The sequence below is a fragment of the Rhodococcus sp. NPDC054953 genome (genome assembly GCF_053609225.1).
This window is the reverse complement of record NZ_JBSGXD010000007.1, coordinates 57,473-170,294: the sequence shown is the minus strand read 5'-3', so window position 1 is coordinate 170,294 and position 112,822 is coordinate 57,473. Positions and strand designations below refer to the sequence as shown.

Here is a 112,822-nt window from a genome sequence, read left to right as displayed (position 1 = left end):
ACGCGGTCACGACCGCGTCCAGTTCCGACAGCCGTGGCGCGGGGGTCTCGGACGAGTCCACCTGCACCTCGCCGCCGAAGGTCGACAGCCACGAATCATCAAGCCCGGCAGGAACTCCGACGTGGTGCGCGCCGATCTCGCCGAGTACCCGGGTGATCGTGTCGGCGACCTCGGCTGCGGCGCACCGATGGACGTGCGCCTTGTAGTCGACGAGACGGTCAACGAGCAGGTCGATGCGGTCGCCGTCGGGCATGGTTCGCCCGGTTCGGTACGCCCGCGGAATATCTTGCGGTGCAGGAGGAGCCAGCTTCTGTGCGTCCCGGATCCGGGCGAGGACCGTCTCGCGCGCGCTCATTCCCGTCCCTCCGCTCGCGCCGCGTCCATCGCCGACCGACCCTCCGCGGACTCCCACCACTGCCGGAACGTCTGCTTCGGGGGCGCGGGGAGGTCGCGGGCCGCGGTCCAGCCGTTCAGCGGTGGGGGCAGCGTGGAGATTTTCCCTTTCTTCCCGGCGACCAACCGCCCGAGGCCCGCGGCCTTTTGCGCCACTGTGAATCGCCGCGCCGAACTCATCGCGATCGACGCCGCCCGCATCGCTGCCTTCTCCGCACCGAACCCGGCCTGCTCGACCTTCTGGTGACGCAGTTCGACGAGCAGTGACGGGATGTCGATTTTCACCGGGCAGGCGTCGAAGCAGGCGCCGCAGAGGCTGGACGCGAACGGCAGGCTGGCGTTCGGGTCGTCGTCCGCGTCCATCCCGGCGAGCTGCGGGGTCAGTACCGCGCCGATCGGCCCGGGATAGGTGGAGCCGTAGGCGTGTCCTCCGGTGCGCTCGTACACCGGGCACACGTTCAGGCACGCCGAGCAGCGGATGCAGTGCAGGGCCTGCCTGCCGATCGAGTCGGCGAGCGCGGCGGTGCGTCCGTTGTCGAGCAGGACCAGGTGGAAGGCCTGCGGGCCGTCGCCTGGCGTCACGCCGGTCCACATCGAGGTGTACGGGTTCATCCGCTCACCGGTCGAGGACCGCGGCAGCAGTTGCAGGAATACCTCCAGGTCCGCGTACCGGGGGAGCACCTTCTCGATGCCCATCACCGTGATGAGGGTCTGCGGCATGGTCAGGCACATCCGGCCGTTGCCCTCGGACTCGACGACGCCGAGGGTGCCGGTCTCGGCGATCCCGAAGTTCGCTCCCGACACCGCGACGGGCACGGTCATAAACTTGTGCCGCAGGAACTTTCGTGCCGCAGCCGCCAGGTGGGCTGGTTCCGCGTCGAGGTCCGGGTCCACGCCGGCCATCTCGCGCAGGAAGATCTCCCGGATCTCCGAACGGTTCCGGTGGATTGCCGGCACCAGGATGTGCGACGGCTTGTCATGTCCGAGTTGGACGATCAGCTCGGCGAGGTCGGTCTCGTATGCGGTGATGCCGTTGGCCTCGAGATGTTCGTTGAGCTCGATCTCCTGGGTGGCCATCGACTTCACCTTGATCACCTCGGTGGCGCCGGTTGCCCGGATCAGGTCGGTGACGATCGCATTGGCCTCGTTCGCGTCGGCGGCCCAGTGCACGACTCCGCCGCGCGCGACCACCGCGGCCTCGAGCTGCTCGAGCAGCTCCGGTAGTCGGTTCATCACGTCGGACTTGATCGCGGAACCGCTGTCGCGCAACTCCTCCCAGTCCGGCAGTTCGCCGGTGACCGCCAGCCTTTTGGCACGGATGGTGTGGGTGGCCTTGCCGATGTTGCGGCGCAGCTGCGCGTCCGCCAGCTCGTGGTGCGCGGCCTTAGGGAAGGTCTCGGTGCCGCGGAGGAACCCGACTCCCTGCGGCGCACGGGGCGGGACGGGGGGGAGTCCGAGGCCGACGGTGGTCATGCGGGCTCCTTCGGCGGGGTGGACGCGAGAATCTCGGCGAGGTGGATGGTGCGGGTGCCCATCTGCAACCGGGACATCCCACCGCCGATGTGCATCAGGCAGGACGAGTCACTGGCGCAAAGGGATTCGGCTCCGGTGGCCGCGACGTTGCGGATCTTGTCGGCGAGCATCGCGGTGGACGTCTCCGCGTTCTTGAGCGCGAAGGTGCCGCCGAAGCCGCAACAGGAGTCGGCCTCCGGGAGTTCGACGAGGTCGATGTCGCGGACCGCCCGCAGCAGCCGCAGCGGCTTGTCGCCGACCCGCAGCATGCGCAGCGAGTGACAGGTGGGGTGGTAGGTGACGCGGTGCGGGAACCAGGCGCCGACGTCGGTCACCCCGAGCACGTCGACGAGCAGTTCGGACAGCTCGTAGGTCTTGGCCTTGACCGTCTCGACCCGCTCGCGCAGCGCAACCCCGCCGTACCGGGCGGCGACGATCTCGTGTTGGTGTCGCACCGACCCGACGCAGGACCCGGACGGGGCGACGACCGCGTCGATCGCGGCGTCACCGAACTCGTCGGCATAGTTCGCCACCAGGGGCAGCGCGTCGGGTTGATACCCGGTATTGACGTGCATCTGGCCGCAGCACGTCTGGCCGGGTGGGAACACCACCTCGTGGCCGAGCCGGGTCAGCAGCAGTGCGGTGGCTCGGGCGGCGTCGGGGAACATCGTGTCCCCGATGCAGGTGGCGAACAGCGCGATTCGCATGGAGATCTCCGCAGTCGTCGTTGTGGTCAGACCACAGTAACCCACGGTCAACGCGTTTTCGCAAGATCGGCAACGATTCCGACTCGGAGCTCGATTGTGACCCCGGTCATGGTGTACCTTGCTGTGGTCTGACCACACAGTCACGACGAAACCCGCCGCCACCAGCGGCGCCGTCCCAGGAGTTTCATGTGGCAATCGACCACCTGGCGGTGACCTTCACCCCGGCCACCGACGCCGTCGCGCACAGCCTGACCGCCTCGGCGCTGGTCGGCCTGACGCCGTTGCTGACGTTCTTCGTGCTGCTCGCCGGTTTCAAGCTCAAGGCCTGGTACGCCGGCCTCGGGGCCCTCGCGGTCGCGGTGGTGGTCGCGATCGTCGGCTTCTCGATGCCGGTCTCGCTGACCGGGCTGTCGGCGCTGCAGGGCATCGCGTTCGGGCTCTTCCCGGTGATGTGGATCGTGGTCACCGCGATCTGGTTCTACGAACTGACCGTCGTCAGTGGGCGGTTCGAGGACTTGCGGCGGGTGTTCAACTCGATCGGCCGCGGCGACATGCGGGTCCAGGCGATGCTGATCGCCTTCTGCTTCGGCGGGATGCTCGAGGCGCTCGCCGGATTCGGTGCCCCGGTGGCCATCACCGGCGCGATGCTGATCGCCCTCGGCATGCCACCGATCCGGGCCGCCGTCACCGTCCTTGTCGCGAACACCGCCCCGGTCGCGTTCGGCGCCATGGCAATTCCGATCACCACCGCCGGAAACCTGACCGGCATCCCGGCGACCGAGATCGCCGCGGTCGTCGGCAGGCAGACGCCGGTGCTGGCGCTGTTCGTGCCGCTGCTGCTGCTCTTCCTGGTCGACGGGCGTCGCGGCATGCGGCAGGTGTGGCCGATCGCCCTTGTCACCGGCGTGGTCTTCGCGTTCGCCCAGTTCTGGTGTTCGAGCCACTTCTCCTACGAACTCACCGACGTCGTCGCCTCCCTCGCCGGTCTGGCGGCCGCCGTGCTGATGCTGCGCTTCTGGGCGCCGACCACCCCCGACGACCAGCGCTCCCACGTGGAACCGGAACCGCTCGGTGCGTCCCGGGTGTTCCTTGCCCTGTTCCCCTACCTGCTGGTGGTGGTGGTCTTCGGTGTCGCCAAGCTGTGGACCCTCGGCGTCGACCTGCCCGCCTGGCTGTCCGGCACCGACCGCCGGGTCGAGTGGCCCGGCCTGTACGGGAACCTGCTCACCGGCAGCGGCGAGCCCGCATCCAGCGCCGTCTACACCTTCTCGTGGCTGTCGAACCCCGGCACCCTGCTGCTGATCTGCGGTGTCATCGTCGCCGTCGTCTACCGCTTCTGGACGAGCAACGGGCAGTTCCCGATGTCGGTCCGCGCCGCGGCGACCACGTTCGGCGTCACCCTCGTCAAGATGCGCCTTGCCATCGCTACCGTCGCCACCGTGCTCGGCCTGAGCTACGTGATGAACCAGTCCGGGCAGACCGTCGCGATCGGTACCTGGCTGGCAGGCACCGGTGCGGTCTTCGCGTTCTTCTCGCCGATCCTCGGCTGGCTGGGCACGGCGGTGACGGGTTCCGACACCTCCGCCAACGCGTTGTTCGCGAAGCTGCAGCAGACCGCGGGACAGCATGCGGGGATCGACCCGACCCTGCTGGTCGCCGCCAACACCTCCGGCGGCGTCGTCGGCAAGCTCGTCAGCCCGCAGAACCTGACCATCGCGGCGACCGCGGTCGGTCAGGCGGGAAGCGAACCGGTGTTGCTGCGCAAGGTGATCGGCTACAGCCTCGGCATGCTGCTGATCCTGTGCACGCTGGTGTACCTGCAGTCGACGCCGGTGCTGGGATGGATGCTGCCATGAGCGGGCGCCTAGGCTGACCACCCATGTCGTCGCTGTCGTCCCCGCCGTCCGCCCCCCGCGCCTGGGAGCAGGTGCTGGCCAGTCTCGAGCGGATGCTCGTCTCCGGTGAGGCCCGTCCCGGCCAGCGGCTGCCCAGCGAACGGGCGCTGGCCGCGGACCTCGGGGTCGGCCGCTCCTCGGTGCGTGAGGCGCTCCGGGTGATGGAGGCGATGGGGCTGCTGCGCGCCCAGACTGGGTCCGGGCCGAACGCTGGCGCGATGATCGTCGCCCGACCCACCGGGGGAATGTCGATGCTGATGCGGATGCAGGTTGCAGCGCAAGGGTTTCCGGTCGACGACGTGGTCCGGACCCGGCTGATTCTTGAGTCGGAGGTAATGCGGACGCTGGCCGCGCAGCGACCGGTGCCCGACCTCGGCCCGGCCGTCGAATTGCTCGACGCGATGGACGGCGCTTCGCTCACCGCGACGGAGTTCCTGATCCTCGACTCCCAGTTCCACGTCGCCCTCGCGGACGCGGCCGGGAATCAGGTGGTGGCGGCGATGATGGCGGGTCTGCGTGCGTCCATCGAGTCGTACGTCGTCGGCGGCGTCGACCCGGCGGGCTGGCCGACCATCTGCAGCCGGCTGCGGCACGAGCACCGGGGCCTCGTCGAGGCCGTCGAGGCCGGGGATCCGCAGTTGGCCCAGCACCGGATCCGGGACCACATCCGCGGCTACTACGAGGGCGTCCGATCCTGACTAGATCGCGCCGCCCGCGATCGGGGGTGCGCCGACCGAGCCGTCGGGGCCATTCATCTCGCGCGCGACGAACGCCTCGAGGTCGAACAGGTTGGTTCCGGCCCGGTCCGCGACGGTGAGCAGGGTGTTCATCGTCGCGACCTCCTCGACCTGCTCCTTGAGGAACCACTGCATGAACTGCTCGCCGAGGTAGTCGCCCTCGTCGCGGGCCGTGCGGGCGAGGGCGACAATCTGCTCGGTGACCGCCTTCTCCTGTGCCAGTGCGAGCGCGATCGGCTCCCGCGGGGCGCCGAAGTGCGATTGCGCCGGGTCGACACCGGTGAGCGCGACCTCGATGTCCCGGTCGAGGAAGTACTGCACGATCATCATCGCGTGATTCCGCTCCTCGACGGACTGGGCGTAGAAGTGCTGCGCCAGTTGCGGAAGATCCGCATTGTCGAAGTACACGGCGATCGCGATGTACTGATGCGACGCATTGAACTCGTTGCGGATCTGCTCGTGGAGGAGGGCGTGAAACTTGGTCTGGTTCGCGTCATCCGGTGTGGGCATGGCAGCGACAATAACGCTGGTCAGGGCGCCCCGCATCCAAGCGCAACCTTATTGAGGGCAGTGTTTCCTAACTGAGTTCACCCTATTTTCGGGGTGCCCGCCGGGGCCGCGCGCGTGGCCCAGCCGGTCAGATCGGTCCGCCGGCGGGCCGCGGTGCCGACGGATCCGGAGCGGCGGTCGAGTTCAACTCGCGGGCCACGAATTCCTCGATGTTGAACAGGTTTCCGCCCGCCCGATCGACGATCGTCAGCAGCGTACTCATCGACGCCACCTCCTCGACCTGCTCCTTGAGGAACCACTGCATGAATTGCTCGCCGAGGTAGTCGCCGGTGTCACGGGCGGTGCGGGCGAGGGCGGTCACCTGCTCGGTCACCGTATGCTCCTGCCGCAGAGCCAGTTCCACGGGTTCGCGAACCGAGGTGAACGTGGTCACCACCTCGCCGACGCCGGGCACGTGGACGTCGAGGCCGTTGTCGACGAGGTACTGGATCATCATCATCGCGTGGTTGCGTTCCTCGTTCGCCTGCGCGTAGAAGCGCTGCGCGAGTTGCGGCAGGTCGTGACTGTCGAAGTACACCGCGACCGCGATGTACTGCTGGGACGCGGTGAACTCGTTGCGGATCTGCGCGTCGAGAAGGGCGTGGAACTCGCTGCGCTCACTGGTCTCGGACATGCGGCCGAGCCTACCGTCGCCCCGGATCAGTTGGTGGTGACCAGGTCCGCGGGCACCGGCTCGTCGTTGGCCAGCGCATCGAAGAACCGGGAGGCCGCGTCCCGGTCCCAGCGCAGCACGTTGCCGGATCCGGCGACGTCCTCGAACCCGCCGATCGGGACCGTGGTCGTCACCAGGTCGCCGCGCATCGCCAGGGCGAGCGCGCCCAGGTGCCACAGGTGATCGTCCTCGTCCACCTGCAGCGACCCCGCCGCCTCGGTGATCATCGGCCACAACCGCAGCGGATTGATCATCGTGCCCAGACTCGTCGCCTTGTCCAGCATCGCCGACATGAACAGGCGCTGGTTGTTCATCCGATCCAGGTCGGCGAGCGGGGTTGCGCGGCTGCGGACGAAGCCGAGCGCCTCGGGCCCGGTCAGATCCTGGCACCCGGCCTGCAGGTTGATCCCCGCGAGCGGGTCGTCGATCGGGTACGGCACGCACAGGTGGACGCCGCCGATCGCGTCGACGATGCCGGCAAAGCCGCCGAATCCGATCTCCGCGTAGTGGTCCATCCGCAGGCCCGTCGCCTCCTCGACGGTCTGCACCAGCAGTTGCGGTCCGCCGCCGTCGATCGAGAAGGCCGCGTTGATCTTGTCGCTGCCCCACCCGGGAATGTTGACGTACGAGTCGCGGGGGATGGACACCATCGTCGCGCCGCCGCTCTTCGGGATGTGCACCACGATGATGGTGTCGGTGCGCTTGCCCTGGATGTCGCCGCCCGCGGCCAGTTCCCGGTCCTGCTCGGCGGTCAGGCCCGCGCGGCTGTCGGAGCCGACCAGCAGCCAGTTGGTGCCAGGGGTATCGGCGATCCGTCCTGGATAGTCGGCGAGCGCGTCGATCCGATTCAGTGAGCGGTCGAGGTAGACCACCGAGCCGACCATGACCAGCAGCAGCACCAGCACCGTCAGCCCGAGGCGGCGGCCCCAGCGGGCGCGACGCCTCGGTGCCGGCTCCGCTGGCGGCGGGCCGGCGGGGCGTCGTGGGCGCGGCGGCGGTGGCGGCGGCGGGACCGGGGTCCCGGCGCGGCGCTCGGGGTACGGACGGGGGGTCTGCGTCGGGGCGTGACCGGAGGCCGCCCTGGGGCGGGGTTGCGGCGCGGGGAGGGGCGGTCGCGGGTCCGGTTCCTGGGACCACGCCCGCGCCGGGGCGGGGCGGCCGTCGCGGCGGATGACCTGTGTGCCCTCCGGCGGTGGCGCGGGCCGATTCCGCGGCGGGGGCCCGCCGCGGACCTGGCCCGGACGGGGGTCCGGGTGCCGAACGGGGTACTGCTGCGGCGGCACGCTGCCCCGGTGCGGCTGCGGTCGCCCCGCGCCCTGCGGTGCGGGCCCCGAACCGTGCCCGCGCCGCGGATCGGCCCCGCGCCCCACCGCGGGGTCACGGGGGTCGCGATATCGGGGGTGGTCGCCGCTCACCCAAGAAACTGTACTGGCGACCACCGGATTCCTGGTCGACGTCGGTCAGGGCAGCCACGGCAGGTGGTCGTGCAGCACGGTGTAGCCGACGAACGCGACGGTGTCGATCAGCCAGTGCGCGACGACCAGCGGCCACAGCTTCCCGGTCCGCTGCCAGTACCGGCCGAACACCAGGCCCATCACGACGTTCCCGAGGCCGCCGCCGATGCCCTGGTAGAGGTGGTAGCTGCCGCGGAGCAGGGCCGACGCCCCGAGCGCGGCGTTCTCGCTCCAGCCGAGTCGCCGCAGCCGGGAGAGCAGGTAGGCGACCACCAGCACCTCCTCGGCGGCCGAGTTGGCGAGCGCCCACAGCACCAGCGCGGGCAGCCGCCACCAGTGGTCGTCGACGGTGCTGGGGACCACGGTGAGGTTGGCCCCGACCGCGGTCGCGGCCAGGTAGAGGACCAGCCCGGGCAGCCCGATCAGCGCGGCGAGTCCGACACCCGGCAGCAGGTCGCGTCGCCAGCGCGGGCGCGGGCCGAGACCGATCCGTTCCGGCCCGAGCCCGCTGCGCCACAGCAGGTACAGGCCGAGTGCCGCCCACGCGCAGAGTCGGGCGATGCCGAGCAACTGCCTACCGAGGTCGATCCAGCCGATGGTGGAGCGGGAGGCGTTCAGGGCGACGGACTGGTCGGACAGTTGGCCCGGTGCCATCGCGGTCTCGATCAGCGACAGGGCACCGGACAGCCCGCTGAGACCGAAGGTGACCAGCAGGACGACCGTGACCTCGACCCACAGCGCACGGCGCTGCGCTGGGTCCAGTGGTGGGTCCGTCGGTGTTGGCGGGGTCGGCCGGAGCCAGTCGTCGAGCCGGGTCACGTGACGACGATAGGCGCGAGCGCGGCGCGCCTCAGTGTCGGGCGCGCAGGCCGTTGAGGAACGGGCAGCCGACGAGGATGCGCAGCGCCCGGTTCAGTCCGGCGGCGTCGTCGACGGGTTCGGCGAACGGCAGGCGGACGTCGTTGTCGCCGGTCGGTCCCTCGACCCGCAGTCGGATGCCGTAGCGGTCCAGCCCGAGTGGGCGGACCCGTCCGTGGCGCAGATGCGACGGAAGGCGCTGCGCCAGTTGATGAACGAGGTCGCCGTGGCCCGCCTCCAGATGCTCGAGCCAGCAGTCCTCCACCGACCAGAACGGGTCGAGCGGCGCGGTGAGGAGGTCCCCGAGCGGCACCGGTTCGGCGCCGTGGCTGTCGGCGACGACGACGGAGTCGAGCACCAGTCGCAGCAGGGTGGTGGTGTGGCCGACGTCGAGCAGGGCCGGGTCCGGGTGGTCGGCGGCGACGGCGGAGGCGAGGGCGCGGACCGCCTCGGCGGGGACGGCGTGCAGGCTGCCGCGCAGCCACACCAGGGAGCGGACCGGTTCGCGCAGGACGAGCGGTGCGTGGTCGGTGAGTTCGAGGACGGCGGGCAGGCCGCCGCGGCCGGCCTGCCAGGTCAGCGCGGTGACCGCGGTGCCGTCCGGGACGGCGAGGACGACGTCGCCGCCGGAGCGCAGGTGGTGGACCGCGACGGTGACCGGATCGCTGCCGTCGGCGGCGAGGACCGCCTGCCCGGCGCGAGCGCAGGCGGTGCGGACGCGTTCGGCGGTGGACGGGCCGAGGACTGCGGCGGCGGTCATGATGCTCCTTTTCGGTCCGCGCGGGGTGGATTCCCGAGATGCGGCGGCGGTCACAATAGGTTAGCCATGCCTAAGTTAGATGAGAGGGGCGGGCCGCGCAAGGGTTCGCGCCGGGGATACCGTTGACCGGTGGCCACCCTGCTCAACCTGCAACCACCCGCCCCCAGCGAACCCCAGCCCCCGTTCGCGGGGCTGATCTCCCGGGCCAGCCCCGACGCCGACAGCGCCCGTGATCGCGCACGGGACGCGCTGGTCGGTCCGCCGGTGCGTGCCGCGTCCGCGCTCGGCGACACGAACGGCCTCGACGGCCCGCTGTGGCTGCGTCTGGACCTCGCCCCCGAATCGCTTGTCGTTCCGGTGGAGCCTGCGCGGATCGAGGTCGACTGCCCCCTCGAGCACCTCGACGACGCGCTCGCCCTTGCCGCGGGCGACCCGGTCCGGCTGCCCGGCCTGCTCGCGATCCGCGTCCACCCCGGTGCGGCAGGACGCGGGTGGGCGGCCGAGTCCGCCGAGCGCATCGTCGCCGCAGGCGCGCAGCCGGTGCTGTCCGCCGGGCTCGACGCCGACGACGTCGCCGACTTCCTTGCCGTGCTCGCGCACTCCGACACCGGGTTCGTCGCGCACGCGGCCGACGGGGCTGAGGTGGTCGCGATCCTCGCCGCCACCATCGCGGCGCTGCGCGGTGACGACATCCCGGCCGCGTATCGGACGGCCGACCCGGGCCCGGTCGCCGCGCTCAGCGCGGCCGCCGCAGCCGCGGTGCGGGAGGTGCTCGCCGGGATCGCCGTTCCCGACGCCGACGCGGTCGCCGAGCAGCTGCGGGCACGCGGCATCCACGCCGGCATCGGCCTCGCCTGATCCCAGCCCGCCCGCCCCCGCTGGCTGAACGGACGCGTCACTCGATCAGCGGGGTGCCGTGGCGGCATGTCGGATTCGGTGTGTCGGGCGCGGGGAGGGGGTTGGCGGGGGTGCGTAACCTGGACGGGTGCCGCGCATCGCTTACTTTGGACCCTCCGGAACCTTCACCGAGATGGCGCTCGACCAACTCGAGTCGTCGGGTGCCTTCGACGGTCCGGTTGAGCGGGTCGTCGCCACCAGCCCGCCTGCCGCGCTGGCGGCCGTTCGGGACGGATCGGTCGAGGGGGCGGTGGTGCCGATCGAAAGTTCCGTCGAGGGTCCGGTTCGGCCGACGATGGACGCGCTCGCCGCTGGCGACCGGTTGCAGATCGTCGCGGAAACCGAACTGGACGTGGCCTTCACGATCGTGGGCCGGCCGGGCACCGACCTCGCCGACGTCCGCACCATCCGGGCGTACCCGGTCGCCGAGGCGCAGGTGCGGAACTGGATCGAGGCGAACCTGCCGGATGCCGTCGTCGAATCGGCGTCGTCGAACGCGGGTGCCGCCGAGGACGTCGCCGCAGGCCGCGCGGACGCCGGGGTGTCCACCGCGCTCGCCGGCGACCGCCTCGGGCTCGCTGCGCTCGCCGAGGGAGTCGCCGACTTCTCTGGTGCCCGAACACGTTTCGTCCTCGTCACGCGACCCCGCCCGGTGCCCCGGGCGACCGGGTCCGATCGCACGTCGGTGGTGCTGCAGCTTCATCACGAGCCCGGATCCCTGGTCGGGGCAATGGCCGAATTCTCCACCCGCGGAATCGATCTCACCCGAATCGAGTCCAGGCCGACCCGGGTCGAGTTCGGAACCTACCGCTTCTACCTGGACTGCAGCGGGCACGTCGAGGATTCGGCGGTGGCGGAGGCCCTGAAAGCCCTGCACCGCAAGCACACGGTCCGGTTTCTTGGGTCCTGGGCGACGGCTACACCCGGCCAGGGCCGACCGCCGTCCGACCAGGAGGCGAGCGGCTGGCTCGAGCGGATCCGGGGCGGCGAACCGGAAGGAACGAACTGACGTGGCGGGCAAACTGATCCTGGTCCGGCACGGACAGACCGAGGCGAACGTCGCCCGCCGGTTGGACACCCGGCTGCCGGGCGCGCGCCTCACCGCGATGGGGGAGGGGCAGGCGCAGGCGTTCGGGACGGCGTTGGCCGGTCCGCCCCCGAAGGCGGTGGTCGCGTCGGAGGCGTTGCGCGCCAGGCAGACCGCCGGATTCATCGAGCGGGCCTCCGGGATCGTGGTGCAGGTGCACGAGGGTATCCACGAGGCACAGGCCGGCGACCTGGAGGATCGTGCCGACCGGGCCTCGCACCAGATGTACGCGTCCGTCTTCCACGCCTGGCATCAGGGCGAGCTCGGCGCAAGGATGCCGGGTGGCGAGTCCGGTGCGGACGTTCTCGAGCGGTACCTGCCCGTCGTGGAGTCGCTGCGCGGCCGCTACCTCGACGGCACCGACGAGGACGGCGACGTGCTCGTCGTCAGTCACGGCGCCGCGATCCGACTCGTCGCCCGGCACCTCGCCGACGTCGACGGCACCTTCTCCGCGGACACTCACCTGGACAACACCCAGACCATCGAGCTGGTCCCGACGGCCGCCGGGTGGGAGTGCGTGCGCTGGGGCGCGCTGCTGGCCCCCTTCCGCCCGCCCGCCGTCGACATCGTCGACGACCCGATGGGGTGACCGCCGCGGGACCGGCCCGCACCCGGGCGAACCGTGCTGGTCACCGCAGCCGTGCCTGGTAAGTTCGGAACGCACACGGCGCGTCCGTCGTGCGTGAGCCGAGGCAGGGGCAGTGACCGAATCCGATGACCCCGGCAACCCGGGTGCGGTTGCCAACGTCACCACGACGATCGTGCGCCGGATCATGTCCGGTCGCGACGACGCCTTCGCCGATTGGATTCAGAGCGGTCTCGGGCTCGCCCGGATGTTCCCCGGCTTCCTCGGCGGCGGCTGGCTGAAGGAGAGCAGCACGTCGGACGTGTGCGTGATCGTGCTCCGGTTCGAAACCCGTGATGCACTGGACAAGTGGATGACCTCGACGCTGCGGGGCGGCTGGCTGCGGATGGGCGAACACATTGCCGTTGACATCCCGGTCGAGCATGCGTCGAAGGTGGTCGACCTCTTCGACCGCCCGCGCAGCTGACCGGGCCGCTACCTAAACCCGGCAGCGATGTCGCGGCCGATGATCTCCTTCATGATCTCGGTGGTGCCGCCGTAGATGGTCTGGATCCGGGCGTCGACGTAGGCGCGGCCGATCGGGTACTCCATCATGTAGCCGTAGCCGCCATGCAATTGCACACCGCGGTCCACGACCCGCTTCTGCAGTTCCGAGGCCCACCACTTAGCCTTCGACGCGTCGACCGCGGTCAACTCGCCCGCGTTCATCGCGATCACGCAGCGGTCGACATGCGACTCGGTGACCTCGATCTCGGTGAGCATCTCGGCGAGGGCGAAGCGGGTGTTCTGCAGATCTCCGATCGGATTGCCGAATGCCTTGCGCTCGAACGCGTACGCCGCCGTCCACTCGTACGCGGCGCGCGCGGCGGTGATCGCGCTGACCGCGATCCCGATCCGCTCCAGCGGCAGGTTCTCCATCAGGTGGACGAACCCGCGACCCTCGGTGCCGAGCAGGTTCTGCGCAGGCACCCGGACGTCCTCGAAGACGAGTTCGGCGGTGTCCTGCGCGGCGAGACCGACCTTGTGCAGCTTCCGCCCCCGGCTGAACCCGGGTGCGTCACGCTCGACGACGATCAGCGAGAAGCCCTTGCTGCCTGCGTTCGGGTCGGTGCGGCACACCACGATCACGAGATCGGAGTGAATGCCGTTGGTGATGAACGTTTTCTGCCCGTTGATCACCCATTCGTCGCCGACCCGCACGGCGGTGGTCCGGATGCCCTGCAGGTCGGACCCTGCGCCGGGCTCGGTCATCGCGATCGCGCCGATCAGCTCTCCCGACGCCAACCGGGGCAGCCAGCGTTCCTTCTGTGCGTCGGTGCCCAGGTGCAGCAGGTACGGGATCACGATGTCGTCCTGCAGGCTGAGGCTCGCACCGAACGAGGTGCTTCCGGTGCGGGCGATCTCCTCCGCGACCACGTGCCGGAACCGGTAGTCGGTGACACCGGACCCGCCGAACTGCTCGGGGACGCCGAGGCCGAGGATGCCGGACTTGCCCGCGGCGAGGTACGCCGACCGGTCGATCAGCCGGTCCTCCTCCCACTGCAGGTAGTGCGGCTCGACCTCGCGGGCCAGGAACTCGCGGACGGTGTTGCGGTAGTCCTCGTGGTCGGCTTCGAAGTGGGTGCGCTTCATGGTCGCTCTCCTCTGGTGGATCAGGTGTGGACGGGATTCAGCAGTCCGGCAAGACGTTCGGATATCAAGGCCTCGGCGTCGGCGACGATCCGTTCGACGAGGTCTCCGGCGGTGGGGATGTCGTGGATGATGCCCTGAACGGTGCCCACCGACCAGATGCCTGCCTCGGGGTCCCCGTTCTCGTAGACCAGACGTCCGCGAGCGCCGGCAACCAGCTCGCGCACATCCTCGAACAGTCCGCCCCGGCTGAGGATGTCGACGACCTCGCGGCTGACGGTGTTGCTCGCGACGCGCGCGGTGTTGCGCAGGGGCCTCAGGATCAGTTCGGTGTCGGTCTCGTTCGCCGCGACGATCGCCTCCTTGATCGTGCGGTGGATCGGTGACTCCTCGGTGCACATGAAGCGGGTGCCCATGTTGATGCCGTCGGCACCGAGTGCGAGCGCCGCGACCAGACCGCGGCCGTCACCGAAGCCGCCGGACGCGATCATCGGGATCGTGATCTGTTCCGCGGCAGCGGCGATCAGTACCAGTCCGGGGACGTCGTCCTCACCGGGGTGCCCCGCGCATTCGAAGCCGTCGATGCTGATGCCGTCGACGCCGAGGTCCTGCGCCGCAACCGCGTGCCGGACGCTGGTGCACTTGTGCAGCACCTTGATCCCGGCGGCGTGGAAATCGGGTAGGTGCGGTGCGGGGCTGGAGCCCGCGGTCTCGACGACCGTGACCCCGGAGTCGATGATGACCTGCCGGTACTCCTGATAGGGCGGCGGGGTGATCGCCGGGAGGATGGTCAGGTTCACGCCGAACGGTTGGTCGGTCAGCTCGCGGGTGCGGGCGATCTCCCTGGCCAGCTCCTCCGGAGTGGGCTGCGTCAGGGCGGTGAGCATGCCGAGCGCACCCGCATTGGCCACGGCAGCAACGAGTTCGGCGCGTCCGACCCACTGCATGCCGCCCTGCACGATCGGGTGACGGACGCCGAAGGTTGTGGTGAATGCGGTGGACAGCACGATGGTCTCCTCGCGGTAGGGGCTCAGGGCGATGCCGGATGGCCGACGATGCGCAGGGCGATGTCGGTGTAGCGGGCGGCGACGGCATCCGGGGTCAGCGGCCCGTCGATCTGGTACCAGCGGGCGATCGACTGACCCATGCCGAGTAGGGCACGAACCGTCTCGGGGATGTCGTCGACGGCGAACACTCCCTGCCGGGTGCCGTCGGTGACCAGGCCGAGTGCGATCAGTTCGAGTTCCTTGCGGGTGGTCGCGTAGGTGCGTCGGTTTGCCGGCGACAGGTGCCGCACCTCGGAGTCGAGCGCGGACTGCCTGGCGCGGTGCGTCATGTTCAACACGACCGCGTCGTAGAAGTAGGTGAACCGCAGCACCGGGTCCTCGCCGCCGTCGGCGACCGCGGACCGGCAGCGGCCGATCAGGTCACGGACGCTCGCGTCGACGATCGCGACGAGGACCGCTTCCTTGTTCTCGTGGTGGTAGTACAGCGCGGGCACCGTGACCCCGACCCGGCGGGCAAGCTCGCGCACGGTTGTTCCGTGAAAACCGTTCTCGTGGAACGCGTCAAGCGCATGGTCGAGGATGGGGCCGAGCCGCAGTGGCTCGAAGTCCCGCCAGGCGGTGGTGGTCGTCGGCAATGACGGCATCGGCCCCTCCTCGCGACCGGCGGGTCAGCGCGGGGCCATGCGGATGGCGCCGTCGAGGCGGATCGTCTCCCCGTTGAGCATCGGGTTCGACACGATGTGCGCGGCGAGGGCGCCGTACTCCGCTGGATCGCCGAGGCGCGACGGGTGCGGCACCTGGCCGCCGAGCGAACGCTGCGCCTCCTCGGGTAGCGAGCCGAGCAGTGGGGTCTTGAACAGGCCGGGCGCGATGGTGACGACGCGGATCAGCAGGGAGGCCAGGTCGCGGGCGATCGGCAGCGTCATGCCGACCACGCCGCCCTTGGACGCGGAGTATGCGGCCTGGCCGATCTGGCCGTCGAAGGCGGCGACGGAGGCGGTGTTGATGATGACGCCGCGCTCGCCGTCGACCGGTTCGGTCCCGGCGATCCGCTCGGCGGCGAGGCGGAGCACGTTGAAGGTGCCGAACAGGTTGACGTCGACGACCTTCTTGAACGCGTCGAGCGGGAAGACGCCCTGCTTGCCGACGGTCTTGACGGCGTTGCCGATGCCCGCGCAGTTCACCGCGACCCGCAGCGGGCCGAGCGATTCCGCGACGTCGAGTGCCTCGGCGACGGCCGCCTCGTCGGTGACGTCGGCGGCGGCGAACCGCACCCGGTCACCCAATTCCTTGGCAACCACCTCGCCGTTGGAGGCAGGCAGGTCGATGATGACGACCTGGGCACCGTCGGCGAGCAGGGCCTTGACGGTGGCGAGCCCGAGGCCGGACGCGCCGCCGGTGACGACGGCGACGCTGTCGTTGACGATCATGAAGGTCCTTTCGAAAGAGGGTGTGAGTCAAAGTCGTTCGATGATGGTGGCGTTGGCCATGCCCGCGCCCTCGCACATGGTCTGCAGGCCGTAGCGGCCGCCGGTTGCCTGGAGGTGGTGCACGAGGGTGGTCAACAGTCGGGTGCCCGAGGAGCCGAGCGCGTGGCCGAGGGCGATCGCACCGCCGAGCGGGTTCAGTCGGGCCGGGTCGGCGTTGAATTCGTGGGCCCACGCCAGCGGCACCGGGGCGAAGGCCTCGTTGACCTCGTATGCGTCGATGTCGTCGATGCGCAGTCCGGCCCGCGCGAGCACCTTGTGGGTCGCCGGGATCGGTGCGGTCAGCATGAACAGCGGGTCGTCGCCTGCGACGGCGAACGAGTGGAATCGGGCGCGCGGGGTCAGCCCCAGCCTGTTCGCCATCTCCTCGCTCATGATCAGTACCGCCGACGCGCCGTCGGTGAGCGGCGACGAGTTGCCGGGCGTGATCTGCCAGGGTGCCTCGGGGAAGCGAGCGGCGACGGCGTCGGTGCGGAACGACGGTCGCAGTCCCGCAAGGCCCTCGGCGGTGGTAGCGGCGCGGACGGTCTCGTCGACGGTGTGCGCGACGACGTCACCGGAGGCGGTGGTGACGTCGATCGGGACGATCTCCCTGTCGAAGGTGCCCGCGGTGCTCGCGGCGGCGGCGCGCTGGTGTGACCGGGCCGCGTAGGTGTCGAGGGTGTCCCGGTCGAGCTTCCACCTCGCGGAGATCAACTCCGCCGAGATGCCCTGGTGAACCAGGCCTTCCGGATACCGCGCGGCGATTCCGGGGCCGCTCGCATCCTGCCCGATCGGGGAGGTGCCCATCGGAATGCGGCTCATCGATTCGACGCCGCAGGCAATGGCGATGTCGTAGGCGCCCGCGATGACCCCCTGTGCGGCGAAGTGCGCCGCCTGCTGGCTCGATCCGCATTGCCGGTCGATTGTGGTGGCGGGCACCGAATCCGGGAATCCGGCGGAGAGCAGCGCGGTGCGGGAGATGTTCAGCGCCTGCTCGCCGACCTGTTGCACGCATCCGCCGATGACGTCGTCGACCTGCGCCGGGTCGATGCCATTGCGGTCGACGATGGCGCGCAGGACGTGGGCGAGAAGCTCGACCGGGTGGGTGCCGGATAGGGCGCCGCCGGTCTTGCCCTTCCCGGAGGCGAGCCGGACCGCGTCGACGATGACTGCGTTGGTCATGGGAGTTCCCTTCGGGACGTGGGGATCACGGTTTCGGTCATGCTTCAGCGCCCCTGCCAGATCGGTGCGCGCTTCTCGGCGAAGGCGGCCGGGCCCTCCTGGGCGTCGGCGCTGGAGAACACGACGCCGATCGCCTTCGCGTTGGCGTCCCACACCTCCTGCTCCCAGTCCGGCCCGAGTGCGGTCGCGTGGATCATTGCCTTCGACTCGCGCACCGCGAGCGGCGCGTTGGCGGCGATCGTCTCGGCGAGCTCGAGTGCGACCTCGAGGGCGGTGCCCGCGGGGGCGACGCGGTTGACGAGACCGAGGCGCCTGCCCTCGGCGGCGCTGATCGGCTCACCGGTGAGGGCCATCTCCATCGCGATCTTCTTCGGGATCTGCTGCTGAAGTCGGATGACGCCGCCTGCCGCGGCGAACAGGCCGCGCTTGACCTCGGGCAGGCCGAGCGTGGCGTTCTCGTCGATGACCGCGAGGTCGCTGGCGAGGACGAGTTCGGTGCCGCCGCCGAGCGCGAAGCCGTTGACGGCGGCGATGGTCGGCTTGCCGACCCAGTGCTGGACGTAGCCGGCGAAGCCCCAGCCCGGGTGGCCGTCCGCGTCGAGGGACTGGCCGGATCCGAGCGCCTTGAGGTCGGCGCCAGCGCAGAACGCTCGTCCCGCGCCGGTCAGCACGATGACCCGGACGTCGTCGTCGGCATCGGCCCGCTCGAGCAGGGTGCCGAGGGCGGTGGACAGCGCCGCATTGACCGCGTTCATCGCGCGCGGTCGGTTCAGGGTGATGAGGGCGACGTTGCCGCGGCGCTCGTACAGCGCCGCCTGCTCGGGCGGGGTGGACGGATCGTCGGCCATGGTGCTCCTCCGGTGACGGGAACTCGCAATTACTGAACGCTCGCTAAGACACCTATCACGCCGGTGGCGAGCGGTCAACGGTCGGCTTTCGCCCAGCGACCGCTCCGGTGCGTCTGGTACTGATGGGGAGGGTCGCGCCTGCGGCCGACAGTCGAACAAGGAGAGACGGCATGCGGGCAGTGCAGGTTGTCGAGGCGATCGGGCCGGACGGAGTGCGGGTCGTCGACGTTCCGGAGCCCGACCCGGCAGGCCTGGTGGTCGTCGACCTCGACGCGGCGGGCGTCTCGTTCCCCGACCTGCTCCAGACGTCCGGCAGTTACCAGGTGGTGCGCCCGGTGCCGTTTACGCCGGGCGTCGAGGGTGCCGGGACGGTCCGGGATGCGCCATCCGACAGCGGATTTCGCTCCGGCGACCGGGTTGCGGTGCTGGCGTTCGGCGGCGCATGGCAACGGACCGTCGCGGTCCCCGCGGCGGCGGTGTTCCGGCTCCCCGACGCGGTGTCGCTGACCGCGGGGGCCGGGTTCCTGATGAACTACTTCACCGCCCACTTCGCGCTCACCGAACGGGCCGGGTGCCGTCCGGGGGACACGGTCCTCGTGCACGGCGCCGCAGGCGGGCTCGGGACGGCGTCCCTGCAGGTCGCGGCCGCACTCGGGCTCGACACCATCGCCGTCGTGAGCACCGAGGAGAAGGGTCGGGTCGCCGCGGCCCATCGGGCAACGCACACGGTCCTCGCCGACGGGTTCAAGGGCGCCGTCACCGAGATCACCGGTGGCCGTGGCGTCGACATCGTCCTCGACCCGGTCGGGGGCGACCGATTCCTGGACAGCCTGCGCAGCCTCGCCGTCGGCGGCAGGCATGTGGTGCTCGGCTTCACCGGGGGTGAAATCCCCACCGTCAAAGTGAATCGTCTACTGCTGAAGAATATTTCGGTGCTCGGTGCCGGTTGGGGTGAGTATCTGCGGGAGGATCTCGGCTACCCGGCCCGCCAGTGGGCCGAGCTCGAGCCGCTCCTCGCGTCGGGCGTCCTGCGGGTTGCCGAACCGGTCCTCCACCCGATCGGCCGCGCGGCCGACGCGCTGCGCAGCCTCGAATCGCGGGGCGCCACCGGCAAAGTGGCGCTCGACCTCCGGCCGTGAGAGTGGGCTTACTCGATCCGGGTCCTACTTCACCCCAACGGTTTTCATTGCGATGGCGGCATACTTCCCCGCGACCTTCTCGGGGGACAGGGTGCCCTCCGCGTGGTACCAACGGGGGATGGACTGGCACATGCCGAGCAGCGCCCGGGTCGTCTCCGCGGGGTCATCGACATCGAAAACCCCACTGGCCGAGCCATCTTCGACGATTCGCAGCACGACCTGCTCGATCCCCTTGCGCACCGCCCGGTACCGCTGCCGGTTCTCCGCGCTCAGGTACCGCACCTCTCCCTCAAGCGATGCCAACCGCGCGCGTTGCGTCATCCGCAGAACGATCGCCTCGATCACGTTCGCGAGTCGCCGCACCGGATCGCCGCCGCCGTCGGCATCGGCGTCGTGCGCCCGCGCAAGCACGTCGGCCGTCGACAACTCGAGCAGGGCAATCAGCAGCCCTTCCTTGTTGTCATGGTGGTAATACAGCGCAGGCACCGTGACGCCGACCCGCCTGGCCACCTCGCGGACCGTGGTCCCGTGATAGCCCAGCTCGTAGAAGGCGTCGAGTGATGCCGACAGGATCGGGGTCAGTTCGACGTCGTCGAGTTGCCGCCAGCCGCCGGACGTCTCGACGAGAGCCGGCTCGTCGACGGGTTCACCCATTGCCCTACCAAACGTCTCGATCGCCACACGGTCACTGCACAGGATACCGGCCGCCGCGCCGCATCCCGTCAGGACGAGACGGCCCCGGCCCCTGCCAGTACCTCGCGGACGGCCTGCCGAACCCGAGCATCACCGCCCGGGCCGAGGGTGGACCAGGAGGACAGGTCGGCCGAGACGGTCGTGGTGCCGACGATGCGGCCGCAGGCGGTGTCGAACACCGTGACCGGGCCACCGACCCGGGTGGTGCCGTTGCGGCGCGTGACGGTGACGATCTCGGCGTGTGCCCGGCAGGAGGCCAATGCGTGCGCAAGCCGGTCGGCGTCCCGGTCCGCGGCGCCGAGGCCAGTCAACCTGCCCGCGACGGTCGATGGGTCGGTCACGTCCCGCAGCGCCGCGGACAGCAGCTCCGTCGGGGCACTGACGGAGCCGACCGCGAGCCCGCTGCCGCGCCCAATCAGCTCGAACACCAGGTCGGGGTCGGCGGCCGGAACCCCCGCGAGCACGTACTCGTCCGCGGCGCGCAGCGCGAGCACCGCACCGGCGGGCCCCTGCGCGAGGCAGCCCCGGAATACCTCGCCGCCGGTGTACCAGCGCACCGCGAGCTCGACGGCAGGCCGCGCCAACACCGCCACCCGGTCGACGAGGCACGGGTGCGGATTGTTGCCGCGCAGCAGGCCACGGGCGCGAAGCGAGTCCCTGGCTGCGCCGTCCGCTGCGGCGCGGGCGGTCGTCGTGTCGAACCGGGATCCGGCGGACAGCACGACAGGCAACTCGTCGACATCGAGCAGCCGCAGCACCAGGTCCAGTTCGTCGCCGCCGAGCACCGTCGACCCCACCCGCCCGGTCACCGGTCGCCGCCGATCACCGACGGGATCACCAGCCGGCCGTCGTCGAAGTGCTCGAAGCTCTTCAGGTAGTCCGGTGTCCGGTGCTCCTCGTCGTCCGTGGCGCGTCCGGTGCCCGCGCCTACCGGCGCGCCGACGGGTCCGGTCCGGGCCGCCGCATCGCCGGCGGCTGGCGCGGCCACCGGTTCGACGCCCGGCGCTGCGAGCGCCGCCGTGCCACGGCCCGCGACGGCCTGCGCCTCGCTGCCGCGGGCACCCCACCCGTCGGGGAGCGTGATCCGCGCTGCGCCGCCACCCGTGACGCCCGCTGCCGCGACCGATCCGACGGGACGGGGCCCGCCCCCGGTCCGCGGCGACATGGCACCGGCGGCCCCGCCCGCCCCCATCCCGCCGAACGCTGCCCCGCCGAACGCTGCCCCGCCGAAGACGGGGGCGGCGGCGGATGCCATTGAGGCCGTGGGCCCGGCGACGGCGCCGACCGCGGTCCCGGCGATCGTGCCGAGGTGCGACGCGGTCGCCGCCACTGCCGGGTTCTGGGCCTGCGTCAGTACCGCACCGAGCACCGCCTGCGCGGGAGTGACCGTGACGTCCGTGAGCGCAGGACCCTGGGGGACGGCGGCACGGGCTGGCTCCGCGGGCGCCGCGACCGTCCCGCCCGCGAGCGGGGGCGGCGGAGCGAAACCCTGCGGAACCGCCACGCTGTTGGACGCCGACTCGTACGCCTCCATCACCAGTGCGGCCCGCAGGTCCAGCGCCCGGTCCGCGGCCTCGGTGGCGGCGCCCGCGCCCGCCAGCGACCCACCGACCGTGTGCGCGGCCACCTGCGCCGCCTTGACCGCTGCGATCTCCGCGAGACTCGGCATCGTGGCCCGGGCCACGGTGTGCGCGGTGGCCTGGGCGCCCGCCTTCGCCGCGGTCTCCGCGGCCAGCACGGCGGCCTGCTGCGTCCACGCCTGGAACGGCGCCAACTTCGACAGCGCGGCGTCGGAGGCGACGCCCTCCCAGCCGACCCGCAACTCGGCCATCACCTTCGTGACGGTCGCGGTGGCGTCGGTGAGGCCGGTCGCGATCGCGGACCAGGCCGCACCCGCCGCCGCCAGCGGGGCAGGCCCAGGGCCCGCGTTCAGTGCGGTCGAGTTCCAGGTGGCCCCCCGCGGGAACCACACGACGCCGGTGAAGCCCATGGTCATGTCAACGCTCCTGTCGGTCGAGAGGTCGGGTCACATGCCCGCGGCGAGCGCGGCGCCGAACGACTGGTCCAGGCTCGCGTACTCGGCGGCCTGCGCGCGCAGCGTCGCTGCGGCAGACCACAGCTGGCCGATGCTCGCGGCCGCGGACGGCAGGAAACTGTCGGCGACCGAGGTGAAATATGACGCCGCCAGCACCGACACCTCTTCGGTGCCTGCGGGAGGCAGGTGCAGCGCGGGCGCGTTCGCGTCGACGGTGGCCTGCAGCCGCTGGGCGAGGGCCTCGAGCTGGGTGGCCGCGGAGAGCAGGGCGTCGGGTGAGACGAACACGTGTCCGGGCATGAGGGCCTCCTGGCAGGTTCGATCGAAATGATCCGTCAGGGGTTTTGGACGCGACCGGATCCCGGATGGTTCCCCGCGGCCGACATCCGTTCGCGTCGCCCGCGGATCCCGGGTCAGCCCCAGCCGAGTTCGTGCAGCCGGTCCTCTTCGATCCCGAAGTAGTGCGCGATCTCGTGGATCACGGTGATCGCGACCTCCTCAACGACCTGCTCCTCACTCCCGCACATTTCGAGGATCGCGTCGCGGTAGATCGTGATGGTGTCCGGCAGGGAGCCGCCGTAATGACTGTCCCGTTCGGTGAGGGCGATGCCGTGGTAGAGACCGAGCAGGCCCGGATCGTCCGCGTCGCGGCCGTCGACCAGGACGACGACGTTGTCGATTGCGGACGCCAACTCCGCCGGGATCAGGTCGAGCGCCTCGGAGACCAGTTCGTCGAACCTGGCCTCGCTCATGTGCACCGCCATCAGTTCTCCAGCGGCGCGGCACCGGGCAGCGGCGTCGGCAGCGAACGACCCTCGGGCAGCGGCGGCGGCGCGACCGGGGGCACGCCGTTGATCAGGATGTCGCCGGTCGCGGCCCCCACGATCGGTGCGAAGCCGCCCCCCTCGAGTTCCTTGCCGACGGAGCAGTTCACCTTGCGGCTGCCCGCCAGCCAGCTGCTCAGGTCCAGGTTGTCCCAGAACAGGGTGAGGGTCTTGTTCCGCAGGGCATCCGGTGACCCGAGGTACTCGGTCGCGGCCTGCGTGCAGGTCTCCTCCAAGTACTTGTCCTGGTCGGCGACGGCGGGGAAGCCGCCCGGGAACTTCGCGCCGAGATCGACCACCGAGATCACTTCGAAGGCGTGGGCCTGCGAGCAGTCCACCGGATCGGACGGCGCGCTCTGGTTGATGCCGATGCAGGTACCGGCATCCCATACCTTCGACTGATCCTGCCCCTGGACGGGGCCGGTGACCGCGAGGACGGTGCCGGTGGTGCTCGAGCGTTGCAGCCCGCACCGGATGGTCCGCTCGCCCGCCGCCCAGCCTGCCTCCCCCGGGTTGATCAATCCGACGCTGAACTTGCCGTGCGGGTCGAAGTGCGCGCCGAGGTACTCGGTGACGGCGGGGGTGCAGTGCTCGTCGCGCAACTGGGAGAAGCGCAGGACGCTCGGGAAGCGGGAACCCGGGCCGAACTCGGCACCGGGGAACACGCTCAGGTCCACCTCGGACGCCACCTCGAACAGGTGCTCGTCGTTGCAGTCGACCTTGGTGAGGTCGCTGGCGTCCGCCTCGCTCCACGACAAGCAGTCGCCTGCTGCCGCGGTGCCGAATGCCTTGCCCGCGACCGCGCCCGTCGCGAGCGGGCCACCGGCGTTGGCGTCGGGTCGCAGTTCGTCGCCGCCCTTGAATCCACCGGAGATGACGACCGTCGCGATCGCCGCGATCACCGCACCCAGCGCGACCGCGATCAGGGCGCGGCGGGTGGCCGTCGCGGACAGTTGCCTGCCGCCCGTCCACCGCTCGGCGGCGGCCCACCCGTCGCCGGACGCGGCATCGCCCCGGTCACCCTGCGGGGCGGCCGGGTCGGGTGTGGGGTCGCCGTCTGCTGCGCTGCGTTCGTCGGACATCGCCCTCCATCATGCCTGGCGGGGGCCGCGCGGTCGCCGACACACCGGAACCGAAATGAGGTGGACCCGACACTGGACCGCTCCGCGGCCGCCGGGCCGCACGCCGACCAAGTAGGGTTTCCGTCGTGATTGACCTCAAGTTCCTGCGGGAGAACCCCGACGTCGTCCGCCAGTCACAGCGCACCAGGGGCGAGGACCCCGCGCTGGTCGACGCGCTGCTCGCGGCCGACGAGTCCCGCCGCGCGGCGGTGCTCGCGGGCGACAACCTGCGGGCCGAGCAGAAGGCGCTCGGCAAGAAGGTCGGCAAGGCCTCCCCCGAGGAGCGGCCCGCGCTGCTGGACGGGGCGAAGGAGCTCGCGCAGCAGGTCAAGGACGCGGAGGCGGCACAGCACGAGGCCGACGCCGCGCTCGAAGCCGCGCAGCGGGCGATCTCGAACATCGTCCAGGACGGCGCGCCCGCGGGCGGCGAGGACGACTTCATCACCCTCGACACGGTCGGCGAACCGCCCGCCTTCGACTTCGACCCGAAGGATCACCTCGAGCTCGGCGAGTCGCTGGGCCTGCTCGACATGGAGCGCGGCGCGAAGGTGTCCGGCGCCCGCTTCTACTTCCTGACCGGCTACGGCGCTCTGCTGCAGCTCGGGCTGCTGCAGCTGGCGGCGCAGAAGGCGACCGCGAACGGGTTCACGATGATGATCCCGCCGGTGTTGGTCCGGCCCGAGATCATGCAGGGAACCGGGTTCCTCGGACAGCACTCGGAGGAGGTGTACCACCTCGAGCAGGACGACCTGTACCTCGTCGGCACCTCCGAGGTTCCGCTCGCCGGCTACCACTCAGGTGAGATCCTCGACCTGAGCGGCGGCGCGAAGCGGTACGCGGGCTGGTCGTCGTGCTTCCGGCGGGAGGCGGGCAGCTACGGCAAGGACACCCGCGGCATCATCCGCGTCCACCAGTTCGACAAGGTGGAAATGTTCACCTACTGCAGGCCGGAGGACGCGGACGCCGAACACCAGCGACTGCTCGGCTGGGAGCGGGAGATGCTCGCCGCGATCGAGGTGCCGTACCGCGTCATCGACGTCGCGGGCGGGGACCTCGGGTCGTCCGCGGCACGCAAGTTCGACTGCGAGGCGTGGGTGCCGACGCAGCAGCGGTACCGCGAGCTGTCGTCGACGTCGAACTGCACCACCTTCCAGGCTCGCCGCCTCGGGGTCCGCTACCGCGACGACAACGGCAAGCCGCAGACCGCCGCGACCCTCAACGGCACCCTCGCGACCACCCGCTGGATCGTGGCGATCCTGGAGAACCACCAGCAGGCCGACGGCTCCGTCCGCGTGCCCGCGGCGCTGCAGCCGTTCGTCGGGACGGACGTCCTGCGCGCCCCGTAGCCCCCGAGCTGTGACCGAATGTGGCACTCGGTCAGTCAGACTGACCGAGTGCCACATTCGCTCAGGCGGGGCGGGGCGGGGCGGGGCGGTAGCGTCGGGTGGTATGACCGACCACCCGATCGACCCGCGGCTGCAGGAGATCGCGGAGCGGGTGTTCGACGCCGCCCGCGCAGGCGACGCCGACGCCCTGACCGCCTACCTGGACGCCGGGGTCCCGGCAAACCTGACGAACGGCACCGGCGACACCCTCGTGATGCTCGCCGCCTATCACGGGCACGCGGCCGCGGTCCGGCTGCTCGCGGACCGGGGCGCGGACGTGAACCGGCTCAACGACCGCGGCCAGTCCCCGGTCGCGGGTGCCATCTTCAAGGGTGAAGAGGCGGTGGTGCGGGTACTCGCGGCCGCCGGTGCCGACCCGCGCGCCGGGCACCCGACCGCCGTCGACGCGGCGACCATGTTCGGGCGCGAGGACTACCTGGCATTGTGGGCGTAGCCGCCGAACGCGTCGCCCCGGTGGTTCCCTAATGTCACAGCGGATAACGCCAAGTGACCCGATGTGACATTAGGGAACCTTCGTTGGGGTACTACAGCTTGGCCGTACGGAGCTCGTGACCCTTGCTGGTCTTGCAGCGGCCGGACTCGAGGTCCCACTGCCAGCCGTGCAGGTTGCAGGTCAGGGTGTTGCCGTCGACGACACCGAACTTCGACAGGTCCGCCTTGAGGTGCGGGCAGCGGCGCTGGATCTCGTAGCCGCCGACCTCGATGGACGCGGTGTCGTCGTGCGCCTCGGCGAACCAGCCGTCCGCGTACGCGATCCGCTCGTCGGTCAGGCACTTGAAGAAGGTGTAGAGGAATTCGTTGTAGCCGCCGACCCGCCACGCCTCGAACCGGGTGGACAGGAAGATGGTGTTCACCCAGTCCGGCTCGTCGTCCCGCAGCACGGTCCGCACCAGCTCGGGTGCGATGCGGAAACCGTAGCGGTACTTGCCGTCTCCCTCGGCAGGCGCACGGACGGCGCGGTTCGGGAAGTCCAGCACGACGGTCTCGTCGCCCATCACCAGGCCGACCGGGTAGCCGATGCCGTCGCAGATCAGGTCGGACTGCGCCATGATCGGCTCGAACTTCGCCCTGAGCGGGCCGATCAGCGGTTCGCCGGACGCGGGCGCCCAGGATGCCTTCTCCGCCGCGATGACCGGCGCCATCCGCTGCGCCATGTCCTCGATGTAGGCGGCCTTGTCGGAGAAGATCGCGTCGACGTCGGCGTCCGGGATCGGGTGGCTCAGGGTGGCCTGCGCGCCGTGAATGTCGACCGTCGAGCCGGGGATCATCAGCAGGCCACCGTCGTTGCCGTGGATCCGCATCTGCTCAAGGAAGACGATCTGGTCGGGGAAGATGTTGCCCTCGTCGCCGTGGTCGTCGTTGAGGTCGCGCAGCGCGGCGTCGAGGAAGACCGGCGGGCCCGCGGACGGCACCACCCAGGTGGCGTTGACCTGCTCGATGTAGCTGCGGCAGCGGTCCATGCCGCGCTGCCGCTTCTGCTTGCCGAAGTTGCGCTTGGTGCCCGCCGGGATGTCGTAGACCATCGGGTACCAGATCGCGCCCGAGTACTGCAGCAGGTGGATGTCGATCGTGCCGAACGCCTCGTGCAACACGTCCATGTCGACGGGCCGGGCGTCGTTCATGTTGAAGCAGGTGGTCTCGCCGTCGGAAACGACCAGCCCGGAGTCGCCGATCGGGCCGTCCGCCGGGGCCCGCAGCGCGATGAGCATGACGTCCAGGTCGCCGTTCGGTCCCGGCACGGTGTGCTTGACGGAGTCCTGGGTCTCGAAGAACTTCGTGAAGCCGAGCTTCTCCAGCTCGCGGCGCAGGTCCGGCACCGGGTAGTCCGGCAGCAGCACCGTCGCGTCCTTGTTGACGTGCTTGGACAGTGTCTGCGGGTCGAAGTGGTCCTTGTGGAGGTGCGACACGTAGAGGTAATCGACGTCGCCGAGGGCGTCCCAGTCGAGCCCGGTGTTGTCGGGGAACGGGAACCACGACGCGAAGTAGGCCGGATTGACCCACGGGTCGCAGAGGATGGACCCCGCCTCGGTCTGGATGTGGAACCCGGCGTGTCCGACGCTCGTGACCTGCACTTCGAATGCCTCCTACGGTGATGCGACGCCTACCAGGGTAGGCGGCGGCGCAAACCGGGCCGGGTGCGCGCGGCCCGGTCGCCCGGATTGGGGTGTACATCACCCGCGAGCGCCGACGGACGCTGTGTGCGCCCACACACTAGGCTGGCCGCGTGGAACCCTTCTACAGAACGATCATCGGTGTCGCCCGCACGCTGTTCTTCGCGGAGGGGCTGCGGTTCACGATCAGCGGCGCCGAGCACATCCCGGCGTCGGGTGGTGCGGTGATCGCGATCAATCACACCGGCTACATGGACTTCACCTACGCGGGCATCCCGGCACGAGAAGTGAAGCGGTACGTCCGCTTCATGGCCAAGAAGGAGGTCTTCGACAACCCCATCGCCGGGCCGATGATGCGGATGATGAAGCACATCCCGGTAGACCGGTCCGCTGGCGCGGACTCCTATCGGGCCGCGGTCCAGGCGTTGCGTGACGGTGAGCTGGTCGGGGTGTTCCCGGAGGCGACGATCAGCCGCAGCTTCGAGATCAAGGACTTCAAGTCCGGCGCGGCCCGGATGGCGATCGAGGCGGGCGTGCCGATCATCCCGGTGGTGATCTGGGGTTCGCAGCGGGTGTGGACGAAGGGGCATCCGAAGCGGCTGGGCCGGACCAATACCCCGATCTCGATGGCGGTCGGCGAACCGATCGCCGCGGTCGGTCCGGCCGACGCGCTGACGGCGACGGTGCACGCGTCGATGGAGTCGACGCTGCACGCGCTGCAGGAGAACTACCAGCACCCGGCGGGGGAGTACTGGGTTCCCGCCCGCCTCGGCGGCGGTGCGCCCACCCTCGCGGAGGCCGATCGGATGGACGCGGAGGAGGCGGCGGCGAAGGCCGCGCGCCGGTCCGCGTCGGGCGGTGACGGGGCCTGACGGCGTGCCGGTGGATCGACGCAGGCGTCGCAGGCGGCTCGCACTCGGCGGCGGGGCCGTCCTCGCTGCCGGGGTGACCGCCGCGGTCGGGTCGATGGCGGTGATCGCGGCCGCCGCCGCCGGGCGGGTTCACGAGCCGGCCGACGCGCCGGAGGCGCCGGTGGTGATCGTGCTCGGCGCGAAGGTGCAGGACGGCAAGCCGATGTCGTTCCTCGCCGGCCGGCTCGACGTCGCGGCGGCCTTGGTGCGCGACGGCAAGGCCCGTGCGGTGCTGGTCTCGGGCGACGCCAACGGGACCTCCGGGAACGAGATCGCCGCAATGACCGGATATCTGGTCGATTCGGGGATCGACCGGGACCTGATCGTTGGGGACGATCACGGCCTGGACACCTACGACACCTGCGCGCGGGCCGTGCAGACGTTCGGGGTGACCCGCGCGCTGATCGTCAGCCAGGAGCCGCATGTCACCCGTGCGGTTGCGTTGTGCAGGCATGCCGGCATGGATGTGGACGGGGTCCGCGGCGACTGTGACTGCCGGACCATCACCGTCGCGCGGAACACCGCGCGGGAGTGGTTGGCGCGCCCGAAGGCGGTGCTGGACATGGTGTCCGGGCGACCGCCGCAGGTGGCGACACCGCCGACCGATGCGCTCGACCGCGCGCTGGCGTCGAGCGCCGGAGGATAGCCGAAAGGGCCGGTCCCGCAGGGGGACCGGCCCAGCCCGCCGGGCGTCAAGGATCGGGGAGGGGCTCCGGTTAGGAGCCGAGCAGCCCGGTCACCGAACCCATGTCGACGGAACCGAAGTCGAAGTCGAGGTCGGAGGAACCGCCGCCGATCGATCCGTCACCCTCTCCGGTGCCCGGGCCCGGGTTCGGGCCGGGATCGACCGGCCCGCCCTCGCCGACGGTGATCGTGGCGAGGGCCTGGCCGCCCGCGTTGACCGGAACGTCGTTGCCGGGGCGCTTGCCGTCCTTCGGGGTGCAGAACGACGGCGCGTTCTGGACGGAGCCGAGCGCGTTGGCGCGGGCAAGGAACGTGTCGTAGTTGGTGTCGCTGTTGTAGTTTGCGGCATCACCCGCGACCCGCACGGTGGGGGTGACGACCCCCTCGGCGAGCGCCTTGACGGTGACCGTGACGGCCGGGAGCTGGAACTGCGTTGAGCCGTCCGCGGTGGGGTTGCCCGCCATGTCGGTCTTGGTCTTCTCGACCGCGATGCCGCCGGGGGTGGTGGCGCTGGACTTCGGGCCGTTGGCGACCGTCTCGTTGTCGCCGGAGAGCCGGATGACCGTGCCCGCTGCGTCGGGGACGCCTGCCTCGTTGACGAGGATCGCGGTCGGCGCGACCCCGGTCAGTCCCTTCGACGTGCCGGGGACGACTGCGGCGGAGACAAATTCGGTGTTCGCGGGTAGATCCCAGTCGATCTTGAGGCGCTGGATGTCGACCGTGGTTGCGATGGATTCCTTGTCGGGCAGCGAGCTGACCGTCGGCTGGACGGTGTAGCTGAACTCGTCGCCCGCATTGACGGCGTCCGGCGCGGTGATGCTCATGCCGAGCGTCTGGGAAATGTGCTGGGTGAGAATCGCGCGCGCCTGGCAGGCTCCTGCGAACTCGATGGTGTTGGTTGCCGCGGCGGCGGGGGACGCCGACAGCAGGGCACCCGCCGCGACAGCGGCGGCCGCGGCGACGGGGACGGCACCACGACGGACGTGGGTCAGGGCCATGACTCTCCTCTTAGATAGTTGCTTCCGGAACAGAAGGAAAAAGTGTGATTCGGACCATAAACGAGAACTTGTTCATTAGTGTCCGAATCGACCGAAATCGTCGAAATCGCGTCTAGCGCCGAATGATGCGGCCAGCCAGAACCCCCGAATCGACACGTGTTGCACACCTGCCCCGTGTGCATGCTGCGCGTTGTCGGCCGCCACCCCACCCTCGAGGAGAGACCCCGTGATCAGACCATCCCGAATTCGCTGGGCCGTTGCCCCGGCCGCATCGGTCGTCGTGGCCGCAGGCCTGCTGCTCGCCGCGACGCCGGCATCCGCACAACCGGCCGTCTCGCCGCTCGGGGTGACCGCGGCCGACGAGGCGGGGACTCCGGTCACCGCCACCATCACCCAGCCCTCCTCGACGCCCGTCGCGGGCAAGACGACCACGATCAAGCTGGCCTTCGGCTCGAAAGTCAGCGGCAGCCTGGAGTGGCAGGTCGACGGCAAGCACGTGATGTGGAACGCCTACACCGGGGTCGACGTCGGGACCGTGACCGATTCCGCGTCAAGCAGCCTCTGGAATCATGTGTTCCTCACGCCGGGCGAGTACACCCTCACCGCACGCTTCACCGGCGCAGCAGGATTCGGCAACGCCACCGCCTCGACCACCATCACGGTCACCGCGGCGACCACCGCGGCGACGACCAGGACCACCGTGACCGCACCCGAGACCGCTGTCGCCGGAACGCCGTTCGCGCTTGCGGTCACGATCTCGCCGTCCGCGACGTCCGGCACCGTCCAATTCCGTGACGGCGATACCGACCTCGGCGCACCGGTCCCGGTTGCCTACGGCAAGGCGACCCTGACGGACGCGGTGCTGGCCACGCCGGGTGCTCACGCGATCACCGCGGTCTACAGCGGCGGCCCGTCGTTCGCTGGCTCCACCTCGGCCGCGGTCACCGTCACCGTCCCCGACATTGCCACCAGCACCGTCGTCACCGCCCCGGCGACCGCGACCGTGGGTACCGCGGTCGCGCTTCAGGCAACGGTGACCCCGGCGACGGCCGGCGGAACCGTGCAGTTCATGAACGGTGCCGTCCCGATCGGTGCGCCCGTCGCGGTCGTCGACGGTGTCGTGACGTTGTCGCACACGTTCGACACCGCGGGTGCGCACAGCATCACCGCCGTCCACACTCCGGGCGAAGGCCACGCCGGTTCCACCTCCGCCGCCGCAACCGTCACCGTGACGGCCGCCGAATCCGGCGGCTCCGCCGACTTCGGGTCGCTCGACCTGGGTTCGATCGGCTCACTCTTCGGTTCCTGAGGTCCGTTCGGGTGACCGGGTCGGCGAACCGCCGCCCGGTCACCCGCGGCCGGATCCGTGCTGCGTGCCGCCGGACCGGATGCTCCGAGGCGCCCGGCGCCGGTGCCGCCGCTGCGGCAAGATGGGTGCAGTGCACGATCACCGCGATTCCAAACCCGAACTGATCGCCAGCGACGTCGACGGGACCCTCATCGACGACGACGAGCAGGTCAGCGCCCGTACCCGTGCCGCCGTGCACGCCGCCCTCGCCGACGGTGTGCCGTTCGTCCTGGCCACCGGGCGTCCGCCGCGGTGGATCGGCCCCGTCGTCGACGGCCTCGATTACGCCCCACTTGCGGTGTGCGCCAACGGCGCCGTCCTCTATGACAGCAACACCGACCGAGTGCTGCGTGCCGAAACCCTGTCTGCCGGCACCCTGTCCTGGCTCGCCGACCTGACTGAGGATGCGCTCCCCGGGTCCGGTCTCGCCGCGGAACGGGTCGGGGCCAGCGCCCACGATGCCGCAACACCGCAGTTCGTCAGTTCCCCCGGCTACGAGCATGCCTGGCTCAATCCGGACAACACGGAGATGTCCGCGGAGGACGTGCTCGCCCACCCGGCGGTGAAGTTGCTGATCCGGCTCCCCGGCATTGCCAGTTCGCACATGATCGCCCGCCTCGCCCCGCTGGTCGGGGACCGGGTCGACCTGACCTATTCGACGAACAACGGGCTGATCGAGGTCTCCGCCCCCGGCGTGACGAAGGCGTCCGGGCTGGCCGCGCTCGCGGAACACCTCGGGGTCACCGACTCCGCGATCATCGCGTTCGGGGACATGCCGAACGACGTTCCGATGCTGACGATGGCGCGGCATGGTGTCGCGGTGGCCAACGCCCACGACGACGCGATCGCGGCGGCCAACGAGGTCACTGCGTCAAACGCCAACCACGGCGTGGCCCGGGTGCTCGAACGGTGGTGGAACTGAACCCGGCCCGAACACCCAGCTCAGAGCCGCCGGACCGCCGGATCGTCCGGGACCTCGGCGCCGCCGGGCGCGGCATCGGTCGGGTGGTAGTGTGCCGCGAGCGACGAACAGGGGGCTTGATGACCACGCCGGACTGGTTGCTGAGTATCGACTTCGGCACCTCCAACACCGCGGCAGCACATTCCGGCGCGACGAGCGGGCGGGTGGAGACCCTCGCCCTATCCCATGCGAGCAATCTGATGCCGTCGGCCGTCCACGTCGAGACGCCGGACCGGATCGCCGTCGGTGAGGTCGCGGCCAATGAGGCCACCCGCAATCCCGCCGGTTATCTCCCCGCGCCGAAGCGCCTGATCGGCGCGCCGACGATCGCGGTGGGCGGATTCACGGTGCCCACCTTCCTTCCGGTCGCGGCCGTGCTCCGCAGCGTGCTCGACCGGGCGGTCGCCGCGCACGCGGGGGTGCCGCCGTCCGGGGTGGTGCTGACCCATCCCGAGGCGTGGTCACCGGAACAGATCCAGGTGCTGGCCGACGCGGCCCGGCACGCCGGAATCGACCCGGCGCGGATCACCTTCATCTCCGAACCCCGCGCCGCGGCACAGCATTACAGCCGATCGCACACCCTGCAGCCGGGTGCGAAGATCGCCGTGTTCGACTTCGGTGGCGGCACCCTCGACGTGGCGGTCCTCACCGTCGACGAGCGGGGCGGCTTCCGGGTCATCGCCGCCCGCGGCGACAACGGACTCGGCGGCAAGAACGTCGACGCCCTCGTCGCCCGCTGGGTGGACCGGCAACTCGACGACCGCGACCCCGACCTGCGGGAATACCTGCGGCGCGGGGCACCGATCGACGTGCGGCACGCGCTGGACGAGTCGGTGCGACGCGCGAAGGAACTGCTGTCGGAGGCACCGTCGGCGACGATCACGGTGACCGGCAACGGGACGCGGGAGACGCTGCAGATCACCCGCGGCGAGTTCGACGAGCTGATCGCGCCGACGGTCGACCGGGCGGTGCACCTGACCCGCGAAACCCTGCTCGACGCCGGGGTGACCGCACCCGATCAGCTTGCCGCGCTGTACCTGACCGGCGGGACAGCGCGAATCCCGTTGGTACACGACCGGCTGCGGGCCCTCGGTCCCGTCGCCACGCTCGACGACCCGAAGACGGTGGTGGCGCAGGGAGCGCTAACCGGTCTGTCCGCCGCCCCGCCGCGTCCGGTCCCCACCGCCGCCGACCTCGCACCGACCCCGCGGGAGGAGACCCCCGCCCCGACCCGGTCCCGGCGGCCCAGCCGCACCCTGCTGGTGGGTGCTGCCGCGGTAGTCGTCATCGGCGGAGCGGCCGCTATCGGCGGAATGCTGATGCGCGACACCGGGGAGTCGGCCGACGCTGCCCCAACGTCGGCGCAGACCACCGGGGGATCGGCACCGTCCGGCGCGGACGCGACCTCGTCGGCGCCGGTCACCAATGCGAACGGTGATGCCGTCGCGAAGGAGGTCGACCAGGTCCTCGCCGCGGTCCCCACCACCCTCCGGTCGGATCTGGCCGACTGCGAGAACGGTCACCTGGTCACCGATAACGGTGGCGTGCAGGTCATGTGCAGCCTGGACGAGTCGGGCGATCTCGCCGGACTCACCACCCCGCCGTGGAACAGCGTCACGATCTCCCTCGACCAGGCCGAGGCGCGGAAGGACATCATCGGTGCGCGGCGGGGGTCGCTTGAGGGACCGAACAGCACCCTCGTCGAGAGCATCGACCGGATGTCGGCCGCGGATATTTCCGCTCCGGACCCGGCGGACGGGCTCGTCGATGTCACGACCGTGAACACCAACACGGGTGTGCGGGTGACCGTGCGGGATGTGAACGGCGTCGAGGATGCGAAGAAGTTCCTGTCCCGCTCCGGTCTGGTGAACTGAGCTTCCCCAGCTGGACGGGGCGGAGGGTGGGGTTCCCGCCCGCCGGAGATTTGTTTCGGATCGTCGGGAACATTGTCGGCCCGGCCCGCATCTCATTGTCGACAGCGCACGACAGAGCTTGCCGACAGAAGGGCCGAACCGATGTCCGACACCACCGCAACCACCCCCTCCACCACCGCGGCGACCGAGTACCCGACCCCGGCGACCGGAGCCGCGGCGCAGGACGCGGCAGCCCCGAGCACGCCGACCGCCGAGGCGACCTCGCCGCAGCCGGCTCCGACGTCGGTCGCCCGCGACGTGGACGGTGACGGCACCGTCGACGTCGTCCACTCGACCGACGCCGCGGGACACACCGTCACCGCCCACCTCGACGACAACGGGGAGATCACCCTGGTCGAGGCGGACACCGACGGCAACGGCACGTTCGACACCGTCGCCACCGCCGCGCCGGACGGCACGATCGTGGTCGGGCAGGACGCCGACGACGACGGCCAGGTGGACGTGATCGCGCACTACGACGCCGACGGCAGCCTGCGCCGGGTGGACACCCTCGAGGACGGTCGGCTGGTCGAGTCGACCTTCGACACCGACGGGGACGGGGCCCCGGACACCGTCAAGTCGGACACCGACGGGGATGGCCGCGCGGACAGCGTCGGGGTCGACTCGGACGGCGACGGACTCATCGACACCGTCATGATCGACACGAACGGCGACGGCTACACGGACATCCTCGCCGTCGACAGCGACGGCGACGGGGTGGAGGACTTCCGCCTCAACGCCGAAGACATCCCCTCCGACCCGGGGTACAGCACCGACCTCGGCGCCCCGGATCAGGACGCGGCCGGCTACGACACCTCGGCCGACGCCGCCTTCTGACGCGGCTCCCGCGTCGTGGTCTCGCTACCATCGATGACAGCGTTCCGCCCACCCACACCCCGGGAGTGACAGCATGCAGGATGATGACGACGCGGTCGGCGCCCTCCTCGCTGCCCTGCAGGCCGATTCGGCCGACGGTCCCGCTCCCGGGGTGTGGGAGGAGGCGTTGGCCGCCGCGTTCGCGGCGGAGCCCGGTGCCGCCCCCGCCGATCTGGTTCCGGTGATGGACGACGACGCGGTGCTGGTCGACGAGGACGAGCTGGTCCTCACCGACGACGACCCGGCCACCGAGGTGACGGCCGGGAACGACGCGGCGGGCGCTGCCGACGACCCGGACGATCCCGACCTCGATGGTGGGCCCGCCGCGGAGGAGCCGTTCACGACGGCCGACGACGCAGCGGCGGACGCCGACATCGATCTCGGTGAACCGGACAATCTCGACGGAGATTCCGGCTGGTGAACGTCCGGGTCGACGTGCCTCGCTACGATCATCCGGATACGCGAGACGCGGGGGGACGCTGAATGGACGACGTGACGCTGCTCGTGCAGGCGCGTGGTGGCGATCAGGCGGCGTTCGCGCAGCTCGTCGAGCGCCACCGCACCCACGTCTGGGCGGTGTGCCTGTCGACAACCGGCAACCGCCACGACGCCGAGGACGCACTGCAGAACACCCTGATCGCGGCGTGGCAGCATCTCGACCGGTTCCGCGGCGAGGCACGGTTCGGGACCTGGCTGCACCGGATCGCGGTCAATAACGCGCTGATGGTGGTGCGGAGCCGGAAACCGGACACCGACCTCACGGACTTCACCGATGCGGACGTGTCCGTCACGTTGACCGACGACGGCCCCGGCCTCGACGAGTCGATCGCCACCCGTGACGAGCTCCGGAGTGCGCTGGCCCGGCTGCCGGAGGACTTTCGAACGGCGCTGATCCTCCGCGAGTTCGGCGATCTCACCTACGCCGACATTGCCGAGCATCAGGGCGTCGGCGTGCAGACCGTGAAGTCCCGATTGAACCGGGCGAGAAGGCAACTCGCGCAGATCCTCGGCGAGTCCACGCGCGGCAGCTGAGCGTCGGGCCGCGCGCGGACCGCGCCGTCACCGCTCGCTGACGACCGCTCCCGGGGTGTGCCACACCGAGTCGGGGAGCTCGCCGGGCAGGTCGGGATTGTCCCGGTCGGTGAACACCGGGTCGAGCCCGGCGCTCACCTGCCGGTCGTAGTCCCGGAACGCGCCGAACGCCCACTTGCCGAGCAGCACGATCGCGACCAGGTTGACGATCGCCATCAGTGCCATCGCCACGTCGGCGAGCGCCCACACCGCGGCGAGCGCCATCACCGACCCCAGACCGACACCGGCGAGGACGAGCACCCGGAACACCTGCAGGGTGCGCGGGCCCGCCCCGAGGTAGGTCATGTTCACCTCGGCGTACGAGTAGTTGCCGATCACCGAGGAGAACGCGAACACGAAGATCAGCACGGTCATCAGCCAGGTCGACCAGGAGCCCAGCTCGTGCTGCACCGCCTGCTGCGTCAGCGATGCGCCCATCCCGGATCCGGTGACGCCGGGTTGGTACACCTCGGGACCGGCCATCATGATGATCATCGCGGTCGCGGTGCACACGATCATCGTGTCGACAAACACGCCGAGGGCCTGGACGAAACCCTGCTTGACCGGGTGCGAGACGGTCGCGGTCGCGGCGGCGTTCGGGGCGCTGCCCATGCCCGCCTCGTTGGAGAACAGCCCGCGCTTGACGCCGTTGAGCATGGCCGCGGCGATGCCGCCGGTGATGCCTGCCGCCGCCTCGCCGATCCCGAAGGCCCCGCCGATGATCCAGCCGAACACCTCGGGGACCCGGCCGATGTTGATGACGATGATGACCAGCGCGAGCAGGGCATAGGCCCCGGCCATGACCGGCAGCACCAGTTCGGCGACCTTCGCGACCCTGCGGATCCCGCCGAACAGCACCGGTGCGGCGAGCAGCATCAGCACCAGCGCCGTCCACTTCTGGTCGACGGTGTGCGCCTGCGCGAGCACGTCCGCGATCGTGTTGGCCTGGACCATGTTGAACGCGAACCCGAAGGTGAGCACCAGCAGGACCGCGAACAGCAGCCCGCCTGCGCGTGAGCCGAGCCCGCGCTGAATGTAGTAGGCGGGTCCGCCGCGGAAGGCGCCGTCCGGGCCGCGGACCTTGAACAGCTGCGCCAGGGTCGCCTCGACGGCGGCGGTGGCCATGCCGAACAGGGCGACGCACCACATCCAGAAGATGGCGCCGGGGCCGCCGAGGGTCAGCGCGATCGCGACACCCGCGATGTTGCCGGTGCCGACCCGCGAGGCAACCCCGACACAGAACGCCTGGAACGAGGAGATCCCGCCGCCCGCCCCGGACCGGGACGCGCCGAGCTGGCGGACCATGGCCCCGAACTTGCGGAACTGGACACCGCGGGTGCGGACGGTGAAGTACAGCCCGGCCCCGATCAGCAGGTAGATCAGCACATAGGTGTAGAGAACGTCGCTGACCGGGTCGATGAAGCGCTGCTGGATGAAGTCCACTCGACGACAGTAGGGCAGGAGCCCCCGCCGACCGGGTATCCGGTGACCGGCCGGTCGCCGCCCTAGCAAATGTGCGATGGGTCACAATGGTCGCTCACGACCCGAGCAAGGAGTGACCCATGTTGAGCACGATGCAAGACGCCCCCCTGTCGATCGCGCAGCTGCTGCGCCACGGTGCCACGGTGCACGGCGGTGCGGAGGTCGTGACGTGGACCGACGCCGGGGCTCGGCGCCGCAGCTACGCCGAGGTGGGTCGGCGCTGTGCTGCCCTGGCGCACGCCCTGCGCGATCTCGGCGTCACCGGGGACCATCGGGTCGCGACGTTCATGTGGAACAACGCCGAGCATCTCGAGGCGTACCTGGCCGTGCCGTCGATGGGCGCGGTGCTGCACACCCTCAACATCCGGCTCTTCCCGGAGCAGCTGGTGCATGTCGCGAACCATGCCGAGGATCACGTGATCATCGTCGATCCGACGCTGATTCCGCTGCTTGCCCCGCAGTTGCCGCAGCTGCGCACGGTCCGGCACGTGATCGTCACCGGCGACTCCACCGCCGGACTGGAGGTGCCCGACGGGGTGCAGCTGCACGCATACGAGACGCTGATCGACGGCAGGCCGACGGACTTCGATTGGCCGGAGCTCGACGAACGGGCTGCGGCCGCAATGTGCTATACCTCCGGCACCACCGGTGACCCGAAAGGTGTTGTCTATTCCCACCGTTCGATCTACCTGCATTCGATGCAGGTGTGCATGACGGACGGCCCGGGGCTGCAGCAGGGGGACCGCGCGCTGGCGGTGGTGCCGCAGTTCCACGCGATGTCGTGGGGCCTGCCGTACGCGGCCTTCATGATCGGGGCGTCGCTGATCATGCCGGACCGATTCCTGCAGCCTGCCCCGCTCGCCGAACTGATCGCGGCGGAACGTCCCACTTTCGCGGCGGCGGTCCCGACCATCTGGTTGGGCCTGCACCAGCATCTGGAGGCGCACCCGCAGGACATCTCGTGCATGCGCGAGGTGCTGATCGGCGGCTCCGCGGTGCCGCCGTCGCTGATGCACGCGTTCGCGGACGACCACGACGTCCAGGTGCTGCACGCCTGGGGCATGACCGAGACCTCCCCGCTCGGATCGGTGGCCCGTCCGCCCGCCGATGCCGCGGGCGACGAGCGGTGGCGCTACCGCTACTCCCAGGGCCGCTTCCCGGCGTCGGTGCGGGCCCGCCTGGTCGACGATGCGGGCGCGCCGGTGCCGCACGACGGCGCGTCCATCGGTGAGGTGGAGGTCCGCGGCCCGTGGATCACCGGGTCCTATTACGGTGTCGACGCCGCGGACAAGTTCGACGACGGCTGGCTCCGCACCGGCGATGTCGGCACGATCACCCCGGACGGCTACCTCACCCTCACCGACCGCACCAAGGACATCATCAAGTCCGGTGGCGAGTGGATCTCCTCGGTGGACCTGGAGAACGCCGTGATGGGTCACCCGGATGTCCTCGAGGCCGCCGTCATCGGCATCCCCGACGAGAAGTGGGACGAGCGTCCCCTCGTCGCGGTGGTGCTCCGTGAGGGCAGCGCCACCACCATCGACGGTCTGCGCCAGTACCTTTCGGAGAAGGTTGCCAAGTGGCAGCTGCCGGAGAACTGGACCGTCCTCGGCGAGGTGCCCAAGACCAGCGTCGGCAAGTTCGACAAGAAGCGGCTGCGCTCGCAGTTCCGCGACGGTGGCCTGGAGGTCACCCGGGTCTGATCGACCGGAGCGGGCCGCGCCTGACCCGGCGTGGCCCGCTCCGCCGGTAGCATCCCGCGGATGAGTGGCAATCGCCTGCAGGTCCTCGTCTACAGCGACGACGCGAACACGCGGGCACAGGTCGTCAGCGCGCTCGGCACCCGACCGCATCCGGACCTGCCGGAGGTCGAGTGCATCGAGGTCGCGACCGCACCGGTCGTGGTGCGCCGACTCGACGCCGGGGACATCGCGATCGCGATCCTCGACGGTGAGGCAACCCCGGCCGGTGGGATGGGCCTCGCCAAGCAGCTCAGGGACGAGATAGCGCACTGCCCCCCGATCGTCGTCCTGACCGGCCGCGCCGACGATGCGTGGCTCGCACGATGGTCGCGTGCCGAGGCGAGCGTCCCGCACCCAATCGACCCGATTCGCCTGACCGACGAGGTCGTCGCGCTGCTCCGCGGCCGCTGAGGGACCGTCGACCAGCATCGGAGTGTCGTGGCTCACACCGGTGCGCGGGCGGGGGTATGTTCGGCTCCAGGGAGAGGACATGGCCGGGTCACGCACCCGACGGTCCGCTCCGAGTGGCTGTGGAACGTGCGGTGTGCCGTGCGGTCGCGGCCGCGGGACAGCTCGCGGGAAGTGCATGCATCGGACCAGGGAGCAGGTCATGAGGCGGGTCGAGCAGGACGGGCAACGGGATCGGCACACTGCCGGTCGGCGTCCGGGTGCCGCCCGCGCCGGCATGATCCGGCGGACACTCCAGCGGGGAGAGGAGCCAGGAGGCCGTGAACGTCTACATTCCGATCCTGGTGCTCGGCGCGATCGCGATCGTGTTCGCACTGTTCTCGGTTCTGGTGGCGTCGATCGTCGGGCCGCGGCGCCTGAACCGGGCGAAACTGCAAGCGTACGAATGCGGTATCGAGCCGACGGCGCAACCGGACCGGCACGGCAGCGGGATCGGCGGTGCGACCGGGCAGCGGATCCCGGTGAAGTACTACCTGACCGCGATGCTGTTCATCATCTTCGACATCGAGATCGTCTTCCTCTACCCGTGGGCGGTGCACTTCGATGCGCTCGGCGTGTTCGGGTTCAGCGCGATGGCCCTGTTCGTCGTCAACGTCTCCGTCGCCTACGCCTACGAGTGGCGGCGCGGCGGACTGACCTGGGACTGACCGGACATCTCCGACCACCCGGGACGGATGCCGGTGCGACACACCAGGTCCGGATCGAGTAGGAAGTCGAGGCGACACGGATGGGGCTCGAGGAAAAACTGCCCGGTGGGTTCCTGTTGACGACGGTCGAGTCGATCGCTGGCTACGCACGCAAGGGATCCCTATGGCCAGCGACCTTCGGTCTCGCGTGCTGTGCGATCGAGATGATGGCCACCAGTTCCGGTCGCTATGACCTCGCCCGATTCGGCATGGAGGCCTTCCGCGCCTCCCCCCGGCAGGCCGACCTGATGATCGTCGCCGGCCGGGTCAGCCAGAAGATGGGGCCAGTGCTGCGGCAGGTGTACGACCAGATGGTCGAGCCGAAATGGGTACTGGCGATGGGGGTCTGCGCCTCGTCCGGCGGAATGTTCAACAACTACGCGATCGTGCAGGGCGTCGATCATCTGGTCCCGGTCGACATCTACCTGCCCGGCTGCCCGCCCCGCCCCGAGATGCTGCTCAACGCGATCATCGCGCTGCACGAGAAGATCGCGCAGATGCCGCTCGGGGTGAATCGGGAAGCGGCGGTGCAGGCCGCCGAGGCGGCCGCCCTCGCGGCCACCCCGACCATCGAGATGAGGGGGCTGCTGCGGTGACGGCGGACTCGCCGGAAGATCGGGCCGAGGGCCGGGTCGACGCGGAGGCGACGGCAGGGCCGGAGGGGAGCCCGCCCGCCGACGAATCCACCAGGCCCGATGTGATCGACGTCCGGCAGGGGATGTTCGGTGTCCGCGGCACCGGCGACACCTCCGGATACGGGCGCCTGCAGCGACCGGTGACCCTTCCTCCCGGCACCACCCGCCCGTTCGGTGGCTGGTTCGACACCGTCGCCGACGGACTCGACATGGCGCTGACCGAGGCCGGGGTGCCGCCGGGGGAGGCGATCGAGAAGGTCGTCGTGTTCCGCGACGAACTCACCTTCCACGTCCGGGCCAGACACCTGCCAGCGGTGGCACGCGCGTTACGGGACACTCCCGCACTGCGTTTCGAGATGTGCCTCGGTGTGAACGGTGTGCACTACCCGCAGGACTCCGGCCGGGAACTGCACGCCGTGTATCCGCTGCAGTCGATCACCTGGGGGCGCAGGCTTCGGCTGGAGGTGGCGGTGCCGGACGCGGACCCCCACGTGCCGTCGCTGTACGCCGTCTACCCGACCAACGACTGGCACGAGCGGGAGGCGTACGACTTCTTCGGCATCGTGTTCGACGGGCATCCGGCGCTGACCCGGATCCAGATGCCGGACGACTGGCAGGGCCATCCGCAGCGGAAGGATTACCCGCTCGGCGGTGTCCCGGTCGAGTACAAGGGGGCGCGGATCCCGCCACCCGATCAGCGGAGGGGGTACAGCTGATGAGCGGCGTTAGCGGCGACCCGATCGGCACCGTCTACAGTGCAGGCGGGCAGGATTGGGATGAGATCGTCGGTGCGGCAGCGCAATCCGGTGACGAACGGATCGTCGTCAACATGGGCCCGCAACATCCGTCGACGCATGGGGTGCTGCGGCTGATCCTCGAGATCGAGGGGGAGACGGTCACCGAGGCGAGGTGCGGGATCGGCTATCTGCACACCGGCATCGAGAAGAACCTGGAGTACCGCAGCTGGATTCAGGGGGTCACCTTCGTGACCCGGATGGATTACCTGTCCCCGTTCTTCAACGAGACCGCGTACTGCCTGGCCGTCGAGAAGCTGCTCGGCGTCACGGACCTGATTCCCGAGCGCGCCACCGTGATCCGGGTGCTGCTGATGGAGCTGAACCGGATCGCCTCGCACCTGGTCGCCCTGGCGACCGGCGGCATGGAGCTCGGTGCGGTCACCGCGATGCTGTTCGGATTCCGGGAACGGGAGCTGATCCTGGACGTGTTCGAGAAGTTCACCGGGTTGCGGATGAACCACGCCTACATCCGCCCCGGCGGCCTTGCGCAGGACGCGTCCGACGGCGCCATCGCCGCGGCGCGGGAGCTGCTCACCATTCTCCCGAACCGGTTGCGGGACATGGAGTTGATGCTCAATGAGAACCCGATCTGGAAGGCTCGGACCAAGGGCGTCGGCTACCTCGATCTGACCGGGTGCATGGCGCTCGGCATCACCGGACCGATCCTGCGCGCCACCGGCCTGCCGCACGACCTGCGGCGCGCCGAACCGTACTGTGGCTACGAGACCTACGACTTCGACGTCGTCACCGACAGCGGCAGCGACTGCTACGGCCGATATCTGATTCGGATCCGGGAGATGCGGGAATCGGTGAAGATCGCCCGGCAGTGCCTGGACCGGCTGCGGCCCGGCCCGGTCATGCTCGACGACAGGAAGATCGCCTGGCCGGCGGACCTCGCGCTCGGGCCGGACGGGCTTGGCAATTCGGCCGAACACATCGAACACATCATGGGCACCTCGATGGAGGCGCTGATCCACCACTTCAAGCTGGTCACCGAGGGCTTCCGGGTGCCTGCCGGGCAGGTGTACGTGGCCGTCGAGTCGCCCCGCGGCGAGCTGGGGGTGCACATGGTCAGTGACGGCGGCAGCAGACCGTACCGGGTGCACTACCGCGACCCGTCGTTCACCAACTTGCAGGCGGTGTCGGTGATGTGCGAGGGCGGCATGGTGGCGGACGTGATCGCCTCGGTGGCCAGCATCGATCCCGTCATGGGCGGGGTGGACCGGTGACCGCGGCGCACGGGTACCCGGCGGAGGTCCGGGTTCGGCTCGAGGTGGACGCCAAGGAGATCGTCGGCCGATACCCGCAGGCGCGGTCGGCGCTGCTGCCGCTGCTGCACCTGGTCCAGTCGGAGGACGGCCACGTCACCGCAGCCGGGATCGAATTCTGCGCCGCCCAAGTGGATCTCACGGCCGCGGAGGTGTCGGCGGTGGCCACCTTTTACTCGATGTACCGACGCAGCCCCACCGGGGACTACCTGGTCGGGGTGTGCACGAACACACTGTGCGCGGTGATGGGTGGCGACGCGATTCTCGACCGGCTCCGCACTCATCTCGGGCTCGACCCGGGACACACCGCCGCCGACGGCACCGTCACCCTCGAACACCTCGAGTGCAACGCGGCGTGTGACTACGCGCCGGTGGTGATGGTGAACTGGGAGTTCTTCGACAACCAGACGCCCGAGACGGCCGTCGAGTTGGTGGACACCCTGCGCGCGGGGGGCACGGCGATCCCGGTCCGCGGCGCACCACCGTGCACGTTCCGGGAGACCGAGCGGATCCTCGCTGGGTTCCCCGACCCCCGTCCGGACGCGGTGGATGCCGGCGCGGCCGGGGACGCCACCCTTGCCGGGCTGCGGGTTGCGAACGAACGGGGCATGCGGGCACCGGATCCCGCACCCGGGCCGGGCGCGGAGGGGGCGGAGCCGTCATGACCCTGACCCCGGTCCTGAGCCGCTACTGGGACGAGCCCCGATCGTGGACGCTCGAGACGTACCTGCGCCACGACGGCTACCGGGCACTGCGGACCGCGCTGGGGATGGACCCCGATGCGGTGATCGACGCGGTCAAGGCGGCGGGCCTACGCGGACGCGGCGGGGCGGGCTTCCCGACCGGGGTGAAATGGTCGTTCATCCCGCAGGATCGGGACGGAGCCGATGCCGCCCCGCACTACCTGGTGATCAACGCCGATGAGTCCGAGCCGGGCACCTGCAAGGACATGCCGCTGATGCTCGCCACCCCGCACGCCCTGATCGAAGGGGCGATCATCGCGGCGTATGCGATCCGCGCCGGGCAGGCATTCATCTACGTCCGCGGCGAGGTGCTGCCGGTGCTGCGCCGCCTGCAGACCGCGGTCACGCAGGCGTACACGGCCGGGTATCTCGGACGCGACATCCTCGGCAGCGGGGTCGACATCGACATCGTCGTGCACGCCGGGGCAGGCGCCTACATCTGCGGCGAGGAGACCGCGCTGCTCGACTCCCTCGAGGGCCGGCGCGGCCAGCCCCGGCTGCGGCCACCGTTCCCCGCGGTCGCGGGCCTGTACGCCAGCCCCACCGTCGTCAACAACGTCGAATCCATTGCGAGCGTGCCGCCGATCCTGCTGCACGGACCGGACTGGTTCCGGTCGATGGGCGGCGAGAAGTCGCCGGGATTTACGCTGTACTCGCTGTCCGGGCACGTGACCCGGCCGGGACAGTACGAGGCGCCCCTCGGGGTGACGCTGCGCGAACTGCTCGACTGTGCAGGCGGGGTGCGGGCCGGGCACCGGCTCAAGTTCTGGACCCCGGGAGGGTCGTCCACACCGCTCTTCACCGACGCGCACCTCGACGTGCCCCTGGACTACGAGGGTGTCGTCGGCGCCGGGTCGATGCTCGGCACCAAGGCGCTGCAGATCTTCGACGAGACGACCTGCGTGGTGCGGGCGGTGCTGCGCTGGACCCGGTTCTACGCACACGAATCCTGCGGCAAGTGCACCCCCTGCCGTGAGGGCACCTACTGGTTGGTGCAGGTGATGGAACGGATGGAGGCGGGCAACGGCACCGCGGCGGACCTGGAGACCCTTCTCGACATTGCCGATGGTGTCGCTGGAAAGTCGTTCTGCGCGTTGGGGGATGCCGCCGCGAGTCCGATCACGTCCTCGTTGACGTACTTCCGCGAGGAGTACCTGGCGCACTTCGAGCACGGTGGGTGTCCGTTCGATCCGGCGCTGTCCGAACTGACCACGGGGGGGACGCGATGACCGCCGACGAGCACCCCGCCGACCCGGTGACGCTGACGATCGACGGGGTCGAGGTCCGGGTCCCGAACGGCACCCTGGTGATCCGGGCGGCGGAACTGGTCGGCATCCAGATCCCGCGGTTCTGCGACCATCCGCTGCTCGAGCCGGTCGGGGCGTGCAGGCAATGCCTCGTCGAGGTGGAACTGCCGGGGCGCGAGCCCGGGGCGCCACCGGTGCGGCAACCGAAGCCGATGGCGTCCTGCACGATCGCCGCCACCGACGGAATGATCGTGCGCACCCAGCTCACCTCGCCCGCGGCGGACCGGGCGCAGCGCGGTGTGATGGAGATGCTGCTGATCAACCATCCACTGGACTGCCCGGTGTGCGACAAGGGCGGCGAGTGCCCGCTGCAGAACCAGGCGATGTCCAACGGCCGCAGTGAAACCCGCTTCGACGGCACCAAACGCACCTTCCCGAAGCCGATCCCGCTGTCCACCGAGGTCCTGCTGGACCGCGAGCGGTGTGTGCTGTGCGCCCGATGCACCCGCTTCTCCCAGCAGATCGCGGGCGACCCGTTCATCGACCTCCTCGAACGGGGTGCCCAGCAGCAGGTCGGGATCGGTGCGGGAGAGCCGTTCGAGTCCTACTTCTCCGGCAATACCGTGCAGATCTGTCCCGTCGGTGCCCTGACCGGAGCCGCGTACCGGTTCCGTGCCCGCCCGTTCGACCTGGTGTCCACGCCCAGCGTCTGCGAGCACTGCGCGTCCGGGTGCGCGCAGCGCACCGACCACCGGCGCGGCACGGTCCTGCGTCGCCTCGCGGGCGACGATCCCGAGGTCAACGAGGAATGGAACTGCGACAAGGGTCGGTGGGCGTTCGGCTATGCGACCTCCGACGACCGGCTGACCACCCCGCTGGTCCGCGGTGCGGACGGTCGCCTCGCACCCGCCTCCTGGTCGCAGGCGCTCGCGGTCGCGGCCCGCGGCCTGCGGGAGGCGGCGGGGGTTGGGGTGCTGCCCGGTGGTCGTCTCACCATCGAGGACGGCTATGCCTACGCGAAGTTCGCGCGAATCGCCATCGGCACCAATGACATCGACTTCCGGGCTCGGCCCCACTCCGCAGAGGAGGCGGCCTTCCTCGGCGCCAGGGTCGCGGGGCGAGGGCTGGGCGTCACCTACGCGGATCTCGACCACGCCCCGGTCGTGCTGCTCGTCGCGTTCGAACCCGAGGAGGAATCCCCGATCGTGTTCCTCCGCCTGCGGAAGGCGGTGCGCCGGTCGGGGACCGCGGTGCACGCGGTCGCCCCGTACCGGAGTCGCGGGCTGACGAAGCTGTCCGGTCGCCTGGTGCAGTCCGGGCCGGGCGGCGAGGCGGAGGTGCTGCGCACGCTCGGGGACGGCGACCTGCTCACCGCGCCGGGGACGGTGCTCCTGGTCGGCGAACGCGCCGCCGACTCACAGGGAACGCTCACCGCGGCAGTGGAACTGGCCGACCGCAGCGGGGCGCGGCTGGCCTGGATCCCCCGCCGCGCGGGGGAGCGGGGTGCGCTCGAGGCCGGTGCCTTCCCGACGCTGCTGCCCGGCGCGCACCCGGTCGCCGACCAGACGGCCCGGCGCCGGGTCGCGGCCCGCTGGAGCGTCGACGATCTGCCGGAGACGCTGGGCCGGGACACCGCGGCGATCCTGGACGCCGCCCGATCCGGCGCGCTTGGCGCGCTGGTGGTCGGTGGACTCGAGGTCGACGACCTCCCCGACCCGGCTGCCGCACGGGACGCGATCGCGGCCGCGGCGTTCGTGGTCTCGCTCGAACTCCGACGCAGCGACGTCACCGACCTCGCCGACGTCGTGTTCCCGGTGGCCCCCGTCGCCGAGAAGGACGGCAGCTTCGTCGACTGGGAGGGCAGGGACCGCCCCTTCCCCGCGGCCCTCATCGGGGGGACCGCCATCCCGGATCATCGGGTACTGCACGCGCTCTCGGCGAGCCTGGGGCGGCCGATCGGGCTGCCCGACGTCGCAACCGCACGCGCCGAACTCCGCGCGATCGGCCGATGGGATGGGGCGCCGGTGGCGGCCCCGGCGGCGGCCGGGGTGCCGCCGCGCCTGCCGGGACCGGGGCAGGCGGTCCTGTGCGGCTGGCGGCAACTCCTCGACTCCGGTCGGCTGCAGGACGGCGAACCGCACCTCGCTGGCACCGCACACGCCCCGGTGGCGCGGATCTCCGCGGACACCGCAACCGAGATCGGCTGCCGCGACGGTGACCCGCTCACCGTCAGCACCGACCGTGGCACCGTCACCCTGCCCGTCGCGGTCACCGATATGCCCGAGCGGGTGGTGTGGCTGCCGATGTATTCGCCGGGCAGCGCCGTCCACCGCGACCTCGGTGTGTCCGTGGGCGCCGTGGTCCGGATCCGACCGGCCCGAGTGCACGGTGGGGAGGCGCGATGACGCCGCTCCTCGCCGCGGGCAGCGACCTGTCCGCATTCGGCCGCGACCCGTGGTGGCTGGTGGTCGGGAAGGCGTTGGCGATCTTCGTCTTTCTGATCCTGACGCCGCTGGTCGCTCTCCTCGCCGAGCGCAAGGTGATGGCGTGGATGCAGATGCGGGTCGGACCGAACCGGGTCGGCCCCCGCGGCACCCTGCAGTCCCTCGCGGACGGCATCAAGCTCGCCCTCAAGGAGGGCATCGTCCCCGCCGGGGTGGACAAGCCGGTCTACCTGCTGGCCCCGATCATCGCGATCGTCCCCGCGATCATGGCGTTCGCGGTGATCCCGTTCGGCCCGGAGGTGTCGGTGTTCGGGCACCGCACCCCGCTGCAACTGACCGACCTGCAGGTCGCGGTCCTCTACGTGCTGGCGGTCACGTCGGTCGGGGTCTACGGAATCGTCCTCGCCGGCTGGGCGTCCGGGTCGACGTATCCGCTGCTCGGCGGCCTACGGTCGACCGCCCAGGTGATCTCCTACGAGGTGGCGATGGGCCTGTCGTTCGCGGCGGTCTTCCTCGACGCGGGCACCATGAGCACCTCCGGCATCGTCGCGTCCCAGGTCGGAACCTGGTATGTCTTCCTGCTGCTGCCCTCGTTCCTGATCTACGTGACGTCGATGGTCGGGGAAACCAACCGCGCACCGTTCGACCTGCCGGAGGCGGAGGGGGAACTGGTCGGCGGCTTTCACACCGAGTATTCGTCGCTGCGGTTCGCGATGTTCATGCTCGCCGAGTACATCAACATGGTCACCGTGTCGGCGCTCGCGACGACGCTGTTCCTCGGCGGCTGGCACGCGCCGTGGCCGATCAGCATCTGGGACGGCGCGAATTCCGGCTGGTGGCCGGTGCTGTGGTTCACCGCGAAGGTCTGGGGCTTCCTGTTCGTCTTCATCTGGCTGCGCGCCACCCTGCCGCGGCTGCGCTACGACCAGTTCATGAACCTCGGCTGGAAGGTACTGATCCCGGCGTCGCTGCTGTGGGTGATGCTGGTGGCTGCGGCGCGGGCCCTGCGGCTCGCGGGCCACGACGTCGCCACCACCTCGATCGTGCTCGCAGGCGGGATCGTCGGCGTTGCGTTGATCGCGGTGATCGCGCGGGCGCTGCGGCACCGCCGAGGGGGTGCCGCGGCGCCACAACAACAACCGGAGCCGCCGTTCGACCCGATGGCGGGTGGCTTCCCGGTGCCGCCGCTGCCCGGCCAGACCCTGCCCGGCCACGATCATGCCGTTGGAGGTCCACGATGACCGGATTCCTCGACGCCCTCGCCGGTTTCGGCGTCACCTTCGGGACGATGTTCAAGAAACCCAACACCGAGTTCTACCCCGAACAGAAGCCGCCGACCGCCCCCGGCTACCACGGACGGCACCAGCTGAACCGGCACCCGGACGGGTTGGAGAAGTGCATCGGCTGCGAACTGTGCGCCTGGGCCTGCCCGGCCGACGCGATCTACGTGGAGGGCGCCGACAACACCGAGGACGAACGATTCGCCCCCGGCGAGCGGTACGGCAGGGTGTACCAGATCAACTACCTCCGGTGCATCGGATGTGGGCTCTGCGTCGAGGCCTGCCCGACCCGGGCCCTGACGATGACCGACGCGTACGAAGAACTCGTCGACGACAACCGCGCCGACCTGATCTTCGGCAAGGACCGGCTGCTCGCGCCGCTGCAACCCGGAATGACCGCCCCTCCCCATCCGATGGCGCCGGGCAGCACCGACGAGGACTACTACCGCGGCACCATCACCCCCCGTGAGTCCTTTCGGCCCACACCGGGACCGGAAGGACTCACGGGCGAGGGGGCGGACTCGTGACGGCGGGCGGTGCGCTGGCGGCCGCCGTGCTCGCAGAACCGCTGACGCGGACCTCGGACGGGGAGGCCGTGCAGTTCTGGATCCTCGGTGCGCTCTGCGTGATTGGTGCGCTCGGCGTGGTGTGTGCTCCGAAGGCGGTGTACTCGGCGATCTTCCTTGCGATGACGATGATCATCCTCGCGTTCTTCTACATTGCGCAGGAGGCGCTGTTCCTCGGGGTCGTCCAGATCGTCGTCTACACCGGCGCGGTGATGATGCTGTTCCTGTTCGTCCTGATGCTGATCGGTGTCGACTCGTCCGACTCGCTGGTGGAAACCCTTCGCGGACAGCGGGTTGCCGCCGCCGTCGCGGGCATCGGCTTCGGCGTTCTGCTGATCGGCGGAATCGGCAGCGTGACGGTGTCCACCTTCGCCGGGCTGCCCGACGCGAACGTCGCTCCCGGTCCGGACGGCACGCTCGGCAACGTGCCCGCGCTGGCGGAGCTGATCTTCCTGCGGTATGTGTGGGCCTTCGAGCTGACCGGTGGCCTGCTGATCGTGGCGACGATCGGCGCGATGGTGCTCGCCCACCGGGAACGGATCGACCCCAAGCCGGACCAGAGGGCGCTGGCGGAGCAGCGGTTCCGGGACGGCGGCCAGGTCACCCCGCTCCCGAGCCCCGGCGTCTACGCCAGGCACAACGCGGTCGACATGGCGGCCCTGCTCCCGGACGGTTCCCCGGCACCCGGGTCCGTCAGCGGCATCCTCACACCCCGGCGGAGCAAGAAGGAGGGGGAGCGGTGAACCCGGAGAACTACCTGTACCTGTCGGCGCTGCTGTTCACCATCGGCGGCGCCGGAGTGTTGCTGCGCCGCAACGCGATCGTGGTGTTCATGTGCATCGAACTGATGCTTAACGCGACGAATCTCGCATTCGTGACGTTCGCCCGCATGCACGGCAACCTCGACGGGCACGTGTTCGCGTTCTTCACGATGGTCGTCGCCGCCGCCGAGGTGGTCGTCGGGCTGGCGATCATCATGGCCATCTTCCGCACCCGCCGGTCGGCCTCGGTCGACGTCGCGAATCTCCTCAAGTTCTGATGACGGCCGGAATCTGGCTCCTCGTTGCCCTGCCCGCGGCAGGTGCCGCCGCGCTGCTGCTCGTGGGCAGGCGCGGCGACCGGTGGGGGCACCTGCTCGGGTGTGCCACCGCGATCGCGTCGTTCGTGGTGGCGCTCGCACTGTTCGCCGGGATGCTCGGCCGCGACAGCGCGGACCGCGCTCTGCACGAAACCCTGCTGCGCTGGGTTCCGGTCGCGGGGCTGCGGGTCGATTTCGGGCTCCAACTCGACGAGCTGTCGGTGTGCTTCGCGCTGCTGATCACCGGTGTCGGGTCGCTGATCCACGTCTACTCGGTCGGGTACATGGCTGCCGACCCGGGGCGGCGGCGGTTCTTCGGATACCTGAATCTGTTCCTCGCCGCGATGCTGCTGCTGGTGCTCGCCGACAACTATCTCGGCCTGTACCTGGGCTGGGAGGGCGTCGGTCTCGCGTCGTACCTGCTGATCGGCTTCTGGCAGCACCGGCCGAGCGCCGCAGCGGCGGCGAAGAAGGCGTTCGTGGTGAACCGGGTCGGCGACATCGGGCTGGCGGTCGCGTTGATGATCATGTTCGCGACGTTCGGCACCCTCTCCTACTCCGGCGTGTTCGGCGGTGTCGACGACGCGGGCCAGGGCACCGTCACGGCGCTCGGACTGATGCTGCTGCTCGCCGCGTGCGGCAAGTCCGCGCAGGTGCCGCTGCAGTCGTGGCTCGGGGACGCGATGGAGGGCCCGACCCCGGTGTCCGCGTTGATCCACGCCGCGACGATGGTGACCGCCGGCGTCTATCTGATCACCCGGTCCGGCGCGATCTTCGATGCGGCACCCGCCGCCCGCGCGGGCGTGGTGATCGTCGGTGCGGTCACCCTACTGTTCGGCGCGATCATCGGCTGCGCGAAGGACGACATCAAGAAGGCGCTCGCCGCGTCGACGATGAGCCAGATCGGGTACATGGTCCTCGCCGCCGGGCTCGGCCCCGCCGGATACGCGTTCGCGATCATGCACCTGCTCACCCACGGCTTCTTCAAGGCCGGCCTCTTCCTCGGTGCCGGGTCGGTGATGCACGCGATGAACGACGAGGTCGACATGCGCCGCTACGGCGGGCTGCGCATCGTCATGCCGATCACGTTCGCCACCTTCGGGTTCGGCTACCTCGCGATCATCGGGATTCCGCCGTTCGCCGGGTTCTTCTCAAAGGACAAGATCATCGAGGTCGCGTTCGGTGCGGGCGGTGTGCCGGGGCTGCTGCTCGGCGGTGCCGCGCTGCTCGGCGCCGGGATCACCGCGTTCTACATGACGCGGGTGATGCTGATGACCTTCTTCGGGACACGCCGATGGCGCAGCGACGCGCACCCGCACGAGTCGCCTGCGGTGATGACCGGGCCGATGCTGCTGATCGCGATCGGGTCGGTGTGCTCCGGCTTCCTCCTTGCCACCGGGGGAGCGTTGCAGGGGTGGCTCGCGCCCGTCGTCGGGGAACACCATGCCGACCTCCCGGTCCCGGCCTGGACGATCACCCTCACCACCCTCGCGGTGGTGCTGGTCGGGATCGCGATCGGGGTCCGCCAGTATGCGGGGGCCCGGATCCCGGTCGAGGCTCCGGCGGAGGTGTCGGCCGTGACGGTCGCCGCGCGCCGCGACCTGTACGGCGACGCCGTCAACGAGGCGGTGTTCATGCGGCCCGGTGCTGCCCTCACCCGGGCGTTGTCGGTCGTGGACGACCGGGGGGTCGACGGGGTCGTTGCCGGGGTCGCGGGCGGCGTCGCGGGAGCATCGACGCGAGTCCGCAAGCTGCAGAACGGATTCGTGCGGACCTATGCGGCCTACATGTTCCTCGGCGCGGCCGCGGCGGTCGCGATGCTGGCGTTGGTGAGGTGATCGTGGACGGCTTCGCGTGGTTGAGCGCACTGTGGCTGACGCCGCTCGTCGGCGCCGCGCTCGTCGGGTGCCTGCCGTCCCGCAGGCGGGACGCGGCGAGGTGGGTCGCGCTCGGTGCGGCACTCGTGGTGTTGGCGGTGGCGGTGGTCGTCGCGGTCCGGTTCGATCCCGGCGGTGACCGGTTCCAGTTCGTCGAATCCCACGCGTGGATACCGTCGTTCGGCACCCGCTACGAACTTGGTGTCGATGGGATCGCGTTGGTCCTGGTGTTGTTGACGGCCGTGCTGGTGCCGGTGCTCCTGCTCGCGGGGTGGCGGGACGGCACCGGGGGCAGCGGCAACGCGGAGGCGGTCGCCCGCAGCAGGCGCCCCGTGCACACCCACGTCGGGCTGGTCCTGATCGTCGAGTCGATGGTGCTGATGTCGTTCCTGTCCCTCGACATCCTGCTGTTCTACATCTTCTTCGAGGCGATGCTGATCCCGATGTACTTCCTGATCGGCGGCTTCGGTGACGCGCGGGGACCGCGGGCTGCGGTGAAGTTCCTGCTGTACAACCTGCTCGGTGGCCTGATCATGCTGGCCGCGGTGATCGGTCTGTACGCGGTCACCGCCGGCGGGTCGAGTCCGTTCGCCTCCGGCACCTTCGACTTCCGCGCGATCGCGGACGCGGTGTCGGCGGGCACCCTGACGATCGACGCGCCCGTCGCCAACGCGCTGTTCCTCGGGTTCCTCTTCGCCTTCGCGGTGAAGGCCCCGCTGTGGCCGCTGCACACCTGGCTGCCCGACGCCGCCGTGCATTCCACCCCGTCCACCGCCGTGCTGATGATGGCGGTGGTCGACAAGGTCGGGACGTTCGGCATGCTGCGGTACTGCGTGCAACTGTTCCCCGAGAGCACCCGCACCTTCGCGCCGCTGATCGTGACGCTCGCGGTGATCGGCATCGTGTACGGCGCGCTGGTCGCGATCGGGCAGACCGACATCATGCGCCTGATCGCCTACACCTCGATCTCACACTTCGGGTTCATCGTGCTGGGGGTATTCGCGCTGACCAGCCAGTCCCAGGGCGGGGCGGCCCTGTACATGGTCAACCACGGGCTCTCCACCGCGGCGCTGATGCTGATCGCCGGCTTCCTGATCGCGCGCCGCGGGTCCCGGACCATCGGCGACTACGGCGGCGTGCAGTCCAGTGCCCCGATCCTGGCCGGGACCTTCCTCGTCGCGGGTCTCGCCACCCTGTCGCTCCCCGGTCTGGCGCCGTTCATCAGTGAATTTCTGGTGCTGGTCGGCACATTCACCCGCTATCCGGCGGTCGCGGTCGTCGCGACCAGTGCGCTGGTGCTCTCCGCGGTCTACATCCTGTGGCTGTACCAGCGGGTGATGACCGGGCAGGCAGGTGCCGACCACGACCGGGTGCGGGACCTGGTTCCGCGCGAAATCGCCGTGGTGGCACCGCTCGTCGTGCTGCTGCTGGTGCTCGGCTTCTATCCGCGTCCCGCACTGGACGCAATCACACCCGCGGTCGCCGACACCCTGACCGCCGTGCACCAGGAGGATCCCGCACCGACCGTCCCGGTGACGGAGGCCGAACAGGGAGGGGGACCGCGGTGAACCCGAGTGCCGCACCGCTCGTGCTCGCGCAGGCGCCGCTTCCGGTGCCCGACATCGAGTACGGCAAGCTCGCGCCGATGCTGATCGTGTTCGCGGTCGCGGTGATCGGGGTGCTGGTCGAGGCGTTCGCCCCGGCCCGGGCGCGGTACGGCAGCCACCTGGTCCTCGCGGTCGGCGGTCTTGGTGCCGCGTTCGTCGCGGTGCTGCTGCTGCGCGACACCAGGGGAACCGCGGTGGCGGGGGCGGTGATCATCGACGGCCCGACCCTGTTCCTGCAGGGGTCGATCCTGCTGGTCGCCCTCCTGTCGGTCCTGCTGATCGCCGAGCGTGGCCTCGAGCGCGCGGGGATCCCGGCGAACGCGGATGCGGAGGCCGTCGCGGACGCGTTCACACCGCAGGCGTCGGTGGTGCCCGGCAGCGTCGCGGAGCGGGCGGCCATCCAGGCGGGCGTCACCCGCACCGAGGTGTTTCCGCTGACCCTGTTCGCCGTCGGCGGCATGCTGCTGTTCCCCGCGTCGGGGGACCTGCTCACGATGTTCGTTGCGCTCGAGGTGCTGTCATTGCCGCTGTACCTGCTGTGCGGGCTGGCCCGCAGGCAGCGGGTCCTGTCGCAGGAAGCGGCACTGAAGTACTTTCTGCTCGGCGCCTTTTCGTCGGCATTCTTCCTGTACGGCGTGGCCTTCCTGTACGGGGAGACGGGCACCGTGCGGCTGTCGGGCATCGCGGAGCGCACCGCGTCGGGCGGCACCGCCCTCGCGCTGATCGGCACCGCGTTGCTGTCGGTCGGGCTGCTGTTCAAGGTGGGTGCGGTCCCCTTCCACACCTGGATCCCCGACGTCTACCAGGGCGCGCCAACCCCGATCACGGCGTTCATGTCGGCGGCAACGAAGATCGCGGCGTTCGGGGCGATGCTGCGGATCTTGATGGTGGCCCTGCCGGGGCTGCGGGACGACTGGCGTCCGCTGCTGTGGGCGGCGGCGATCCTGACGATGGTGGTCGGATCGGTGTTGGCGGTCACCCAGACCGATGTGAAGCGGATGCTCGCGTACTCGTCGATCGCGCATGCCGGCTTCCTCCTGACCGGGGTGGCGGCCGCCGATCGGGCCGGCCTGGCCGCGACGCTGTTCTACCTGGTCGCGTACGGGTTCGGGTCGGTTGCGGCGTTCGCGATCGTCGGCCTGGTCCGCGGTCCGACGGCCGAGGCGACGCACCTGTCGCACTGGGCGGGGCTGGGTCGGCGGTCACCGCTGATCGCGGGCACCTTCGCGGTGCTGCTGCTCTCGTTCGCGGGCATTCCGCTGACGGCCGGGTTCACCAGCAAGTTCGCGGTGTTCTCGGCTGCGGCGGGCGCGGGCGCGGTTCCGCTGGTGGTGGTCGGCGTGGTGTGCAGCGCGATCGCGGCGTTCTTCTATGTGCGGGTGATCGTGCTGATGTTCTTCTCCGACCTGCCGGAGTCGCCGCCGCAGGTCGTGGTGCCGAGCCCGCTGACGACGGCGTCGGTCGCGGTGGGTGCGGCGGTGACGGTGTTGCTCGGCGTCGTGCCGCAACCGGTGCTGGATCTGGCGGAGCGGGCGGCGCAGTTCCTGCAGTGACGCCTGCCCTCGGCCGCCCGTGACCGATCCGAGACAGCGATTCTGCGTCTTGGGCGTGCGTTCGTATGCCGGACAGGCCCGCACAGGCCCGCATCCGCTGTGATCTGGCTCACAATAACGTAACGATAACAAACTATCTCGCGAATGGTCTCGACCCGGAGCGACCAGCGCGAATCGAGTGTACGAAAGTGGTGGTCTGGACATCCGACCGGGACTGTGACGGCGAAAACCCCTGGTTTGCAAGGGCGCTCGTCGTCCGTATCGTCGGTGACGGCTCAGAGATCGACGAGCAGCACGCTCACCGAGTCACCTGCCGGACCGCCGCCTCGTCTGCCCCCGCGGATCCGGACCCGAGAACCACCCCCCAGGGGCAGCGACGAGACCATCGCGGAATCCATCGCGGTGCTCATTCCACTCCGACATCGGACTCCGGCCTCGTACGCGGCTGCGAAAGGAACCCTCTCGAATGACCATCACCCGTATTCAGACCACCACCTCCAAGGCGAAGAAGGCCCTCGGCTGGGTGGCCGTGACGGGCGCGCTCGTCGCCGTCCCGATGGGACTGGCCACCGGCACCGCGAGTGCCAACAACTGGGATGCCGTCGCGCAGTGCGAGAGCGGCGGCAACTGGGGCACCAACACGGGCAACGGCTACTCCGGCGGCCTGCAGTTCACCCCGAGCACCTGGGCCGCCTACGGCGGCACCGGATCACCCGAGAACGCCTCCAAGGCAGAGCAGATTCGGGTCGCCGAGAACGTGCTGGCCGGCCAGGGCGCCGGCGCGTGGCCGGTGTGCGGCCAGTACCTCTGAACTGCAACAGAACTGACGTCCTGATGCGCCGCTGACAGCGGTGCTCGACAGCGGTGGCCACCCCCACTCCTCGCGAGTGCGGGTGGCCACTTCGCTGTTGTTCGGGTGCGGTCGAGGTGATTCGATGGAGTCGAGTCCGTACGGGTCGTTCGATGGTGAAGGAGTGTCGATGCGAATTCTGGTGGCGGGTGCAACGGGCGTCATCGGGAAGGCCCTCGTTCCGGAGTTGGTCGCCGCCGGGCATGAGGTCTGGGGAATCACCCGCAGGGCCGCTGCTGCGTCATGGCTCGAATCTGCTGGGGTACACCCGGTTACGTTGGACATCTACGATGCCTCCGCCGTTGATTCGGTGGTGGCGGGCGTGGCGCCGGACGTGATCATGCATCAGCTGACCGCGTTGTCGGAGTATGACCTCGCGGCCAACGCCCGCATTCGTACCGTCGCCACCCGCACGCTCGTCGATGCGGCGCGGGCGCACGGCATCGAGAGGATGGTCGCGCAGTCCATCTCGTTCGTGTATCCGCCCGGCCTCGGGTCGGCCACCGAGGCCGACCCGATCGACGCGGCGGCGACCGCCACCCTCGACGGCGTTCGCGCCCTCGAATCGGCGGTGGCCGAACTGGCGGGGGGAGTGGTGCTGCGGTACGGCACCCTGTACGGCCCGGGCACCTGGTACGCCCCGGACGGGACCATGGCGGAGAAGGCGCGGGCGGGAGACCTGCCCGCCGGCGACCAGGTCAGTTGCTTCCTCCATGTGAAGGACGCGGCCGCCGCCGCGGTGGCCGCGGTGAGCTGGCCAGCCGGGGTGGTCAACGTCGTCGATGACGAGCCCGCTGCGGCCGACGCCTGGGTGCCGATCTATGCCGAGTCGGTCGGCGCTCCCGCGCCGACCGTCCGAGCCGACCTCGGCCCGGGCCGTCCGGTCTCGAATGCCCGCGCCCGGGCACTCGGCTGGACGCCCCGGCACCCCAGCTGGCGGGACGGTTTCGTGACCGCCAACGGCTGATCACGCCCCGGGCGGGCTATCGGAGCATCGACCCCGTCGCGGTGAACCGCTCGTGGAACGAGAACGCCTCACCGAGCAGGTGCGGGGTGTGCCCAACGCCGGGCTGCGCCTGCGCCCGGGCCAGGTAGTCGTGCAGCATCGGCCGGAAGCTGGGATGTGCGCAGTTGTCGATCACCAGTCGGGCACGCTTGCGGGGGGAGAGCCCGCGCAGGTCCGCCAGCCCCTGTTCGGTGACGAGCACCTGCACGTCGTGCTCGGTGTGGTCGACGTGCGGCACCATCGGCACGATCGACGAGATCTGACCGTCCTTCGCGGTGGACGGGCTCAGGAACAGTGACACGTACCCGTTGCGGGCGAAGTCGCCTGACCCGCCGATGCCGTTCATGATCCGTGTGCCCATCACGTGCGTCGAGTTGACGTTGCCGTAGATGTCGGCCTCGAGCATGCCGTTCATCGCGATGATCCCGAGCCTGCGCACCACCTCGGGATGGTTGCTGATCTCCTGGGGTCGCAGCGTGATGCGGCTGCGGTAGAAGTCGATGTTGTCGGTGAGCTCTGCGAGACCCTTCGCGGACAGCGCCAGCGAGGTCGCCGAGGCATGCGCGACGGTGCCGTCCTTAATCAGCCGCAGCATCGAGTCCTGGATGACCTCGGAATAGCAGGTCAGATTCCGGTAGCCACCGCGGTCGAGGCCGCCGAGGACCGCGTTCGCCACATTGCCGATCCCGGCCTGCAGCGGCAGCAGGGTGTCGGCGGGCAGGCGCCCCGCCGTGACCTCGTGCGCGAAGAAGTCGACGACGTGCCCGGCGATCGCGAGGCTCACCTCGTCGGGTTCGGTCAGGGCGCTGGCGCTGTCCGGGGTGTTCGTTTCGACGACGGCCACCACCTTCGCCGGGTCCACCCGGAACGCCGGCTGCCCGATCCGATCCTCCACCCGGGTCAGTTCGAGCGGGGTGCGGTGCGGCGGGAGCGCGGTGCCGTAGTAGATGTCGTGCATCCCCTCCATGGCCGTCGGCACCCACGAGTTGACCTCGAGGATGATCCGGTCGGCGACGTCGAGCCAGGTCTTGTTGTTGCCGACGGATGCGGACGGGATCAGGTCGCCGGACTCGGTGATGCCGGAGATCTCGACGATCGCGACATCCACCCGGCCGTAGTAGCCCTCCCACACCTGCTGCGCGACGTGCGAGAGGTGGATGTCGACATAGTCCATCCGGCCGTCGTTGATCTTGCGGCGGGCAGTCGGCTCCGACTGGTAGGGCATCCGCAGCGCGATGCCGTCGATCTCGGCAAGGGCCCGTTCGGTGTGCGCGGACACCGAGGCGCCGGTGAGCAGATTGATGGTGAAGTTTGAGCCCTCCCCGCGCACGCCGTGGATCCGCTCGGCCAGCGCGGGGATCACGGCCTTCGGGGTGCCTGCCGAGGCGAAACCGCTGATCGCAACGGTGTCGCCCGGGTGAATCTGCGCCGCTGCGGCAGCCGCCGTTGTCACCTTGGCTGCGAAGGTGGAGTTGTGGATCCTGCTCACGATCTGCTCGTTCCCTGCGTGGATGTGATGTTTAGCAGGGCTAAATGCTATCGGCCGCCGATCACCGCCCCGATGGTGGCCCACCTCACGCACACGCCACCGGTCGGGCACAATGCCGACAGCAGCGGGCGTCGAAACCCGTGATGCAACCGAGCCGGAGGTGGCACATGGGCGGGACGATCGATCCACTCGGCGAGCTGGGCGTCTTCGCGGGGACCTGGGTCGGCGGCGGCGACGGCCACTACCCGACGATCGACGACTTCTCCTACGAGGAGGAGATCGACTTCACCGCGACCCCGGGCAAGCCGTTTCTCGCGTACCGTTCCCGCACCTGGTCTCCCGGCCGGGAGCGGCCGATGCACACCGAGAACGGCTACCTGCGCAGGGCAGGCGATGCCATCGAACTGCTGGTCACCCAGCCGACCGGTTTCGTGGAGATCCAACGCGGCGACCTGATCGACGGGGTGCTGGACCTGACGCCCGTCGCGCTCGCCGCCTCACCCGACGCCAAACCCGTCCACGAGATCCGCCGCCGGATCACCGTCGACGGTGACGCGCTGTCCTACGACCTGTGGATGGCGCACGCCGACACCCCGCTCACCCACCACCTGACGGCGCGGCTCCGGCGGGCCTGACGGCCGTACCCGGCCCGACCTCTCGGCGATGAGTTTTCGTGACCGGGGCGGTCTGTACATCCGAGACCCCAACAACCGAGGATGGAACCAGGCCTCGCTCAACGGAAACGGAGCACCCGATGTCCCGTATGTTGTTCGCCAATCTGCCGGTCAGTGACGTCACCGCCACCCGAAAGTTCTTCGACGGACTCGGCTTCGAGTTCAACGACCAGTTCTGCGACGAGCAGACCGCCTGCCTGGTGATCAACGACCAGGCGATGGTGATGCTGCTCGAGGAGCCGAAGTTCCGGGTCTTCATCGCCGACGACATCTGCGACACCAGCTCGGCCCGTGAGGTGCTGTTATGTGTGTCCGCGGACAGCCGCGAGGAGGTCGACACGCTCGTCGACGGGGCGATCGCGGCGGGCGGCAGCGCCTGGATGGAGCCGCACGACAACGGCTTCATGTACAGCAGGGCGTTCCGTGACCTCGACGGGCACGTGTGGGAGGTCATGTGGATGGACATGCAGGCCGGCCAGGACTGAACACGCCCGACGACCCCGTCGGCGCCCACTTCGCCGCCGCCGTCCGCTCGACGACGGCGGCGCCGGGTGCGGCCCCGGCGGGGTTCGTGCGTCCCGGGTCGGGGCTGACGGTGCAGCGGTGCCTCGACCTGTTCGATGCCCAGCTCGTCAGCAGGCACCTCGACCTGGCGGCGCGCAGGCTGCGCGCCGCCGGGCGCGGCTACTACACGATCGGATCGGCGGGGCACGAGGGCAACGCCGCGGTCGCCGCGGCCCTGCGGCCAACGGACCCCGCTCTGCTGCACTATCGTTCGGGTGCCTTCTTTCTTGAACGTGCACGCCAGGTCGGTGGCCGCGACCCGGTGCGGGACGTGTTGCTCGGTGTCGTCGCCGCCGCCGCCGACCCGATCTCGGGTGGCAGGCACAAGGTCATCGGCCGCCGCGACCTCGCGATCATCCCGCAGACGTCCACCGTCGCCTCCCATCTGCCGCGCGCGGTCGGGTTGGCCTTCGCGGTCGAGCGGGCCGACCGGCTCGGGGTGCAGTCCGAATACCCGGCCGACGCGGTCACGGTGTGCAGCTTCGGTGACGCCTCCGCGAACCACTCGACCGCGGTCGGCGCGATCAACGCCGCCGCCAACCTCGCGCACCGCGGCCTGCCGCTCCCGCTGCTGCTGGTGTGCGAGGACAATGGGATCGGTATCAGCGTGCCCACCGCGCCGGGATGGATCGCCGCCGCGTACTCCGGCCGGGCGGGACTCGAGTACGCCACCGCCGACGGATGCGACCTCGCCGACACCTACGACGTCGCCGTCCGCATCGCTGATTGGGTTCGCGCACACCGGCGTCCGGCGTTCCTCCACCTGCGGATGGTGCGGCTGATGGGGCACGCGGGCTCCGACGTCGAGTCCGCCTACCGGACGCCAGCCGCGCTCGCCGCCGACCTGGAACGGGACCCGCTGATCGGGACCGCGCGGCTGCTGATCGGGGCGGGCGCACTCCGCCCCGACCAGGTCCTGCGCCGATCCCGGGAGGCGGGGGAGCGGGTTGCGGCGGCAGCCGATGCGGTGTTGCGGGCCGCGCCGCTGCGCACCCGCACCGAGGTGACCGCCCCGCTGCGCGCCCCGGCTCCCGCGGTCGTCGCAGGCCACGTGCGGCAGCTGCGCGCATCGGCAGACCTCGCGCCGCCACCGGATGCGGCGCTCACAGTGGCGCGGACCGTGAACCGGGCGCTCGCGGACATCCTCGCCGCCGACCCCGGCGCGCTGGTGTTCGGTGAGGATGTCGGCCGCAAGGGTGGCGTGTACGGGGTGACCCGCGGACTCGCCGACCGGTTCGGCGCGGCCCGCGTCTTCGACACGCTGCTCGACGAGCAGGCGATCCTCGGCCTCGCCGCCGGCGCGGGGCTGGCGGGCCTACTGCCGATCCCCGAGATCCAGTACCTCGCATACCTGCACAACGCGGAGGATCAGATCCGCGGCGAGGCAGCAACATTGGGTTTCTTCTCCGGGGGGCGGTACCGCAACCCGATGGTCGTTCGGGTCGCCGGATACGGCTACCAGGAGGGGTTCGGCGGGCACTTTCACAACGACGACGCCGTCGCCGTGCTCCGCGACATCCCCGGCATCGTGGTCGGGTCCCCGGCCAGGCCCGACGACGCGGCCGCAATGCTGCACACCTGCGCCGCTGCGGCCCGGACGTCCGGCGCGGTGTGCGTGCTGATCGAACCGATCGCCCGCTACCACACACGCGACCTGCACCAGCCCGGCGACGGCGGCTGGCTGGCACCGTATCCCGGCCCGGACGTGCACGTGCCCATCGGTGCGGGGCGCACCACCGGCGCCGGTACCGACCTGACCATCGTCACGTTCGGCAACGGCCTGTACCTGAGCCTGCGCGCCGCGAAAGCTCTCGAACGCAAGGGGATCGGGGTGCGGGTGCTGGACCTGCGCTGGCTGGTACCGCTGCCGGTGGCGGACCTGCTGCGGGAGGCGGAGGCCACCGGCCGGGTCCTGGTCGCGGACGAGACCCGCCGCTCCGGCGGGGTGTCGGAGGGTGTGCTCGCCGCCCTCGTCGACGGCGGGTTCACCGGGACCATGGCCCGGGTCACCAGTGCCGACAGTTTCGTCCCGCTCGGCGACGCGGCCCGCCTCGTCTTGCTCTCCGAACACGACATCGAGGCGGCGGCGATCGGGTTGGTACGGGGCCGGGATCAGTCCTCCGGCAGCGTGACGCCCAGCTCGTCCGCCCGCCGGGCCACCTCCTCGGGAAAGACGTTGCGGAACAGGTAGAGGTCGCTGCCCATCACCCAGCCGGGTGCCATCCGCGTCGCGTACCGCTCGAAATAGCCGAGCTGCTTGCCGAACAGCACCAACTCCTCCGGGCTCGCCACCCCCCACTGCCTGCCGATCGTCACCAGCGCCATGATGAGCGAGCTGAGCTTCAGTTCACCGAGATCGTTCGCGAACACCGGCGCCAGCACCGCGCCGACCTGGGCGCCGATCTCCGCGTCGGACGCGTCGAGGTCCGCGGTGTAGCCGAGTGCCCGGATGCCGCGGGCCACCGGGGCGTAGTCGCCGTCAAGCAACGTCGCGTGGAACATGTCCCGCAGGATCGCCCGCCATGCCTGCGGCAACTCGCCGACGATGCCGAAGTCGAGCAGCGCGATCCGGCCGTCGTCGAGGAGCCACAGGTTGCCCGCGTGCACGTCGCCGTGGAAGGGCCCGTGCAGGGTGATCGCCTCGATCCATGCCTTGACGCCGCGCCGGATCAGCAGCCGGGTATCCGGGCCGGTCGGCGGCTCCGCCGCCTCCGCGTCCTCCGCGGCGTCCGGCCCGGTCTCGATGCGGTCGAACGGGATGCCGCGCATCCGTTCCATGCAGATGACGCGCGGGCCGCAACGGTCCCAATACACCTCGGGGGCGGTCACCCACTTGTTGTCCCCGAACGTCCACAACGCGTCCCGGAACCGGGTCTGCCGGTCCGCCTCGACGGCGCTGTTCAGTTCCGTCATCGTCGCGTTGTGCAGGTCCCGAATGATCGCGGTGGCGTTCGCGATCCGGAAGAACTCGTGCACCCGTTCCAGCTGCCTTGCACCCCAATACGCCGTCCGCAGGTCGAGCAGCATTCGGTGCCGGATGCCCGGACGCTGCACCTTGATCACCGCCTCCCTGCCGTCCGGCAGCACGCAGGCATGCACCTGCGCGACCGACGCCGCAGCCAACGGCACGTCGTCGAACTCGGCAAACAACTCGTCCATCGGAGCGCCGAGGTCGGCCTCGATCACCCCCCGCGCGGCGGCGGCGGACACCGGCGGGACGTCGTCGAGGCAGCGCAGGCACGCATTCGCGAGCGGCGCGGGGAACATCCCGGACGACGACGCCATCAGCTGACCGAGCTTGACGAAGGTGGGGCCGAGCACCTCGAAGCCGTTGACGAGGCCCTCGGATGCGGCGTCCGCCCAGCCCATGTTCCGCCGGGTGAACGGCTTGGTGACCGTCGCGAACAGGGCGCAGCCGAGCAGGACCACGCCGACCACCAGCGCGCGCAGCAGCTGCGCGGGGCCGAACCGGTCCAACGCCGGAATGTGGACGGCCAGGGCGTCCGCGGGTGGCCCCGATACATAGGGGCAGCCCTGGCGCGGTAGGGATTCGGGCACAGTCAACCTCGCTTCGGTTCCAGCCCGTCACACTAGGCGGGCGGGTGCGGTAAGTCGATGGTCGGTGACCGCCCGTCCAGCCTGTCCGGGGACCGACCCGCGAGGCGCGCCGGAAACGTCCGCTGTGCGCGGGTCCGCATCATCGGGCACGCTGACAGCAAGGAGGTACCGATGCCGAAACGGATCCCGGTCGTTGCTGCGGTGTGTGCGCTGGTCGCGGCCGGTGCGGTGACCGGCGGCGGATACGTCGCCGGTGCCGCACCGGTGGTCGGGACCGGTCCGTGCGCGACGGATCCGCCGGCCGAGCACGAGTCAATCATCCCGAAGAAGCTCGACATCCCGATCCCGTACCCGTGGGTGGAGCCGGTGCCGTATCCCGCACCGGAACCGCCCGCCGCCCGGATCAACCCCGATCCGCTGCCCGCCGATCCCTGCGTCAACCCGTGCCCCGACCTGACCGACGTCCCGAACCCGCCCGGCGGGCTGTCGTCGGCGCTCGGGGTGCCGGAGATCGGCGTCGACTTCAACCCGTTTGTCTTCGGGATCCCGGTGCCCGGACCCGACCGGGGGCCCGCGCCGGAGCCGCCGCCGATCGTGCACCCGCCGACCCAGACGGCACCCGTCGCGCCGCAGCCGCCCACCCCGCAGGTCCGCGACGTGCGGATGGTCGCGAAGGTGACCGGCGCGAGCTCCACCAACCGCACCGACAAGCGGTGGCAGATCAACGGCACCGACCTCGGCATCATGTGGGAGTCCGAGCCGGGAACGGTGGCCGTCGCCTTCGGGGACACGGTCGGGCGCGGATTCCACCCGCCCGGCGGCCAGGGCGAGGACTGGCGCAGCAACGTCCTCGGATTCAGCACCGACCGTGACCTCGCGGACGGGATGACCATCGACACCTTCGTTCAGGACAGCCGGTGTCACGCCGCGGAGGTGCTCAGCAGCAGGAAGATCGACAACGTGGAGATCACCACGATCCCCACTTCCGGGTTCGCGGTCGGATCCCGGCAGTACCTGAGCTACATGTCGATCCGCACCTGGAACAGCATCCCGGCCACCTGGTTCACCAACCACGGGGGCCTTGCCTACTCCGACGACGGCGGGCAGACCTGGACCAAGGATCCGCACGCGAAGTGGGACAACATCTTCGGCGTCTCGAACTTTCAGGTCGCGGCGATGGTGCCGCAGGGCGGGTACGTATACATGTTCGGCACCCCCAACACCCGGCTCGGGGAGGTCGCGCTGGCCCGCGTCCCCGAGGACCAGGTGCTGAACACGTCCGCCTACCAGTACTGGACGGACGGCAACTGGACCGCGGTCGGGGGTCCGCACGCGGCGACCCCGATCGTGCGTGGCACAGCGGCCGAGCTGTCGGTGCGCTACGACGAGGGGTCGGGCCGCTGGCAGATGTCGTACCTGGACACCGCCCGGACCGGGATCACGCTGCGCGCGTCCGACTCGCCGCAGGGGTTGTGGTCGGAGCCTGCCCGGCTCGTCGGCGTCGAAACCTATCCGGAGTTGTACGGTGGCTTCATCCATCCGTGGTCGACGGCCGACGACCTGTATTTCATGCTGTCGACCTGGTCCGACTACAACGTGTACCTGATGCGTGCCGAACTGGACTGAGCAACAGTACCTTCGGCGCCCGAGACGAGGAGTCGACCGTGCAGCAGTGGCCGAGCGAATGGCCGCGTCCGGCGAAGGGCATCGCCTCCGCGATCGATGCCGCGGTGACCGCAGCGGGCGCCGCCGACGCCCCCGCGTTCGGGGCGGCGACGACCGAGCTGCTCCGCTGGGAGCCCGACCAGGTGCGCGCGGTGCTCTCGGCGATGGTCCGGGCGCTGCTCGAGGACGTCCATCCCGACGGTCTCACCGGGGAGGCGGTGCAGGCCGTTCTCGAACGAAGCGCCAGGGCCGCCGCCGGGTGGCTGCCGACTCTCGACGTCGGCGCCCTCGCGGTGGTGCTCACCGGCTCCCTCGGCCTCACCGACTACGACGAGGACACCGAGCGGATCGGGTGGCCGGTGATCGCGCCGCACGCGCTGCTGGTGACCGCCGACCTGCTCGCGGCAGCACAGACACCCGCCGACCGCCACCTGCGCCGCGCGATCGGGGAGATCGCCCGCGCGGAGACCGTCGAAATGCCGTAGGTGCGCTCCGCTGCGCTCCGCGCCGGTGCGTGATGTGTACCCCGGTAGGGGTGCACATCACGCACAGTCCGCGGGGGTCAGCCGTGCAGCAGGTTGGCGCCGGCGATCATCGCCTCGACCGACGACGCGGTGGCGTCGTGCCCGAAGCCGACCGCCCAGTGCCGCCGACCGTCGTGCTCGCACAGCAGGAAGGTCGCGGTCCGGTCGTCGGCGATGCGCAGCTGGTGGAACGACAGGATCTCCAGTTGAAAACCGGCGTCGTACAGCATTGCCGTCAGCGCAGACACCGGACCGGACGCCTCCGCGGTCGCCTGGTGGATGGCGTCGCCGATGCCGAGGGTGGCCTTGAACTCGCACCGTCCGGCGCCGAGCGGGGCCACCGACCAGCGACCGAACCGGATCGGGCCGTTCGAGGGGGAGTAGGTGGCGAGGAAGGTGCGCCATCCCATGCCCGCGCAGTCGGCGCGCATCTCCCGCGGCAACGGCATGCCGAATCGGGCCGAGAACGGGTCGGTGATCGGGTGAGTGGTGTTCGCGATGGCATTCATGGGGGTGGTCTTCCTGGATGGAAAGGGAGGACCAACGCGTAGCTCAACGACCCGCAGCGAGGGGTCGGTCCGAATCAGACCCCGCTACGGCGGCGAACTACGAGAATGCGCGTCATGGCGCCCCACCTTAGGCGTCGATGCGGGCCGACGCAACCGGAGCAGGCGCGGAGACGTGATGGCGGTCACTGGCATTCATTATGAACAATTGACACAGAACTGGACATCTGACCGATACAGTTGGCGAATCCGACTTCCCAGGTAGCGGCCCATGTGTCGATAGGCGGCAACGGGGCAGCGAACCCGGGGGCGTCGGTGTGAGACCTTGACCTGGAGGAAATGCATGTCCCGCTCTTCGCTCCGTCGCGCCGTGTCCGTCGTCGCCGCGACCGCCCTGCTCGCCGGTGGCCTTGCCGTCGGCGCCGGCACCGCCACCGCGGCACCCGAGTCCGACAAGACCAGCGCCGCGGCCGCCGCGCAGAAGCCGCACACGGCCACCAAGACCACCGACAACATCACCGTCACCCGGTCCGTGGTCGGGGACGGCACCGTGGCTCCCGGCCAGAAGGTCACTCTCCGCACCACCCTCTCCGTGAACAACGCCCTCGATCGCTACATCACGAAGATCAACGACTTCCATCCCGAGGGCTTCCAGTACGTCAAGGGCAGCGCCAAGGTCACCGCATGGCACCTGATCGGTGGTAGCAAGGCCGAGTCGGTCACCCCGCAGGTCGACGTCAACGACAAGCGCGTCACCGTCACCGACGCCGGATGGCTCATCTCGAAGACCGGCTCGAAGACCCTCACCCTCGACGTCACCTACCTGGTGCCGAAGTCCGCCGAGGCAGGAAACGTCTTCGACACGGGTGTCAGCTTCGACGTGTCGGGCTTCGGCACCACCCAGAAGTTCAACCCTTTCGGCGCGTTCGTCACGGTCCGCAACCTCAACCCCGGTGAGGCCGTGTCCACCGGCTCCGCCGACCTCGGGTTCGGCTCGTCGGACGGCGAGGGCGGCACCACCGGTTCGGCGGGCTCCGCCATCATCGAGAACCCGTCCGGCTTCATCGCCGACGTGATCAGCGGCGTCATCAGCAACGGCAGCTGACAACCGCACGTGAGGGGCCGGACCGGGCGATGCCCGGTCCGGCCCCTTCGTCGTTCAGGCGGGCGGCTCAGTGCGGCGCGACGACCCCCGCGATCGGGATCCTGCCCGCGACGGCGGTCCGGAAGTCGATCATGGCCCGCTCCAGGTGGTCGGGCGAGGTCACCACGACGGCGCCAGCGGCACCGCGATCGGCGAGGATGGAGTTGGTGTTCCGCGCGTTCTCGACGGTCGAGCGCGAGGTGCCCTCCTCGGTGATCCGGAACCAGGGGACGCCGTTCGCGACGAGCCATTCCCGCATCGCGCGGGCCTCGGTGACCCCGTTCCGCGGCACCCCGCCGCTCACGATGATCGGTGACAGCGGATACCGGTTCGCGACCTGAAGGGCGGCCTGCAGCCGCGACACCAGTACCGGACGCATCGTGCCGTCCGGGAACAGCCCGGCGCCGAGCACCACGATGTTGGTGCCGAGCTGGTTGAGGTCGAGATTGACCGGGAACTGCGTGGTCAGGGTCTCGGTCTGGGTGCACCCGACGATCGCGGCCCGGACCGGGGACTGACATCCGCCGATCGTCGACAGGACGCCGTTGACCAGGGTGGTCGGGGTGATGTCGGCGTGTGCGGTGGCAGGCAGGGTGGCCGCGGCTGCTGCGGTGATCAGCGCGGACAGGGTGAGACGACGCAGTCGGTGCGAACGGAAACGTGGCGGCATGACACTCCTTTTCGTGTGGAGAACTCCCCCGACGGAAGGTGGTGACCGTGACCGAGTGTGCCGCAGTGGCGGCGATTCTGCACGGGGTATGAAAAGACCGGCGCGTCGCGGGTCAGTGCCCGGATCGGGACAAGGCGGACGGCCACCAGATCCGCCTGCCGATGTCGTGCGCGAGCGCGGGCACCAGCACGCTGCGGACGATGATGGTGTCCAGGAGGACGCCGAACGCGACCGCGAACCCGACCTCCGCGAGAAACACCAGCGGGAGCACGCCGAGGACCGCGAAGGTCGCGGCGAGCACGATGCCCGCGGAGGTGATGACGCCGCCGGTGACCGCAAGGCCGCGCAGCACCCCGGACCGGGTGCCGTGCCGGTGCGTCTCCTCGCGGACGCGGGTCATCAGGAAGATGTTGTAGTCGATGCCGAGCGCGACGAGGAAGACGAACGCGAACAGCGGGAACGCGGGGTCGGCCCCCGCGAAATGGAAGACATGGGCGAAGAAGAAGCCGCACACGCCAAGCGTTGCGGCGAACGAAAGCACCACCGTCGCAATGAGAATCACCGGAGCAAGCAGCGCCCGGAGGAGCAGTGCCAGCACCACAAAGATGACGACAAGCACGATCGGGATGATCACGTTGCGGTCCCGCACCGACGCGGCCTTGACGTCAACGGTGGCCGCGGTATTGCCGCCGACCAGCGCGTCGGCGCCGGGAACGGCGTGCACCGCGTCCCGCAGTCGGTGGACGGTGTCCATGGCCTCCGGTGAGTCGTAGGCGTCGGCGAGTGTCACGTTGACGATCGTCCGCCCGTCGATCGGTGCGACCGTGAGAATGTCCGGGGGGCAGCCTGTTCGGGCGTCGCCGCCGTCGCCGGCGCCAAGTTTCGCCAGCTGTGCCAGTTTGGTGTAGTCGATCTGCAGGCACACCGATCCCGGTCCGGGGGCGACTCCCGGAGTGGCTGCCGCGGCAGCCATCACGGCATCGACGGCGTCGGCGTTCGTCACGATTACCGCGGGCGCGCCGGTGCCGGGATCGAAGTGTTCGTCGTAGATCCGCTGGCCCGCAACGGCGTCGGGGGTATTGGTGAAGTTCTCGGAGGAGGTCAGGCCGCCAGTGTTGAGGCTGCCGATCCCGACCGCACACAGGATGACGAGCAGGGCGGTGGCCCCGATCCACGCGGGCCGGTCGCGGCGGCCGACGGCGGCGGCGATCCGCCCCCACATGCCGTGGGTGGCCAGATCCGCGGCCCGGTCGACACGGGGAATTCGCGGCCAGAACACCCAGCGGCCTGCCAGCGCGAGGAACACCGGCAGGAACGTCATCATCACCAGGTAGGTGCAGCCGATTCCGATCGCCGCGACCGGCCCGAGGCCCTTGTTGGAGTTGAGTTCCGAGAAGCCAAGGCACAGCAGGCCGAGGACCACCGTCACGGCGGAGGCCGTGATCGCGGGCGCGGATTCGCGCCACGCCCGGATCATGGCGTCGAATCGGCTCGGATAGCGGTGCAACTCCTCGCGGTAGCGGGCGATGAGCAGCAGGGCGTAGTCGGTGCCTGCGCCGAGGACGAGCACCATCAGGATGCCCTGGCTCTGCCCGGTCAGGGTCAGGACGTCCGCCTTCGCGAGGAAGTAGACGAGCATCGACGACAACCCCAGTGCCAGACCGGCCGAGAGCAGCGGGAAGAACCACAGCACCGGGGAGCGGTACACGACGAGCAGGATCGCGATCACCACCAGCACCGCGGCAAGCAGCAGGGTGCTGTCGAGCCCCTCGAATGCGTCGATGAACGCCACCAGCAGTCCGCCGGGGCCCGCAGGCAGCACCTCGAGGTCCGCGGTCGCTGCCGCCTTCGCTGCGTCCATCACCTGCTGCTCGGTGTCGGCGAGCCGGTCGCCGCTGACGTCGGTGCCGTTCGACTTCGCGACGAGGGGGACGTACAGCGCGGCGGTGGTGCCGTCGGCCGAGTACTGGGTGGGGGTCATCCCGGTGGCGTCGACCCCGTCCACCCCGGCGACGACCGCGGCGGCCCGCGCGATCGACGCGCGGTCCTGATCGGTGAGCGGGCCGTCCCGATGGAAGACGACGAACCCGGGGATGGTCTGGACGGTGACGAATTCCGCTGCCTCGTTCGCGGCAACGGTGGACTCCGCGGACCCGGGCAGGAAGGAGGCGTTGTCGTTCTTCTGGACCTCGGCGAGTTTGCCCTGGTAGGCGCCGCCCGCGCCGCCGACGAGGAAAACCAGGATGGCGATCGCGACGATCGCGACGACCGGCCACCCGCGGTGCGGCGCCGGGGGCGGAGCCGGGTCGGCGCCCGCGTCCAGGTCCGTCATGGCGCCTCCTCGAATGGGGTTCGGGCAACACCGATGCGCTCCAGTACAACACGCGGGTGCGGCGGTCGCCCGGTCTCCCGCATCCGCCATTTCGACGCCACTGGCATCGAAATGATCTATGTTGTTCCTCATGACTGGACCGGAGCTCACCCGGCGGGGCTTCCTCGCCGCGGCCGCGGGAGCGGCCGCGCTGACGACCACGGGCTGGGCGCCCGCCGCCGCGCTCTCCTCCGACGCCCCCGGCGTCACGCTGCCGCCCCCGCCCGACTTCCCCGACGGCATCCCGCTGTTCCAGCAGGGCTACGAGAACTGGGTTCGCGAGATCGTCTTCGACGACGTGTGGACGTGCACGCCGGCGGACGCGCGGGACGTCGTGCGGCTGGCCAACTGGGCGCACGCCCACGGATACCGGCTGCGGCCGCGCGGCACCATGCACGGCTGGAGCCCACTGACCCTGGTTCCGGGCCAGAACGTCGAGAGGGTCGTCCTCGTGGACACCCTGACCCGGCTGAACCACGTCACGGTCGCGCCGTCCGCCGAACCCGGCCGGGCCACGGTGACGGCTGGGGCGGGAGCACTGCTGATGTCGGTGCTGACCGCACTGCAGGACAACGGGCTGGGCTGGGCCAACTCGCCCGCGATCGGGGAACTGTCGATCGCGGGCGTCCTCGCGATCGACGCGCACGGCGCCACCCTGCCCGCGGACGGCGAAGCGGTCCTTCCCGGTGCGTCGTTCGGCTCGATCAGCAACCTCGTCACGGCACTGACGGCGGTCGTGTGGGACGACACCCGCCGCGAATACGTGCTGCGCGAGTTCCCGCGTGCCGACCCGCAGATCCGGCCGCTGCTTACCCACCTTGGCCGGGTCTTCATCACCGAGGTCACGCTGCAGGCCGGACCGAACTACCGGCTGCGCTGCGAATCGCGCACCGACATCCCGTGGCGCGAACTGTTCGCTCCGCCCGGATCTCCCGGTCGCACCTTTGAGCGCTTCGTTGCCCGATCGGGCCGGGTGGAGGCGATCTGGTTCCCATTCACCGACACCCCGTACCTCAAGGTGTGGACACCGACCCCGACCAAGCCGCCGCAGTCGCGGGAGGTGACCGGGCCGTACAACTACCCGTACTCCGATTCGATCCCGAAGCCGCTCACCGACCTGCTCGGCCAGATCGTGTCGGGTGTCGGATCGGCGACCCCGCTGTTCGGTCAGACCCAGCTGGCGACCTTCCAGGCCGGGCTCGCTGCCACCGGCGGCCACGACCTGTGGGGCTGGTCCAAGGACGTCCAGTTCTACCTCCGGGCCACCACCCTGCGGATGACCGCCGGTGGCGGGGTGGTGATCACCAAGCGGGCCAACATCGCCCGCGTCATCCACGAGTTCGTCAGCTGGCACCACACCCGTCAGCAGGAGCTCCGAGCCGAGGGTCGGTACCCGATCAACGGGCCGTTCGAGCTCCGGCTGTGCGGACTCGACGACCCGACCGAGGTGACGGTGGAATCGTCCGGCCCGCCGACGATCTCGGCGCTGCGGCCGCGCCCCGACCATCCGGAGTGGGACACCGCGATCTGGATGAACGTCGTCGGCGTCCCGGGGACACCGGGGATGCCCGCGTATTTCCGGGAGATGGAGCGGTTCATGCGGAGCAACTACCGCGGTGACTACGCCACGTTCCGGCCGGAGTGGGCCAAGGGGTGGGCGTTCACCGACGAGGCGGGGTTCCTGGACCCCGAGACCATCGAGGCGGTGATCCCGCAGACCTACCGGGACGGCGTTCCGGTCGGCGACGACTGGGACTCCGCGCGGGCCGAGTACAACGACCTCGATCCGCATCGGATCTTTTCGAACCCGTTGTTGGACAGACTGCTTCCCTAGCATACTGGTGGAAGGCGCCGCCCGAGATCACCACCGAACCCGAGGTACCACCATGAGGATCGGAATCCCCCGTGAACTCAAAAACCACGAGTACCGTGTCGCTGCCACCCCCGCGGGCGTCAACGCGCTCGTCGACCATGGGCACCGGGTGCTCGTCGAGACCGGCGCGGGAACCGGGTCCTCGCTGGCCGATCGGGACTACCGCCTCGCCGGCGCGCACATCGCCCCCGATGCGGACTCCACCTGGGCCGATTCCGACCTGATCCTCAAGGTGAAAGAACCGGTCCCCGAGGAGTATTTACGGTTGCGTGGCGATCAGGTGCTGTTCACCTATCTGCACCTTGCCGCGTCCCGCGAATGCACCGATGCGTTGCTGGCCGCAGGCACGACGGCGATCGCCTACGAGACCGTCCGCACCGCGGACGGAACTCTGCCGCTCCTTGCCCCGATGAGCGAGGTCGCTGGCCGGCTCGCGCCGCAGGTCGGTGCTCATCACCTGATGGCATCCTCCGGTGGACGCGGCGTGTTGATGGGCGGTGTTCCCGGTGTCCGCCCGGCGGATGTCGTGGTGCTGGGCGGCGGTGTCGCCGGGCAGAACGCGACGGCGATCGCGGTCGGGATGCACGCCGCCGTCACCGTCCTCGACGTCAACCCGGCGCGGCTGCGGGAACTCGACGCCAGCTACGACGGCCGGGTCCGTACCCTCGCGTCCACCCGCTACGACCTCGAGCGGGCCGTTCTCGACGCGGATCTGGTGATCGGCGCGGTCCTGATCCCCGGTGCCCGTGCCCCCAAACTGGTGTCGAACGAGCTGGTCTCCCGGATGCGGCCGGGGTCGGTGCTGGTGGACATCGCCGTCGACCAGGGCGGGTGCTTCGAAGACACCCATCCGACCACGCACGATGCCCCGACGTTCCCGGTGCACGAGTCGCTGTTCTACTGCGTGGCCAACATGCCCGGCGCGGTGCCGCGGTCGTCGACGTTCGCGCTGACCAACGCGACCCTGCCGTATGTGCTCGCGCTCGCCGACCGGGGCTGGCGCCGCGCCACCACGGAGGATCCGGCGCTCGCTGCCGGCCTGGTCGTTCAGGGCGGCGGCGTGCGGTCCGCTGCCGTCGCGGCGGCGCACGGCTACCTGGTGCAGGTCGCGTAGCGGCGGCGGCGTGCTCGCCCTACGGTGAGACCCATGAGCGGCGCGATCGACATCCGGCGGGACGGCGGCATCGTCACCTGGACGATGAACCGGCCCGAGACCCGCAACGTCATCTCCGAGCCGGACATGGTGCAGGCGTTCGAGGACGCCATCGCCGCGGTCAACGCGGACGGCACCGTCCGCGTCGTGGTGCTCGCCGCGAACGGGCCCGCCTTCTCGTCCGGCGGCAACGTCAAGCACATGCGGGACCGCGCGGGAATGTTCGGGGGCGCCCCCGCCGAGGTGCGGGACGGCTACCGGCGGGGCATCCAGCGCATCCCGCTGGCGCTGTACCACTGCGAGGTGCCGGTGATCGCGGCGGTGGGCGGCCCGGCCATCGGAGCGGGCTGCGACCTGGCACTGATGTGCGACATGCGGGTCGCGTCGTCCGCGGCGCGGTTCGCGGAGAGCTTCGTCAAGCTCGGCCTCATCCCCGGCGACGGCGGCGCCTGGCTGCTGCCCCGCGCGGTCGGGTTGGCGCGGGCCGCGGAGATGGCGTTCACCGGCGATGCGATCGACGCCCAGACCGCACTCGACTGGGGCCTGGTCTCGCGGGTCGTCGACCCCGACGACCTGGCGGCCACCGCGCAGGCCCTCGCCGAGCGGGTGGCGGCGAACCCGCCGCAGGCGCTGCGGATGACGAAGAAGCTGCTCCGCGAGGGCCAACACCAGAGCCTCGAATCGCTGCTGGAACTGTCCGCGGCGATGCAGGCGCTTGCCCACCACACCCGGGACCATCACGAAGCCGTCGCGGCAATGCTCGAGAAGCGCCCGCCCGAGTTCGTCGGCGAGTAGGCGGCGCCGCGCGCGCCAGGAAAGTGGGATCGGCCACCCCCGCCCCGTTTGTCGGTCCGTCACCGTAAGGTGTACAACCGTGATCATCGTCAGTACGGACGGCTCCTGCCTGCGGAATCCCGGTGGCGCGATCGGCTGGGCCTGGGTGAATCATTTCGGCCCAAGCAGGTCGGGTGGCGAGCGGTCGGGGACCAACCAGATTGCCGAGTTGCGCGCGCTGCTTGAGGCGATCCTGGCGCATCCCGGTGACGAGCCGTTGCTGATCGAATCCGACTCGCAGTACGCGATCAAGTGCGCATCCGAGTGGGTGGCAGGCTGGAAGCGGAAGGGGTGGCGCACCTCGTCCGGAGATCCGGTCAAGAACGTCGACCTGATCCGCGATATCGACCAGGCGCTGGCCGACCGGACCGGGCCGGTGCGGTTCCGGTGGGTCCGCGGCCATGTCGGCAACCACTACAACGAGGAGGCGGACCGGCTCGCCGGTGAGGCCGCCCGCGCCATTGCGGCAACGGCCGTGCACACGCCGACCCGGACCGCGCCGCACGTCCCGTCCGCGGCGCCGGTGGCCCCCGCCTCGCCCGCGAAGAAGACGCGCCAGCGCCGGACGCCGGCAAGGGCAGCCGAATCCGAGCCCGGCCTGTTCGACCTGCCCGCCGATGCGAAGGAACTGACCCTGTTCTGAGCGGGATTCGGTGTCAGAGACCGAATATCCGGGCCGCATTGTCGTGGCACACCCCGCGCACCCATGCGTCGCCGATGCCGAGACGCGCGACCGCCTCGAGCGCGTGCACGTACGGGTACGGAATGTTCGGGAAGTCGCTGCCGAACAGGATCCGGTCACCGAGGTCGCGCAGGCGTCCCGCGTCGGCGGGATCGGACGGCGCCATGTCGCCGATGAAGTCGGTGAACGCCATCGTCGTGTCCAGCATGACCGACTCGTACCGGTCGGCGAGGTCGAGGAACGCCGTGTACTCCGGCATCCCCATGTGCGCGATGACCAGCGGCAGCCGGGGGAACCGGGCCAGCAGCGTCTCGATCCGGTCCGGACCGGTGAATCGCCCCGGCGCCGGGCCGGAACCGCAGTGGATGACGATCGGGGTGCCCGCATCCTGCAGTTGACCCCAGACCTCGTCCAGCAGCGGATCGTTGGGATCGTAGTCGCCAACCTGAATGTGCGACTTGAACACTCGCGCGCCGGAGGCGAGGGCGTCGGCGACATAGCCGGGGGCGCTCGGTTCCGGGTAGAAGGTGCTGGTGTGCAGGCAGTCGGGATTACGTGCCGCGAACTCCACCGCCCACTGGTTCAGCCAGGCGGCCATGTCCGGCTTGTGCGGATAGATCATCGACGTGAACGCGTGCACGCCGTACGACCGCAGCCGGTCCAGCCGGACGTCCTCGTCGTGCCGGTACTGGATCGGCCACACCACCCCGGTCAGCGGCCCGGCGGAGTCGAAGTACGCCCACACCTTGTCCATCACCTGCTTCGGCATGAAGTGGGTGTGCACATCGACGATGCGGTCCAGTCCGTGGTCGTTGCGGAAACGGACCACCGCATCGACGTCGGCCTGCCGGTCGTCCGGGGTCGTGGTGTCGGGTGTCTCGCACATGCCCTCCACCCTGCCAGGCGGCAACCGGCCTCGGCCGGACGGTCGACAGCGGCGGCTGTCGGCAATACCGTGACGGGCGGTCCGATTCATCCTGGCGGGCCGACCCGACGAAAGGACACCCATGCTCACCACCGTGATCAACGCGATTCTCGGAGCCACCGGCAACGTCGCCGCGGGCAGCAGCGGATACCAGATCCAGCCGGGCACCCTGCCGTTCGGCAGCTGACGGGTTTCCTCCGATCCGTCGAACGGGCGGCTACCGGGCGGGCCACTCGGCCGATGCTCCGGTAACCGCCCGTTCGGGGATGGGCGGGTCAGAACGCGACGCCGAGGTCGCGCATCCGCTCCCGGTACACCTCGACGTTCCCGAGCTTGACGGATTCGTAGCCGCGGACCAGGTCCGGCAGCCCCGCGATCTCGACGGCGCGGTCGTAGCCCTCGGCGGTCAGCGTGCCCGCCAGCCCCCGCACCGTCGCGGTGTAGTGCGCGAGCAGTTCGCGCTCGACCTTCCGGACGTGGGCGTAGCCGAACGGATCCAGTCGGGTGCCCCGCAGCACCTTCCCCTTCGCCAGGACCTTCAGCGCCACCTGAGACTTCGGTCCGAGGCCGATCTTCCTGCTGCGACCGAGCGCCCGCAGGGCAGGCGGGTGCAGCCGGTAGGTGAGCTTCGCCCCGCCAGGAACCTGATCCTGCACGGCCGCGACGAAGTCGGGATCGACGAGCAGACGCGCGACCTCGTACTCGTCCTTGTATGCGGTGAACTTGTACAGGCCACGCGCGACGGCCTCGCTGAACTCGGTGCGGTCGGTGACCGCGCGTTCCGCCGCCCACACCGCCTGCACCGCATCGACGTACCGGCGGGCGACCGCCTCCGACTGGAAGTCGATGAGTTGTCCGGCGCGCAGCCCGACCAGACGCCGCACCTCCCCGTCGACCGACGTTCCGGACAGCAGGTGTGCGGGAACGGGTTTCGGTGCGCGTTCGGCGCGCTGGGTCGCGGCACGGAAGTCGTCCGGCGCGGCGACCGCGGCCCGACCCCACCGGAAGGCGGCGATGTTGGTGTCGACGGCGACCCCGTTGATCCCGATCGCCTCCTCGATCGCCCCGGCGGGCAGGCGCAGCCCGCCGCTCTGGACGGCGGCGCCGATCAGCAGGAAGTTCGCGGCCGCGGTGGTGCCGAACAGGACGTCGGCGGCGGCCAGCGCGTCGAACGAGGCCATCGATGCCGACACGGATCCCAGCCGGGCCACGAGCAGCTGCTCGTCCGGATGCCGAACATCCTTGTCGTACACCATGTCCCCGGTCGGCGTCCGGCTGGTGGATGCGACGACGGCGGTGCTCGCCGGGTCGCCGTAGCCGAGGTTCTTCGGGTCGGCGGCGGTCAGCAGGTCGAACGCGATGATCGCGTCGGCGCTGCCCGGGGTGAGCCGGTTCGACGGCTCCAGCGCCCCGGTGGAGAAGCGCAGGTGCGAGACCACCGGTCCGGCCTTCTGGCTCAGGCCGATCTGGTCGAGGGACTCGACCTCGTAGCCGGCGCGCAGCGCGGCCGTGGCGAGCACCTGGTTGACGGTGACGATGCCGGTGCCGCCGATGCCGACGAGGTAGACGTTCCGGGTGCCGACCGGCGCGGGCAGGTCCGGTGCGGCGACCGCGGGCGGGACGGGCCGGGACTTCCCGGCCGGCGTGCTCGTCCCCGGTACCTGCTCGGCGGTGACGAACGATGGGCAGTCGCCGTCCAGGCAGCTGTAGTCGGTGTTGCAGGAGGTCTGGTCGATCCGCGTCTTGCGGCCGAACTCGGTCTCGACCGGCTGCACGGACAGGCAGTTCGACTTGGTGCCGCAGTCGCCGCAGCCCTCGCACACCGCCTCGTTGATCACCACGCGGGTGGTGCGCGCGGGCAGGGTGCCGCGCTTGCGCTGCCTGCGCGCGTCGGCCGCGCAGTGCTGGTCGTAGATCAGCACGGTGACGCCCTCGACGTCGCGGAGCATCCGCTGCGCCTCATCGAGCCGGTCCCGGTGCCACAGCAGGGTGCCCTTCGCGAGCTGCTTCCTGTTATGCCGCTTGGGTTCGTCGGCGCAGATGACGATTCGCTTGACGCCCTCGGTGGACAGCTTGTGCGTCAGCTGCGCGACGGTGAGCATGCCCTCGGCGTCCTGGGCTCCGGTCATCGCGACGACCTCGTTATAGAGCAGCTTGTAGGTGATGTTCACCCCGGCGGCCACACACGCCTGCACGGCGAGCTGGCCGGAATGGAAGAAGGTGCCGTCGCCGACGTTCTGGAACAGGTGCGGAATGTCGGTGAACGGGGCCTGCCCGATCCACTGGCTGCCCTCGCCGCCCATCTGCGTGAGCCCGGTGACCGCGCTGTCCTCCCGGTTGGAGATGGTGACCATGGTGTGGCAGCCGATGCCGCCGCCGCCGATCGACCCCTCCGGAAGCGCGGTGGACCGGTTGTGTGGGCAGCCGCTGCAGAAGTACGGGGTCCGCGTGGTCGGCAGCACCTCAAGCGAGAGTTGCGGCGGCAGCGGCCTGGTCAGTTCCACGACATCGCGCAGGACGCGGCGCAGCGGGCCGAGCAGCCGTCCTGCGGTCAGCTCGCCGTCGACCGGCATCAACGGGCTCCCCGCGGAGTCCTTCTTGCCGAGGATCTGCGGGGCGTGGTCGGTGCCGTAGAGGATCTCGCGGACCTGGGTCTCGACGAACGCGGTCTTGTCCTCGACGACGATGACGCGGTCGAGGCCCGCCGCGAACTCGCGGACCCGGTCGGCGCCGAGGGGGGTGGGCATCCCGATGCGCAGCAACCGGATTCCGGCGCGGTGCATCGCCTGTTCGTCGACACCGAGATCGAGCAGCGCCTGGCGCAGGGCATCGAACGTGGTTCCGGTCGCGGCGAATCCGATTCGCGCGGCGGACGGGTCGACCTCGACGACGTCCAGGTGGTTGGCGGCACCGTAGGCGCGGACGATCTCGGCCCGCGGGCCGTACAGGTCGGCCTCCGCGATCACGCTGTCCGTCGGGACGGCCATCGGCCGCTGCAGGTACGTGAACGGCCGCCCCTCCCAGTCGATCTCGGGGACGGTGATGTCGAGGTTCGAGACCGATCCGTCGACCGTCCACGCGCCGTCGGCGACATCGGCAACGATCTTGAGCGCGACGATGCACCCCGACGCCCGGGACAGGGCGATGCCGTGCATGCCCAGCGTCACCAGTTCGGCGGCGTTCCGGGGGAACAGGACCGGAATGCCGAGGGCGGCGAGGGAGCGCTCACTGACCGCGGGCACCGTCGACGACTTCGAGGCGGGGTCGTCGCCGACGAGCAGCAGCATGCCGCCGCGGGCGCTGACCCCGTACATGTTGGCGTGCCGCAGCGCGTCGGTCGCGCGGTCGACGCCGGGGCCCTTGCCGTACCAGACGCCGACGACGCCGTCGTGGGTGGCGGTGCCGCCGAACGGGGTCAGGTCGGCCTGGCTGCCCCAGACCGCGGTGGCGGCGAGTTCCTCGTTCAGGCCGGGAACGAAGGTGATGTCGTGCTCGGCGAGCACCGTCGGCATGCCGTGCAACATCTTGTCGACGCCACCGAGGGGGCTGCCCTGGTAGCCCGAGACGAAGGTGGCGACGCGGTGTCCCGCGCGGAGATCACGCAGGTGCTGCTCGACGAGCAGGCGGGCGATGGCCTGGACACCGGTCAACAGCATCGGCCCGGATCCGGGCCGGTAGCGGTCGTCGAGGTCGTAGGGCGTCGCGACGGCGGCGCCGGGGGTGACGGCGGTGCCCGGGCGATCGTCGAGTTCGGTCATCTGCGGTCACCTGTTCCTTGCGCTGTATCGTCACCGGCGACATTTCGTTCGCTCGGTGCAGCAATAATTGGTCCGGGTGCAGGGGGCGTCAACAGTTGCCGAAACAGCGTGACAGGATGACTAGTTGTGATGCGCATCACTCTCGGGAGGTCAGCATGGTGATCAGTATCGACAAGCTCGACGCGGCTCTGCTCCAGGAGCTAACCGACGACCCGCGTGCCCAGATCATGGACCTCGCAGGTCGGCTGGGCGTCGCCCGCAACACCATCGCGTCCCGGATGCGGCGACTCGAGGAGTCGGGAGTGGTCACCGGGTACCGCCCCGAGGTGGACCTGTCGACGCTCGGGTTGCCGGTGCAGGCGTTCGTCGGTGCCGAGACCGTGCAGGGTCGGTTGCAGGCGGTGATTGAGGACCTGCGCGCCATCCCCGAGGTGCTCGAGGTGCACACCACCACCGGCCGCGAGGATCTGCTGATCCGCATCGCGGCACCGTCACACGAGGAACTCCTCCATGTCCTCGAGGGGATTCTGAGCGTCGACGGGGTCGCCCACACGTCCACCACCCTCGCGTTGACGACGCCGGTGAAGTACCGGACGCAGCCGCTGGTGGATCACATCACCAGGGAGGCCGGGCACGGGCGGTCCGCCGCCTCCTACCGGGCCGACCCGTGACATCGCGAATCTGCCTACTTCCCTGAGACTTTCGGCATATGGATGAGGCGGGCGGGCGCGGTGCGGTATCCCTCGCGGCCGACCGCGATCGGCTCGGCGCCGGGCCTGCGGGAGAGCGCGATCCGGGTCAGTACCGCCAGCCGGTCGGGTCCGGCGACGTGCCCCAGGTCGACCCCGGCCCGGATGCCGTGCCGGTCGTCGCACGCGCGGGCGTCGTCCGCGCACTGTCCGCGGACCGGGCAGTCCACGCACAGTGCGGCGACCCGCGCCGTCGTCTCCTTCGACGCCCGCACCGGCGGGAACCACCACTCCTGCGGGGTCTGCGCGCAGTGCCGGTCGGGGTCGAGGTACCAGCTGTCGTAGGTCGATCCGTCCATCACGGTGCTCATCTCGTCCTCCCGCTCCCCGCGTCGATCGCGGGTCCGGTGGTCAGCCTTCGGCACCGGACCCCGGCCGCGACAGGGCCGAACGTCCCGGGCCGGACAGGGCGTTGCATGACGTCCGCCACTGTGTGGCCGGTCACGGCCGAGGACGTGCCTATCGTGGAGTCATGTCCGTTGCCGCCTCCGGGTGGGGCGCGTCGGTGGAGACCGTCCACCGAAGTGACCGCCCGCTGCTCCTCGCCGCGTCGCTGTCGACGCTGGGGCGGGGGCGCGCCGACCCCTGCCATCGGGTCACCGCGGACGGTGCGCTGTGGCGGACGTCGCTGATGCCGACGGGGCCGGTCAGCTACCGGCTCGTGCAGCAGGATGCGACCTCGGTGCACTGCCGGGCGTGGGGCGAGGGCGCCGTCGAGTTTGTCGACAGCCTGCCCGACCTGCTCGGTGAGTGCGGCGCGGCAACCGATTTCGCGCCGGAGCATCCCAAGTTGATCGAGGCGCATCGCCGCCTTCCTGGGCTGCGGATCCCCCGCACCGGACGGGTATTCGAGGCGCTGGTGCCCGCGATCCTCGAGCAGAAGGTGCACGGCATCGCTGCCCACGCGTCGTGGCGCAGGCTCGTCGCCGCGCACGGTGGCGTCGCACCCGGTCCCGTCCCTGCGGGGATGCGGGTGCCGCCGCCCGCGCCGGTGTGGCGCCGCATCCCGTCGTGGGAGTACCACCGCGCCGGTGTCGACCCGAAGCGGTCCCGCGCCATCGTGACCGCCGCCGCGGTCGCAGACCGGCTCGAGCAGGCGGTGGGGATGAACCCGGGTGATGCCGAGGCCCGACTGCGGGTGGTGCCGGGGATCGGGCCGTGGACGGCCGCCGAGGTCGCGCAGCGGGCGCTCGGTGACGCCGATGCGCTGTCGGTCGGCGACTTCCACCTCGCCGCCGTCGTCGGCTGGTCGCTGCTCGGGCGGCCCCTCGACGACCCCGGCATGGTCGCCTACCTTGAGCCGCTGCGGCCGCACCGGTATCGGGTGATCCGGCTGCTGGAGGTGAGCGGCCAGGCCGTCAAGCCGAAGTTCGGGCCCCGCACCCCGGTGACTGATCATCGTGATCGCTGATTCGGGCGCATCGGCGGCCTGATGAGCACCAGATTCGGGAGGAGCTGCGCTGTCGGATCATCACATGGAGAATCGCTCCATCGGCCGTGGCGCACGGTGGAGGGTTTCTCCGTGGTGGGCGCACCAGCGGCTTCGTAGGGTTTCCCACGGTCACGGGTGATGTCCGATTCCCCGTCGCGTTCACCAGGAGCTCCACCCATGCCGACCGCAGCCGCGCCGACGGGCGCCGACCGTGACGACGCCGCCCTCGAACGGCGCGTCGTCGGCAAGGTCGCGCGCCGCCTGATCCCGTTCCTCGCGATCCTGTACTTCGTCAACTACCTGGACCGCACCAACATCGGGTTCGCGAAACTCACGATGAGCGACGAACTCGGGATGACCGCGACGATGTTCGGTCTGGCGTCGGGACTGTTCTTCGTCGGCTACCTGATCTTCGAGGTGCCGTCGAACCTGGCGCTGCACAAATTCGGCGCCCGGATGTGGATCGCCAGGATCATGTTCACCTGGGGCATCCTCGCCGCCGCGATGGCCTTCGTGCCGAACGTCACCTCGCTGTACATCGTGCGGATCCTGCTCGGCGTCGCCGAGGCGGGCTTCTTCCCCGGCGTCCTGCTGTACCTGACGTTCTGGTTCCCCGCGAAGTACCGGGTGCGGCTGATGGGCATCTTCCTGCTCACCCTGCCCGCGTCGTCGGCGATCGGTGCCCCGCTCTCGACCGCGATCATGCAATGGGGCGACGGGTTGTTCGGGCTGTCCGGCTGGCGGTTGATGTACCTCGTCGAGGGCCTGCCCGCGGTCCTGCTTGCGGTCGTGACCTGGTTCTACCTCACCGACAAGCCGCATCAGGCGACGTGGCTCGACGCCGACGAACGGAACTGGTTGGTGCGCACCATGGACGCCGAGAAGGCGTCCGCCGCGGACGAGCACACCACCCCGGTGTGGCAGACGCTGCGCAACCCGCGGGTCATCGCGCTCGGCGTCGTCTACTTCGGCGTCACCTACGGCCTCTACGCGTTGAGCTTCTTCCTGCCGACGATCGTCGCCGGATTCAAGGAGACGTTCAACACCGACTTCACGGTGTTCGAGACCGGGCTGATCGTCGCCGTGCCGTTCGTGATCGGTGGCATCGCGATGGTGTTCTGGAGCAGGCACTCCGACCGCACCGGGGAACGCATCTGGCACGTCGCCGCGCCATCGCTGCTTGCCGCGGTGTCCATTCCCGTTGCGCTGTACCTGAACTCGCCGTTCGCGGTGATGGCGGTCGTGTCGCTGACCGCGATCGGTGTGCTGTGCGCGATCCCCGTCTTCTGGTACCTGCCGACGACCTTCCTGTCCGGGGTCGCCGCCGCGGCGGGCATCGCGATGATCAACTCGATCGGCAACCTGTCCGGGTTCGGCGCCCCCTACGTCACCGGGTGGCTGACCGACCTGACCGGCAGCGCCAAGGCAGGCCTGTGGGTGGTCGGCGCGGTGCTGCTGCTCGCCGCGGTCCTGGTCGTCGCGCTCAGCCGTCGTGACACCGGACGGCTCAGCCGTCATGACACCGGACGGCTCAGCCGTCGTCCAGCCGGAGCGCACCGGAGCGCAGCCGGAGCAGCAACTGCAGATCCAGCGCTCGATCCGGATCCCGCCACTTCTTCCCGATGAGCCGGTCGATGGACTCCAGCCGCTGGTAGAGGGTGTTGGCGTGGATCGCGAGGTCCGCCGCGGTCGCCGCGTGCCTGCGGTTGTGGTCCAGGTAGGAGGCGAGGGTGTCCAGTAGCGGCACCCCACGCTGCCGCTCCTCCCGCAGCAGCGGCCCCAGCATCTGCTCGGTGATCGCGGCCAGCTCCTCGCGGCCGGTGCGGCTGAGCAGGATCCGGTAGACCCCCAGCCGGGACGACGCTGCGATCCGGGATTGCCGCCCCAACGTCTCCAGCACGTCCACCGTCTGCTGCGCCTGCGTGTACGCCCGGGCGAGGGCCTGCCCGCCGCGCGCCGGATCGGAGACGCCGACCGTCGGCGCGGTGTCGGGCTGCGCCCACCGCGCGATCAGCGCATCCGGGTCCAGACCGGGAACCACCGCGATCACCCGGGACCCGTGCTCGGCGACGACGGTGCCCGACGGCAACCGCATCTGCTCGATCGCGGCCCTGGTCCGGGGGACGTCCGAGTCCGGGCGGGCCACCGCAACCGTGTACGGGCGGTCCGGGCTGATCCCGGCGAGGCGGAGCTGCTGCTCGGCCTCGGCGGGGGCGGGCGCGGGCCGGGTGATCAGGTCGACGAGCAGGGCGTCCCGTGCCCGGCGGCTCGCCTCGAGCGCAGCCCGCTCGCCGACCAACGCCAGCGCGATCACCGGCGCCGCCCGCTCCAGGATCAGCAGCAGCGGCTCGTCGGGGGCGCCCGTGGTCAGCAGCAGCAGCACCCCGAGCCGGTCGCCTGCGGCGCGCACCCCGCGACCGACCAGCGTTCGCCCGTCGCCGACCGGGGTGCTCGCATGCTCCCCGGCGCCGGAGTCGAGGGCGTCGAACACCGCCCGGACCGCGCCCGCGTCCAGGGTCGCGGGCGGCTCGTCCGGCGCCGGCGCGAAGTACGCAGGCCAGCCCGCCGACGCCGACACCTCCGCGACCAGGTCCCGGACCCCACCGCCCCGGAGCACCACCTGGGTGAGCGCCCGATCCCAGCGCAGCGTCCGTTCCAGCTGGTCCGTCCGGCGCGCCAATTCGGCGTTCGCGGCCTCGAGCTGCGTCACCGTCGCTCGCGAACGGAGCAGGGTGCGGGCGTTGTCGATGGCAACGGCGGCGTGCGCCGCGAGCGCGGCCAACAACGCCACCTCGTCGTCGCCGAACGACCGTTCCTGACGCTTGGCAGCGCACACGGCGCCGAGGATCCGGCCGCCGTGCCGCAACGGAACGGCGAGCAGGCCGCGCATGTTCTCGGCGCGGGCCGCGACGTCGGCGGGCCCGGTGTGCGGGAAGCTCGGATCTTCGCGGTAGTCGGGGGTCCAGGCCGGGGCGTCCCGCATCATCACCCGACCCATCAGGCCCTCGGTCGGCGACAGCGTCAGCCCGAGCAGGTGCGAGGTGTATGCGCCGCTCGCCACCTCGATCACCAGGTTGTCGCCGCGGACCAGACCGATGTAGACGAGGTCGACCCCGAGCAGGCGGCGCGCCTGCGCCGCGATCTCGGGGAGCAGTGCCGACGGATCGTGGAGGGTGGTGAGCTGCGCGGCGATGTCGTTGAGGGCGGCGAGTTCGGTCGCGCGCTGCCTGCGCTGCTCGAGCAGCAGGTGCAGGCGGACCGCGGCCTGGGTGTCCCGCTCGATCGCGGTGGTGTCGGCGTCGCCCGCCGCGAGCAGCCGGTCCCGGTGCGCGATCAGGTCGTCCGCGGTGGCGTCGCCGAGGAGCAGGTGCAGCCAGCCGTCCCGCATCGGTTCCTCCTCGGCGTTGGTGGGAGCCATCGGTATGGAGACATCATCCACCATCTCCGGTCGGCCACGGAGAATCGGTCCATCGATCGGGCGGGCCCGGACGACTAGCGTCGAGACCATGACTGTCGACGCCACCTCGACCCGCCGCATCGAACTCGCGGACGAGTTGACGCGCGCGATCCCCGCCGACCGGGTGGTCACCGACCCCGACGTGATCGAGCCCTACCTGCACGACGAGGCGGAGTGGGCCCCCTACGGCACCCCGCTGCTCGTGGTCCGGCCGCGCACCGCCGAGGAGGTGCAGATCGTGGTCCGGACGTGCCTCGCCCGCGGCGTCCCCGTCGTCTCACGCGGCGCGGGCACCGGACTGTCCGGCGGCGCCAACGCGATCGACGGCGGCGTGATCGTCTCGTTCGACAAGATGAACGCGGTCAAGGAGATCAACCCGCTCGAACGGCTCGCCGTGGTCGAGCCGGGCGTCGTCAACGACGACCTGCGGGCCGCGTGCGCGAAGGAAGGGCTCTGGTACCCGCCGGACCCGTCAAGCGCCGCCTGGTCGACGATCGGCGGCAACGTGGCCACCAACGCGGGCGGGCTGTGCTGCGTCAAGTACGGGGTCACCCGCGACTACGTGCTCGGCATGCAGGTCGTCACCGGCACCGGTGAGCTGGTCCGGCTGGGCAGGCGCACCGCCAAGGGGGTTGCGGGCTACGACCTGGCCGGGCTGATGGTCGGGTCCGAGGGCACCCTCGGTGTCATCACCGAGATCACCGTCAAGCTGCGTCCCCTGCAGGAACCGCAGCGGACGATCGTCGGCTACTTCGACTCGACGGTCGACGCGGGACGGGCCGTGCGGGCGGTCGCCGAGGACGGCCTGACCCCGTCGGCGCTGGAGCTGATCGACCGGCAGTGCCTGGTCGCCGTCGACGCCTGGAAGAACATGGGCCTGTCCGCCGATGCGAACGTGCTGCTGCTCGGGCGGATCGACACGCCCGGCTCGGTCGGCGACGCGGAGGCCGAGCGGATGCTGGCCTGCTTCGACCGCTCGGGGGCGACCTGGAGCGCCCAGTCCACGAACCAGCAGGAGGCCGACGCGCTGTTCCTGGCCCGCAGGCTCGCCTACCCGGCGATGGAACGGCTCGGTCCGGTGCTCACCGAGGACATCTGCGTCCCGAAAGCCGTTGTCCCGGAGATGCTCGAGCGCATCGAGCAGATCGGGCAGCGGCACGCGACGACGATCGCATCCATCGCGCACGCCGGTGACGGCAACCTGCATCCGCTGCTCATCGCCCCCCGCGACGATGACGACGCCCGGATTCGCGCCCAGGCGGCGTTCACCGAGATCATTGACGCAGCAATTGAATTCGGAGGAACCGTCACCGGTGAGCACGGGATCGGCCTGCTGAAGATGGATGGCCTCGCGCAGGAACTCGACCCGGCCGTGATGGACATGCATCGGGTCGTCAAACGAGCCCTGGATCCGCACGGAATCATGAACCCGGGCAAGGTGTTTTAGGACACCTACGGTGCCTGCAGCAGGGCCAGGCCGGTGCTGAGCAGTTCGCGTTCGAGGTCGTCGAGGGGCTGCGGGTGCTCGCCCCCGCGTTCCCAGGCGGCGAGGGCGGCGATGACGAACCGCGCCATCAATGCCACCCTCCGGGACCGGGCCGGGGGGTCGAGGTGGGTCAGCGTGCCCGCGATGTCGGTGAACAGATCGTGGACCACGGTGACCGACTCGGTGCGCGGCTGCTGCGCGGTCGCCGCGGCATCGAGGTCGAAGATGTCGAGCGGCAGCGTCGCGAGCCACTGCTCATTGAACCGTGCCCAGTGGCTTGGTCGATTGCGCCGCACCTCGGTGACCAGGGGCAGAACGTAGGCGCGAACCATCGCGGCGCGGGTGTAGTCGTGCTCGGCTCGGGCCGTCGCGATCAGCGCCGCCCGCGCGGCATTGACCGGAACGGTGTGCAGGTCCCAGACGGCGACGAGCAGGTTCTCCCACGACCCGAAGTGGTAGGTGATCGCCGAGTTGTTCTTGTGGCCGGCGGCCTTGACGACCTCGCTCGCGCGGACGCCGTGCAGCCCGCGTTCGGCGACCAGTCGTTCGGCCGCGTGGACGAGAGTGAGACGGGGTATTGACAGTGTGGCGCGCGTCACGGTAATAAGAAACCCTTCTTAACTCTTTCCGAGGCTCGTCCTCGTACCCCGTTCGGAGGCACCCATGCGTCAGGCACGTTCCGCAGTTCCCGTTCGAATGATAGGGGGACTCGCGGTCGCCGCCGTCGCCCTGACCGGCTGTTCCTCGAACGGCGACGATTCCGCCGCGTCCGCCCCGCAGCCCGGCGACGTGCTGTCCAGCGCCGCGCTGACCAATGCTGCGGTGCTGCCGAGCGCCGCACGCAACGAGCTGATCACCTACTCGTCGGTGAACGGCAACGGCCAGCCGATCGTGGTGTCCGGCACCGTGGCGATCCCGAAGGGGACCGCGCCCGAGGGCGGCTGGCCGGTGATCAGCTGGGCGCACGGCACCACCGGCATCGCCGACACCTGCGCCCCGTCGGGGGACACCGCCGACGGTGCGTCGCATGACTACCTCGAACGCACCATCGCCCCCCTCGACAAGTGGCTGCAGCAGGGCTACGCGGTGGTCCGCACCGACTACGAGGGCATGGGCACCCCCGGCGACCACACGTACCTCAACGCGCAGTCCGAGGTGAACGCGATGACGGACATCGTCACCGCCGCCCGCCGCCTGGACGACTCGGTCGGGACGAAGTGGATCGCGGTCGGGCACAGCCAGGGCGGAGCCGCCGCGATCAGCGCGTCCGACCTGGGCGTCACGCGGGACGAGGGCCTCGACCTGGTCGGGGCGATCTCGCTCGCCCCGGGCAGCGGCCTGAGCCAGACCCCGGAGTACATCAAGGGCGGCAGCCAGGCGGTGCAGCCGGTGCTGAGCTTCCTGCCGATCACCCTGCTCGGCGCGGCGGCCGCGGACCCGGCGGTCGTGCCGGAGGAGATCGTCACGCCCGCCGCGGATCCGCTGATGAAGGCGGGCCGCACCGGCTGCATCGCCGACATCCGTGCCGCGATCGGTGACATCCAGGTCAACTCGGTGATCCGCCCCGACGCCGACCTCGGCCCGTGGACCGAGTACCTGCGCAAGCAGGAACCGGAGAACGCGACCCCGGCCGTTCCGGTGCTGGTGCAGCAGGGCACCGGCGACACCGTCGTCGCGAAGCCGCAGACCGATGCGCTGGTGAAGACGCTGTGCGGCAAGGGATCCCCGGTGGTGTACCGGGACTATGAGGGCGCCGACCACCGCGGCGTGATGGATGCGTCCTTCGACGACGCCGCCGCCTTCGCCGCATCGGTCCTCGCCGGTGACGAGGTCCAGCCGAGCTGCTGACCCGGCTTCGCCTGTGAGTCCTTTTGGCCCACGTGGGGGCCAAAAGGACTCACAGGCACGAAGTGCCTACCGCAGCTTGATGGCGCCGCCGTCGACCATCAGGGTCTGGCCGGTCATATAGCTGGCGTCGTCGCTGGCGAGGAACACTGCGACCCGGCCGATGTCGGACTCGGGGTCGCCGAACCGGTGCAGCGGGGTCTTCGCGAGCATCACGTCCTCGACCTCGGGATTCGCCTTGATGTATGCGGCGACCCCCTCGGTCAGCGCGAGCGGCGAGATGAGGTTGATGTTGATGTTGTCGGGACCCCACTCGTTGGCGGCGACCCGACTGATCGCGCGGATCGCCTCCTTCGCCGCGGCGTAGGACCCCTGCGTCACGTTGCCGTCGATGCCCGCGCCCGAGGCGAAGTTGATCACCGACCCCTGAGTCGCCTTCAGCTGCGGGTACGCGGCCTGCATCAGCCAGAACGTCGGGTAGAAACCGGTCCCGAACGACAGGTCCAGCATCTCCTGGGTTGTGTCGATCAGCGGCGCCTGCCGGGACGCATGCGCGTTGTTGACCAGGACGTCGACCCTGCCGAACGCGTCGACCGCGGCGGCGACGATTGCGGCCGCGTTCTCCTGCTTGGAGATGTCGACGTTCAGGAACCGGCCCGCCCCGGCGAACTCCGCCTCGAGGGCCTGCCCCGCGTCGTCGTTGATGTCGACGAACAGGACCTTGGCGCCCTCCTTGACGAACGCGCGGACGATCCCGCGACCGATTCCGCCTGCGCCGCCGGTGACGATGGCGACCTTGTTGTCCAGCCTCATGCCGTGCTCCTTCGGATCGGAATGAACGGTGTCAGTCGATGGCGAGTGCGGCCTTCTCCAACGCCGCGATCCCGTACGCAGCGTACGTCTCGTACTGGCCGCGGCCGGTGAAGTAGGACGACAGCTGCTGGTCGAGCTCGTCGACGGTGAACGCGGAACCTGCGGCGTCGAAACGGTTCTCGACCTGCGGTGCGGCCATCAGCGCGACCATCTTGCCGTAGACCACGAACACCTGGCCGGTGATCTCCTTGGAGGCGGGGGAGGCCAGGTAGGCGACCAGGGTGCCGACCCGCTCGGGGGCGAGCGGGTCGAGGCCCGCGGTGGCGTCGGCCTCGCCGAACGCCTCGGCGGTCATTGCGGTCCTGGCGCGCGGGCAGATCGCGTTGGCGGTCACGCCGTAGCGGGCGAGGCCCTGCGAGGTGGACAGGGTCAGCGCGGTGATGCCCGCCTTGGCTGCCGAGTAGTTCGGCTGCCCGGCGGAGCCGAACAGGAACGCCTCCGAGGAGGTGTTGACGATGCGGCCGTAGACGGGAGCGCCCGCCTCCTTGCTCAGGTTCCGCCAGTACTGGGCGGCGGCGACGGAGGTGGCGGCGTGGCCCTTGAGGTGGACGCGCAGGACGTCATCCCAGTCCGACTCGGTCAGGTTGAAGACCATCTTGTCGCGCAGGATGCCCGCGTTGTTCACGAGGATGTCGAAGGAGCCGAAGTTCTTCACGGCCTCGTCGATCATCCGGCCGCCGAGCGTCCAGTCGGAGACGTCGCCGGTGACGCCGATGGCCTGGCCGCCCGCCGCGCGGATCTCCTCGGCGACGGCGTGCGCGGCATCGCCCATGTCGTTGACGACGACGGCGGCGCCCGCCTCGGCGAGTGCGAGGGCCTCGGCGCGACCGAGCCCGGCGCCGGCGCCGGTGACGATCGCGGTCCGGCCTGCCAAGCTGACTGATTCACCCATGGAACTGTCTCCCGTGTGTTCGGTTGCCGCGGTTCATCCTGCGGCGCTGGGTTCGGAAACTAGTATTCATTCTAGTTCCCTGCAAGGTTGTGTCCCACCTGTCGGTGGCGGGTCCCGGTGTCGCGTCCCGGTGTTCGGGAGTGCCCGGGGTTGGCGGCGCGGAGGCGGAGGCGGACGTCCGCCACCGCACCAGCCACGGGCGTCAGGACGAGAAGCTCAGCGGTGCCCCGGTCGCACCTGCGGAGAGAATCTCGCGCGCCTCGTCGCGGCCGTCGAGCAGGCGGTTGGTGCGGACGGTGACCTTCCATGCGCCGTCGACCCGGGCGAACTCCCAGCGATTCGCGGTGATCCGCGCGACCCGGTTGACGCCCTTCTCGGTGTCCCGCAGCACCAGTTGGGAGTGGCAGGTCGCGACCGCGGTGTCGCCGTCGAGCACGATGTGCGGCGGCCCGACCAGATGCGCGCAGCCGCCGTGGATGTACGACTGGTGGTTCTTCGATCGGACCATCGCCTCGATCTCCCCGCGCCCGGTCATCGACCCGGTGTCGACGTCGTACACCCCGTCCTCGGTCCAGATGTCGGCGACCGTCTCGGCGGAACCGCTGTCCACGGCCGGGCCGTAACCGCTGATGATGTCCATGATCGCGAGGCGGTCCTCGAGCAGTTGCACCCGGTCGGCGAGTCGGGCGACGAGCTCGGCGGTGTCGGTCATCTGGGGTCCTTTCGGTTGGGTCTCAGTCGAATTCGATACCGAGGGGGACAGCCAGCTCGGCCAGGGCGGCCAGCTGGTCGCAGTAGTGGTCGACTCCGGACGCGTCGAGGGTGACCCCGGCGACGGTCGCGCCTGCGTCGCGGAGTCGGGTCAGCGCGCGGATGGCTCCCTCGGCGTTTCCGGTCGGGTCGAGGGCCCTGCCCGCGGCGAGGGCGATCTCCATCCCCTCCGGGACGGGCGCCTTCGCGAGCATCGTGGTCAGGTCGTCGAGCCGCAGCCCGAACGGCACCCAGCCGTCGCCGAGTTCGATCGCCCTGCGCAGCGAGCGGGGGGTGCGACCGCCGATCCACAGCGGCACCCGATCCTGGGTCGCGTGCGGCTCGACGACCAGGTCGGCGAAGTCGTAGAACTCGCCGTGGTACTCGGGTGTCGCCCGGCCCAGCGCAGCGCGCAGCGCCCGGAGCGCGTCGTCGGCGCGGGCGCCGCGACCGGTGAACTCGGCCCCGAGCAGGTCGAACTCCTCGCGCAGGCTGCCGACGCCGAGGCCGAGGGTGAGGCGGCCGCCGCTGATCCGGTCGAGGGTGCCGTACCGCTTCGCGATCTCGAGCGGGTGGTGGTAGCCGAGGACGAGCACCTGGGTGAGCAGCCGGATCCGGGTGGTGGTGGCGGCGAGGTAGCCGAAGGTGGCGAGCGGGTCCCAGTAGGTGCCGCCCCGGTCGGCGGCGATGTCGGTGGGGACCGCGACGTGTTCGCTGCATGTGACGTGGTGGTAGCCGAGCCGGTCCGCGGCCGCGGCGATGGTGGCGACGTCGTCGATGCCCGCGCCGACCTCCCAGTCCGCGCGGGTGGCAGGGTGCTGGATGAGCACCGGGGTGACGATCCCGATTCGCATGGCCTTCTCGCTCCCGTCCGCGGGGGATACGGGACCCGCGCCCGGTTTCTACCGCACCGCCACGCCGGGACGGGGGACCTTCTCGGTGAGCGGGACAGGGTAGTTTCCGGCAGGTGTTCCCGATCACTACCGGATTTGCTACAGTTTTAAGAATTGATTTCAGTTTTGGGAGGGCGGCCGTCGCACGGGCCGCTACCCCACCGGACCTTCAGGAGTCGTCATGACGGTCACCACCGAAGCGCCTGCCCGCAAGACCCCCCGCGAGGGCGGCCGGGAGGTTCCGCCCTCGATGGTCGAACGCATGACGCTGATCCTCGACGCCTTCGACGGCCGCGCCGCCCGCCTCACCCTCGAGGAGGTCGCCTGCCGGTCGCAGCTGCCCCGCTCCACCGTGCACCGGATCCTGGACTCGCTGGTCAAGCTCAATTGGGTCGAGCATGCCTCGTTCGGGTACCGGCTCGGGCGTCGGGCGCTGGGCACCGGCGGCGACGGGGGACACGCCGAGATCCGTGAGGCGGCGGCACCGCTGCTGCACGAGCTGCACATGCAGACCGGAATGGTCGTCCACCTGTCGTTCCTGGACGGCAACGAGATGGTCTACCTCGACAAGGTTGGGGGGCGGATGGCGAGCTCCATCCCGTCCCGGGTCGGCGGCCGGCTGCCCGCGCACTCGACCGCGTCCGGCAAGGCATTCCTGGCGTGGCTCGACCCGGAGCGGGTCGACGCCGTGTGCGGCGACCGGCTCGTCCGGGCCACCCCGAGCACCATCACCACCCTCGGCACCCTGCACCTGGAACTGAACCGCATCCGGCAGCGGCGCGGCCTGGCGTTCGAGCGGGAGGAGTCGACCCGCGGCGTTGCCTGCGTCGGTGCCGCCATCCGCGGGCCGGAGGGGCCGGTGGCGTCGCTGTCCCTCAGCGGGGACGTGCGCACCGCCCCTCTCGAGCGGGTGGCTCCGCTGGTGGTGGACGCCGCACGGGAGATCGGCCGCACCCTGTACCCCGAGCTGGGAGCGACGCGGCGCGCCGTGCAGCCCGCCGCGCCGGTCCCGACCGACACCTGGTCGCCGGAGGCGCGGACCCGGGTCCTCGGCGGCCGGGCAGGCGGCTGGATCTAGGACCCACCGGCAGGGGCGAGGTCAGCGGTTGTCCCTCGCCGCCTGCCTGCGATCGCCGGCCGCGATCGTCGACGCCTCGTACTTCTTCCGTCCGGGAGACTCCCGGGTCCGGTCGACGCGCATCGCGCCGTCGGTGTGCACCTTGCCGGTGCCCGCGCCGGCACCGTCGAAGGACGGCGCGTCGGTCCGCGCCGCCGCCAGCCGCTCCTGCTTCAGCTCGAGGGCCGTCTGCTCGGCGACGACGGCCAACCGGCGGCTGACGCGGGCGAGGGCGTCCTCGAACAGTTCGGCCTTGCGGGCGTTGCGCGTGTTGGCGTCCTTGCCGGCGCCGCGGGCCCCCTTCCCGACCACCTTCGCCGCGCCCGCACGCCGGTAAAGCTTCACATACTTGTTGCGGGCCTTGCGGATTCGACCGTGCAAGGCGATCAGGTCGTCCTCGTCGAGGTCGGCCATCCGCGTCTTCTTCGTGTCGCGGATGAGCAGGAACTCGTCTTCGTCCAGGGACTTGAGCAGCTTCGCCATCTCGACTCCGATCCGGTGCCTTGGGATGCCGGTCATGGTAGTCCCGGTCGGCGGGCGGCGCCGGGGGACGCCGCGCAGGCAGGGACCGGCGGCGGGCATCTCGCTGATCGGGAATATCCCCCCCGGCGGACGGTCGGAGCTGGCACCGTCGGGAGCATGACGAGCGAACTGACCTACGAGGGCACCAAGCGGGAGGTCGCCACCGACCTCGGTGTGCTCCGATACCACGAGGCAGGCGACGGCCCGCCGTTGCTGCTGCTGCACGGCTCCGGCCCCGGCGTCACCGGGTGGCGCAACTACCGTGGCGTGCTCGGCGACTTCGCCGACCACTTCCGGTGCCTGGTCCTCGAGTTCCCCGGCTTCGGCGTCAGCGACCCCGGCGACGGGCACCCGATGATGATGGCCGGCGCCTCCGTCGGGAAGTTCCTCGACGCGCTCGGCATCGACGAGCCGGTGCACGTGATCGGCAACTCGATGGGCGGCATCGTCGGCACCAACCTGGCGATCAACGCCCCGCACCGGGTCCGCAAGCTCGTCACCATCGGCGGCGTCGGCAAGAACGTCTTCGCCCCCGGCCCCGGTGAGGGCATCAAGCTGCTGATGGAGTTCACCGACGACCCGACCAGGGACCGCCTCGTCCGCTGGCTGCAGTCGATGGTCTACGACCCGGCCGTGGTCACCGACGAACTGATCGAGGAGCGCTGGCAGCTCGCCACCGAGCCGACCACCCTCGAGATCGCCGCGCGGATGTACAGCAGCAAGGCGTTCGCCGCCAACGCGGCCGCCGCGAAGGCGTCCGGCGCCACCCCGTACTGGGCGCAGCTGCACAAGGTGCAGGCGCCGACCCTGCTCACCTGGGGCCGCGACGACCGGGTCAGCCCGGTGGACATGGCGATGCTGCCGATGCGCGACATCCCGAACGCGGAACTGCACGTGTTCCCGAACTGCGGACACTGGACGATGATCGAAGCGAAGGCGGCATGGACGTCCGCGGTCCTGGCCTTCCTGCTCCGCGAGGACGCGAACTGATGACTGAACAGAGCGAGCACATGACTGCAGAGCAGTGGGACACCACCGTCGACTTCCTGATCGTCGGCAGCGGCGGCGGCGGCATGTCCGCGGGCGTCACCGCGGCCGAGCTGGGCCTGAACGCCCTGATCATCGAGAAGGGCAAGAAGTTCGGCGGCTCCACCGCGATCTCCGGCGGCGGCATCTGGATCCCCAACGCCCCGACGCTGACCCGCAAGGGCATGGTCGACGACCCGAACGAGATCAAGCACTACCTGCGCACCCTCACCGCGGGCACCGGGGTCAGCGACGCCCGGATCGACGCCTACGTCGACAACGGCCCGAAGCTGATGGAACTGCTCGACCGCAACAAGAACATGCAGCTCTACTGGGTGAAGGGCTACTCCGACTACCACCCGGAGGAGCGCGGCGGCAGCCCGCTCGGCCGCACCATCGAGTGCACGCCGTTCGACACCCGCAAGCTGAAGGAGGACGAGCAGTACCAGCGTCCGAACAGCATGAAGGGCCCCCTCGGCCTGTGGGTCACCTCGAAGGACTACCACGACCTGGCGATGGTCAAGCGGACCTGGGCCGGCCGCCGCGCGTCCCTCGTCGCGGCCTGGCGGGTCGCGTCGAACACGGTGCGCCGTCGGCACATGTCCACCGGCGGCCGGGCCCTGGCGGCCCGGATGCGCATGGTGCTCAAGGACTACGGCGTCCCGCTGTGGCTGCGCACCTCGATGACCGAACTGATCACCGACGCCAACGGCGCCGTGATCGGTGCCGTCGCCGAGCGTGAGGGCACGACCGTCCGGATCCGTGCCACCCGCGGCGTGCTGCTCGCCACCGGCGGCTTCGACCACAACCAGCAGATGCGCGACCGGTACCTGCCCGAGCACGGCCGGGCGAACATCAGCGCGGGCGCCAAGGAGAACACCGGCGACGGCATCCGGGTCGGCCAGGACGTCGGTGCCGCGGTGGACCTCATGGACGACGCGTGGTGGATGCCGTCGGTGTTCCACCCGATGGGCGCGGTGATCCCGCTGGTCTCGGAGCGGTGCATCCCGCCGTCGGTGATTGTCAACGGCGAGGGCGAGCGGTTCACCAACGAGTCGTCGCCGTACGTGAACTTCGTGCACGACCAGCTTGAGGGCGGACACGTCCCTGCCTGGTTCGTCATGGACACCAAGGCGAAGAACCGGTACCCGTTCGCGCAGGTGCTGCCGAACATGCCCTTCCCGCAGGGGTTCTACGATTCGGGTGTCGTCCACAAGGCCGACACCCTGCGTGAGCTCGCCGAGCAGATCGGCGTCCCCGCCGACAAGCTGCTCGCCACGATCGACCGGTTCAACGGCTTCGCCCGGTCCGGCAAGGACGAGGACTTCGGCCGCGGCGACAGCGCCTACGACCGGTACTACGGCGACCCGACCATGAAGAACCCGAACATGGACGAGATCGTGAAGGGTCCGTTCTACGCGATCAAGTGCGAGGCGGGCGACCTCGGCACCAAGGGTGGACTCGTCACCGACGAGAACAGCCGGGTGCTGCGCGCCGACGGCACCGCGATCACGGGCCTGTACGCGACCGGCAACACCACCGCCTCGGTGATGGGCAACGAGTACGCGGGCGCAGGCGCCACCATCGGACCGTCGATGGTCTTCGGGTATCTCGCCGCGAAGTACGCCGCCGCGAATACGCTCCCACTGACCGAGAGCACCGAAGCCACGTCCGCCTGACGGCTGGGACGTTCACAACCAAGAGGCGGCCTCGCCGCCGGATCAGCGAAAGTTGAGGGAAGTCATGGGAGAGGTCCTGGACCGGATCATGCAGCACGCGGACGAGATCCGCGAGGGCGGCATCGAGGGCGAGAAGCTCATGCGCCTGTCGGACGGCAACGCCAAGCGGCTGCGTGACGCGGGCGTCATCCGGATGCTGCAGCCGAAGGAGTTCGGCGGCCTCGAGGCGCACCCGCGTGAGTTCGCCGAGACCGCGATGGGCATCGGCGCCGTCGACGGCTCCACCGGCTGGGTCTCCGGCATCGTCGGCGTGCACCCGTGGGAGATGGCGTTCTTCGACCCCAAGGCCCAGCAGGAGGTGTGGGGCGAGGACGTCAACACCTGGATCGCGTCGCCGTACGCGCCCATGGGTGTCGCGGTCCCCGTCGACGGCGGCTACATCCTCAACGGCCGCTGGTCCTTCTCGACCGGCAACGACCACTGCGAGTGGGTCATGATCGGCGCCGCGCTCGGCGACAAGGACGGCAAGCGCACCGGCAAGAACCTGCACGTGCTGGTGCCGAAGTCGGACTACACCGTCGACCACGACAGCTGGAACGTCGTCGGCCTGCGCGGCACCGGCTCGAAGGACTTCGTCGTCAAGGACGCGTTCCTGCCCGCCTACCGCACGATCGACGCCGACATCGTCCTGCAGGGCAACGGTGCCGCGCACGCTGGCCGCGACGAGACGCTGTACAAGTTCCCGTTCTCGTGCATCTTCCCGCTCGGCATCTCCTCGTCGCTGATCGGCATGGCCGAGGGCGGCCTCGGGCTGTACATCGCCATGCAGAAGGAGCGGGTCGCGGTCACCGGTGTCCCGATCAAGGACGATCCGTACGTCATGTACGCGATCGGGCAGGCCGCGGACGAGATCAACGCGTCCCGGGTCGCGATCCTCGAGACCGTCGACCGGTTCTGGGACAAGACCGAGAAGGGCGAGAAGATCACCTTCGAGGAGCGTGCGATCGGTCGCCGCACCCAGACCAACGCCGCGTGGCGCGCCGTCAGCGCCCTCGACGAGGTCTTCGCCCGCGCCGGTGGCGGCGCGATGAAGGTGACGCTGCCGCTGCAGCGTTTCTGGCGTGACGCGCACGTCGGCCTGTCGCACGCGATTCACGTGCCCGGCTCGATCAACCACGCATCGGCGCTGACCCAGCTCGGCGGCGAGCCGCAGGGCATCCACCGCTCGATGATCTGATCTGTCGACAAGGATTGGTGAACATTCATGGCTGACATCCGATCTCTCGGATACCTGCGGGTCCAGTCCCAGGACCTGCCCCGCTGGCGTGAACTGGTCGTCGACGGCCTCGGCATGGCCGTCGGCACCGGCCCCGACGAGGACGCGCTGTACCTGCGCGTCGACGAGCGGACCTCGCGACTGCAGGTCCTGCCCGGTGACGTGGACAAGGTCCTCGCGGTCGGTTGGGAGGTGCGCGACGAGTTCGGGCTCCAGGCCGTGCGCGAGCGGGTCGAGAAGGCGGGCGTCGAGGTCCGCGAGCTGACCCAGGAGGAGGCCGACTACCGGCGCGTCGAGCGGGCGATCACGTTCGCCGACCCGTCCGGCACGGTGCTCGAGGTGTTCTTCGGGCCGGTTCTCGACCACAGCCCGCTCGTCACCCCGCACGGTGGCCGGTTCGTCACCGAGGCGGCGGGCCTCGGCCACGTCGTGCTGCCGACGACGCAGTACCAGGAGACCTACGACTTCTACACGCAGGTCCTCGACTTCCTGCCGCGCGGCGCGATCCGGCTCGGCGGGCTCGACGCGCCCGGCCCGCCGCGTCGGGTCCGGTTCCTCGGTATCAACCAGCGGCACCACAGCCTGGCGATCTGCCCGGCGCCGCCGTCCGAGGCGCCCGGCATGGTGCACCTGATGATGGAGGTCGACACCCTCGACGCCGTCGGTCAGGCGCTGGACCGGGTCACCAAGAACGGCTTCTCGCTGTCTTCCACCCTGGGTCGGCACACGAACGACAAGATGATCTCGTTCTACGTGCGGGCGCCCGGCGGCTGGGACCTCGAGTTCGGTACCGAGGGCATGCTGGTGGACGAGAGCCACTTCACCGCGGAGGAGATCACCGCGGATAGCTACTGGGGTCACGACTGGTCCGGGTCGGAGCCGCTCGCGGCGTTCGCCCCGCCGAAGGCCTGACCCGACGGGCAGGATTCACCAACGCCGAACGCGGCGGTCGCTCACGAGGCGACCGCCGCGTTCGGCGTTTCACGGGTGGACGGGCGGGTCGCAGGACACGGTCCGGAGCGGTAGCCGGGCGGTGCGACCGAGGTGCTGTGCACACCGCTTCTGCAGCACGCGCAGGGGCGTTCGACGCAGAAAACCCCTGCGCACACCCGAAAAGGTATGTGCACAGGGGTTTTGCGCGTGGTGTGGGGGAGGGGCCGGAATCGGCCACCCGGTTCAGGCGCGGGCCAGTTCCTCGGCCATGCGGGCGGTGATGGTGGTCAGCACCCGGGCGGCGGTGGCCAGATCCTCGGGGGCGACCGCGCCGTAGGCGGCGGCCACGATTGCGCTCGATTCGCCGCGGACCTTGCCCGCGAGCGCCACACCGTCCTCGGTGGGCTCGACCAGATCACCCGAAGTCGCCCGCAGCAGGCCGCTTTCGAGCAGCGTGGTCAGGGCGATCCCGGTGTCGGCGGGATTCCACTGGGTCATGGCGGTGACGCGGGTGACGTGGGCGGCCGGATCGACCGGTGTGCCCGCGGCCAGGGCCTGGTTGAGCACGATCCACTGCTTCTCGTCCAGCGTGGTACCGGCCAGTGCACGGGTCAGCACCGCGGTGTGGTGCTTCTCGGCCTGGCCGATGATCGACGGGTTCAGGGTGGCCGGTGCGGTGGTGTTCATTGCGCTCTCCTTGTTCGAGGCGATGCTGGACATGGGATTATTCTGACACTGAGTCTCATAAATGTTCAAGTGTCAATTTCGACTGAGTTACTTTCGTGCCTGAGGTTCGTATCGGGCTAGGATCCCGGCATGCCCATCGACGACCGCGCGCTGCCGCTGCGTGAACGCAAACGGCTCCGCACCCGCCGCGCTCTCGCCGACGCCGCGCTCCGGCTGTTCACGGAGAAGGGTTTCGCCGCGACCACCGTGGAGGAACTGGTCGATGCGGCCGAGGTGTCGCGGAGCACCTTCTTCCGGGCCTTCCCCACCAAGGAGGCCGTTGCCGTCGAGGCCGAAACCGAGCTGTGGGCCAGCTATCTCGACGCCCTGGACGCCACCGACCTCGGCGGCCCGGTCCTCGCCGCGCTCCGCGACATCCTCACCGGCGCGGTCGCCGAGCTCGCGGATGACTGGGACGTCCGCTACGTCGCCACCCGCAAGCTGGTGCTCACCGCCCCCAGCCTGCTCGGCCACGTCGACTACGCGCGATCAGGGGTGGAAACTCAAGTTGCCCACCAGATAGCGCGAAAGCTTGCCCTCCCTGACGGAGACCTGCGCCCCCGTGTTCTCGCCGAGCTGACCACCACCGCATGGAGTATTGCCGGGCGCGGCTGGGTCGCCGTCGATGCGAGCGGGGGCCGGGCCGAGCTCATCGAACGCCTGCACCAGGCATTTGTGGTCATTCCCGACGCACTCGGACTGTCGGCGTGAACAGGTGCGACCCAGGACGAATGGGGGTCGGCAATACGCCCTCGTTTACCGGACCGGGGTGATCTGCCACGTGATGTCGTGACCGGCCAGGGAATTGAGGAACTCGGTGGGGTCGAAGGCTTCGGCGGGGGCCAGTGCGCCGGGCTTGAGGTCGTCGGTCGCGAGGCGGGTGGCCGCCTCCACTGCCATGATCGCGGTGTCGCGGTAGGCGTCCGGGCCGGTGAGCACGCCGCGTACCGCGGTGCCGTCTGCTCCGATGGCGTCGAGCACCAGCTCGTAGCGGAGGTCGGTGCTCGGCTCGGGCAGTGCATCCAGCAGTTCCGGGGTGAAGCCGGCGAGCTGGGCGAGCATGTCGGCCTCGACGACGCCCGCCACGAAGGACACGTCGGTGTGCCGGGGAATGGTGAGAACCGGGGGTTGCTGGAATTTGGCGACCACGGTCGGGTCCGCGTCGCCAGGGAAGGTCATCAGCGCGTGCCGGTCGATCGGGCCGGTGCGCAGTGCGCCGTCCGCGAAGTGCCAGCCGCCCGAGCGGAACCAGTCCAATCCGGCCAGAACGGTTTCCGCGCTGCCGCGCGATCCTCCGCCCTCACCCCGGGTGACCAGGCTCATCACGACCTCGGCCGGTGCTGCCACCTCCCGCGCGGCCAGGTGACCGAGCAGGTCACCGGGCAGGTTGCTGTTGGTGATGCCGCCGAGGATCGTCACGCTGGCGGCTTCGGCGCGTGGACCATACTCGTCGAACACCTTCGCCAGGAACAGTTGCTCACCGGAGGTGTCGGTGTAGTGCGCACCGGCCGCGATGGCCGCGGCCAGCACCGGTTCGCCGAACGCGACGTAGGCGGGCAGAGTGCTGATGACCACGTCGGCATCGGTCAACGCGGTGGTGAGAGTGACCGGGTCATCCAGGTTGGCGAGCCGGATCTCGGCGTCGGGCAGGCCCGCGGCGGCGGCCGCCGCATGCAGACGGGTAGCGTTGCGGCCCACCAGAATCGGAGTGAGGCTACGACGCCGGAGTTCGCGCAGGACGTATCCGCCGGTATGGCCTGTGGCTCCGTACACGGCGATGGTGGGGCGGTGGCCATTCGGGTGCTGTGTGCTGTTCGTCATGAGTACGAAGCTATGGGGGAGCGTTCGGGGATTGAATGGCTCATCGGCTCACCCCGATGCCCGAATGACTCACCGGTCGGTCGATCAGTAGATTGGCGCCGTGGACGTGCTCAGTGACACCATCACCGCCATCCGCACAGGTGCTCCGACCTGCGGCGTGTTCATTCGGCACGCACCCTGGGGGCGGGACTATCCCGTGGTGCCGGGCACCGGATTCCACGTGGTCCTCGCGGGTTCGTGCTGGCTGGTGCCACCCAGCGGTGCGCCGATCGCGCTGGGCGCCGGGGATGTGATTCTGATGCCGCGCGGGTCAGGCCACGTGCTCGTGGACAGTCTCGACAGTGCGGTGACCGAGCAGGCCCACCTCGGGGAACCCCGCGAGCTCAGCGGCCCCGGTGTGCGTAGCGAATTGATGTGCGGCGCCTACGCATTGGGTCGGCAGCGTAGCCATAGACTGCTCGACGAGTTGCCCGATTTCGTGCACATCCCCGTGCGGCCGGGTGCTGATCCGGGGTTGCGTGGGCTCGTCGACGTCTTGGCCATGGAGCTGGCGCGGCCGCGCGCTGGAACCGACGCCGCCGTTCCGGCGCTGCTGGAGACGCTGCTGCTGTTCGCGTTGCGCGTCTGGTTCGAGAAGCAGGCCCCCGCCCGGACGGGCTGGGCCGGAGCATTCGCCGATCCGGGCGTGCTTGCCGCGCTCCGCGCCATCCACGATGCACCCGAACGAGCCTGGACGGTGCCTGAACTCAGCGCCGTCGCCGGGGTGAGCCGGGCGACGCTGACCCGCAGATTCGCCGCCACGGTCGGTGAACCGCCGCTGTCCTATCTCACCCGCTGGCGCATGCTCACCGCGGCCCGGTTGCTCCGTGACACCGACACGCCTCTGGCCGGTGTGGCCCGCAAAGTCGGCTATCAGAGCGAGTTCGCCTTCGCGAAGGCGTTCAAACGTGAATACGGTCTTGCGCCCGGTCAGTACCGGCGCGGCGACGATGGCGAGAGCGTCGTCGCCGTCTGAACACGCAACCCCCGCCGTCACCAGCGCCTTGAATCGCGTGGAATGGCCATCTGGCTGTGCAGGCCTCCGACGCGCGAGAACCACGGAACAGGGGCGGGGTCGCGTCGCGGCCGGGCCAGGTTTGGCGTGCGACTGCTCGGGGACCCGCCTATCGTGGAAGCTCGGATCCGCCGTCCTACTCGGAGGTGCCCGATGTCCGGTCCCGAGTCCCCGGAGTCGCGTCCCGACTTCACCGGCCTGCTTGCGGTGTATGTCAACTGCACCCTCAAGCGGTCCCCGGAGCGCAGCCACACGCAGGGGCTGATTGATCGGAGCGTGTCGCTGATGCGGGAGTCTGGGGTTGCGGTCGACCAGATTCGCGCGGTCGACCACGACATCGCGACCGGCGTGTACCCGGACATGACCGAGCACGGGTGGCCGAGCGACGAATGGCCGCGCCTGTTCGACCGGATCCTCGCCGCCGACATCCTGGTGCTGGCCGGCCCGATCTGGTTGGGCGACAACAGTTCCGTGATGAAGCGGGTGATCGAGCGGCTGTACGGCTGCTCGGCGATCCTGAACGACAAGGGGCAGTATGCCTACTACGGCCGGGTCGGTGGGGCGCTGTTCACCGGCAACGAGGACGGCGTCAAGCATTGCGCGATGAACGTGCTGTACAGCATGCAGCACCTCGGGTATGTGATCCCGCCGCAGGCCGACGCGGGCTGGGTGGGGGAGGCGGGCCCCGGCCCGTCCTACCTGGACGAGGCGTCCGGCGGACCGGAGAACGACTTCACCAACCGCAACACCACGTTCATGACCTACAACCTGATGCACCTTGCGGCAATGATCAAGGCGGCGGGGGGAATTCCCGCGTACGGCAATCAACGGTCGCTGTGGGACGCGGGCTGTGCGCCGACCTTCCCCAACCCGGACTATCGCTGACGCTGGAACCGGCGGTTCGTGGACCGGCATCGTCTGCTAGCTTCGAGCACCCGATTCCCCACGAAAGGGTCGCCGTGCCGCGAACTCCGGAACTACCCGCCGCCGACACCGTAACCCCCAACGAGGCAACGGTGCCGCTGCTGCCCTGCCTGTCGGTGGACGACACGCTCGCGTTCTACCGGGCACTCGGATTCGAGGTCACCTACGAGATGACCCGCCCGTACCTGTACCTTGCGCTGTCGTTCAGCGGATTCGAGGTGCACTTCGGAACGGCGCCGGAGGGTCTGGATCCCACCAGGGAGACCTCGGGTGGTTGTCTGGTGCTGGTGGACGCGGTTGCCCCGTACCACCGGGCGTTCAGCTCCTCGCTGCGCACGGCACTCGGGCGGGTTCCCGGCCGTGGCCTGCCCCGGATCACCCGATTTCGGGAGGGGCAGAGCCGCTTCACCGTCGTCGACCCCTCCGGCAATAGTCTGATCTTCATTCAGCGTGACGAGCCGGACGTCGAGTACGGCGGATCGAGCGGACTGAACGGGTTGGCCAGGGCGGTCGACAACGCCCGAATCTTCCGGGAGTTCAAGAACGACGACGCGACCGCGGCGCGGGTGCTGGACGTGGCGCTGCGCAGGTTCGGTGAGGCGGCGGACGACGCGACTCTGCTCGGCGCCCTCACCGCCCGCGCCGAGGTGGCGATCGCGCTGGACGACCCGGCCACCGCCGACGAGCTGGCCGGCCGGATCCGGGCGCTCCGAGCGCAGTAGCGCTCGCGGTCGCCTGCGGGGCTTGCCAAGGCGGCTCCGGGGCGGTAGTTGTGGAGCAGCGTCGCGTGCCGGTGGCGGACTGCGTCAGGCATGGAGGCGTCGGACCAAGGGGTTTCCTTGACCATCTCGCTCAACCACACGATCGTCGCTGCGAAGGACCGGCAGCATTCGGCCTACTTTCTCACCTGGCTCCTCGGGCTCCCGGACCCGGTGCCCGCGGGCCACTTCCTCGCCGTGCGGCTCGAAAACGGGGTGACGCTCGATTACGCCGAACCGCCGGACGGCGTCGTGCCCGCGCAGCACTACGCCTTCCTGGTCTCGGAGGAGGACTTCGACGCCATCTACGGCCGCATCGGCGAGATCGGTCTCGAGCACTGGGCGGACCCGCGCCAATCTGCGCACGGAATCAACCGGAATGATGGCGGGAGGGGAACGTACTTCCTCGACCCGTCCGGACACTTTCTCGAGATCATCACCCGGCCGTACGGTTCCGGGGGGTAGTGGGCCTCAGAGCAGCGTCGACGAATCCGGGTGGAACGGACTGGGTTCCGACACCGGGGCGCCGAGTAGTCCCGCGGCGGCATCGGTAAGGAAGTTGCCAAGCGCCGCCCAGTCGGCCGGGCGGTTGCCCGCGGCAATGCCCGACTCGTACTCGGCGCACACGTCGAAGATCATCCGGCTCAGGATCCAGGCCCGCCCGACCATCACCTCACGGTCGAGGTGGCCGAGGTGTGTCATGGCGAGGGCCCGGATCCGCTCAGATTCGGCGGAGATGCTCGCCGCCCGCTGCGCGAACAGCGCCGCCGCCGTCGGGTTGTGGCGGGCCTGGTTGATGAACCGGGCCCGCCACGATGGCGGTGGGAGCAATGAAAATGCCTGTGTCGCAGGAAGGATCATGCATCGCAGGTAGTCAGTGAGGCTGCCGTCGGTGCCGATGTCGTGGAGCATGGCGGTGCGTAGTGCGTCGGTGCTCGCCGCCTGCCGGTCGAACAGTGCCCGGATCAGGCCGTCCCGGTCACCGAAGTGGTAGGCGACCGCGGAGTGATTCGAGTTCCCCGCCTGCTCGGCGATGCGCCTGCTGGAGATCTGGTCGATGCCGTACCGGCCGAACAGTTCCTCGGCCGCGTCCATCAGCGCGGTCCGCGCCTGCTCGCTCTTGCGCGCCATCTCGCTCCCGTTCGTCGGTGGCACCGACCGATGTGGTCGTCGGTGAACCGTGTCCATGATCCCGCGCGCGGTGAGACCAACGTCATGGCGGGCCGATATGGCACGATTTAAGACACGTGGCGTAAATTTGGGGGGTGTCCGGTAGGCGCCGGGCTCCCAGCCACGCAGACGAGGAGTATTCGTGACCGAACACGTGCAGCCGCTGTCCGAGGAGGTGGAACTGGTGGATCCCGCGGCCGAGGCGGCGCGGGAACGCAAGATGCGGATCGCCCGCTATGTGGGCATGCTGATCTTCCCGTTTCTGATGGTGACGATGCTGGTTGGCGGCTACCTCGGCGCGATGCATGCGCCGACGCCACACGACCTGCCGGTCGCCGTGGTCGGCGCGAGTCCCGCCGACTCCGCCCGCCTCGCGGATGCGCTCGACGCCACCGACCCGTCCGCGCTCGCCGCCAGGGTCGCCGACGACGTCGATCAGGCACGCGCACTCGTCACCGACCGCGAGGTCGTTGGTGCCGTCGTGTTCTCCGGCACCGGCGAGGCCACCGTCCTCACCGCGGGCGCGGCTGGCGCGTCCCAGGCGTCCACCGTCACCAACCTGCTGGTGCCGTTCGCGGCCGAGCAGGGCGCCACCGTCCAGACGGACGACCTCGCACCGCTGCCCGCGCACGACGGCGCGGGCCTCGCCGTCATGTTCATGACCACCGCCCTCGCGCTCGCCGGCTACATGCCGCTGAGCCTGATCCTGTCGGCGGCCCCGGAACTGCTCCGCAAGCGCCGCATCTTCCCGCTGCTCGCGGGCTGGGCCGCACTGGTCGCCGCCGTCGTCTGGGTGGTCGCGGACCCACTCCTCGGGGCCGTCCAGGGCCACACCGCCGCGGTTCTCGGGATCTGCTGGCTCGGCGTGTTCGCCATCTCGGCGGTGCAGTTGTTCCTCACCCGGATCTTCGGGCCGCTCGCCGTGCTCGTCGGCATGCTCTTCCTGATGGTGCTCGGCATCCCCGCCTCCAATTTGGGCATGTCGGTGCACACGATGCCCGGCATGTTCTCGGTGCTGTACACCTTCCTGCCGTCGCCCGCGATCGGTGAGGCACTGCGTTCGGCGCTGTACTTCGGCGGAACCGGCCTGACCGGACACCTCGTTGTTCTCACCGTCGGTGCCGTGGCGGCCATCGCGTTGACGGTGGTCGTCGACGTCCTGCGGCGGCGCAGGAACCCCGAGACGGCACCGCCCGAGGTGACGATCGCGTCCTTCACCGGCGGTCGTCCGCAGTCCCGGCGGGTCCGCTACGCCACGATCGTGCTGTTCCCGCTCGCGATGGTCGTGATGATGCTGTCGATCATGACGTCGGCGATGTACCAGCCGTCGCCGCGGGAACTACCGGTCGCGGTCGCCGCCGCAGACCCCGTCGAGGCCGAGCGGATGGCCGCGGGCCTGGACGGGTCGATGGCGGGCATGTTCGACGTCCGGATCGCCGCCCCCGACGAGGCGGAGCAACTGGTCGTCGACCGAACGGTGGTCGGTGCGTTCGTGCTGCCGAGCGTCGACAGCCCGACGGCGACGCTGATCACCGCGGGAGCCGCAGGCATGAGTCAGCAGCAGGTCGTCACCACCGTGTTCACGCAGGTGGCGCAGCAGCAGGGCATGGCGCTGACTACCGCGGACGTGACGCCGCTCAGCGCCGATGACACCGTCGGCACGGTGAGCATGTACCTCGCGATCGGCTGGATGATGTCCGGATTCATGCTGATCATCGTGATGTCGACGGCGGCACCGGAGCTGCTGACCCTGCGTAGGCTGCTGCCGATCGCGGCAGGCTGGGCGGTCGCGATGTCCGCGGTCGTGTGGCTCATCGCGGGACCGGTCGTCGGAGCGGTGTCCGGGCACGCCGGGCAGCTCATCGGTGTCGGTGCGCTCGCGACGTTCGCGATCTCGCTGTTCACCACCGTTTTCGCGCGGCTGATCGGCATGCTCGCCGTGCTCCCCGTGATCCTGGTGGTCATGTTCCTCGGCGTGCCCGCCTCGGGCGGCGGGATGTCGATCTACCTGTCGCCCGAGATCTTCCGGACGCTGCACGACATCCTGCCGATGCCCGCCGCGGTCGAGTCGGCCCGCTCGATCCTCTACTTCGGCGGTGGGGGCGTCGGTGGCCACCTGGTGACGTTCCTGGTCTGGGCCGCCGTCGCCCTCGTCTGCGTGCTCGGCATCGAATGGTTCACCGACCGCAGGCAGGGCACACCGCCCGCCGAACCGGTGACCGAGGAGAAGGTCGCCGCGCTGGTCTGACGGACGGCGCGAATGCCCCTGTGCACACCGCTTCTGCGGCACGCGCAGGGGCGTTCGACGCAGAAAACCCCTGTGCACACCCGAAGAGGTGTGTGCACAGGGGTTCTGCGCGTGGCGTGGGGGACGCTACTTGGCGGCCGCCTCGCGCTCGGCGACGATGTTCAGCGCGATGTCGATGAGCATGTCCTCCTGGCCACCGACCAGCTTGCGCTTGCCCGCCTCGAGCAGCAGGGTGCGCACGTCGACGCCGTAGCGCTCCGACTGGATCTCGGCATGCCGCAGGAAGGACGAGTACACGCCCGCGTAGCCGAGGGTCAGCGTCTCGCGGTCCACCCGGACCGGCCGGTCCTGCAGCGGGCGGACGATGTCGTCGGCCGCGTCCTGCAGCTTGAACACGTCGCAGCCGTGCTTCCACTCGTACAGGTCCGCGACCGCGATGAAGGGCTCGATCGGGCAGTTGCCCGCGCCCGCACCGTGTCCGGCGAGTGACGCGTCAACGCGGTAGACGCCCTCCTCCACGGCCACAACGGAGTTGGCGACCGACAGCGAGAGGTTCTCGTGGGCGTGGATGCCGATCTCGGTGCCCTCGTTCAGCACATCCTTGTAGGCGCGGACCCGGTCCCGGACCCCACCCATGGTCAGGCGTCCACCCGAGTCGGTGACGTAGACGCAGTGCGCGCCATACGATTCCATCAGCTTGGCCTGCTTCGCGAGCTCCTCAGCGGGTGCCATGTGGCTCATCATCAGGAAGCCGGAGACGTCCATGCCGATCTCGCGGGCGGTCTCGATGTGCTGCGCGGAGACGTCGGCCTCGGTGCAGTGCGTCGCGATGCGCACCGAGCGCACACCCAGCTTGTATGCGTGCTTGAGCTCCTCGATGGTGCCGACACCGGGCAGCAGCAGCGTGGTGAGCCGCGCGTGCTGCAGAACGTCGGCCGCGGCCTCGATCCACTCCCAGTCGGTGTTCGAGCCCGGGCCGTAGTTCACCGAACCGCCGGCGAGTCCGTCGCCGTGCGCGACCTCGATCGCGTCGACGCCCGCCTCGTCGAGCGCCTTGACGATCCGCTTGACGTTGTCCGTCGAGATCCGGTGGCGCACCGCGTGCATGCCGTCACGGAGGGTGACGTCCTGGACGAAGATGGTGGGGTTGGTGCTCATCGGCCTGCTTCCTTCTGCTGTGCGATCCGCTCCGCGATCTGCTGTCCCGCCGAGGTCATGATGTCGAGGTTGCCTGCGTAGGCGGGCAGGTAGTGGCCCGCGCCCTCCACCTCGAGGAAGATCGACACCTGGTGCGTCGGGCGGTTGCCGTCCACGATCAGGGTCTCGACCGGCTGGTCGGCCGGGATCTCGGTGATCTGCACCTGCTGCTTGAGGCGGTAGCCGGGCACGTAGGCGGCGACGTCGCCGACCATCTTCTCGACGGACTGGCGGATCTCGTCGTGGGTGGCCGGGTCCGGCGCGTCCACGAGGCAGAAGACCGTGTCGCGCATCATCAGCGGCGGCTCGGCCGGGTTGAGGATGATGATCGCCTTGCCGCGCTTGGCTCCGCCGACGGAGACGATCGCGGCTGAGGTGGTCTCGGTGAACTCGTCGATGTTCGCGCGGGTGCCCGGACCGGCCGACTTCGACGCGATCGACGCGACGATCTCGGCGTACGCCACCGGAACGACGCGGGAGACCGCGGCGACCATCGGGATGGTGGCCTGGCCGCCACAGGTGACCATGTTGACGTTCTCGGCGCCCAAGTGCTCGTCGCCGTTGACGGCGGGGATCACGTACGGGCCGATCGCGGCGGGCGTCAGATCGATCATCCGCTTGCCGAGCGGGCGCAGCCGGGCGTCGTTGGTGACGTGCGCCTTGGCCGAGGTGGCATCGAAGACGATCTCGATCTCGTCGAAGTTCGGCAGGTTCACCAGACCCTCAACACCCTCCGCGGTGATCGGCACGCCCAGCGCCGCGGCGCGGGCCAGACCGTCCGAGGCGGGGTCGATGCCGACCATCGCACCCATCTCCAGGTGCTCCGAGTGGTTCAGCACCTTGATCATCAGATCGGTGCCGATGTTGCCCGATCCGATGATCGCGACCTTGACCTTGCTCATGCGTTCACTCCTTCCGTGAAACGTGTTGTCACGGAACCGAGTCCGGACACTGTGACGGTGACGGTGTCGCCGGCCTGCACCGGCGCCATCGGGCCGAGTGCGCCGGACAGGATCACCTGTCCGGCACGCAGCGGCTGACCGAGTTCGCGGGCGGTCTGTGCCAGCCACACGACGGCCTCGATCGGATCGCCGAGGCAGGCCGCGCCGTTGCCGCTGGAGACCTCGACGCCATTGACGGACATCGACATGGTGACGTTCACCGGCTCGACCTCGTCGAGGGTGCGCCGCTCGGTGCCGAGGACGTACACGCCGGACGAGGCGTTGTCGGCGACGGTGTCGCTGAACCGGATGTCCCAGCCCTGGATCCGGCTGTCACAAATCTCCAGCGCGGTGACCGCGTAGTCGACGGCGTCGCGGACCTGCGCGGCGTCGAGCGGGCCGTCGATCAGATCCTTGCCGAGAACGAAGCCCACCTCCCCCTCGATCTTCGGCTGGATCAGCCGCGACATCGGGATGTCGGACCCGTCGGCGAAGTCCATGTCGTCGAAGAGCACACCGAGGTCGGGCTGGCCGACGCCGAGCTGCTCCTGCACGGCCTTCGAGGTCAGGCCGATCTTGCGGCCGACGATCCGGGCACCGGCCTGCACCCGGCGCTCGTTGAACTGCTGCTGGACCGCGTAGGCCGCCTCGAGGTTGGCCTCGCCGATCAGGTCCCGGATCGGGGCGCACGGCACACCGTCCGCCGCGGCGGCCGCGAGGCGGTCCGCTGCGGCGGCGATGTCGGATTCGCTCGCTGCGATGGAGTTGGTGGGCTGGCTCATGCTCCAACTGTTACGGGATTCCGTCGCCCGGACCAGGCCTGCGTCTCACTCAGCGATACGCTCGGCTGATGACCGGAGGCGTGAACCTCGACACCGTGCTCGGCAAGGCGGTGACGATCCTGCGCGCCTACCGCCCGGACGATCAGGTGCTGCCGCTCGCCGAGCTGGTCCGCCGGACCGGACTGCACAAGGCCACGGTGCACCGCCTCGCGGGTGAACTGGTCGCCAACCGGCTCCTTGACCGGGTGGACGGCGGCTACCGGCTCAGCGGCGGCCTGTTCGAACTCGGCATGCTCGCCTCGCTCGAACGCAGCCTGCTGGAGATGGCGATGCCGTTCCTGCAGGACCTGTACGAGCGGACGCACGAGACCGTGCACCTCGGGGTCCGCGACGGGCACGACGTGGTGTACGTCGCGAAGATCGGCGGCCATCGACAGGCGAAGTCCCCGTCCCGCACCGGCGGCCGCATCCCGCTGCACTGCTCCGCGATCGGCAAGACGCTGTTGGCCTTCGCCGCCCCCGAGCTTCAGCGCGAGGTGCTGGCGGGGCCGTTGGTCCGGCGGACCCCGCATACCATCGTTGCGCCGGGAATCCTTGGCCGCCAACTGGATAGGATTGTCGAGACGGGTGTCGCGTTCGAACACGAAGAGTCCGCGCTCGGCATCAACTGCGTCGCTGCCCCGGTCGTCGGCCGCGGTGGGGAGACGGTCGCCGCGATCAGCGTCACCGGACCGACGGGGCGGTTCCGTCCGGAGACCCAGGTCGCGGCCGTCCGCGCCGCCGCCGCCGGGCTGGGTAGCACGATGGCCCGCCGGGACCAGTTGCGCTAGGCGGTCATCCCGAACGATCGGGCCAGCGTCGGCCACGCCTGCGGCAGCTGGTCCCGCCAGTACACCCACGCATGGACACCGTCCGGCTGATATCGGACGGTCGCCGGAATCCCGAGGTCGTCGAGTCGCGCGTCGAGCCTGCGGGTGCAGGCGTTTGCCGAGGCCTCGATGGTCGCGCCGACCGTCACCCGGTCCTGGTAGTCCGGAATGTCGGGGGTCTCGTACCGGCCCGGTGATCCCGGCATCACGGACAGGAAAATGTCCATGCCGCGCAGCGCCTCGGCGCCCCGAACGCTGTCATGCGCCGCCCATCCGGGGCCGCCGACCTCGCCCCATGCGTTGACCGGGTCGCCGCCGCGGGACGAGATCGTCCACAGCACGCTGAGCTTGCCGACGTCGTCCATCGTCGAGTAGCAGCCGCTCATCGCCGCGATGCCGCGGTACATGCCGGGATGCCGGTGCGCGAGCATCATCGCGCCCTGCGCACCCATCGAGATGCCGAGCAGCGACTTGACCCCGTTCGTGCGCAGCCGGGCGTCGAGCAGCGGCGGCAGTTCCTCGGTGAGGAACGTCTCCCACTTGTGCAGCCCGACGGCGGGGTCGATCCGATCCCAATCGGTGTAGAGGCCGGACACCCCGCCGTTGGGCATCACGACGTTGACGTTCTTGTCCGCGAAGAACGCCGGGACGCCGCCCATCGTGACCCAGCCGGACGTCTGCTCGTTCGCGTCGACCCCCTCAAGCGCGTAGAGCGACGGCCTCGGCACCGAATTATCCTTCGGCAGAAGAACTTCCACTCCTACCTCGCGGCGGAGTGCGGGCGAGGCGACGGTGAACCGGACGAGCCGGTCGGTCATGCGCTCCTCGCCGACGATCGCCGCCGCCGTGATGTCGTCGCGTAGTTCGGGGAGGACGGGGTGCTCGTTCTGCAGCGGGCCAGGGATCGTGGATCCGCCGGTCACGCTGCCGCCGTCCGAGCCGGCGGCACTTCCGCTGCTGCCGAGCAGGTCGCTGCTGCCCGGCACCGCGACGGCGGGCGCGACCGGGACCGCGAGCAGCGCGGCAACGGCGACGGCGCAGGCGCAGGCCCGCAGCGTGCGGGGACGCCGGTCGAGCGTTGCCGCGGCGTGGATCGGTGCGGGACGGGTCGAACGCACGGCGGCTCCCGGATTCGGTTGTTGGTGGGCGCGCTGAACCTACACCGTCGGTGCGGCGTCCCCGACCGGAACGGGTGAGGACCCGATCACCGGTCGCCAACGAGCAGTGGGGGGACCCGGGGAAGGGGGGGGTCCCGCCCGGGGGGTCGCGAAAGCCGCCCCAGTTTTGTCCCTTTTCTCTCCCTCCCACGGCCCCCCCTCCCCCCCTTTCTCCTGGGGAGCCCCCTTCTT

General features: G+C 70.1%; 106 protein-coding genes and 1 pseudogene (1 of these 107 only partly in view). 62 read left to right on the top strand and 45 right to left on the bottom strand.

Features of this window, described 5'->3' with window-relative positions; translation table 11 throughout:
- The 3 genes in view from ACWF62_RS07800 to ACWF62_RS07790 are tightly spaced (each overlapping or abutting the next) and all read right to left on the bottom strand, a layout consistent with a single transcriptional unit that may run on beyond the window.
- A protein-coding gene (locus ACWF62_RS07800) for a LutC/YkgG family protein (RefSeq protein ID WP_452629787.1) crosses the window boundary here: on the bottom strand, window positions 1-355 show its 5' portion. The gene continues 269 nt to the left of window position 1, outside the view; 355 of the gene's 624 nt are visible here — the first part of the coding sequence; it begins with the start codon at window positions 353-355; its stop codon lies beyond the left edge, outside the window.
- Entirely contained in the window at window positions 352-1,866 is a 1,515-nt protein-coding gene (locus tag ACWF62_RS07795; RefSeq protein ID WP_378508552.1) for a LutB/LldF family L-lactate oxidation iron-sulfur protein, read from the bottom strand. Before ACWF62_RS07795 ends, ACWF62_RS07800 begins: the two co-directional genes overlap by 4 nt.
- Window positions 1,863-2,612, bottom strand: coding sequence for a (Fe-S)-binding protein (locus ACWF62_RS07790; RefSeq protein ID WP_378508551.1), 750 nt, complete (start codon window positions 2,610-2,612; stop codon window positions 1,863-1,865). The genes ACWF62_RS07795 and ACWF62_RS07790 overlap by 4 nt, the downstream gene beginning before the upstream one ends.
- A gap of 188 nt (window positions 2,613-2,800) precedes the next feature.
- Here ACWF62_RS07790 and ACWF62_RS07785 point away from each other — a divergent pair, with 188 nt between their 5' ends.
- Both ACWF62_RS07785 and ACWF62_RS07780 read left to right on the top strand, forming a co-directional pair.
- Window positions 2,801-4,468, top strand: coding sequence for an L-lactate permease (locus ACWF62_RS07785; protein WP_378508550.1), 1,668 nt, complete (start codon window positions 2,801-2,803; stop codon window positions 4,466-4,468).
- Between the two features lie 23 nt (window positions 4,469-4,491).
- Window positions 4,492-5,205, top strand: coding sequence for a FadR/GntR family transcriptional regulator (locus ACWF62_RS07780; RefSeq protein ID WP_378508549.1), 714 nt, complete (start codon window positions 4,492-4,494; stop codon window positions 5,203-5,205).
- On the opposite strand, the gene ACWF62_RS07775 is transcribed toward ACWF62_RS07780, so the two are convergent.
- From ACWF62_RS07775 to ACWF62_RS07755, 5 genes are all read right to left on the bottom strand, one after another.
- Window positions 5,206-5,754, bottom strand: coding sequence for a ferritin (locus ACWF62_RS07775; RefSeq protein ID WP_378508548.1), 549 nt, complete (start codon window positions 5,752-5,754; stop codon window positions 5,206-5,208).
- A 127-nt stretch (window positions 5,755-5,881) separates the two neighbouring features.
- Window positions 5,882-6,427, bottom strand: coding sequence for a ferritin (locus ACWF62_RS07770; RefSeq protein WP_378508547.1), 546 nt, complete (start codon window positions 6,425-6,427; stop codon window positions 5,882-5,884).
- Window positions 6,428-6,453: 26 nt separating this feature from the next.
- Entirely contained in the window at window positions 6,454-7,638 is a 1,185-nt protein-coding gene (locus tag ACWF62_RS07765) for an LCP family protein (protein WP_452629795.1), read from the bottom strand.
- 288 nt (window positions 7,639-7,926) lie between these two features.
- Entirely contained in the window at window positions 7,927-8,739 is an 813-nt protein-coding gene (locus ACWF62_RS07760; RefSeq protein WP_378508546.1) for a CPBP family intramembrane glutamic endopeptidase, read from the bottom strand.
- 31 nt (window positions 8,740-8,770) lie between these two features.
- Complete coding sequence (locus ACWF62_RS07755; RefSeq protein WP_452629786.1) at window positions 8,771-9,538, bottom strand: DUF2470 domain-containing protein; 768 nt, start codon at window positions 9,536-9,538, stop codon at window positions 8,771-8,773.
- A 129-nt stretch (window positions 9,539-9,667) separates the two neighbouring features.
- On the opposite strand from ACWF62_RS07755, the gene ACWF62_RS07750 reads away from it, so the two are divergent.
- The 4 genes from ACWF62_RS07750 to ACWF62_RS07735 all read left to right on the top strand — a co-directional run bounded on the left by ACWF62_RS07750 (window position 9,668) and on the right by ACWF62_RS07735 (window position 12,574).
- On the top strand, window positions 9,668-10,396 hold the full coding sequence (locus tag ACWF62_RS07750; protein WP_452629785.1) for a hypothetical protein: 729 nt from the start codon (window positions 9,668-9,670) through the stop codon (window positions 10,394-10,396).
- Between the two features lie 127 nt (window positions 10,397-10,523).
- Window positions 10,524-11,444, top strand: coding sequence for a prephenate dehydratase (gene pheA / locus ACWF62_RS07745; RefSeq protein WP_452629784.1), 921 nt, complete (start codon window positions 10,524-10,526; stop codon window positions 11,442-11,444).
- Window position 11,445: 1 nt separating this feature from the next.
- Window positions 11,446-12,111, top strand: a complete 666-nt coding sequence (locus tag ACWF62_RS07740; RefSeq protein ID WP_378508542.1) for a histidine phosphatase family protein — start codon at window positions 11,446-11,448, stop codon at window positions 12,109-12,111.
- A 112-nt stretch (window positions 12,112-12,223) separates the two neighbouring features.
- Window positions 12,224-12,574, top strand: coding sequence for an antibiotic biosynthesis monooxygenase (locus tag ACWF62_RS07735; protein WP_452629783.1), 351 nt, complete (start codon window positions 12,224-12,226; stop codon window positions 12,572-12,574).
- A gap of 8 nt (window positions 12,575-12,582) precedes the next feature.
- Here ACWF62_RS07735 and ACWF62_RS07730 read toward each other — a convergent pair whose 3' ends face one another.
- From ACWF62_RS07730 to ACWF62_RS07705, 6 genes are read right to left on the bottom strand one after another with little or no spacing between them, the layout of a single operon-like run.
- Window positions 12,583-13,740, bottom strand: coding sequence for an acyl-CoA dehydrogenase family protein (locus ACWF62_RS07730; protein ID WP_452629782.1), 1,158 nt, complete (start codon window positions 13,738-13,740; stop codon window positions 12,583-12,585).
- A gap of 20 nt (window positions 13,741-13,760) precedes the next feature.
- A complete protein-coding gene (locus ACWF62_RS07725) occupies window positions 13,761-14,744 on the bottom strand; it encodes an NAD(P)H-dependent flavin oxidoreductase (protein WP_452629780.1) in 984 nt (327 codons plus the stop codon).
- A gap of 23 nt (window positions 14,745-14,767) precedes the next feature.
- A complete protein-coding gene (locus tag ACWF62_RS07720; protein ID WP_452629779.1) occupies window positions 14,768-15,388 on the bottom strand; it encodes a TetR/AcrR family transcriptional regulator in 621 nt (206 codons plus the stop codon).
- A 24-nt stretch (window positions 15,389-15,412) separates the two neighbouring features.
- A complete protein-coding gene (locus ACWF62_RS07715) occupies window positions 15,413-16,174 on the bottom strand; it encodes a 3-hydroxyacyl-CoA dehydrogenase (protein ID WP_452629778.1) in 762 nt (253 codons plus the stop codon).
- Window positions 16,175-16,201: 27 nt separating this feature from the next.
- On the bottom strand, window positions 16,202-17,395 hold the full coding sequence (locus ACWF62_RS07710) for a thiolase family protein (protein WP_452629777.1): 1,194 nt from the start codon (window positions 17,393-17,395) through the stop codon (window positions 16,202-16,204).
- A gap of 44 nt (window positions 17,396-17,439) precedes the next feature.
- Entirely contained in the window at window positions 17,440-18,243 is an 804-nt protein-coding gene (locus tag ACWF62_RS07705; protein WP_452629776.1) for a crotonase/enoyl-CoA hydratase family protein, read from the bottom strand.
- Window positions 18,244-18,413: 170 nt separating this feature from the next.
- Between ACWF62_RS07705 and ACWF62_RS07700 the strand changes: the two genes are divergently transcribed.
- Window positions 18,414-19,382: an NADPH:quinone oxidoreductase family protein gene (locus ACWF62_RS07700; RefSeq protein ID WP_452629775.1), complete on the top strand. Its 969-nt coding sequence runs from the start codon at window positions 18,414-18,416 to the stop codon at window positions 19,380-19,382.
- Window positions 19,383-19,406: 24 nt separating this feature from the next.
- Here ACWF62_RS07700 and ACWF62_RS07695 read toward each other — a convergent pair whose 3' ends face one another.
- From ACWF62_RS07695 to ACWF62_RS07670, 6 genes are all read right to left on the bottom strand, one after another.
- Window positions 19,407-20,036 carry a TetR/AcrR family transcriptional regulator gene (locus ACWF62_RS07695; RefSeq protein WP_452629774.1) on the bottom strand — a complete coding sequence of 210 codons (630 nt, stop codon included), beginning with the start codon at window positions 20,034-20,036 and terminating at the stop codon, window positions 19,407-19,409.
- A gap of 68 nt (window positions 20,037-20,104) precedes the next feature.
- Window positions 20,105-20,884 (bottom strand): ESX secretion-associated protein EspG, encoded by a 780-nt coding sequence (locus ACWF62_RS07690; protein ID WP_452629772.1) that lies wholly within the window; start codon window positions 20,882-20,884, stop codon window positions 20,105-20,107.
- The gene (locus ACWF62_RS07685) at window positions 20,881-22,071 is read right to left on the bottom strand and encodes a PPE domain-containing protein (RefSeq protein ID WP_452629771.1); all 1,191 of its coding nucleotides are present in this window, start codon (window positions 22,069-22,071) and stop codon (window positions 20,881-20,883) included. The genes ACWF62_RS07690 and ACWF62_RS07685 overlap by 4 nt, the downstream gene beginning before the upstream one ends.
- A 30-nt stretch (window positions 22,072-22,101) precedes the next feature.
- Window positions 22,102-22,410 carry a PE family protein gene (locus ACWF62_RS07680; protein WP_452629770.1) on the bottom strand — a complete coding sequence of 103 codons (309 nt, stop codon included), beginning with the start codon at window positions 22,408-22,410 and terminating at the stop codon, window positions 22,102-22,104.
- Window positions 22,411-22,523: 113 nt separating this feature from the next.
- On the bottom strand, window positions 22,524-22,874 hold the full coding sequence (locus tag ACWF62_RS07675) for a metallopeptidase family protein (protein WP_378508529.1): 351 nt from the start codon (window positions 22,872-22,874) through the stop codon (window positions 22,524-22,526).
- Entirely contained in the window at window positions 22,874-24,016 is a 1,143-nt protein-coding gene (locus ACWF62_RS07670) for a septum formation family protein (RefSeq protein ID WP_452629769.1), read from the bottom strand. Before ACWF62_RS07670 ends, ACWF62_RS07675 begins: the two co-directional genes overlap by 1 nt.
- A 125-nt stretch (window positions 24,017-24,141) precedes the next feature.
- Between ACWF62_RS07670 and serS the strand changes: the two genes are divergently transcribed.
- Complete coding sequence (serS, locus tag ACWF62_RS07665; protein WP_378508527.1) at window positions 24,142-25,401, top strand: serine--tRNA ligase; 1,260 nt, start codon at window positions 24,142-24,144, stop codon at window positions 25,399-25,401.
- A gap of 103 nt (window positions 25,402-25,504) precedes the next feature.
- A complete protein-coding gene (locus ACWF62_RS07660) occupies window positions 25,505-25,894 on the top strand; it encodes an ankyrin repeat domain-containing protein (RefSeq protein WP_452629768.1) in 390 nt (129 codons plus the stop codon).
- Window positions 25,895-25,985: 91 nt separating this feature from the next.
- Here the strand turns inward: ACWF62_RS07660 and ACWF62_RS07655 are convergent, their stop codons facing one another.
- Window positions 25,986-27,533: a Rieske 2Fe-2S domain-containing protein gene (locus ACWF62_RS07655; protein WP_452629767.1), complete on the bottom strand. Its 1,548-nt coding sequence runs from the start codon at window positions 27,531-27,533 to the stop codon at window positions 25,986-25,988.
- A gap of 152 nt (window positions 27,534-27,685) precedes the next feature.
- On the opposite strand from ACWF62_RS07655, the gene ACWF62_RS07650 reads away from it, so the two are divergent.
- Window positions 27,686-28,444, top strand: a complete 759-nt coding sequence (locus ACWF62_RS07650; protein ID WP_378508524.1) for a lysophospholipid acyltransferase family protein — start codon at window positions 27,686-27,688, stop codon at window positions 28,442-28,444.
- On the top strand, window positions 28,431-29,129 hold the full coding sequence (locus ACWF62_RS07645) for a SanA/YdcF family protein (protein WP_452629765.1): 699 nt from the start codon (window positions 28,431-28,433) through the stop codon (window positions 29,127-29,129). The genes ACWF62_RS07650 and ACWF62_RS07645 overlap by 14 nt, the downstream gene beginning before the upstream one ends.
- Window positions 29,130-29,199: 70 nt before the next feature.
- Here ACWF62_RS07645 and ACWF62_RS07640 read toward each other — a convergent pair whose 3' ends face one another.
- Window positions 29,200-30,165 (bottom strand): hypothetical protein, encoded by a 966-nt coding sequence (locus ACWF62_RS07640; protein ID WP_452629764.1) that lies wholly within the window; start codon window positions 30,163-30,165, stop codon window positions 29,200-29,202.
- Between the two features lie 226 nt (window positions 30,166-30,391).
- On the opposite strand from ACWF62_RS07640, the gene ACWF62_RS07635 reads away from it, so the two are divergent.
- The 6 genes from ACWF62_RS07635 to ACWF62_RS07610 all read left to right on the top strand — a co-directional run bounded on the left by ACWF62_RS07635 (window position 30,392) and on the right by ACWF62_RS07610 (window position 36,295).
- On the top strand, window positions 30,392-31,474 hold the full coding sequence (locus ACWF62_RS07635; protein WP_452629763.1) for an Ig-like domain-containing protein: 1,083 nt from the start codon (window positions 30,392-30,394) through the stop codon (window positions 31,472-31,474).
- 130 nt (window positions 31,475-31,604) lie between these two features.
- Window positions 31,605-32,435 carry an HAD family hydrolase gene (locus tag ACWF62_RS07630; protein WP_378508519.1) on the top strand — a complete coding sequence of 277 codons (831 nt, stop codon included), beginning with the start codon at window positions 31,605-31,607 and terminating at the stop codon, window positions 32,433-32,435.
- A gap of 119 nt (window positions 32,436-32,554) precedes the next feature.
- Complete coding sequence (locus tag ACWF62_RS07625; RefSeq protein WP_452629762.1) at window positions 32,555-34,348, top strand: Hsp70 family protein; 1,794 nt, start codon at window positions 32,555-32,557, stop codon at window positions 34,346-34,348.
- Between the two features lie 141 nt (window positions 34,349-34,489).
- Entirely contained in the window at window positions 34,490-35,224 is a 735-nt protein-coding gene (locus ACWF62_RS07620) for a hypothetical protein (RefSeq protein ID WP_378508517.1), read from the top strand.
- A 73-nt stretch (window positions 35,225-35,297) separates the two neighbouring features.
- Window positions 35,298-35,684: a hypothetical protein gene (locus ACWF62_RS07615; RefSeq protein WP_378508516.1), complete on the top strand. Its 387-nt coding sequence runs from the start codon at window positions 35,298-35,300 to the stop codon at window positions 35,682-35,684.
- A 62-nt stretch (window positions 35,685-35,746) separates the two neighbouring features.
- Window positions 35,747-36,295 carry an RNA polymerase sigma factor gene (locus tag ACWF62_RS07610; protein WP_452629761.1) on the top strand — a complete coding sequence of 183 codons (549 nt, stop codon included), beginning with the start codon at window positions 35,747-35,749 and terminating at the stop codon, window positions 36,293-36,295.
- 27 nt (window positions 36,296-36,322) lie between these two features.
- On the opposite strand, the gene ACWF62_RS07605 is transcribed toward ACWF62_RS07610, so the two are convergent.
- On the bottom strand, window positions 36,323-37,777 hold the full coding sequence (locus ACWF62_RS07605) for an alanine/glycine:cation symporter family protein (RefSeq protein WP_378508514.1): 1,455 nt from the start codon (window positions 37,775-37,777) through the stop codon (window positions 36,323-36,325).
- A 119-nt stretch (window positions 37,778-37,896) separates the two neighbouring features.
- On the opposite strand from ACWF62_RS07605, the gene ACWF62_RS07600 reads away from it, so the two are divergent.
- The 18 genes and pseudogenes from ACWF62_RS07600 to ACWF62_RS07515 all read left to right on the top strand — a co-directional run bounded on the left by ACWF62_RS07600 (window position 37,897) and on the right by ACWF62_RS07515 (window position 57,624).
- Window positions 37,897-39,519 carry a long-chain fatty acid--CoA ligase gene (locus ACWF62_RS07600; protein WP_378508513.1) on the top strand — a complete coding sequence of 541 codons (1,623 nt, stop codon included), beginning with the start codon at window positions 37,897-37,899 and terminating at the stop codon, window positions 39,517-39,519.
- A 60-nt stretch (window positions 39,520-39,579) separates the two neighbouring features.
- Complete coding sequence (locus tag ACWF62_RS07595; protein ID WP_378508512.1) at window positions 39,580-39,969, top strand: Rv3143 family two-component system response regulator; 390 nt, start codon at window positions 39,580-39,582, stop codon at window positions 39,967-39,969.
- 317 nt (window positions 39,970-40,286) lie between these two features.
- Window positions 40,287-40,673 carry an NADH-quinone oxidoreductase subunit A gene (locus tag ACWF62_RS07590; protein WP_378508511.1) on the top strand — a complete coding sequence of 129 codons (387 nt, stop codon included), beginning with the start codon at window positions 40,287-40,289 and terminating at the stop codon, window positions 40,671-40,673.
- A gap of 80 nt (window positions 40,674-40,753) precedes the next feature.
- Window positions 40,754-41,308, top strand: coding sequence for a NuoB/complex I 20 kDa subunit family protein (locus ACWF62_RS07585; RefSeq protein ID WP_378508510.1), 555 nt, complete (start codon window positions 40,754-40,756; stop codon window positions 41,306-41,308).
- Window positions 41,305-42,063 (top strand): NADH-quinone oxidoreductase subunit C, encoded by a 759-nt coding sequence (locus ACWF62_RS07580; RefSeq protein WP_378508509.1) that lies wholly within the window; start codon window positions 41,305-41,307, stop codon window positions 42,061-42,063. The genes ACWF62_RS07585 and ACWF62_RS07580 overlap by 4 nt, the downstream gene beginning before the upstream one ends.
- The gene (nuoD, locus tag ACWF62_RS07575; protein WP_378508508.1) at window positions 42,063-43,373 is read left to right on the top strand and encodes an NADH dehydrogenase (quinone) subunit D; all 1,311 of its coding nucleotides are present in this window, start codon (window positions 42,063-42,065) and stop codon (window positions 43,371-43,373) included. Before ACWF62_RS07580 ends, nuoD begins: the two co-directional genes overlap by 1 nt.
- Complete coding sequence (gene nuoE / locus ACWF62_RS07570; RefSeq protein WP_378508507.1) at window positions 43,370-44,077, top strand: NADH-quinone oxidoreductase subunit NuoE; 708 nt, start codon at window positions 43,370-43,372, stop codon at window positions 44,075-44,077. Before nuoD ends, nuoE begins: the two co-directional genes overlap by 4 nt.
- Window positions 44,074-45,384: an NADH-quinone oxidoreductase subunit NuoF gene (gene nuoF, locus ACWF62_RS07565; RefSeq protein WP_378508506.1), complete on the top strand. Its 1,311-nt coding sequence runs from the start codon at window positions 44,074-44,076 to the stop codon at window positions 45,382-45,384. The genes nuoE and nuoF overlap by 4 nt, the downstream gene beginning before the upstream one ends.
- Window positions 45,381-47,807, top strand: coding sequence for an NADH-quinone oxidoreductase subunit G (locus ACWF62_RS07560; RefSeq protein WP_452629760.1), 2,427 nt, complete (start codon window positions 45,381-45,383; stop codon window positions 47,805-47,807). Before nuoF ends, ACWF62_RS07560 begins: the two co-directional genes overlap by 4 nt.
- Complete coding sequence (nuoH, locus tag ACWF62_RS07555; RefSeq protein WP_378508504.1) at window positions 47,804-49,087, top strand: NADH-quinone oxidoreductase subunit NuoH; 1,284 nt, start codon at window positions 47,804-47,806, stop codon at window positions 49,085-49,087. Before ACWF62_RS07560 ends, nuoH begins: the two co-directional genes overlap by 4 nt.
- The gene (nuoI, locus tag ACWF62_RS07550; protein ID WP_378508503.1) at window positions 49,084-49,653 is read left to right on the top strand and encodes an NADH-quinone oxidoreductase subunit NuoI; all 570 of its coding nucleotides are present in this window, start codon (window positions 49,084-49,086) and stop codon (window positions 49,651-49,653) included. The genes nuoH and nuoI overlap by 4 nt, the downstream gene beginning before the upstream one ends.
- Window positions 49,650-50,435, top strand: a complete 786-nt coding sequence (locus ACWF62_RS07545; RefSeq protein ID WP_378508502.1) for an NADH-quinone oxidoreductase subunit J — start codon at window positions 49,650-49,652, stop codon at window positions 50,433-50,435. Before nuoI ends, ACWF62_RS07545 begins: the two co-directional genes overlap by 4 nt.
- Window positions 50,432-50,731 carry an NADH-quinone oxidoreductase subunit NuoK gene (gene nuoK / locus ACWF62_RS07540; protein WP_378508501.1) on the top strand — a complete coding sequence of 100 codons (300 nt, stop codon included), beginning with the start codon at window positions 50,432-50,434 and terminating at the stop codon, window positions 50,729-50,731. Before ACWF62_RS07545 ends, nuoK begins: the two co-directional genes overlap by 4 nt.
- Window positions 50,731-52,608: an NADH-quinone oxidoreductase subunit L gene (gene nuoL, locus ACWF62_RS07535; RefSeq protein ID WP_452629757.1), complete on the top strand. Its 1,878-nt coding sequence runs from the start codon at window positions 50,731-50,733 to the stop codon at window positions 52,606-52,608. The genes nuoK and nuoL overlap by 1 nt, the downstream gene beginning before the upstream one ends.
- A 2-nt stretch (window positions 52,609-52,610) precedes the next feature.
- Window positions 52,611-54,215 carry an NADH-quinone oxidoreductase subunit M gene (locus tag ACWF62_RS07530; protein WP_452629755.1) on the top strand — a complete coding sequence of 535 codons (1,605 nt, stop codon included), beginning with the start codon at window positions 52,611-52,613 and terminating at the stop codon, window positions 54,213-54,215.
- Between the two features lie 77 nt (window positions 54,216-54,292).
- Window positions 54,293-55,807 (top strand): NADH-quinone oxidoreductase subunit NuoN, encoded by a 1,515-nt coding sequence (gene nuoN / locus ACWF62_RS07525; protein WP_452629794.1) that lies wholly within the window; start codon window positions 54,293-54,295, stop codon window positions 55,805-55,807.
- Between the two features lie 466 nt (window positions 55,808-56,273).
- Window positions 56,274-56,615: pseudogene (locus ACWF62_RS07520) on the top strand (transglycosylase family protein); the annotation flags it as partial.
- Between the two features lie 172 nt (window positions 56,616-56,787).
- Window positions 56,788-57,624: an NAD-dependent epimerase/dehydratase family protein gene (locus ACWF62_RS07515; protein WP_452629754.1), complete on the top strand. Its 837-nt coding sequence runs from the start codon at window positions 56,788-56,790 to the stop codon at window positions 57,622-57,624.
- 16 nt (window positions 57,625-57,640) lie between these two features.
- Here the strand turns inward: ACWF62_RS07515 and ACWF62_RS07510 are convergent, their stop codons facing one another.
- Window positions 57,641-59,152, bottom strand: a complete 1,512-nt coding sequence (locus ACWF62_RS07510) for an acetyl-CoA hydrolase/transferase family protein (protein WP_452629752.1) — start codon at window positions 59,150-59,152, stop codon at window positions 57,641-57,643.
- Between the two features lie 167 nt (window positions 59,153-59,319).
- Here ACWF62_RS07510 and ACWF62_RS07505 point away from each other — a divergent pair, with 167 nt between their 5' ends.
- The 3 genes from ACWF62_RS07505 (at window position 59,320) to ACWF62_RS07495 (ending at window position 62,581) form a co-directional block, all read left to right on the top strand.
- The gene (locus ACWF62_RS07505; protein ID WP_378508496.1) at window positions 59,320-59,787 is read left to right on the top strand and encodes an FABP family protein; all 468 of its coding nucleotides are present in this window, start codon (window positions 59,320-59,322) and stop codon (window positions 59,785-59,787) included.
- 119 nt (window positions 59,788-59,906) lie between these two features.
- On the top strand, window positions 59,907-60,311 hold the full coding sequence (locus tag ACWF62_RS07500) for a VOC family protein (protein ID WP_378508495.1): 405 nt from the start codon (window positions 59,907-59,909) through the stop codon (window positions 60,309-60,311).
- Window positions 60,312-60,397: 86 nt separating this feature from the next.
- Window positions 60,398-62,581, top strand: coding sequence for a thiamine pyrophosphate-dependent enzyme (locus ACWF62_RS07495; RefSeq protein WP_452629793.1), 2,184 nt, complete (start codon window positions 60,398-60,400; stop codon window positions 62,579-62,581).
- On the opposite strand, the gene ACWF62_RS07490 is transcribed toward ACWF62_RS07495, so the two are convergent.
- Complete coding sequence (locus ACWF62_RS07490; RefSeq protein ID WP_452629751.1) at window positions 62,503-63,948, bottom strand: ABC1 kinase family protein; 1,446 nt, start codon at window positions 63,946-63,948, stop codon at window positions 62,503-62,505. The two genes, ACWF62_RS07495 and ACWF62_RS07490, sit on opposite strands and share 79 nt — an antisense overlap.
- 171 nt (window positions 63,949-64,119) lie before the next feature.
- Here ACWF62_RS07490 and ACWF62_RS07485 point away from each other — a divergent pair, with 171 nt between their 5' ends.
- Window positions 64,120-65,574, top strand: coding sequence for a DUF4185 domain-containing protein (locus tag ACWF62_RS07485; RefSeq protein ID WP_452629750.1), 1,455 nt, complete (start codon window positions 64,120-64,122; stop codon window positions 65,572-65,574).
- 38 nt (window positions 65,575-65,612) lie between these two features.
- A complete protein-coding gene (locus ACWF62_RS07480; protein WP_378508492.1) occupies window positions 65,613-66,098 on the top strand; it encodes a hypothetical protein in 486 nt (161 codons plus the stop codon).
- A gap of 77 nt (window positions 66,099-66,175) precedes the next feature.
- Here the strand turns inward: ACWF62_RS07480 and ACWF62_RS07475 are convergent, their stop codons facing one another.
- On the bottom strand, window positions 66,176-66,646 hold the full coding sequence (locus ACWF62_RS07475; protein ID WP_378569581.1) for an alpha-isopropylmalate synthase regulatory domain-containing protein: 471 nt from the start codon (window positions 66,644-66,646) through the stop codon (window positions 66,176-66,178).
- Between the two features lie 340 nt (window positions 66,647-66,986).
- On the opposite strand from ACWF62_RS07475, the gene ACWF62_RS07470 reads away from it, so the two are divergent.
- Window positions 66,987-67,748 (top strand): hypothetical protein, encoded by a 762-nt coding sequence (locus ACWF62_RS07470; protein ID WP_452629749.1) that lies wholly within the window; start codon window positions 66,987-66,989, stop codon window positions 67,746-67,748.
- A gap of 67 nt (window positions 67,749-67,815) precedes the next feature.
- On the opposite strand, the gene ACWF62_RS07465 is transcribed toward ACWF62_RS07470, so the two are convergent.
- Window positions 67,816-68,457, bottom strand: a complete 642-nt coding sequence (locus tag ACWF62_RS07465; protein ID WP_378508489.1) for a YdcF family protein — start codon at window positions 68,455-68,457, stop codon at window positions 67,816-67,818.
- A gap of 112 nt (window positions 68,458-68,569) precedes the next feature.
- Complete coding sequence (locus ACWF62_RS07460) at window positions 68,570-70,789, bottom strand: MMPL family transporter (RefSeq protein ID WP_452629748.1); 2,220 nt, start codon at window positions 70,787-70,789, stop codon at window positions 68,570-68,572.
- A 130-nt stretch (window positions 70,790-70,919) separates the two neighbouring features.
- On the opposite strand from ACWF62_RS07460, the gene ACWF62_RS07455 reads away from it, so the two are divergent.
- From ACWF62_RS07455 to ACWF62_RS07440, 4 genes are all read left to right on the top strand, one after another.
- A complete protein-coding gene (locus tag ACWF62_RS07455; RefSeq protein WP_452629746.1) occupies window positions 70,920-72,662 on the top strand; it encodes a cholesterol oxidase substrate-binding domain-containing protein in 1,743 nt (580 codons plus the stop codon).
- A 52-nt stretch (window positions 72,663-72,714) separates the two neighbouring features.
- Entirely contained in the window at window positions 72,715-73,815 is a 1,101-nt protein-coding gene (gene ald, locus ACWF62_RS07450) for an alanine dehydrogenase (protein WP_378508486.1), read from the top strand.
- Between the two features lie 33 nt (window positions 73,816-73,848).
- Window positions 73,849-74,649, top strand: a complete 801-nt coding sequence (locus ACWF62_RS07445; protein ID WP_378508485.1) for a crotonase/enoyl-CoA hydratase family protein — start codon at window positions 73,849-73,851, stop codon at window positions 74,647-74,649.
- A 79-nt stretch (window positions 74,650-74,728) separates the two neighbouring features.
- The gene (locus tag ACWF62_RS07440; protein WP_452629745.1) at window positions 74,729-75,331 is read left to right on the top strand and encodes a ribonuclease H family protein; all 603 of its coding nucleotides are present in this window, start codon (window positions 74,729-74,731) and stop codon (window positions 75,329-75,331) included.
- Between the two features lie 13 nt (window positions 75,332-75,344).
- Here the strand turns inward: ACWF62_RS07440 and ACWF62_RS07435 are convergent, their stop codons facing one another.
- Entirely contained in the window at window positions 75,345-76,256 is a 912-nt protein-coding gene (locus ACWF62_RS07435) for an amidohydrolase family protein (protein ID WP_452629744.1), read from the bottom strand.
- A 314-nt stretch (window positions 76,257-76,570) separates the two neighbouring features.
- The gene (locus ACWF62_RS07430) at window positions 76,571-80,053 is read right to left on the bottom strand and encodes an indolepyruvate ferredoxin oxidoreductase family protein (protein ID WP_452629743.1); all 3,483 of its coding nucleotides are present in this window, start codon (window positions 80,051-80,053) and stop codon (window positions 76,571-76,573) included.
- A gap of 158 nt (window positions 80,054-80,211) precedes the next feature.
- Here ACWF62_RS07430 and ACWF62_RS07425 point away from each other — a divergent pair, with 158 nt between their 5' ends.
- Window positions 80,212-80,724 carry an Lrp/AsnC family transcriptional regulator gene (locus ACWF62_RS07425; RefSeq protein WP_452629792.1) on the top strand — a complete coding sequence of 171 codons (513 nt, stop codon included), beginning with the start codon at window positions 80,212-80,214 and terminating at the stop codon, window positions 80,722-80,724.
- A 14-nt stretch (window positions 80,725-80,738) separates the two neighbouring features.
- On the opposite strand, the gene ACWF62_RS07420 is transcribed toward ACWF62_RS07425, so the two are convergent.
- Window positions 80,739-81,113 carry a WhiB family transcriptional regulator gene (locus tag ACWF62_RS07420; RefSeq protein WP_452629742.1) on the bottom strand — a complete coding sequence of 125 codons (375 nt, stop codon included), beginning with the start codon at window positions 81,111-81,113 and terminating at the stop codon, window positions 80,739-80,741.
- Window positions 81,114-81,274: 161 nt separating this feature from the next.
- Here ACWF62_RS07420 and ACWF62_RS07415 point away from each other — a divergent pair, with 161 nt between their 5' ends.
- Both ACWF62_RS07415 and ACWF62_RS07410 read left to right on the top strand, forming a co-directional pair.
- A complete protein-coding gene (locus ACWF62_RS07415) occupies window positions 81,275-82,213 on the top strand; it encodes a DNA-3-methyladenine glycosylase family protein (protein ID WP_378508480.1) in 939 nt (312 codons plus the stop codon).
- Window positions 82,214-82,411: 198 nt separating this feature from the next.
- On the top strand, window positions 82,412-83,860 hold the full coding sequence (locus ACWF62_RS07410) for an MFS transporter (protein ID WP_452629740.1): 1,449 nt from the start codon (window positions 82,412-82,414) through the stop codon (window positions 83,858-83,860).
- Here ACWF62_RS07410 and ACWF62_RS07405 read toward each other — a convergent pair.
- Window positions 83,766-85,652, bottom strand: coding sequence for a GAF domain-containing protein (locus ACWF62_RS07405; RefSeq protein WP_452629739.1), 1,887 nt, complete (start codon window positions 85,650-85,652; stop codon window positions 83,766-83,768). The two genes, ACWF62_RS07410 and ACWF62_RS07405, sit on opposite strands and share 95 nt — an antisense overlap.
- Before the next feature lie 88 nt (window positions 85,653-85,740).
- Between ACWF62_RS07405 and ACWF62_RS07400 the strand changes: the two genes are divergently transcribed.
- Window positions 85,741-87,138 (top strand): FAD-binding oxidoreductase, encoded by a 1,398-nt coding sequence (locus ACWF62_RS07400; protein WP_452629738.1) that lies wholly within the window; start codon window positions 85,741-85,743, stop codon window positions 87,136-87,138.
- A gap of 5 nt (window positions 87,139-87,143) precedes the next feature.
- On the opposite strand, the gene ACWF62_RS07395 is transcribed toward ACWF62_RS07400, so the two are convergent.
- Window positions 87,144-87,776 carry a helix-turn-helix domain-containing protein gene (locus tag ACWF62_RS07395; protein ID WP_378508476.1) on the bottom strand — a complete coding sequence of 211 codons (633 nt, stop codon included), beginning with the start codon at window positions 87,774-87,776 and terminating at the stop codon, window positions 87,144-87,146.
- A gap of 97 nt (window positions 87,777-87,873) precedes the next feature.
- Between ACWF62_RS07395 and ACWF62_RS07390 the strand changes: the two genes are divergently transcribed.
- Window positions 87,874-89,025 carry an alpha/beta fold hydrolase gene (locus ACWF62_RS07390; protein WP_452629737.1) on the top strand — a complete coding sequence of 384 codons (1,152 nt, stop codon included), beginning with the start codon at window positions 87,874-87,876 and terminating at the stop codon, window positions 89,023-89,025.
- Window positions 89,026-89,091: 66 nt separating this feature from the next.
- On the opposite strand, the gene ACWF62_RS07385 is transcribed toward ACWF62_RS07390, so the two are convergent.
- The 4 genes from ACWF62_RS07385 to ACWF62_RS07370 form a co-directional block, all read right to left on the bottom strand.
- Window positions 89,092-89,835: an SDR family NAD(P)-dependent oxidoreductase gene (locus tag ACWF62_RS07385; RefSeq protein WP_452629736.1), complete on the bottom strand. Its 744-nt coding sequence runs from the start codon at window positions 89,833-89,835 to the stop codon at window positions 89,092-89,094.
- Between the two features lie 31 nt (window positions 89,836-89,866).
- Complete coding sequence (locus ACWF62_RS07380; RefSeq protein ID WP_378508473.1) at window positions 89,867-90,787, bottom strand: 3-oxoacyl-ACP reductase; 921 nt, start codon at window positions 90,785-90,787, stop codon at window positions 89,867-89,869.
- A 202-nt stretch (window positions 90,788-90,989) separates the two neighbouring features.
- On the bottom strand, window positions 90,990-91,499 hold the full coding sequence (locus ACWF62_RS07375) for a nuclear transport factor 2 family protein (RefSeq protein WP_378508472.1): 510 nt from the start codon (window positions 91,497-91,499) through the stop codon (window positions 90,990-90,992).
- Window positions 91,500-91,521: 22 nt separating this feature from the next.
- Window positions 91,522-92,391: an LLM class F420-dependent oxidoreductase gene (locus ACWF62_RS07370; protein WP_378508471.1), complete on the bottom strand. Its 870-nt coding sequence runs from the start codon at window positions 92,389-92,391 to the stop codon at window positions 91,522-91,524.
- A gap of 220 nt (window positions 92,392-92,611) precedes the next feature.
- Here ACWF62_RS07370 and ACWF62_RS07365 point away from each other — a divergent pair, with 220 nt between their 5' ends.
- Entirely contained in the window at window positions 92,612-93,508 is an 897-nt protein-coding gene (locus tag ACWF62_RS07365) for an IclR family transcriptional regulator (RefSeq protein WP_378508470.1), read from the top strand.
- Between the two features lie 21 nt (window positions 93,509-93,529).
- Here the strand turns inward: ACWF62_RS07365 and ACWF62_RS07360 are convergent, their stop codons facing one another.
- The gene (locus ACWF62_RS07360) at window positions 93,530-94,030 is read right to left on the bottom strand and encodes a hypothetical protein (RefSeq protein ID WP_378508590.1); all 501 of its coding nucleotides are present in this window, start codon (window positions 94,028-94,030) and stop codon (window positions 93,530-93,532) included.
- 156 nt (window positions 94,031-94,186) lie between these two features.
- Here ACWF62_RS07360 and ACWF62_RS07355 point away from each other — a divergent pair, with 156 nt between their 5' ends.
- From ACWF62_RS07355 to ACWF62_RS07340, 4 genes are all read left to right on the top strand, one after another.
- The gene (locus ACWF62_RS07355; protein ID WP_452629735.1) at window positions 94,187-95,059 is read left to right on the top strand and encodes an alpha/beta fold hydrolase; all 873 of its coding nucleotides are present in this window, start codon (window positions 94,187-94,189) and stop codon (window positions 95,057-95,059) included.
- On the top strand, window positions 95,059-96,774 hold the full coding sequence (locus ACWF62_RS07350) for an FAD-binding protein (protein WP_378509386.1): 1,716 nt from the start codon (window positions 95,059-95,061) through the stop codon (window positions 96,772-96,774). Before ACWF62_RS07355 ends, ACWF62_RS07350 begins: the two co-directional genes overlap by 1 nt.
- 64 nt (window positions 96,775-96,838) lie before the next feature.
- Window positions 96,839-98,011, top strand: a complete 1,173-nt coding sequence (locus ACWF62_RS07345) for an acyl-CoA dehydrogenase family protein (protein WP_378509385.1) — start codon at window positions 96,839-96,841, stop codon at window positions 98,009-98,011.
- Between the two features lie 27 nt (window positions 98,012-98,038).
- Complete coding sequence (locus ACWF62_RS07340) at window positions 98,039-98,962, top strand: VOC family protein (RefSeq protein ID WP_378509384.1); 924 nt, start codon at window positions 98,039-98,041, stop codon at window positions 98,960-98,962.
- 264 nt (window positions 98,963-99,226) lie between these two features.
- Here the strand turns inward: ACWF62_RS07340 and ACWF62_RS07335 are convergent, their stop codons facing one another.
- Window positions 99,227-99,703 carry a hypothetical protein gene (locus ACWF62_RS07335; RefSeq protein WP_452629734.1) on the bottom strand — a complete coding sequence of 159 codons (477 nt, stop codon included), beginning with the start codon at window positions 99,701-99,703 and terminating at the stop codon, window positions 99,227-99,229.
- A 96-nt stretch (window positions 99,704-99,799) separates the two neighbouring features.
- On the opposite strand from ACWF62_RS07335, the gene ACWF62_RS07330 reads away from it, so the two are divergent.
- Window positions 99,800-100,420 carry a TetR/AcrR family transcriptional regulator gene (locus tag ACWF62_RS07330; RefSeq protein WP_452629733.1) on the top strand — a complete coding sequence of 207 codons (621 nt, stop codon included), beginning with the start codon at window positions 99,800-99,802 and terminating at the stop codon, window positions 100,418-100,420.
- A 45-nt stretch (window positions 100,421-100,465) separates the two neighbouring features.
- Here the strand turns inward: ACWF62_RS07330 and ACWF62_RS07325 are convergent, their stop codons facing one another.
- Entirely contained in the window at window positions 100,466-101,530 is a 1,065-nt protein-coding gene (locus ACWF62_RS07325; protein WP_452629732.1) for a saccharopine dehydrogenase NADP-binding domain-containing protein, read from the bottom strand.
- A 100-nt stretch (window positions 101,531-101,630) separates the two neighbouring features.
- On the opposite strand from ACWF62_RS07325, the gene ACWF62_RS07320 reads away from it, so the two are divergent.
- The 4 genes from ACWF62_RS07320 (at window position 101,631) to ACWF62_RS07305 (ending at window position 104,731) form a co-directional block, all read left to right on the top strand.
- Entirely contained in the window at window positions 101,631-102,545 is a 915-nt protein-coding gene (locus tag ACWF62_RS07320) for an AraC family transcriptional regulator (protein ID WP_378509380.1), read from the top strand.
- Window positions 102,546-102,737: 192 nt separating this feature from the next.
- Complete coding sequence (locus tag ACWF62_RS07315) at window positions 102,738-103,469, top strand: flavodoxin family protein (RefSeq protein WP_452629731.1); 732 nt, start codon at window positions 102,738-102,740, stop codon at window positions 103,467-103,469.
- 74 nt (window positions 103,470-103,543) lie between these two features.
- A complete protein-coding gene (locus ACWF62_RS07310; protein WP_452629730.1) occupies window positions 103,544-104,230 on the top strand; it encodes a glyoxalase in 687 nt (228 codons plus the stop codon).
- 90 nt (window positions 104,231-104,320) lie between these two features.
- Window positions 104,321-104,731, top strand: a complete 411-nt coding sequence (locus tag ACWF62_RS07305; protein ID WP_378509377.1) for a VOC family protein — start codon at window positions 104,321-104,323, stop codon at window positions 104,729-104,731.
- Between the two features lie 6 nt (window positions 104,732-104,737).
- On the opposite strand, the gene ACWF62_RS07300 is transcribed toward ACWF62_RS07305, so the two are convergent.
- Window positions 104,738-105,397, bottom strand: coding sequence for a TetR/AcrR family transcriptional regulator (locus tag ACWF62_RS07300; RefSeq protein WP_452629729.1), 660 nt, complete (start codon window positions 105,395-105,397; stop codon window positions 104,738-104,740).
- A gap of 181 nt (window positions 105,398-105,578) precedes the next feature.
- On the opposite strand from ACWF62_RS07300, the gene ACWF62_RS07295 reads away from it, so the two are divergent.
- Window positions 105,579-107,684 carry an ABC transporter permease gene (locus tag ACWF62_RS07295; RefSeq protein WP_378509375.1) on the top strand — a complete coding sequence of 702 codons (2,106 nt, stop codon included), beginning with the start codon at window positions 105,579-105,581 and terminating at the stop codon, window positions 107,682-107,684.
- 126 nt (window positions 107,685-107,810) lie between these two features.
- On the opposite strand, the gene dmpG is transcribed toward ACWF62_RS07295, so the two are convergent.
- Genes dmpG through ACWF62_RS07280 form a run of 3 tightly spaced genes read right to left on the bottom strand, consistent with a single transcriptional unit; the run spans window position 107,811 to window position 110,604 of the window.
- Window positions 107,811-108,842 carry a 4-hydroxy-2-oxovalerate aldolase gene (dmpG, locus tag ACWF62_RS07290; RefSeq protein ID WP_378509374.1) on the bottom strand — a complete coding sequence of 344 codons (1,032 nt, stop codon included), beginning with the start codon at window positions 108,840-108,842 and terminating at the stop codon, window positions 107,811-107,813.
- Window positions 108,839-109,783: an acetaldehyde dehydrogenase (acetylating) gene (locus tag ACWF62_RS07285; RefSeq protein WP_378509373.1), complete on the bottom strand. Its 945-nt coding sequence runs from the start codon at window positions 109,781-109,783 to the stop codon at window positions 108,839-108,841. The genes dmpG and ACWF62_RS07285 overlap by 4 nt, the downstream gene beginning before the upstream one ends.
- Window positions 109,780-110,604, bottom strand: coding sequence for a 2-keto-4-pentenoate hydratase (locus tag ACWF62_RS07280; RefSeq protein ID WP_378509372.1), 825 nt, complete (start codon window positions 110,602-110,604; stop codon window positions 109,780-109,782). Before ACWF62_RS07280 ends, ACWF62_RS07285 begins: the two co-directional genes overlap by 4 nt.
- Window positions 110,605-110,672: 68 nt before the next feature.
- Here ACWF62_RS07280 and ACWF62_RS07275 point away from each other — a divergent pair, with 68 nt between their 5' ends.
- Window positions 110,673-111,434 carry an IclR family transcriptional regulator gene (locus ACWF62_RS07275; protein ID WP_378509371.1) on the top strand — a complete coding sequence of 254 codons (762 nt, stop codon included), beginning with the start codon at window positions 110,673-110,675 and terminating at the stop codon, window positions 111,432-111,434.
- On the opposite strand, the gene ACWF62_RS07270 is transcribed toward ACWF62_RS07275, so the two are convergent.
- Window positions 111,431-112,591: an alpha/beta hydrolase gene (locus ACWF62_RS07270; RefSeq protein ID WP_378569591.1), complete on the bottom strand. Its 1,161-nt coding sequence runs from the start codon at window positions 112,589-112,591 to the stop codon at window positions 111,431-111,433. The two genes, ACWF62_RS07275 and ACWF62_RS07270, sit on opposite strands and share 4 nt — an antisense overlap.
- Window positions 112,592-112,822: the final 231 nt, after the last annotated feature.

What these genes read in the sequence shown, in the direction of transcription:
- ACWF62_RS07795 (WP_378508552.1), bottom strand. Translation starts at nt 1,866, where the DNA reads ATGACCACCGTCGGCCTCGGACTCCCCCCCGTCCCGCCCCGTGCGCCG.
- ACWF62_RS07790 (WP_378508551.1), bottom strand. Translation starts at nt 2,612, where the DNA reads ATGCGAATCGCGCTGTTCGCCACCTGCATCGGGGACACGATGTTCCCC.
- ACWF62_RS07780 (WP_378508549.1), top strand. Translation starts at nt 4,492, where the DNA reads ATGTCGTCGCTGTCGTCCCCGCCGTCCGCCCCCCGCGCCTGGGAGCAG.
- ACWF62_RS07775 (WP_378508548.1), bottom strand. Translation starts at nt 5,754, where the DNA reads ATGCCCACACCGGATGACGCGAACCAGACCAAGTTTCACGCCCTCCTC.
- ACWF62_RS07770 (WP_378508547.1), bottom strand. Translation starts at nt 6,427, where the DNA reads ATGTCCGAGACCAGTGAGCGCAGCGAGTTCCACGCCCTTCTCGACGCG.
- ACWF62_RS07755 (WP_452629786.1), bottom strand. Translation starts at nt 9,538, where the DNA reads ATGACCGCCGCCGCAGTCCTCGGCCCGTCCACCGCCGAACGCGTCCGC.
- ACWF62_RS07730 (WP_452629782.1), bottom strand. Translation starts at nt 13,740, where the DNA reads ATGAAGCGCACCCACTTCGAAGCCGACCACGAGGACTACCGCAACACC.
- ACWF62_RS07720 (WP_452629779.1), bottom strand. Translation starts at nt 15,388, where the DNA reads ATGCCGTCATTGCCGACGACCACCACCGCCTGGCGGGACTTCGAGCCA.
- ACWF62_RS07715 (WP_452629778.1), bottom strand. Translation starts at nt 16,174, where the DNA reads ATGATCGTCAACGACAGCGTCGCCGTCGTCACCGGCGGCGCGTCCGGC.
- ACWF62_RS07710 (WP_452629777.1), bottom strand. Translation starts at nt 17,395, where the DNA reads ATGACCAACGCAGTCATCGTCGACGCGGTCCGGCTCGCCTCCGGGAAG.
- ACWF62_RS07705 (WP_452629776.1), bottom strand. Translation starts at nt 18,243, where the DNA reads ATGGCCGACGATCCGTCCACCCCGCCCGAGCAGGCGGCGCTGTACGAG.
- ACWF62_RS07700 (WP_452629775.1), top strand. Translation starts at nt 18,414, where the DNA reads ATGCGGGCAGTGCAGGTTGTCGAGGCGATCGGGCCGGACGGAGTGCGG.
- ACWF62_RS07695 (WP_452629774.1), bottom strand. Translation starts at nt 20,036, where the DNA reads ATGGGTGAACCCGTCGACGAGCCGGCTCTCGTCGAGACGTCCGGCGGC.
- ACWF62_RS07685 (WP_452629771.1), bottom strand. Translation starts at nt 22,071, where the DNA reads ATGACCATGGGCTTCACCGGCGTCGTGTGGTTCCCGCGGGGGGCCACC.
- ACWF62_RS07680 (WP_452629770.1), bottom strand. Translation starts at nt 22,410, where the DNA reads ATGCCCGGACACGTGTTCGTCTCACCCGACGCCCTGCTCTCCGCGGCC.
- ACWF62_RS07675 (WP_378508529.1), bottom strand. Translation starts at nt 22,874, where the DNA reads ATGGCGGTGCACATGAGCGAGGCCAGGTTCGACGAACTGGTCTCCGAG.
- ACWF62_RS07670 (WP_452629769.1), bottom strand. Translation starts at nt 24,016, where the DNA reads ATGTCCGACGAACGCAGCGCAGCAGACGGCGACCCCACACCCGACCCG.
- ACWF62_RS07660 (WP_452629768.1), top strand. Translation starts at nt 25,505, where the DNA reads ATGACCGACCACCCGATCGACCCGCGGCTGCAGGAGATCGCGGAGCGG.
- ACWF62_RS07640 (WP_452629764.1), bottom strand. Translation starts at nt 30,165, where the DNA reads ATGGCCCTGACCCACGTCCGTCGTGGTGCCGTCCCCGTCGCCGCGGCC.
- ACWF62_RS07625 (WP_452629762.1), top strand. Translation starts at nt 32,555, where the DNA reads ATGACCACGCCGGACTGGTTGCTGAGTATCGACTTCGGCACCTCCAAC.
- ACWF62_RS07620 (WP_378508517.1), top strand. Translation starts at nt 34,490, where the DNA reads ATGTCCGACACCACCGCAACCACCCCCTCCACCACCGCGGCGACCGAG.
- ACWF62_RS07615 (WP_378508516.1), top strand. Translation starts at nt 35,298, where the DNA reads ATGCAGGATGATGACGACGCGGTCGGCGCCCTCCTCGCTGCCCTGCAG.
- ACWF62_RS07610 (WP_452629761.1), top strand. Translation starts at nt 35,747, where the DNA reads ATGGACGACGTGACGCTGCTCGTGCAGGCGCGTGGTGGCGATCAGGCG.
- ACWF62_RS07600 (WP_378508513.1), top strand. Translation starts at nt 37,897, where the DNA reads ATGTTGAGCACGATGCAAGACGCCCCCCTGTCGATCGCGCAGCTGCTG.
- ACWF62_RS07595 (WP_378508512.1), top strand. Translation starts at nt 39,580, where the DNA reads ATGAGTGGCAATCGCCTGCAGGTCCTCGTCTACAGCGACGACGCGAAC.
- ACWF62_RS07585 (WP_378508510.1), top strand. Translation starts at nt 40,754, where the DNA reads ATGGGGCTCGAGGAAAAACTGCCCGGTGGGTTCCTGTTGACGACGGTC.
- nuoD (WP_378508508.1), top strand. Translation starts at nt 42,063, where the DNA reads ATGAGCGGCGTTAGCGGCGACCCGATCGGCACCGTCTACAGTGCAGGC.
- nuoF (WP_378508506.1), top strand. Translation starts at nt 44,074, where the DNA reads ATGACCCTGACCCCGGTCCTGAGCCGCTACTGGGACGAGCCCCGATCG.
- ACWF62_RS07560 (WP_452629760.1), top strand. Translation starts at nt 45,381, where the DNA reads ATGACCGCCGACGAGCACCCCGCCGACCCGGTGACGCTGACGATCGAC.
- nuoH (WP_378508504.1), top strand. Translation starts at nt 47,804, where the DNA reads ATGACGCCGCTCCTCGCCGCGGGCAGCGACCTGTCCGCATTCGGCCGC.
- nuoI (WP_378508503.1), top strand. Translation starts at nt 49,084, where the DNA reads ATGACCGGATTCCTCGACGCCCTCGCCGGTTTCGGCGTCACCTTCGGG.
- nuoL (WP_452629757.1), top strand. Translation starts at nt 50,731, where the DNA reads ATGACGGCCGGAATCTGGCTCCTCGTTGCCCTGCCCGCGGCAGGTGCC.
- nuoN (WP_452629794.1), top strand. Translation starts at nt 54,293, where the DNA reads ATGCTGATCGTGTTCGCGGTCGCGGTGATCGGGGTGCTGGTCGAGGCG.
- ACWF62_RS07515 (WP_452629754.1), top strand. Translation starts at nt 56,788, where the DNA reads ATGCGAATTCTGGTGGCGGGTGCAACGGGCGTCATCGGGAAGGCCCTC.
- ACWF62_RS07505 (WP_378508496.1), top strand. Translation starts at nt 59,320, where the DNA reads ATGGGCGGGACGATCGATCCACTCGGCGAGCTGGGCGTCTTCGCGGGG.
- ACWF62_RS07500 (WP_378508495.1), top strand. Translation starts at nt 59,907, where the DNA reads ATGTCCCGTATGTTGTTCGCCAATCTGCCGGTCAGTGACGTCACCGCC.
- ACWF62_RS07485 (WP_452629750.1), top strand. Translation starts at nt 64,120, where the DNA reads ATGCCGAAACGGATCCCGGTCGTTGCTGCGGTGTGTGCGCTGGTCGCG.
- ACWF62_RS07475 (WP_378569581.1), bottom strand. Translation starts at nt 66,646, where the DNA reads ATGAATGCCATCGCGAACACCACTCACCCGATCACCGACCCGTTCTCG.
- ACWF62_RS07470 (WP_452629749.1), top strand. Translation starts at nt 66,987, where the DNA reads ATGTCCCGCTCTTCGCTCCGTCGCGCCGTGTCCGTCGTCGCCGCGACC.
- ACWF62_RS07465 (WP_378508489.1), bottom strand. Translation starts at nt 68,457, where the DNA reads ATGCCGCCACGTTTCCGTTCGCACCGACTGCGTCGTCTCACCCTGTCC.
- ACWF62_RS07460 (WP_452629748.1), bottom strand. Translation starts at nt 70,789, where the DNA reads ATGACGGACCTGGACGCGGGCGCCGACCCGGCTCCGCCCCCGGCGCCG.
- ACWF62_RS07455 (WP_452629746.1), top strand. Translation starts at nt 70,920, where the DNA reads ATGACTGGACCGGAGCTCACCCGGCGGGGCTTCCTCGCCGCGGCCGCG.
- ald (WP_378508486.1), top strand. Translation starts at nt 72,715, where the DNA reads ATGAGGATCGGAATCCCCCGTGAACTCAAAAACCACGAGTACCGTGTC.
- ACWF62_RS07445 (WP_378508485.1), top strand. Translation starts at nt 73,849, where the DNA reads ATGAGCGGCGCGATCGACATCCGGCGGGACGGCGGCATCGTCACCTGG.
- ACWF62_RS07435 (WP_452629744.1), bottom strand. Translation starts at nt 76,256, where the DNA reads ATGTGCGAGACACCCGACACCACGACCCCGGACGACCGGCAGGCCGAC.
- ACWF62_RS07430 (WP_452629743.1), bottom strand. Translation starts at nt 80,053, where the DNA reads ATGACCGAACTCGACGATCGCCCGGGCACCGCCGTCACCCCCGGCGCC.
- ACWF62_RS07420 (WP_452629742.1), bottom strand. Translation starts at nt 81,113, where the DNA reads ATGAGCACCGTGATGGACGGATCGACCTACGACAGCTGGTACCTCGAC.
- ACWF62_RS07415 (WP_378508480.1), top strand. Translation starts at nt 81,275, where the DNA reads ATGTCCGTTGCCGCCTCCGGGTGGGGCGCGTCGGTGGAGACCGTCCAC.
- ACWF62_RS07410 (WP_452629740.1), top strand. Translation starts at nt 82,412, where the DNA reads ATGCCGACCGCAGCCGCGCCGACGGGCGCCGACCGTGACGACGCCGCC.
- ACWF62_RS07405 (WP_452629739.1), bottom strand. Translation starts at nt 85,652, where the DNA reads ATGGCTCCCACCAACGCCGAGGAGGAACCGATGCGGGACGGCTGGCTG.
- ACWF62_RS07400 (WP_452629738.1), top strand. Translation starts at nt 85,741, where the DNA reads ATGACTGTCGACGCCACCTCGACCCGCCGCATCGAACTCGCGGACGAG.
- ACWF62_RS07390 (WP_452629737.1), top strand. Translation starts at nt 87,874, where the DNA reads ATGATAGGGGGACTCGCGGTCGCCGCCGTCGCCCTGACCGGCTGTTCC.
- ACWF62_RS07385 (WP_452629736.1), bottom strand. Translation starts at nt 89,835, where the DNA reads ATGAGGCTGGACAACAAGGTCGCCATCGTCACCGGCGGCGCAGGCGGA.
- ACWF62_RS07380 (WP_378508473.1), bottom strand. Translation starts at nt 90,787, where the DNA reads ATGGGTGAATCAGTCAGCTTGGCAGGCCGGACCGCGATCGTCACCGGC.
- ACWF62_RS07375 (WP_378508472.1), bottom strand. Translation starts at nt 91,499, where the DNA reads ATGACCGACACCGCCGAGCTCGTCGCCCGACTCGCCGACCGGGTGCAA.
- ACWF62_RS07370 (WP_378508471.1), bottom strand. Translation starts at nt 92,391, where the DNA reads ATGCGAATCGGGATCGTCACCCCGGTGCTCATCCAGCACCCTGCCACC.
- ACWF62_RS07365 (WP_378508470.1), top strand. Translation starts at nt 92,612, where the DNA reads ATGACGGTCACCACCGAAGCGCCTGCCCGCAAGACCCCCCGCGAGGGC.
- ACWF62_RS07360 (WP_378508590.1), bottom strand. Translation starts at nt 94,030, where the DNA reads ATGGCGAAGCTGCTCAAGTCCCTGGACGAAGACGAGTTCCTGCTCATC.
- ACWF62_RS07355 (WP_452629735.1), top strand. Translation starts at nt 94,187, where the DNA reads ATGACGAGCGAACTGACCTACGAGGGCACCAAGCGGGAGGTCGCCACC.
- ACWF62_RS07350 (WP_378509386.1), top strand. Translation starts at nt 95,059, where the DNA reads ATGACTGAACAGAGCGAGCACATGACTGCAGAGCAGTGGGACACCACC.
- ACWF62_RS07345 (WP_378509385.1), top strand. Translation starts at nt 96,839, where the DNA reads ATGGGAGAGGTCCTGGACCGGATCATGCAGCACGCGGACGAGATCCGC.
- ACWF62_RS07340 (WP_378509384.1), top strand. Translation starts at nt 98,039, where the DNA reads ATGGCTGACATCCGATCTCTCGGATACCTGCGGGTCCAGTCCCAGGAC.
- ACWF62_RS07335 (WP_452629734.1), bottom strand. Translation starts at nt 99,703, where the DNA reads ATGTCCAGCATCGCCTCGAACAAGGAGAGCGCAATGAACACCACCGCA.
- ACWF62_RS07330 (WP_452629733.1), top strand. Translation starts at nt 99,800, where the DNA reads ATGCCCATCGACGACCGCGCGCTGCCGCTGCGTGAACGCAAACGGCTC.
- ACWF62_RS07325 (WP_452629732.1), bottom strand. Translation starts at nt 101,530, where the DNA reads ATGACGAACAGCACACAGCACCCGAATGGCCACCGCCCCACCATCGCC.
- ACWF62_RS07315 (WP_452629731.1), top strand. Translation starts at nt 102,738, where the DNA reads ATGTCCGGTCCCGAGTCCCCGGAGTCGCGTCCCGACTTCACCGGCCTG.
- ACWF62_RS07305 (WP_378509377.1), top strand. Translation starts at nt 104,321, where the DNA reads ATGGAGGCGTCGGACCAAGGGGTTTCCTTGACCATCTCGCTCAACCAC.
- ACWF62_RS07300 (WP_452629729.1), bottom strand. Translation starts at nt 105,397, where the DNA reads ATGGCGCGCAAGAGCGAGCAGGCGCGGACCGCGCTGATGGACGCGGCC.
- dmpG (WP_378509374.1), bottom strand. Translation starts at nt 108,842, where the DNA reads ATGAGCACCAACCCCACCATCTTCGTCCAGGACGTCACCCTCCGTGAC.
- ACWF62_RS07285 (WP_378509373.1), bottom strand. Translation starts at nt 109,783, where the DNA reads ATGAGCAAGGTCAAGGTCGCGATCATCGGATCGGGCAACATCGGCACC.
- ACWF62_RS07280 (WP_378509372.1), bottom strand. Translation starts at nt 110,604, where the DNA reads ATGAGCCAGCCCACCAACTCCATCGCAGCGAGCGAATCCGACATCGCC.
- ACWF62_RS07275 (WP_378509371.1), top strand. Translation starts at nt 110,673, where the DNA reads ATGACCGGAGGCGTGAACCTCGACACCGTGCTCGGCAAGGCGGTGACG.